The organism is Amycolatopsis sp. VC5-11 (assembly GCF_037034185.1).
Classification (GTDB): Bacteria; Actinomycetota; Actinomycetes; order Mycobacteriales; family Pseudonocardiaceae; genus Amycolatopsis; species Amycolatopsis nivea.
Window position 1 is genome coordinate 115,344 of sequence record NZ_JBAGKF010000003.1, and the last position, 111,683, is coordinate 227,026.

The 111,683-nt window shown below is 70.4% G+C and carries 108 protein-coding genes, 1 pseudogene and 1 riboswitch (2 of these 110 cut by a window edge); of the genes and pseudogenes, 66 read left to right on the forward strand and 43 right to left on the reverse strand.

Going from position 1 to position 111,683, the window contains the following annotated elements:
• The 3 genes from pdxT to WA670_RS12025 all read left to right on the forward strand — a co-directional run.
• Positions 1 to 50: the end of a pyridoxal 5'-phosphate synthase glutaminase subunit PdxT gene (gene pdxT, locus WA670_RS12015; protein WP_336157726.1), read on the forward strand. The gene continues 586 nt to the left of window position 1, outside the view; only the last 50 of its 636 coding nucleotides appear in the window; its start codon lies off the left edge, out of view; it ends in the stop codon at positions 48 to 50.
• Positions 51 to 109: 59 nt separating this feature from the next.
• Positions 110 to 865 (forward strand): YebC/PmpR family DNA-binding transcriptional regulator, encoded by a 756-nt coding sequence (locus tag WA670_RS12020; RefSeq protein WP_037811285.1) that lies wholly within the window; start codon positions 110 to 112, stop codon positions 863 to 865.
• A gap of 319 nt (positions 866 to 1,184) precedes the next feature.
• Positions 1,185 to 1,706 (forward strand): DUF4262 domain-containing protein, encoded by a 522-nt coding sequence (locus tag WA670_RS12025; protein ID WP_037811286.1) that lies wholly within the window; start codon positions 1,185 to 1,187, stop codon positions 1,704 to 1,706.
• A 13-nt stretch (positions 1,707 to 1,719) separates the two neighbouring features.
• Here the strand turns inward: WA670_RS12025 and WA670_RS12030 are convergent, their stop codons facing one another.
• Positions 1,720 to 2,163, reverse strand: a complete 444-nt coding sequence (locus WA670_RS12030; protein ID WP_134661809.1) for a cupin domain-containing protein — start codon at positions 2,161 to 2,163, stop codon at positions 1,720 to 1,722.
• 133 nt (positions 2,164 to 2,296) lie between these two features.
• Here WA670_RS12030 and ruvC point away from each other — a divergent pair, with 133 nt between their 5' ends.
• The 8 genes from ruvC to WA670_RS12070 all read left to right on the forward strand — a co-directional run bounded on the left by ruvC (position 2,297) and on the right by WA670_RS12070 (position 11,785).
• Complete coding sequence (ruvC, locus tag WA670_RS12035) at positions 2,297 to 2,899, forward strand: crossover junction endodeoxyribonuclease RuvC (RefSeq protein ID WP_037811289.1); 603 nt, start codon at positions 2,297 to 2,299, stop codon at positions 2,897 to 2,899.
• Positions 2,896 to 3,492 (forward strand): Holliday junction branch migration protein RuvA, encoded by a 597-nt coding sequence (gene ruvA / locus WA670_RS12040; protein WP_037811291.1) that lies wholly within the window; start codon positions 2,896 to 2,898, stop codon positions 3,490 to 3,492. Before ruvC ends, ruvA begins: the two co-directional genes overlap by 4 nt.
• Before the next feature lie 6 nt (positions 3,493 to 3,498).
• Positions 3,499 to 4,587, forward strand: coding sequence for a Holliday junction branch migration DNA helicase RuvB (gene ruvB, locus WA670_RS12045; RefSeq protein WP_051728840.1), 1,089 nt, complete (start codon positions 3,499 to 3,501; stop codon positions 4,585 to 4,587).
• Positions 4,588 to 4,705: 118 nt separating this feature from the next.
• Entirely contained in the window at positions 4,706 to 5,140 is a 435-nt protein-coding gene (gene yajC / locus WA670_RS12050; RefSeq protein WP_167756704.1) for a preprotein translocase subunit YajC, read from the forward strand.
• A gap of 218 nt (positions 5,141 to 5,358) precedes the next feature.
• Positions 5,359 to 7,080 (forward strand): protein translocase subunit SecD, encoded by a 1,722-nt coding sequence (gene secD / locus WA670_RS12055; RefSeq protein ID WP_037811294.1) that lies wholly within the window; start codon positions 5,359 to 5,361, stop codon positions 7,078 to 7,080.
• Position 7,081: 1 nt separating this feature from the next.
• A complete protein-coding gene (secF, locus tag WA670_RS12060; RefSeq protein ID WP_037811296.1) occupies positions 7,082 to 8,317 on the forward strand; it encodes a protein translocase subunit SecF in 1,236 nt (411 codons plus the stop codon).
• A gap of 5 nt (positions 8,318 to 8,322) precedes the next feature.
• Positions 8,323 to 8,841, forward strand: coding sequence for an adenine phosphoribosyltransferase (locus WA670_RS12065; RefSeq protein WP_238605755.1), 519 nt, complete (start codon positions 8,323 to 8,325; stop codon positions 8,839 to 8,841).
• 586 nt (positions 8,842 to 9,427) lie between these two features.
• The gene (locus WA670_RS12070; RefSeq protein WP_134661805.1) at positions 9,428 to 11,785 is read left to right on the forward strand and encodes a RelA/SpoT family protein; all 2,358 of its coding nucleotides are present in this window, start codon (positions 9,428 to 9,430) and stop codon (positions 11,783 to 11,785) included.
• Position 11,786: 1 nt separating this feature from the next.
• Here WA670_RS12070 and WA670_RS12075 read toward each other — a convergent pair whose 3' ends face one another.
• The gene (locus WA670_RS12075) at positions 11,787 to 12,188 is read right to left on the reverse strand and encodes a DUF1304 domain-containing protein (protein WP_336157728.1); all 402 of its coding nucleotides are present in this window, start codon (positions 12,186 to 12,188) and stop codon (positions 11,787 to 11,789) included.
• Positions 12,185 to 12,628 carry a cupin domain-containing protein gene (locus WA670_RS12080; RefSeq protein ID WP_336157729.1) on the reverse strand — a complete coding sequence of 148 codons (444 nt, stop codon included), beginning with the start codon at positions 12,626 to 12,628 and terminating at the stop codon, positions 12,185 to 12,187. Before WA670_RS12080 ends, WA670_RS12075 begins: the two co-directional genes overlap by 4 nt.
• Before the next feature lie 88 nt (positions 12,629 to 12,716).
• Between WA670_RS12080 and WA670_RS12085 the strand changes: the two genes are divergently transcribed.
• From WA670_RS12085 to WA670_RS12095, 3 genes are read left to right on the forward strand one after another with little or no spacing between them, the layout of a single operon-like run.
• On the forward strand, positions 12,717 to 13,739 hold the full coding sequence (locus WA670_RS12085) for a helix-turn-helix transcriptional regulator (protein WP_134661803.1): 1,023 nt from the start codon (positions 12,717 to 12,719) through the stop codon (positions 13,737 to 13,739).
• 56 nt (positions 13,740 to 13,795) lie between these two features.
• A complete protein-coding gene (locus WA670_RS12090; RefSeq protein ID WP_336157731.1) occupies positions 13,796 to 14,575 on the forward strand; it encodes an enoyl-CoA hydratase/isomerase family protein in 780 nt (259 codons plus the stop codon).
• Between the two features lie 43 nt (positions 14,576 to 14,618).
• The gene (locus WA670_RS12095; protein WP_336157732.1) at positions 14,619 to 15,365 is read left to right on the forward strand and encodes an N-acetyltransferase; all 747 of its coding nucleotides are present in this window, start codon (positions 14,619 to 14,621) and stop codon (positions 15,363 to 15,365) included.
• Positions 15,366 to 15,372: 7 nt separating this feature from the next.
• On the opposite strand, the gene WA670_RS12100 is transcribed toward WA670_RS12095, so the two are convergent.
• The gene (locus tag WA670_RS12100) at positions 15,373 to 16,158 is read right to left on the reverse strand and encodes an aminotransferase class IV (protein ID WP_336157733.1); all 786 of its coding nucleotides are present in this window, start codon (positions 16,156 to 16,158) and stop codon (positions 15,373 to 15,375) included.
• 1 nt (position 16,159) lies between these two features.
• Positions 16,160 to 17,041, reverse strand: coding sequence for a peptidylprolyl isomerase (locus WA670_RS12105; RefSeq protein WP_037811311.1), 882 nt, complete (start codon positions 17,039 to 17,041; stop codon positions 16,160 to 16,162).
• A gap of 136 nt (positions 17,042 to 17,177) precedes the next feature.
• Between WA670_RS12105 and WA670_RS12110 the strand changes: the two genes are divergently transcribed.
• Both WA670_RS12110 and WA670_RS12115 read left to right on the forward strand, forming a co-directional pair.
• Complete coding sequence (locus WA670_RS12110; RefSeq protein WP_238608328.1) at positions 17,178 to 17,762, forward strand: MBL fold metallo-hydrolase; 585 nt, start codon at positions 17,178 to 17,180, stop codon at positions 17,760 to 17,762.
• Entirely contained in the window at positions 17,759 to 18,400 is a 642-nt protein-coding gene (locus WA670_RS12115; protein ID WP_238605760.1) for a hypothetical protein, read from the forward strand. Before WA670_RS12110 ends, WA670_RS12115 begins: the two co-directional genes overlap by 4 nt.
• A 45-nt stretch (positions 18,401 to 18,445) precedes the next feature.
• Here the strand turns inward: WA670_RS12115 and WA670_RS12120 are convergent, their stop codons facing one another.
• From WA670_RS12120 to WA670_RS12130, 3 genes are all read right to left on the reverse strand, one after another.
• Positions 18,446 to 18,736: a hypothetical protein gene (locus WA670_RS12120; RefSeq protein WP_336157734.1), complete on the reverse strand. Its 291-nt coding sequence runs from the start codon at positions 18,734 to 18,736 to the stop codon at positions 18,446 to 18,448.
• An 81-nt stretch (positions 18,737 to 18,817) separates the two neighbouring features.
• Positions 18,818 to 20,185 (reverse strand): YibE/F family protein, encoded by a 1,368-nt coding sequence (locus WA670_RS12125; RefSeq protein WP_442893096.1) that lies wholly within the window; start codon positions 20,183 to 20,185, stop codon positions 18,818 to 18,820.
• Between the two features lie 668 nt (positions 20,186 to 20,853).
• A complete protein-coding gene (locus tag WA670_RS12130; RefSeq protein WP_037811315.1) occupies positions 20,854 to 21,831 on the reverse strand; it encodes a GlxA family transcriptional regulator in 978 nt (325 codons plus the stop codon).
• A 98-nt stretch (positions 21,832 to 21,929) separates the two neighbouring features.
• On the opposite strand from WA670_RS12130, the gene WA670_RS12135 reads away from it, so the two are divergent.
• The 3 genes from WA670_RS12135 to WA670_RS12145 all read left to right on the forward strand — a co-directional run bounded on the left by WA670_RS12135 (position 21,930) and on the right by WA670_RS12145 (position 23,478).
• A complete protein-coding gene (locus WA670_RS12135; protein ID WP_336157735.1) occupies positions 21,930 to 22,628 on the forward strand; it encodes a DJ-1/PfpI family protein in 699 nt (232 codons plus the stop codon).
• 75 nt (positions 22,629 to 22,703) lie between these two features.
• The gene (locus tag WA670_RS12140) at positions 22,704 to 23,048 is read left to right on the forward strand and encodes an STAS domain-containing protein (protein ID WP_037811322.1); all 345 of its coding nucleotides are present in this window, start codon (positions 22,704 to 22,706) and stop codon (positions 23,046 to 23,048) included.
• Between the two features lie 61 nt (positions 23,049 to 23,109).
• Complete coding sequence (locus WA670_RS12145) at positions 23,110 to 23,478, forward strand: SPW repeat protein (protein ID WP_037811323.1); 369 nt, start codon at positions 23,110 to 23,112, stop codon at positions 23,476 to 23,478.
• Between the two features lie 2 nt (positions 23,479 to 23,480).
• Here WA670_RS12145 and WA670_RS12150 read toward each other — a convergent pair whose 3' ends face one another.
• The gene (locus tag WA670_RS12150) at positions 23,481 to 24,227 is read right to left on the reverse strand and encodes an SRPBCC family protein (protein ID WP_336157736.1); all 747 of its coding nucleotides are present in this window, start codon (positions 24,225 to 24,227) and stop codon (positions 23,481 to 23,483) included.
• Between the two features lie 126 nt (positions 24,228 to 24,353).
• Here WA670_RS12150 and WA670_RS12155 point away from each other — a divergent pair, with 126 nt between their 5' ends.
• Positions 24,354 to 26,102 (forward strand): pyruvate dehydrogenase, encoded by a 1,749-nt coding sequence (locus WA670_RS12155; protein ID WP_037811325.1) that lies wholly within the window; start codon positions 24,354 to 24,356, stop codon positions 26,100 to 26,102.
• Between the two features lie 287 nt (positions 26,103 to 26,389).
• Here WA670_RS12155 and WA670_RS12160 read toward each other — a convergent pair whose 3' ends face one another.
• The 3 genes from WA670_RS12160 to WA670_RS12170 all read right to left on the reverse strand — a co-directional run bounded on the left by WA670_RS12160 (position 26,390) and on the right by WA670_RS12170 (position 30,796).
• Entirely contained in the window at positions 26,390 to 28,279 is a 1,890-nt protein-coding gene (locus WA670_RS12160; RefSeq protein WP_205669803.1) for an ABC transporter ATP-binding protein, read from the reverse strand.
• Positions 28,280 to 28,392: 113 nt separating this feature from the next.
• Positions 28,393 to 30,126 carry an ABC transporter ATP-binding protein gene (locus WA670_RS12165; RefSeq protein WP_134661795.1) on the reverse strand — a complete coding sequence of 578 codons (1,734 nt, stop codon included), beginning with the start codon at positions 30,124 to 30,126 and terminating at the stop codon, positions 28,393 to 28,395.
• 43 nt (positions 30,127 to 30,169) lie between these two features.
• Complete coding sequence (locus WA670_RS12170) at positions 30,170 to 30,796, reverse strand: TetR/AcrR family transcriptional regulator (RefSeq protein WP_037811329.1); 627 nt, start codon at positions 30,794 to 30,796, stop codon at positions 30,170 to 30,172.
• Between the two features lie 124 nt (positions 30,797 to 30,920).
• Between WA670_RS12170 and WA670_RS12175 the strand changes: the two genes are divergently transcribed.
• From WA670_RS12175 to WA670_RS12190, 4 genes are all read left to right on the forward strand, one after another.
• Positions 30,921 to 31,286 (forward strand): VOC family protein, encoded by a 366-nt coding sequence (locus tag WA670_RS12175; RefSeq protein ID WP_037811331.1) that lies wholly within the window; start codon positions 30,921 to 30,923, stop codon positions 31,284 to 31,286.
• Positions 31,283 to 31,948 (forward strand): hypothetical protein, encoded by a 666-nt coding sequence (locus WA670_RS12180; protein WP_336157737.1) that lies wholly within the window; start codon positions 31,283 to 31,285, stop codon positions 31,946 to 31,948. The genes WA670_RS12175 and WA670_RS12180 overlap by 4 nt, the downstream gene beginning before the upstream one ends.
• Before the next feature lie 234 nt (positions 31,949 to 32,182).
• Positions 32,183 to 33,055: a non-homologous end joining protein Ku gene (gene ku / locus WA670_RS12185; protein WP_037811333.1), complete on the forward strand. Its 873-nt coding sequence runs from the start codon at positions 32,183 to 32,185 to the stop codon at positions 33,053 to 33,055.
• Positions 33,056 to 33,285: 230 nt separating this feature from the next.
• Entirely contained in the window at positions 33,286 to 33,492 is a 207-nt protein-coding gene (locus WA670_RS12190; RefSeq protein ID WP_037811335.1) for a hypothetical protein, read from the forward strand.
• A 174-nt stretch (positions 33,493 to 33,666) separates the two neighbouring features.
• On the opposite strand, the gene ahcY is transcribed toward WA670_RS12190, so the two are convergent.
• Positions 33,667 to 35,127 carry an adenosylhomocysteinase gene (gene ahcY, locus WA670_RS12195; protein ID WP_336157738.1) on the reverse strand — a complete coding sequence of 487 codons (1,461 nt, stop codon included), beginning with the start codon at positions 35,125 to 35,127 and terminating at the stop codon, positions 33,667 to 33,669.
• Positions 35,128 to 35,233: 106 nt separating this feature from the next.
• Here ahcY and WA670_RS12200 point away from each other — a divergent pair, with 106 nt between their 5' ends.
• Positions 35,234 to 35,992, forward strand: a complete 759-nt coding sequence (locus tag WA670_RS12200; RefSeq protein WP_336157739.1) for a class I SAM-dependent methyltransferase — start codon at positions 35,234 to 35,236, stop codon at positions 35,990 to 35,992.
• A 37-nt stretch (positions 35,993 to 36,029) separates the two neighbouring features.
• Positions 36,030 to 36,107, reverse strand: a riboswitch (S-adenosyl-L-homocysteine riboswitch).
• 57 nt (positions 36,108 to 36,164) lie between these two features.
• Here the strand turns inward: WA670_RS12200 and WA670_RS12205 are convergent.
• The 3 genes from WA670_RS12205 to WA670_RS12215 form a co-directional block, all read right to left on the reverse strand.
• Positions 36,165 to 37,226: a DNA polymerase IV gene (locus tag WA670_RS12205; protein ID WP_051728842.1), complete on the reverse strand. Its 1,062-nt coding sequence runs from the start codon at positions 37,224 to 37,226 to the stop codon at positions 36,165 to 36,167.
• A gap of 122 nt (positions 37,227 to 37,348) precedes the next feature.
• Complete coding sequence (locus tag WA670_RS12210; RefSeq protein WP_037811598.1) at positions 37,349 to 37,612, reverse strand: DUF3040 domain-containing protein; 264 nt, start codon at positions 37,610 to 37,612, stop codon at positions 37,349 to 37,351.
• Between the two features lie 157 nt (positions 37,613 to 37,769).
• Positions 37,770 to 38,534, reverse strand: a complete 765-nt coding sequence (locus WA670_RS12215; protein ID WP_037811342.1) for a right-handed parallel beta-helix repeat-containing protein — start codon at positions 38,532 to 38,534, stop codon at positions 37,770 to 37,772.
• A gap of 153 nt (positions 38,535 to 38,687) precedes the next feature.
• On the opposite strand from WA670_RS12215, the gene WA670_RS12220 reads away from it, so the two are divergent.
• From WA670_RS12220 to WA670_RS12235, 4 genes are all read left to right on the forward strand, one after another.
• Positions 38,688 to 40,469: a serine/threonine-protein kinase gene (locus WA670_RS12220; protein ID WP_336157741.1), complete on the forward strand. Its 1,782-nt coding sequence runs from the start codon at positions 38,688 to 38,690 to the stop codon at positions 40,467 to 40,469.
• A complete protein-coding gene (locus WA670_RS12225; protein ID WP_051728843.1) occupies positions 40,466 to 41,290 on the forward strand; it encodes a hypothetical protein in 825 nt (274 codons plus the stop codon). The genes WA670_RS12220 and WA670_RS12225 overlap by 4 nt, the downstream gene beginning before the upstream one ends.
• Positions 41,291 to 41,378: 88 nt before the next feature.
• Entirely contained in the window at positions 41,379 to 42,125 is a 747-nt protein-coding gene (locus WA670_RS12230) for an FHA domain-containing protein (protein WP_134661787.1), read from the forward strand.
• A gap of 482 nt (positions 42,126 to 42,607) precedes the next feature.
• Positions 42,608 to 43,243 (forward strand): GTP cyclohydrolase II, encoded by a 636-nt coding sequence (locus tag WA670_RS12235; protein ID WP_037811346.1) that lies wholly within the window; start codon positions 42,608 to 42,610, stop codon positions 43,241 to 43,243.
• On the opposite strand, the gene WA670_RS12240 is transcribed toward WA670_RS12235, so the two are convergent.
• Positions 43,227 to 46,316: a discoidin domain-containing protein gene (locus tag WA670_RS12240; RefSeq protein WP_336157742.1), complete on the reverse strand. Its 3,090-nt coding sequence runs from the start codon at positions 46,314 to 46,316 to the stop codon at positions 43,227 to 43,229. The genes WA670_RS12235 and WA670_RS12240 overlap by 17 nt on opposite strands.
• Positions 46,317 to 46,494: 178 nt before the next feature.
• Here WA670_RS12240 and WA670_RS12245 point away from each other — a divergent pair, with 178 nt between their 5' ends.
• The 11 genes and pseudogenes from WA670_RS12245 to WA670_RS12295 all read left to right on the forward strand — a co-directional run bounded on the left by WA670_RS12245 (position 46,495) and on the right by WA670_RS12295 (position 57,388).
• Positions 46,495 to 47,259 carry a sulfite exporter TauE/SafE family protein gene (locus WA670_RS12245; protein ID WP_037811348.1) on the forward strand — a complete coding sequence of 255 codons (765 nt, stop codon included), beginning with the start codon at positions 46,495 to 46,497 and terminating at the stop codon, positions 47,257 to 47,259.
• 54 nt (positions 47,260 to 47,313) lie between these two features.
• Entirely contained in the window at positions 47,314 to 47,847 is a 534-nt protein-coding gene (locus WA670_RS12250; protein WP_336157743.1) for a hypothetical protein, read from the forward strand.
• A gap of 194 nt (positions 47,848 to 48,041) precedes the next feature.
• Positions 48,042 to 50,294: a xanthine dehydrogenase family protein molybdopterin-binding subunit gene (locus WA670_RS12255; protein WP_336157744.1), complete on the forward strand. Its 2,253-nt coding sequence runs from the start codon at positions 48,042 to 48,044 to the stop codon at positions 50,292 to 50,294.
• Position 50,295: 1 nt separating this feature from the next.
• Positions 50,296 to 50,763, forward strand: coding sequence for a (2Fe-2S)-binding protein (locus WA670_RS12260; protein WP_037811353.1), 468 nt, complete (start codon positions 50,296 to 50,298; stop codon positions 50,761 to 50,763).
• Complete coding sequence (locus WA670_RS12265) at positions 50,760 to 51,575, forward strand: FAD binding domain-containing protein (protein WP_037811355.1); 816 nt, start codon at positions 50,760 to 50,762, stop codon at positions 51,573 to 51,575. Before WA670_RS12260 ends, WA670_RS12265 begins: the two co-directional genes overlap by 4 nt.
• 128 nt (positions 51,576 to 51,703) lie before the next feature.
• Positions 51,704 to 52,390 carry a flavin reductase family protein gene (locus tag WA670_RS12270; RefSeq protein ID WP_037811602.1) on the forward strand — a complete coding sequence of 229 codons (687 nt, stop codon included), beginning with the start codon at positions 51,704 to 51,706 and terminating at the stop codon, positions 52,388 to 52,390.
• Positions 52,391 to 52,762: 372 nt separating this feature from the next.
• Positions 52,763 to 53,614, forward strand: a complete 852-nt coding sequence (locus WA670_RS12275) for an ESX secretion-associated protein EspG (RefSeq protein ID WP_134727333.1) — start codon at positions 52,763 to 52,765, stop codon at positions 53,612 to 53,614.
• A gap of 50 nt (positions 53,615 to 53,664) precedes the next feature.
• Positions 53,665 to 54,099, forward strand: coding sequence for a hypothetical protein (locus tag WA670_RS12280; RefSeq protein ID WP_134661780.1), 435 nt, complete (start codon positions 53,665 to 53,667; stop codon positions 54,097 to 54,099).
• An 11-nt stretch (positions 54,100 to 54,110) separates the two neighbouring features.
• The gene (locus WA670_RS12285; RefSeq protein WP_336157746.1) at positions 54,111 to 56,171 is read left to right on the forward strand and encodes a PPE domain-containing protein; all 2,061 of its coding nucleotides are present in this window, start codon (positions 54,111 to 54,113) and stop codon (positions 56,169 to 56,171) included.
• Between the two features lie 7 nt (positions 56,172 to 56,178).
• Positions 56,179 to 56,478: pseudogene (locus WA670_RS12290) on the forward strand (type VII secretion target); the annotation flags it as partial.
• A gap of 325 nt (positions 56,479 to 56,803) precedes the next feature.
• A complete protein-coding gene (locus tag WA670_RS12295; protein WP_037811364.1) occupies positions 56,804 to 57,388 on the forward strand; it encodes a YbaB/EbfC family nucleoid-associated protein in 585 nt (194 codons plus the stop codon).
• A gap of 130 nt (positions 57,389 to 57,518) precedes the next feature.
• On the opposite strand, the gene WA670_RS12300 is transcribed toward WA670_RS12295, so the two are convergent.
• Both WA670_RS12300 and WA670_RS12305 read right to left on the reverse strand, forming a co-directional pair.
• On the reverse strand, positions 57,519 to 57,761 hold the full coding sequence (locus tag WA670_RS12300) for a hypothetical protein (protein ID WP_037811365.1): 243 nt from the start codon (positions 57,759 to 57,761) through the stop codon (positions 57,519 to 57,521).
• 73 nt (positions 57,762 to 57,834) lie between these two features.
• The gene (locus WA670_RS12305) at positions 57,835 to 58,176 is read right to left on the reverse strand and encodes an MmcQ/YjbR family DNA-binding protein (RefSeq protein WP_037811366.1); all 342 of its coding nucleotides are present in this window, start codon (positions 58,174 to 58,176) and stop codon (positions 57,835 to 57,837) included.
• 89 nt (positions 58,177 to 58,265) lie between these two features.
• Here WA670_RS12305 and ligD point away from each other — a divergent pair, with 89 nt between their 5' ends.
• Entirely contained in the window at positions 58,266 to 59,255 is a 990-nt protein-coding gene (ligD, locus tag WA670_RS12310; protein ID WP_238605777.1) for a non-homologous end-joining DNA ligase, read from the forward strand.
• Positions 59,256 to 59,258: 3 nt separating this feature from the next.
• Here ligD and WA670_RS12315 read toward each other — a convergent pair whose 3' ends face one another.
• The gene (locus tag WA670_RS12315; protein WP_442893097.1) at positions 59,259 to 59,852 is read right to left on the reverse strand and encodes a TetR/AcrR family transcriptional regulator; all 594 of its coding nucleotides are present in this window, start codon (positions 59,850 to 59,852) and stop codon (positions 59,259 to 59,261) included.
• A 129-nt stretch (positions 59,853 to 59,981) separates the two neighbouring features.
• On the opposite strand from WA670_RS12315, the gene WA670_RS12320 reads away from it, so the two are divergent.
• The 4 genes from WA670_RS12320 to WA670_RS12335 all read left to right on the forward strand — a co-directional run bounded on the left by WA670_RS12320 (position 59,982) and on the right by WA670_RS12335 (position 63,572).
• Positions 59,982 to 60,884 carry an alpha/beta hydrolase family protein gene (locus WA670_RS12320; protein WP_134727338.1) on the forward strand — a complete coding sequence of 301 codons (903 nt, stop codon included), beginning with the start codon at positions 59,982 to 59,984 and terminating at the stop codon, positions 60,882 to 60,884.
• Between the two features lie 14 nt (positions 60,885 to 60,898).
• The gene (locus WA670_RS12325) at positions 60,899 to 61,768 is read left to right on the forward strand and encodes an LLM class flavin-dependent oxidoreductase (protein WP_134727339.1); all 870 of its coding nucleotides are present in this window, start codon (positions 60,899 to 60,901) and stop codon (positions 61,766 to 61,768) included.
• Between the two features lie 102 nt (positions 61,769 to 61,870).
• Positions 61,871 to 62,194: a cupin domain-containing protein gene (locus tag WA670_RS12330; protein ID WP_336157748.1), complete on the forward strand. Its 324-nt coding sequence runs from the start codon at positions 61,871 to 61,873 to the stop codon at positions 62,192 to 62,194.
• Positions 62,195 to 62,273: 79 nt separating this feature from the next.
• Positions 62,274 to 63,572, forward strand: coding sequence for an MFS transporter (locus tag WA670_RS12335; RefSeq protein WP_238605781.1), 1,299 nt, complete (start codon positions 62,274 to 62,276; stop codon positions 63,570 to 63,572).
• On the opposite strand, the gene WA670_RS12340 is transcribed toward WA670_RS12335, so the two are convergent.
• Complete coding sequence (locus WA670_RS12340) at positions 63,559 to 64,749, reverse strand: SGNH/GDSL hydrolase family protein (protein ID WP_238605782.1); 1,191 nt, start codon at positions 64,747 to 64,749, stop codon at positions 63,559 to 63,561. The two genes, WA670_RS12335 and WA670_RS12340, sit on opposite strands and share 14 nt — an antisense overlap.
• A gap of 138 nt (positions 64,750 to 64,887) precedes the next feature.
• On the opposite strand from WA670_RS12340, the gene WA670_RS12345 reads away from it, so the two are divergent.
• Positions 64,888 to 66,438: a S53 family peptidase gene (locus WA670_RS12345; RefSeq protein WP_336157749.1), complete on the forward strand. Its 1,551-nt coding sequence runs from the start codon at positions 64,888 to 64,890 to the stop codon at positions 66,436 to 66,438.
• A gap of 25 nt (positions 66,439 to 66,463) precedes the next feature.
• Here WA670_RS12345 and WA670_RS12350 read toward each other — a convergent pair whose 3' ends face one another.
• The gene (locus WA670_RS12350) at positions 66,464 to 66,640 is read right to left on the reverse strand and encodes a hypothetical protein (protein WP_167753923.1); all 177 of its coding nucleotides are present in this window, start codon (positions 66,638 to 66,640) and stop codon (positions 66,464 to 66,466) included.
• A 179-nt stretch (positions 66,641 to 66,819) separates the two neighbouring features.
• Here WA670_RS12350 and WA670_RS12355 point away from each other — a divergent pair, with 179 nt between their 5' ends.
• Entirely contained in the window at positions 66,820 to 67,320 is a 501-nt protein-coding gene (locus tag WA670_RS12355; RefSeq protein WP_238605784.1) for a L,D-transpeptidase, read from the forward strand.
• Between the two features lie 9 nt (positions 67,321 to 67,329).
• Here WA670_RS12355 and WA670_RS12360 read toward each other — a convergent pair whose 3' ends face one another.
• The 3 genes from WA670_RS12360 to WA670_RS12370 form a co-directional block, all read right to left on the reverse strand.
• Positions 67,330 to 67,743 (reverse strand): VOC family protein, encoded by a 414-nt coding sequence (locus WA670_RS12360; protein WP_336157750.1) that lies wholly within the window; start codon positions 67,741 to 67,743, stop codon positions 67,330 to 67,332.
• 100 nt (positions 67,744 to 67,843) lie between these two features.
• Positions 67,844 to 68,629 (reverse strand): SigB/SigF/SigG family RNA polymerase sigma factor, encoded by a 786-nt coding sequence (locus WA670_RS12365; protein ID WP_037811378.1) that lies wholly within the window; start codon positions 68,627 to 68,629, stop codon positions 67,844 to 67,846.
• A complete protein-coding gene (locus WA670_RS12370; RefSeq protein WP_238605786.1) occupies positions 68,626 to 69,078 on the reverse strand; it encodes an ATP-binding protein in 453 nt (150 codons plus the stop codon). Before WA670_RS12370 ends, WA670_RS12365 begins: the two co-directional genes overlap by 4 nt.
• A gap of 207 nt (positions 69,079 to 69,285) precedes the next feature.
• On the opposite strand from WA670_RS12370, the gene WA670_RS12375 reads away from it, so the two are divergent.
• Positions 69,286 to 69,819 (forward strand): bifunctional nuclease family protein, encoded by a 534-nt coding sequence (locus WA670_RS12375; RefSeq protein ID WP_037811381.1) that lies wholly within the window; start codon positions 69,286 to 69,288, stop codon positions 69,817 to 69,819.
• A gap of 180 nt (positions 69,820 to 69,999) precedes the next feature.
• Here WA670_RS12375 and WA670_RS12380 read toward each other — a convergent pair whose 3' ends face one another.
• Complete coding sequence (locus tag WA670_RS12380; RefSeq protein ID WP_240690536.1) at positions 70,000 to 70,413, reverse strand: STAS domain-containing protein; 414 nt, start codon at positions 70,411 to 70,413, stop codon at positions 70,000 to 70,002.
• An 898-nt stretch (positions 70,414 to 71,311) separates the two neighbouring features.
• Positions 71,312 to 72,139, reverse strand: coding sequence for an LLM class flavin-dependent oxidoreductase (locus WA670_RS12385; RefSeq protein WP_037811383.1), 828 nt, complete (start codon positions 72,137 to 72,139; stop codon positions 71,312 to 71,314).
• 125 nt (positions 72,140 to 72,264) lie between these two features.
• Here WA670_RS12385 and WA670_RS12390 point away from each other — a divergent pair, with 125 nt between their 5' ends.
• Positions 72,265 to 72,774 carry a PadR family transcriptional regulator gene (locus WA670_RS12390; protein WP_107051004.1) on the forward strand — a complete coding sequence of 170 codons (510 nt, stop codon included), beginning with the start codon at positions 72,265 to 72,267 and terminating at the stop codon, positions 72,772 to 72,774.
• 17 nt (positions 72,775 to 72,791) lie between these two features.
• Positions 72,792 to 73,982: a cytochrome P450 gene (locus tag WA670_RS12395; RefSeq protein WP_336157751.1), complete on the forward strand. Its 1,191-nt coding sequence runs from the start codon at positions 72,792 to 72,794 to the stop codon at positions 73,980 to 73,982.
• A gap of 2 nt (positions 73,983 to 73,984) precedes the next feature.
• On the opposite strand, the gene WA670_RS12400 is transcribed toward WA670_RS12395, so the two are convergent.
• From WA670_RS12400 to WA670_RS12410, 3 genes are all read right to left on the reverse strand, one after another.
• Positions 73,985 to 76,387 carry a glycoside hydrolase family 2 protein gene (locus tag WA670_RS12400; RefSeq protein WP_336157752.1) on the reverse strand — a complete coding sequence of 801 codons (2,403 nt, stop codon included), beginning with the start codon at positions 76,385 to 76,387 and terminating at the stop codon, positions 73,985 to 73,987.
• Between the two features lie 109 nt (positions 76,388 to 76,496).
• Entirely contained in the window at positions 76,497 to 77,342 is an 846-nt protein-coding gene (locus WA670_RS12405; RefSeq protein WP_336157753.1) for an LLM class flavin-dependent oxidoreductase, read from the reverse strand.
• A 130-nt stretch (positions 77,343 to 77,472) separates the two neighbouring features.
• Positions 77,473 to 78,375, reverse strand: a complete 903-nt coding sequence (locus WA670_RS12410) for an NAD-dependent protein deacetylase (RefSeq protein WP_336157754.1) — start codon at positions 78,373 to 78,375, stop codon at positions 77,473 to 77,475.
• A gap of 73 nt (positions 78,376 to 78,448) precedes the next feature.
• On the opposite strand from WA670_RS12410, the gene WA670_RS12415 reads away from it, so the two are divergent.
• The gene (locus WA670_RS12415) at positions 78,449 to 78,637 is read left to right on the forward strand and encodes a hypothetical protein (RefSeq protein WP_238605793.1); all 189 of its coding nucleotides are present in this window, start codon (positions 78,449 to 78,451) and stop codon (positions 78,635 to 78,637) included.
• 146 nt (positions 78,638 to 78,783) lie between these two features.
• Here WA670_RS12415 and WA670_RS12420 read toward each other — a convergent pair whose 3' ends face one another.
• Positions 78,784 to 80,154: a hypothetical protein gene (locus WA670_RS12420; RefSeq protein WP_336157755.1), complete on the reverse strand. Its 1,371-nt coding sequence runs from the start codon at positions 80,152 to 80,154 to the stop codon at positions 78,784 to 78,786.
• A 74-nt stretch (positions 80,155 to 80,228) separates the two neighbouring features.
• On the opposite strand from WA670_RS12420, the gene WA670_RS12425 reads away from it, so the two are divergent.
• From WA670_RS12425 to WA670_RS12440, 4 genes are all read left to right on the forward strand, one after another.
• Complete coding sequence (locus WA670_RS12425) at positions 80,229 to 80,987, forward strand: nucleotidyltransferase domain-containing protein (RefSeq protein ID WP_134727345.1); 759 nt, start codon at positions 80,229 to 80,231, stop codon at positions 80,985 to 80,987.
• 155 nt (positions 80,988 to 81,142) lie between these two features.
• Entirely contained in the window at positions 81,143 to 82,384 is a 1,242-nt protein-coding gene (locus WA670_RS12430; RefSeq protein WP_336157756.1) for an ATP-grasp domain-containing protein, read from the forward strand.
• A gap of 37 nt (positions 82,385 to 82,421) precedes the next feature.
• Complete coding sequence (locus tag WA670_RS12435; protein ID WP_238605797.1) at positions 82,422 to 84,446, forward strand: hypothetical protein; 2,025 nt, start codon at positions 82,422 to 82,424, stop codon at positions 84,444 to 84,446.
• A gap of 70 nt (positions 84,447 to 84,516) precedes the next feature.
• Positions 84,517 to 85,140 carry a DUF6461 domain-containing protein gene (locus WA670_RS12440; RefSeq protein WP_238605798.1) on the forward strand — a complete coding sequence of 208 codons (624 nt, stop codon included), beginning with the start codon at positions 84,517 to 84,519 and terminating at the stop codon, positions 85,138 to 85,140.
• 849 nt (positions 85,141 to 85,989) lie between these two features.
• Here the strand turns inward: WA670_RS12440 and pqqB are convergent.
• The 5 genes from pqqB to pqqA form a co-directional block, all read right to left on the reverse strand.
• The gene (gene pqqB / locus WA670_RS12445) at positions 85,990 to 86,859 is read right to left on the reverse strand and encodes a pyrroloquinoline quinone biosynthesis protein PqqB (protein ID WP_037811403.1); all 870 of its coding nucleotides are present in this window, start codon (positions 86,857 to 86,859) and stop codon (positions 85,990 to 85,992) included.
• On the reverse strand, positions 86,856 to 87,929 hold the full coding sequence (gene pqqE, locus WA670_RS12450) for a pyrroloquinoline quinone biosynthesis protein PqqE (RefSeq protein WP_037811404.1): 1,074 nt from the start codon (positions 87,927 to 87,929) through the stop codon (positions 86,856 to 86,858). Before pqqE ends, pqqB begins: the two co-directional genes overlap by 4 nt.
• Positions 87,920 to 88,192, reverse strand: a complete 273-nt coding sequence (gene pqqD / locus WA670_RS12455; RefSeq protein WP_037811406.1) for a pyrroloquinoline quinone biosynthesis peptide chaperone PqqD — start codon at positions 88,190 to 88,192, stop codon at positions 87,920 to 87,922. Before pqqD ends, pqqE begins: the two co-directional genes overlap by 10 nt.
• Before the next feature lie 4 nt (positions 88,193 to 88,196).
• Positions 88,197 to 88,895, reverse strand: coding sequence for a pyrroloquinoline-quinone synthase PqqC (pqqC, locus tag WA670_RS12460; RefSeq protein ID WP_037811409.1), 699 nt, complete (start codon positions 88,893 to 88,895; stop codon positions 88,197 to 88,199).
• A gap of 80 nt (positions 88,896 to 88,975) precedes the next feature.
• Entirely contained in the window at positions 88,976 to 89,071 is a 96-nt protein-coding gene (gene pqqA / locus WA670_RS12465) for a pyrroloquinoline quinone precursor peptide PqqA (protein ID WP_037358081.1), read from the reverse strand.
• Between the two features lie 310 nt (positions 89,072 to 89,381).
• Here pqqA and WA670_RS12470 point away from each other — a divergent pair, with 310 nt between their 5' ends.
• The 5 genes from WA670_RS12470 (at position 89,382) to WA670_RS12490 (ending at position 98,221) form a co-directional block, all read left to right on the forward strand.
• Positions 89,382 to 92,159 (forward strand): glycoside hydrolase family 2 protein, encoded by a 2,778-nt coding sequence (locus WA670_RS12470; RefSeq protein ID WP_336157757.1) that lies wholly within the window; start codon positions 89,382 to 89,384, stop codon positions 92,157 to 92,159.
• Between the two features lie 872 nt (positions 92,160 to 93,031).
• Positions 93,032 to 93,751, forward strand: coding sequence for an IclR family transcriptional regulator (locus tag WA670_RS12475; protein WP_078870404.1), 720 nt, complete (start codon positions 93,032 to 93,034; stop codon positions 93,749 to 93,751).
• A 96-nt stretch (positions 93,752 to 93,847) separates the two neighbouring features.
• On the forward strand, positions 93,848 to 95,464 hold the full coding sequence (locus tag WA670_RS12480) for a thiamine pyrophosphate-dependent enzyme (protein WP_336157758.1): 1,617 nt from the start codon (positions 93,848 to 93,850) through the stop codon (positions 95,462 to 95,464).
• A complete protein-coding gene (locus tag WA670_RS12485) occupies positions 95,461 to 96,921 on the forward strand; it encodes an aldehyde dehydrogenase family protein (RefSeq protein ID WP_336157759.1) in 1,461 nt (486 codons plus the stop codon). Before WA670_RS12480 ends, WA670_RS12485 begins: the two co-directional genes overlap by 4 nt.
• A gap of 43 nt (positions 96,922 to 96,964) precedes the next feature.
• Positions 96,965 to 98,221, forward strand: a complete 1,257-nt coding sequence (locus WA670_RS12490) for an MFS transporter (RefSeq protein WP_134661752.1) — start codon at positions 96,965 to 96,967, stop codon at positions 98,219 to 98,221.
• Between the two features lies 1 nt (position 98,222).
• Here WA670_RS12490 and WA670_RS12495 read toward each other — a convergent pair whose 3' ends face one another.
• The 4 genes from WA670_RS12495 to mgtA form a co-directional block, all read right to left on the reverse strand.
• Positions 98,223 to 99,503, reverse strand: coding sequence for an ABC transporter ATP-binding protein (locus WA670_RS12495; RefSeq protein WP_336157760.1), 1,281 nt, complete (start codon positions 99,501 to 99,503; stop codon positions 98,223 to 98,225).
• An 11-nt stretch (positions 99,504 to 99,514) separates the two neighbouring features.
• A complete protein-coding gene (locus WA670_RS12500) occupies positions 99,515 to 101,248 on the reverse strand; it encodes an ABC transporter permease (RefSeq protein ID WP_336157761.1) in 1,734 nt (577 codons plus the stop codon).
• 4 nt (positions 101,249 to 101,252) lie between these two features.
• Positions 101,253 to 101,972, reverse strand: coding sequence for an MgtC/SapB family protein (locus tag WA670_RS12505; protein ID WP_037811423.1), 720 nt, complete (start codon positions 101,970 to 101,972; stop codon positions 101,253 to 101,255).
• 64 nt (positions 101,973 to 102,036) lie between these two features.
• Positions 102,037 to 104,604, reverse strand: a complete 2,568-nt coding sequence (mgtA, locus tag WA670_RS12510; RefSeq protein ID WP_336157762.1) for a magnesium-translocating P-type ATPase — start codon at positions 104,602 to 104,604, stop codon at positions 102,037 to 102,039.
• Between the two features lie 252 nt (positions 104,605 to 104,856).
• Between mgtA and WA670_RS12515 the strand changes: the two genes are divergently transcribed.
• From WA670_RS12515 to WA670_RS12530, 4 genes are all read left to right on the forward strand, one after another.
• Positions 104,857 to 105,216 carry an ArsR/SmtB family transcription factor gene (locus WA670_RS12515; RefSeq protein ID WP_051171745.1) on the forward strand — a complete coding sequence of 120 codons (360 nt, stop codon included), beginning with the start codon at positions 104,857 to 104,859 and terminating at the stop codon, positions 105,214 to 105,216.
• A gap of 25 nt (positions 105,217 to 105,241) precedes the next feature.
• Positions 105,242 to 105,964, forward strand: coding sequence for a DsbA family protein (locus tag WA670_RS12520; RefSeq protein WP_037811430.1), 723 nt, complete (start codon positions 105,242 to 105,244; stop codon positions 105,962 to 105,964).
• Positions 105,965 to 105,984: 20 nt separating this feature from the next.
• Positions 105,985 to 106,551, forward strand: a complete 567-nt coding sequence (locus tag WA670_RS12525; RefSeq protein WP_037811434.1) for an NUDIX domain-containing protein — start codon at positions 105,985 to 105,987, stop codon at positions 106,549 to 106,551.
• Between the two features lie 139 nt (positions 106,552 to 106,690).
• Complete coding sequence (locus tag WA670_RS12530; RefSeq protein WP_336157763.1) at positions 106,691 to 107,506, forward strand: alpha/beta hydrolase; 816 nt, start codon at positions 106,691 to 106,693, stop codon at positions 107,504 to 107,506.
• A gap of 4 nt (positions 107,507 to 107,510) precedes the next feature.
• Here the strand turns inward: WA670_RS12530 and WA670_RS12535 are convergent, their stop codons facing one another.
• Entirely contained in the window at positions 107,511 to 108,896 is a 1,386-nt protein-coding gene (locus tag WA670_RS12535) for a helix-turn-helix domain-containing protein (RefSeq protein WP_037811438.1), read from the reverse strand.
• A gap of 184 nt (positions 108,897 to 109,080) precedes the next feature.
• Between WA670_RS12535 and WA670_RS12540 the strand changes: the two genes are divergently transcribed.
• A complete protein-coding gene (locus WA670_RS12540) occupies positions 109,081 to 109,440 on the forward strand; it encodes a hypothetical protein (protein WP_336157765.1) in 360 nt (119 codons plus the stop codon).
• A 111-nt stretch (positions 109,441 to 109,551) separates the two neighbouring features.
• On the opposite strand, the gene WA670_RS12545 is transcribed toward WA670_RS12540, so the two are convergent.
• Positions 109,552 to 110,388: an NmrA family NAD(P)-binding protein gene (locus WA670_RS12545; protein WP_336157766.1), complete on the reverse strand. Its 837-nt coding sequence runs from the start codon at positions 110,386 to 110,388 to the stop codon at positions 109,552 to 109,554.
• 130 nt (positions 110,389 to 110,518) lie between these two features.
• Here WA670_RS12545 and WA670_RS12550 point away from each other — a divergent pair, with 130 nt between their 5' ends.
• On the forward strand, positions 110,519 to 111,499 hold the full coding sequence (locus WA670_RS12550; protein WP_336157767.1) for an AraC family transcriptional regulator: 981 nt from the start codon (positions 110,519 to 110,521) through the stop codon (positions 111,497 to 111,499).
• Positions 111,500 to 111,510: 11 nt separating this feature from the next.
• Here the strand turns inward: WA670_RS12550 and WA670_RS12555 are convergent, their stop codons facing one another.
• Positions 111,511 to 111,683: the 3' portion of a MarR family winged helix-turn-helix transcriptional regulator gene (locus tag WA670_RS12555; protein WP_336157768.1), read on the reverse strand. 310 nt of this gene lie beyond the right edge of the window; 173 of the gene's 483 nt are visible here — the last part of the coding sequence; the start codon falls outside the window, past its right edge; the stop codon is at positions 111,511 to 111,513.

The following is a 111,683-nucleotide window of genomic DNA, read 5'->3' on the forward strand; positions in this document are numbered from 1 at the left end:
GGGACGAGCGCGTGCACCGGCTGTTCGTCGAGCTCGTGCGGAAAGCCTGAGCAAGGATTGCGGCGGCCGCGCCGGGAGGCACGCGGCTGCGGGAACAGATGGAGGAAAGATGAGCGGCCACTCCAAGTGGGCCACGACGAAGCACAAGAAGGCGAACCTCGACGCCAAGCGGGGCAAGCTCTTCGCGCGGCTGATCAAGAACATCGAGGTCGCCGCCCGCACCGGGACCGGGGGAGGGGACCCGGACGGCAACCCCACGCTGTACGACGCCATCCAGAAGGCGAAGAAGAACTCCGTCCCGCAGGACAACATCGAGCGCGCGCGCAAGCGCGGCGCCGGCGAGGAGGCGGGCGGCGCCGACTGGCAGAACATCACGTACGAGGGCTACGGCCCGAACGGCGTGGCGGTGCTGATCGAGTGCCTCACCGACAACAAGAACCGCGCCGCGATGGAGGTCCGCACCGCGCTCACGCGCAACAACGGCTCGCTCGCCGACCCGGGTTCGGTCGCCTACATGTTCAACCGCAAGGGCGTCGTGATCATGCCCAAGGCGGACGCGACCGAGGACGACGTCCTCATGGCGGTCCTCGACGCGGGCGCCGAGGAGGTCAACGACCTCGACGAGAGCTTCGAGATCGTCTCCGAGGGCACCGACCTCGTCCCGGTCCGCAAGGCGCTGCAGGAAGCCGGGTTCGAGTACGAATCGGCCGAGCTGACCTTCCTGCCGTCGGTGAGCGTGCCGCTCGACGTCGACGGCGCGAAGAAGGTCTTCAAGCTGATCGACGCGCTCGAGGACTGCGACGACGTGCAGAACGTCTATGCCAACTTCGACGTGTCCGACGAGGTCATGGCCGAGGTGGACTGATCTCGGCGGTGGGACGGGCAACGTCTACGCGCTGTGCCGGATTCCGCGTCTCCGTCGAGGTCATGGCCGAGGTGGACTGATGTCGGCGGTGGGACGGGCAACGTCTACGCGCTGTGCCGGATTCCGCGTCTCCGTCGAGGTCATGGCCGAGGTGGACTGATCCAATCGCACGCGACACGGCCGCGCTCCCGGCACTCCGGGGGCGCGGCCGTTTTCGTGCAAGGTTTCCCTTGCCGCGCAACGGAAACCGCGAAAATCCTTGGCGCAGGCGGAAAATGACCGGCGCGGGGACTGGGCTCGGGCGCGCGGGTGGGGCAGAATGTCCGCCGTGACGACCTCCGCCCTCACCGAGCAAGAGCAGAGCCTCATCGCCTGGATCGAGACCCAGGCAAGGGAACGGGGCAACGCGGTCATCGCCGTGCCCGCCGACGACCAAGGGGCCGGCTACTGCTTCACCGCGTGCGCGTGGGCGTTGCACAACGTGCCCGAAGCGGTCGTGATCGGGCTGCCCGACCACATGGCCCCGGTGCTGCTCGACGCGTACGTCGACCGCTCCGCCAACGGCGAGATCTTCGAGGTCGGCAAACGCTACGACGATTTCTTCGAGGGCGCGCCGGTGATCTTCGAGCGCGTCGCGAAAGGCCACTACCCGGAGTACTTCGGGTCCGCGTTCCTCGTCTACCCGGACGGCGACTTCCCGGCGCTGCAGATGATCGTCGCGACGCCGGACGGGCACTTCCCGTGGCACGCCGACGCGCCCGAGGGCTTCGCCGAATGGCAGCCGGTGCTCACCGAAAGCGGCGACCCGGAGAGCTGGACCCCCGGCGTCGACGGCCCCTGACCGCGGCTCCCGGCTAGCCCAGCGCGGCCAGGTCGTCGGCGGCGTCCGGAAAGCGCTCGGCCAGCGTCGCCGGATCGGCGAACTCCACGCAGTCGTCGGTGTAAGGCGGCACCACCACGGTGCCCAGCAGGCTCCACGCGCCCAGCGACACCGTGGCCTGCCATGTCCCCGCGGGCACCACCACCTGCGGGCGCTCCCCGGCGGCCACGTCGCTGCCCAGTACCGGGCGCGTCACCTCGCCGTCCGGATGCAGCAGGAGCATCCGCGCTGGCGAACCGGCGTGGTGCACGAACACCTCGACCCGGTCGAGCCGGTGCGGCGCGGAGATCTCGGGCGCGGTGAGCAGGTAGTAGATCGCCGAACCTTCGGGGGCGCGCCAGCTTTCCGCGAACCGGCCGCCCTCCACCGGCAACGGTTCCAGCCCCAGGTGCTTGACGTAGTCCTCCGGTCCCGGCATGGCCCCATCGTGCGCACGGAGCGGATCCGGCGTCCACCTCGGCCGCCGTTTTCGCGTGTCCGTCCGCCGGGCCGCGCTCGGCGACCGTTAGCCTGCATCTCGAACTAATGTTCGCGCGGGCGAAGGAGAAACGGTGCGGGTGCTCGGGGTCGACCCCGGTCTGACCAGGTGCGGCCTCGGCGTGGTCGACGGCGGCAAGGGCCGGTCGGTGCGCCCGGTCGCGGTCGGGGTCGTGCGCACGCCCGCCGACCAGGATCTCGCGCAGCGGCTGCTCGGCGTCGCCGACGAGGTGGAGCGCTGGCTCGACAAGTACCGGCCCGAAGCGGTTGCCGTCGAGCGGGTGTTCGCGCAGCACAACGTCCGCACCGCGATGGGCACCGCGCAGGCGGGCGGGGTCGTGGCGCTGTCGGCGGCGCGGCGCGGGCTGCCGGTCGTCTTCCACACGCCCAGCGAGGTCAAGGCCGCCGTCACCGGGTCCGGCCGCGCGGACAAAGCACAGGTCACCACCATGGTGATGCGGCTGCTCGGGCTCGAGGTCAAACCGCATCCGGCGGACGCGGCCGACGCGCTCGCGCTCGCCATCTGCCACCTCTGGCGCGAGCCGATGCGGGTCCGGCTCGCCGAGGCCGAGGCCCGCGCGGCCGAACTGGTCCGCGCGCACAAGGCGCGGCTCGCGGCCGCGGCCAAGGCGGCCGGAACCACCACGAAGCAGAACGAAACAGGAGCACGACGATGATCTCCTCGGTACGCGGCGAAGTGCTGTCCGTCGGGCTCGACCACGTGGTGGTCGAGGTCGGCGGCGTCGGCCTCGCCGTGCAGGCCACCCCGGCGACGCTGGCCACGCTGCGCCGCGGCGAGCAGACGCGGCTGCACACCGCGCTGGTCGTGCGCGAGGACTCGCTGACCCTCTTCGGGTTCGCCGAGGAGGACGCGCGCGAGCTGTTCGGCCTGCTCCAGACGGTGTCCGGGATCGGGCCGCGGCTCGCGCTGGCGACGCTGGCCGTGCTGGAGCCGGACAAGCTGCGCGCGGCGCTCGTCGAAGGCAACATCACCGTGCTCACCCAGGTCCCCGGCATCGGCCGCAAGGGAGCCGAACGGCTCAGCCTCGAACTGCGGGACAAGGTCACCGCGCTCGGCGGCGCCGCCGACGCCCCGGTGGTGACCGCGCCCGGCGCGCTGCGCGGCGAGGTGGTCGAAGCGCTGGCCGGGCTCGGGTTCCCGGCCAAACAAGCCGAACAGGCGGTGGACAAGGTGCTGTCCGAGGGCGACGGGCACACCACGTCGTCGGTGCTGCGCGCGGCGCTGGCCGCGCTGGGCCGCAAGCGGTAGCCGCCGATGAACCACGAAGTCACCGAGTTCGACACCGGCGGGTACGAGGCGGACGACGAAACCCTGTCCGCGCTCGCCCAGACCGGCGAACGCGACCTGGAAACCTCGCTCCGGCCGCGCAAACTGGACGAGTTCGTCGGCCAGGAACGCGTCCGCGAGCAGCTGGAGCTGGTGCTGGAGAGCGCCCGGCGGCGCGACGTCCCGCCCGACCACGTGCTGCTGTCCGGCCCTCCCGGCCTCGGCAAGACGAGCATGGCGATGATCGTCGCCGCCGAACTGGGCGCGGCCATCCGGATCACCTCCGGGCCCGCCCTGGAACGCGCGGGCGACCTGGCCGCGATGCTGTCCAACCTCGCGCCCGGCGACGTCCTGTTCATCGACGAGATCCACCGCATCGCCCGGCCCGCCGAGGAGATGCTGTACCTCGCGATGGAGGACTTCCGGGTCGACGTCGTCGTCGGCAAGGGGCCGGGGGCGACCAGCATCCCGCTGGAGATCGCGCCGTTCACGCTGGTCGGGGCCACCACCCGGTCCGGATCGCTGACCGGCCCGCTGCGCGACCGGTTCGGCTTCACCGGCCAGATGGAGTTCTACTCCGCGGCCGAGCTGGAACTGGTCGTCCGCCGCGCGGCGACCATCCTCGGCATCGAGATCGACCGCGACGGCTGCGCCGAGATCGCCGGCCGTTCGCGCGGCACCCCGCGCATCGCCAACCGGCTGCTGCGCCGGGTCCGCGACTACGCCGAGGTGCGTGCCGACGGCAAGGTGACGCTGGAGGTCGCGCAGGCCGCGCTGAAGGTCTACGACGTCGACGAGCTGGGCCTGGACCGGCTGGACCGGGCCGTGCTCGGCGCGCTGACCCGCTCGTTCGGCGGGGGACCGGTGGGCATTTCGACGCTCGCGGTCGCCGTCGGCGAGGAGGCCACCACCGTCGAGGAGGTGTGCGAGCCTTACCTGGTCCGGGCCGGTATGCTCGCCCGCACTCCGCGCGGCCGGGTCGCGACCGCGGCCGCGTGGCACCACCTCGGGCTCGTGCCGCCGCCGGAAGCGGGACGTCCCGAGGCGGGCGGTCCGACGCTGTTCGACCAGGCCTGACAAGGGCGGACAGCGGCCCGGGTGGTGGCGTTTCCGCCGGTACCTGGCACACTCGAACACAGCACATCCGTCGAAACCGGACGCGGGCAGCCGAGAAAGGCGTCCGTCGAGGAGAGTCATGAACCAGTTACTGCTGCCGTTGCTGCTGCTGCTCGTGGTGGCCGTGCCGCTCGTCATGGGCACCCGCAAGCAGAAGAAGCAGCAGGCGGCTCAGCAGGAGATGCAGAACAGCATCGCCCCGGGCGACCGCGTGATGACCACGTCGGGCCTGTACGGCACGGTCGCCGACACGAGCAGCGAGACCACGATCGACATCGAGATCGCGCCGGGCGTCGTCACCACCTGGCTGCGGCTCGCGGTGCGCGAGAAGGTCGAGCCGGTCGTCGAGACCGAGGAGAACGAGGACTCGGCCGAGACCGAGACCGCGGGCATCGAGTCGGCCGCGCCTGCCGCGTCGTCTTCGGAGGCCCCGGCCCAGGAGTCGATCTCCGCCGAGGAGAAGCAGACCTCCGGTGCGCAGGTGGCGCCCCCGCTCGAGCACGGGAAGAAGTAGCCCCCGGGCTTCACCGGGCAGTGATCCGCCCACAGCCTACGAAAGTCGGTACGGGCGAACGCCGGGCTCACGCAGCACCGAGTACTGTCTCGGTGCTGCGTGCGTGTCCGCCGTCATAGTTCACGCCCAGCCGCGTCCGGGGGACCCCCTTCCGGCTCGCGCACCCGAACCACTTGGGGTCCATCCAGTCCGTGCCAGTTCGAGGAGACCGAAGCACAGTGGCACCATCGGCCGGGCATCTCCGCCCGGGACGCTATCTCGCCTTCTTCGCCCTGATCGTGGTCGTGCTGTACGCCTTGGTGTTCTTCACCGGCAGCGGCAAAGCGACGCCGAAACTCGGCATCGACCTCCAGGGCGGCACCCGGGTCACGCTCACCGCGCGCACGCCCGACGGCGGCCAGCCCACCCGCGACTCGCTGAACCAGGCGCGCCAGATCATCGAGACCCGCGTCAACGGGATCGGCGTCGGCGGCACCGAGGTGGTGCTCGACGGCAACAACATCGTGATCACCGTGCCGGGCGAGCAGGGCGACGAGGCGAAGAACCTGGGCCGGACCGCCAAGCTCGGGATCCGCGAGGTGATCACCTCGGTCCCGAACACCCCGGCCGCGCCGCCCTCGGCTCCCGCCTCCGGCGCCCCGAGCGCCCCGGCGACCGCGCCGAGCAAGCCCGCCGGCGGCGGGGGAGCGGAAGGCGCCCCGGCGCAGCAGCCGCCGAGCACGACGCCGTCGGCCCCGGCCTCGGGAGCAGGCGGCCAGGACGCGGGCAAGAACCCGATCGAGCAGGCCCGCGCCGTGCGCCAGGCTCCCGCGCTGATGCCGAAGGACCCGAAGAACCAGCAGGAGGCCGCCGCCGCGCAGGCCGCGCAGCAGAAGGCGCTTGCCGCGCTCACCTGCGCGCCGAACGCCGCGGACCCGCTGGAGGGCAACGACCTGCCGAACCAGCCGCTGGTCACCTGCGGCGACAAGGACGCCACCAAGTACGTGCTCGGCCCGGAGATCATCCCCGGCACCGAGATCGCCAACGCCAACTCCGGCTACGACCAGCAGCGCGGCCAGTGGATCGTCGACCTGAGCTTCAAGAGCGCGGGCGGCAAGACCTGGGGCGACTTCACGTCGGCCAACATCGGCAAGCAGGCGGCGTTCGTGCTCGACACGGACGTGGTGTCCGCGCCGACCGTGCAGAACGCCATCCTCGGCGGCAACACGCAGATCACCGGCAAGTTCACCCAGACCGACGCGAAGAACCTGGCGGACATCCTCAAGTACGGTTCGCTGCCGCTGTCGTTCGACTCGTCCGACGCCACCACGGTGTCCGCGACGCTGGGCTACGCCTCGCTGCAGGCGGGCCTGATCGCCGGCGCCATCGGCCTCGCGGTCGTGTTCGTCTACTGCCTGTTCTACTACCGGCTGCTCGGCATCCTCACGATCTGGTCGCTGGTGCTGTCCGGCCTGCTCGTCTACGCGGTGCTGGTGCTGCTCGGCCGGTGGATCGGGTACACGCTCGACCTCGCGGGCGTCGCCGGCCTGATCATCGCGATCGGCATCACCGCGGACTCGTTCGTCATCTACTTCGAACGCCTGAAAGACGAGATCCGGGAGGGCCGGACGTTCCGGTCCGCGGTGCCGCGCGGCTGGGCGAGGGCGCGGCGCACGATCCTGGCCTCGGACGCGGTCAGCTTCCTCGCCGCCGCGATCCTGTACATCATCGCGGTCGGCGACGTGCAGGGCTTCGCGTTCACCCTCGGCATGTCGACGGTGCTCGACCTGGTGGTCGTCTACCTGGTCACGCATCCGCTCGTGGCGATGGTGTCGACCTCGAAGTCGAAGTTCCTGTCCAACCCCCGGAATCTCGGCCTCGGCGCCGTCCAGAAGCTCGGCGCGCAGCGCAAGTCCACGCGCCCCGCTCCTGGCCGCCGCGCGAACGTGAAGGAGGCCTGACGTGAGCGACGAAACCGCGGGCGTCACCTCGGACAGCCCCGACGGCCCGACCGGCCAGGGCAGCACGGCGGCCAAGCCCGCCAAGAAGGAAAGCTTCTTCCACCGGCTCTACGTCGGCACCGGCGCGGTCGACATCGTCGGCTCGCGCAAGCGCTGGTACATGTTCTTCGCGCTGCTGCTCCTGGTGTGCATCGGCTCGATGATCTTCCGCGGCTTCAATGTCGGCATCGAGTTCGAGGGCGGCACGCAGATCCAGCTGCCCGCGCACGGTTCGCACGGCCAGATCACCCAGGACCAGGTGATCAAGTCGTTCAACACCGCGCTGGGCGAGGCGCCGGCGGAGACCCAGACGGTCGGCACCGGCAACGCGTCGACCATCCAGACCCGCTCCGAGACGCTGACCGCGGACCAGGTCGCGAAGGTCAAGAAGCAGATCTTCGAGGACCTCGGCCCGATCGGCAGCAACGGCAAGTCGAGCGAGCAGGCGATCAGCGACAGCGCGGTGAGCGCGTCGTGGGGCGACGAGATCTCGCGCCAGGCCCTGATCGCGCTCGCCGTGTTCCTGGTCGCCGTCGTGATCTTCCTGGCGATCTACTTCGACACCAGGATGGCGTTCGCGGCGCTCATCTCGCTGCTGCACGACATCGTGGTCACCGCCGGCGTGTACTCGCTGGTGGGCTTCGAGGTCACGCCCGCGACGGTGATCGGCCTGCTGACGATCCTCGGGTTCTCGCTGTACGACACCGTGGTGGTGTTCGACAAGGTCCGGGAGAACACCCGCGGCCTGCTCGGCCTGTCGCGGCGCACGTACGCGGAGGCGGCGAACCTGGCGCTGAACCAGACCCTGATGCGGTCGTTCAACACCGCGTTCATCGCCCTGCTGCCGATCCTGGGCCTGCTGATCGTCGGCTACATCCTGCTCGGCTCGGGCACGCTGCAGGACCTGGCGCTGGTGCAGCTCACCGGCACCTTGGTGGGCGTCCTGTCGTCGGTCGCGCTGGCGACGCCGCTGCTGGTCGACTTCAAGATGCGCGACCCGCAGTACCGCCAGCAGGCCGAGCGCGTCGCCGCCCGCCGGGCGAAGGCAGCCAAGCGCGAAGCCGCCGACGACGACTTCGACTCGGCCGACGAGGACCAGCTGGCCGCCGAACTCCGCAAGGAAAAGGCCATGGCCGCCGCGGCCGGCGTCCCGGCGCGGCACCCGAAGCAGCGTCCGTCAGGGAAGAAGAAGCGCTGACCCCGATGAAGCTCGACGAGGCACTGGACCTGATCGCCGAAGTCCCGGACTTCCCGGAACCAGGCGTCCTGTTCCGCGATCTCAGCCCGCTGTTCGCCGACGGCCCCGGCTTCGCCGCCGTCGCCGACGCACTGGCGAACACCCTCGACCCGGCCACCGACCTGGTGGCCGGAGTCGAGGCCCGCGGCTTTCTCTTGGCCGCGGCAGTCGGCTACTCGCGTGGCATGGGCGTGGTGCTGGTGCGGAAACCGGGCAAACTCCCGTCGGTAGCAGGCCGAGTGGACTACTCCCTGGAGTACGGCACCGCCAGCGTCGAACTCCCCGCCAACGTCGTAAAACCAGGCCAACGCATCGCAGTCATGGACGACGTCCTGGCCACCGGCGGCACCGTGGCAGCAACCGCGAAACTCCTGGAAGACGCAGGCGCAACGCTCACCGGCATTTCAGTAGTACTGGAACTGGCAGCACTCAACGGCCGCGCCGCCCTGGACGGCCGCACAGTGCACACCCTCCGCACCGTCTAGCCCCCCCCGCAGACTTGTCCGTGAGGGCCACCCTCATTGACTCTGATTCCGTGAGGGTTCCCCTCACGCCCCTCCGCCGGCCGTGAGGGACCCCTTCACGGACTTAGGTTCCCTCAAGGAGCCCTTCACGGCCCGCTCGCCCGGCCCGCAGCCGCCGGGATGCCGCCCCAATGTGGCATTGGGTGCATCTGACGCACCGAACGCCACATTGGGTGCATCTGACGCACCCAATGCCACATTGGGGCGCTAACCGCACACCGCGAAGCCCACCGCCACTATCCCCAAACCGCGGACCAGCCGCACCGGTGCACCCAACGAGCGAGGCACCCAGCCCCTCCCCCGCACCCCGATACGAAGCCTCCCTGCGGTTCGGGGGTGCTTGTCAAGGCATCTTTCCCGCCTTGACAAGCACCCCCGAACCGTCAGCACAATCAAGCTTCGGGGTGCCCCACGCAACCAAGACAGGCAATGTCGCCGCCAGGCGACGAGCCGAACAACTCACCCCAACACCACGTCACCACCCCGACCAAAAGACCAACCGGTTACCCTGAAGGTTCGAGGCCGCACGAAGCAGCTGGAGGTGCGGGTGAGCCAAGAGCTCGACGCCAACGTCCCCGCCAAAGGCGGTGCGACTCCCGCCAGGAACGGCGCCACCGCCGCGGACACCGGGCGGCCCAACGGAGCGGCGCCCAACCCCTCCGCGACTCGCCGCGTCCGCGCCCGCCTGGCCAGGCGGATCACCGCCCAACGAGCCGCCCCGGTCAAACAGGTCCTCGAGCCCCTGGCGGTCATCCACCGCGAACTCCACCCGAACTCCGACCTGGGCCAGCTCCAGCGCGCCTACGACGTAGCCGAAGAACTCCACCGCGAACAACGCCGCAAGTCCGGCGACCCGTACATCACCCACCCCCTCGCGGTAGCCACCATCCTGGCCGAACTGGGCATGGACACCACCACGCTCGTCGCAGCCCTTCTGCACGACACCGTGGAAGACACCGGCTACTCCCTGGAGCAGCTCAAGGCCGACTTCGGCGACAAGGTCGGCGAGCTGGTCGACGGCGTCACCAAACTCGACAAGGTCAAACTCGGCACCTCGGCCGAAGCGGAGACGATCCGCAAAATGGTGATCGCGATGGCGAAGGACCCGCGCGTCCTGGTCATCAAGCTCGCCGACCGGCTGCACAACATGCGCACGATGCGCTTCCTGCCGCCGGAGAAGCAGGCCCGCAAGGCGCGCGAAACGCTCGAAGTGCTCGCCCCGCTGGCGCACCGGCTCGGCATGGCCACGGTGAAGTGGGAGCTGGAAGACCTCGCGTTCGCGATCCTGCAGCCGAAGAAGTACGACGAGATCGTCCGGCTGGTCGCCGACCGCGCGCCCTCGCGCGACACCTACCTGCGCAAGGTGATCGCGGACCTCACGAACAACCTGGTGTCGTCGCGGATCACCGCGAAGGTCGAGGGACGGCCGAAGCACTACTACTCGATCCACCAGAAGATGATCGTCCGCGGCCGCGACCTCGATGACATCCACGACCTGGTCGGCGTGCGGATCCTGGTCGAGGACGTGCGCGACTGCTACGCCGCGATGGGCGTGGTGCACGCGCTGTGGCAGCCGGTCCCCGGACGGTTCAAGGACTACATCGCGCAGCCGCGGTTCGGCGTCTACCAGTCGCTGCACACGACGGTGATCGGCCCGGACGGCAAACCGCTCGAGGTGCAGATCCGCACCTACGACATGCACCGGACCGCCGAGTACGGCATCGCCGCGCACTGGCGGTACAAGGAAACCAAGGGCACGCACGCCAGCAACAACGCGATGGAGCTGGACGAGATCGCGTGGATGCGGCAGCTGCTCGACTGGCAGCGCGAGGCCGCGGACCCGGGCGACTTCCTCGAATCGCTGCGCTACGAACTGGCCGCGCGCGAGATCTTCGTGTTCACGCCGAAGGGCGACGTCATCACGCTGCCGGCGGATTCGACGCCGGTGGACTTCGCGTACGCGGTGCACACCGAGGTCGGCCACCGGTGCATCGGCGCGCGCGTGAACGGCAGGCTGGTCGCGCTCGAGCGGAAGCTCGAGAACGGCGAGGTCGTCGAGATCTTCACGTCCAAGGCGGAGAGCGCCGGGCCGAGCCGCGACTGGCTGCAGTTCGCCGGTTCGCCGAAGGCGCGCGCGAAGATCCGGCAGTGGTTCGCGAAGGAACGCCGCGACGAGGCGATCGACGCGGGCAAGGAAGCGATCACCAAGGAGATCCGCAAGGTCGGGCTGCCGATCCAGCGGCTCGTGTCGGCGGAGTCGATGGGCTCGGTCGCCACCGAGCTGCGGCACGGCGACATTTCGTCGCTGTACGCGGCCGTCGGCGAGGGCCACACGAGCGCGAAGCACGTGGTGCAGCGGCTGGTCGCGTTGATCGGCGGGGTCGAGGAGGCCGAGGAGGAGCTGGCCGAACGGGCCACGCCGTCCACGGTCACGCGCCGCCGCGGTTCGAACGACGTCGGCGTCATCGTGAAGGGCGCGAGCGACGTCTGGGCGAAGCTGGCGCGCTGCTGCACGCCGGTGCCGGGCGACGAGATCCTCGGCTTCGTGACGCGCGGCGGCGGTGTGAGCGTGCACCGGACCGACTGCACGAACGCTGACGACCTGCGGACCCAGCCCGAGCGCTTGGTCGAGGTGGAGTGGGCGCCGTCGTCGTCCTCGGTGTTCCTGGTGGCGATCCAGGTCGAGGCCCTCGACCGGCACCGGCTGCTGTCGGACGTCACGAAGGTGCTGGCGGACGAGAAGGTGAACATCCTGTCGGCGTCGGTGACGACCTCGCGGGACCGCGTGGCGGTGAGCCGGTTCTCGTTCGAGATGGGCGATCCGAAGCACCTCGGACACGTGCTGAAGGTCGTGCGCGGCGTCGAGGGTGTGTACGACGTGTACCGGGTGACGTCGGCTTCGTAGGTCAGAACGCCGTGGCGACGAGCGCGGCAAGCGGTGGGAGTGCCTGGGCGAGCGCCCCGGCGCGTCCTGCACCGCGTGGGCGGCTCAGTGCGAGCAGGTCGGACACGCCCAGTGCGATCCCGGTGAGCGTCATGAAGGCGCAGCTGTAGAGCAGGAGCACGCGTCCGCCCGCGGTATCGCCGGTGTGCAGCAGCACCAGTCCGGTGGCCGGTCCGGCGGCGAGGAACAGGTTGTACCAGCCGACGTTGAACGACCAGAGCCGCGTGGCGGGCAGGTTTTCCGCAGGGATCCGGAAAATGCCCGCGTGCACGCCCGGGCGTTCGAACAGCAGGACTTCCCACGCGAAGGCCAGCAGGTGGACCAGAACGGCGATCCCGGCGAACACCTGCACCGCGGCGTTCACGGCGCCTGCTCCGTGAAGGCGACCCCGTGCCGGGCGGCGATGGCGCCGAGCAGCGGCACCGCGTCGGGCCACGGGGCGCCGGACGGGACGGTGGCGTCGATTTCGCGGAAGAACCGGCCCATCGCGTCGTCCGGGGTGAGCACGAGGAACTTCGCGTGCGGCGTGTGCACCGTGAAGGTGTTCGGGGTGCCTGCCGGGATGTGCACGAACGAACCCGGGCCCAGGTCGTGGAGTTCGCCGTCGAGGCAGACGGTGATCCGGCCGGTCAGGACGTAGAAGCCCTTCGTCCACGGGTCGGCGTGCGGCGGGACGGAGGGGCCGCGCGGGGCGTCGATCTCGAACAGTTCGTAGCCGCCGGTGTCCGCGGCGGACGCTTTCACCGTCGCGGTCGAGTCTTGTGTGTCCAGTTCCGGGCCTTCGCCCGCTGCGCTGAGAGTCATGCCGCCGAAGGTAGAAACGCCGGGGGAGCGGGACCATCCCGGAATTCAGGGATACCCGCGCGGGAGGAGCGCGCGCATACTTCGTCGGGTGTGGGAAGGCCGGGCGCGGAGCGTGCGGCGGGAGCTGGCGGCTCTCGCCGCGGCCGGTCGCGGGGTCGCCGAGCTGCACAGCGCGGCCATCGAACTGGTCGAGCGGATCGTGCCCGCCGAACTGACCTGCTGGGCGTCCCTGGACCCGGACACCGCCGTGATCAGCTCGATGACCAGCGGCCGGGCGCGGATCCCGGGGGAGTACGAACCGCTGCTGGCGACGTACGAGTACGACGGCGCGGAACCGCACGCCTTCGCGCAGCTCGCCCGCCGTTCCGTGCCGGTGGCGCGGCTGTCCGACCTGCCGCGCCGCGAACGCGAGCGCAGCGGCCGGTGGACGCAGGTGTGGCGGCCGCTCGGGCTGGAGAGCGAACTGCGCGTCGGGTTTCGCGCGGACGGCGTCTGCTGGGCCGCGGCGGGTCTGGTGCGCCGCGGCGAGTTCAGCGACCGCGAGGTGGAATTCCTGCTGTCGATCGGACCGACATTGGCGGCGGCCACCCGGGTGGCCGCGCTGGCGCGAGGGGCGGCTCCGGCGGCGGAACCGGCGATCGTCGTGGTCGGTCCGGACGGTCGCCGTCGCGGCGCGACCGAGGGGGTCGGCGCGTGGGAGTCCGAATTGGACTCGATCGCCGACGGCCGGTTCGCGGTGCTGCTGCGCGCGGTCGCGACCGGGGCGCAGGCGGCCGCGAGCGGGACGTTCCGGGCCCGGGTCCGCGACGCGCACGGCGGCTGGATTGTGTTGCAGGCCAGCAGGTTGGTCGCCGACGACGACGCGCGCGACCTCGTCGTGACGATCCGCCGCGCTTCCGGCGGGGAGCTGCTGGACGTGCTGCTCGCGGCGTACCGGCTGACCGCGCGCGAACGCGACGTGTGCCGGGAAGTCCTGTCCGGACTGTCCACTTCGGACATCGCAGCCCGGCTGGGGATCTCGGCGAACACCGTGCAGGACCACCTGAAGTCGGTGTTCGGCAAGGTCGGCGTGCGCAGCCGGGGCGAGCTGACGGCGCGGCTGTCCGGCTAGGCCCGGTGACCTGTCCCACAGTGGGACGGCGGTGCGGGCGCATTAGGGTGCTGGGCATGACGGACGGACTCGAGTTCACCCGCGACGGCGCCGTGGCCCGGCTGACGTTCTCCCGCCCGGAGAAGATGAACGCGATCACCCGCGGCATGTGGGCGGCGATCCCGGGCGTGGCGGCGGAGGTCGAGGCTGATCCCGAGCTGAAGGTGCTCGTGCTGACCGGGGCCGGACGGCATTTCTCCGCGGGGGCGGACATCGGCGAGTTCCGCGAGCTGCGCTCGACCGCCGAGGCCGCCGCGAAGTACGACAAGGCCGTGGACAGCGCGGTGGCGGCGCTGACCGCGATGCGGAAGCCGACCGTCGCGATGGCCCAGGGAAACTGCATCGGCGGCGGCTGCCAGATCTCGGTCGCCTGCGATTTCCGGTTCGCCGCGGACGACGCGCGCTTCGGCATCACCCCGGCCAAACTCGGCATCGTCTACCACTTCGCCTCGACGCGGCAGCTGGTGTCGCTGGTCGGCCCGGCGAACGCCAAGTACTTCCTGCTGTCCGGCGAACTGGTCGATGCCACCCGGGCGCGCGAGATCGGGCTGGTCAACGACGTTTTCCCGGCCGCCGACCTGGACTCCGCGACGGCCCGGTTCACCGAGACCCTGTGCGGGCGGTCGCAGGCCTCGGTCCGCGGGATGAACCGGATCATCGAGAAGATCGTCGCGGGGCAGGAGAAGACCGACGACGAGGTCGAGGAGATCCGGCTCGCCGCGCTGCACGGGGAGGACTACGCGGAGGGCGTGGACGCGTTCCTGAACCGGCGCGCGCCGAAGTTCACCTACCGCTGACCGGCACGGATAACCCGTTGACGGCTCAGCGAGACTGAAGCTTGTGGCGCTGACCATCCATCACCGCAGCCAGAACCCGGAGATCTTCCGGGCGACCGACCACGCCGACTTCGACCGGTCGTGGCCGGTGTTCATGCAGCACAACCCGACCGGGCACCTGTATTACGGCGAACTCGACCCGGTCGCCGACTACGTGCTGCTCGCGACCGACGGCGACGAACCGGTCGCCAAGGCCTACTCGACGCCGTTCGCGTTCGGCGGCCCCGGCCGCGAGACGCTGCCCGACGGCGGGTGGGACGAGGTGATCCGCTGGCAGCACGCCGACCGGCTCGCCGGCCGCGAACGCACTGCGGCGACCGCGCTGGAGATCGTCGTCCGCAAGGAACGGCAGGGCACGGGACTTGCCTCGGTGATGGTGAACGCGTTGCGGGACAACGCTTTCCGTCTCGGGCACGACGTGCTCTACGCCCCGGTGCGGCCGTCGCAGAAGGCGGACGAACCCGAGACCCCGATGAGCGAGTACGCCTACCGGGTGCGCGACGACGGCTTGCCTTACGACGCGTGGCTGCGGGTGCACGTGCGCGCGGGCGGGCGGATCGTGAAGGTCTGCCCGGTGTCGATGACCATTCCCGGCACGCTCGCGCAGTGGCGGGAGTGGACCGGGCTGCCGTTGGACACGGATGGTCCGGTGGTCGTGGAAGGTGCGTTGAGTCCGGTGCTGGTGTCGGTGGCGCAGGACTCGGCGGTGTATGTCGAGCCGAACGTGTGGGTGGAGCACCGGAGGCCGTGAGGCTGGGCTAGATCTCATCCCAGGGCGCGGCTTCGTAAGCCGTGGTCAGGAGTTCCGTCGCGGTGGGCGAGGTACGCAGCGGCACGTCGTCGACCGAGGCGACCGGGCGGCCGATCGTCGCCGAGTTGGTCAGGAACATCGCGTCGAACTCCGGGAGTTCCGCCGGGTAGACCGGCCGCGTCTCCTGCGGCACCCCGGCCGCGCGCAGCCGGTCCTCCAGCACCAGGTACGTGATTCCCGGCAGCACCTTGGCTTCCGGCCACACGATCGTCCCGTCGCGCAGGAAGCCGACGTTCCAGATCGTTGCCTCGCTGATCCGGCCGTCGTCGGCGAGGAACACCGCGTCGTCGTAACCGGCGAGGACGGCCGCGCGCGAATGGTGCGTCAGGCCGAAGCCGCCGAGATGCTTCACGTGCGGCAGATCCCGTTGGTAGGAAACGGATCGCAGCCGCATCGGCGTGGCGACGTGCGAGCGCGGCGGCGCGGTGCGCACGAGGATTTCGGGCACCATCGCTGGGTCGTGCGGAGACGAGCGCGAGAAAATGATCACCCGCACCGACAAATCGCCCTGACCGGCGACGAGCCGCCGGACGTAGCGGCGGACCAGATCGGTGTCCAGTTCGCTGCCGAACACCTCGCGGGTGTTCGCCGCGAGCCGGTCGAGGTGGAAGCGGAGGCCGCGCACGCGCCCGTCGCGGACCTGCATCGCGGTGAAATGGCCGTAGCTGGTCGCCGCGGCGGCGAGATCGGCGGCGCCAGGAGCGGCACCGCCGATCTCGACCCGGCCGGTCACGTCAGGAGACCGTGACCGCGGTGAACTTGACCTGCTGCTTGGGCTCGCCGGTCGACCCGTCCTGGCCGATCGCGCCGATGCCGTTCTTCGCGATCTTGTCGAGCACCTTCAGGCCCTCGTCGGAGATGCTGCCGAAGATCGTGTACTGCGGCTGCAGCGGCGCGTTGCCGTAGACCATGAAGAACTGGCTGCCGCCGCTGTTCGGCTGGCCGGTGTTGGCCATCGCGAGGATGCCGCGGCCGTACTTCGCGGTGTCGATGAACTCGTCCGGCACGGTGAATCCCGGGCCGCCGCGGCCGTCGGTCGTCACGTCGCCCTTCGCGTCCGGGTCGCCGCACTGCAGCATCTGCAGGTCGGTGACGCCGAGCCGGTGGCAGATCGTGTCGGTGTAGAAGCCCTGCTTCGCGAGGGCCTCGAACGCCTGCACGGTGCACGGCGCGAGCGCGCGGTCGAGCGTCATCGGGATGTCGCCCTGGGTGGTCTTCATCGTGATGTTCACGGTCCCGGACGAGGACACGCTCTTGCCGTCCGGCGCGGTCGCCTTCTTGCCCGACGGCGGCTTGCCGCTCGGGTCGGCCGGGTACGAGCACGTCGTCGGGTTCGGCAGCGCCTTGGGGCGCTTGGGGAGCGCGGTGCGCTCGGTGGGGATGTTCGTGACGCTCGGGACCGGCGGCGCGGAACTCGACGGCGGCGCGGCGGCCTGCTGGTCGCCGCTGCCCCCGCTGTTCACGATCCACACCACGAGACCGGCGACGATGAGGACCACACCGCCGACCACTCCAGCGCCCACGATCTTGCGTCGCTTCGCCTGTTCCGCCCGGCGCACGAGCTGCCGCTCGAGTTTGCGCTTTGCGGCTTCTCGGCGCTGCTGGTTGGTCGCCACCCGCCCTCCAGTTTCCGCTCGAAGTCACACGTCTGAGGTAGCGGCAGTGTATGGGCACAGCCTGTTAGGACTCCGTACAGGGGCGGCTAGTCTTCACCGGGTCGTGATCAAGGCCGCTTCCGGGGAGGAGGGTTCGGTGCTCGTCGCCGGGTTCGCCGCGGGTCCGCTGCGCTCGAATTGCTATCTGCTGGCCCCCGCCGCCGGGGGGCCGTGCCTCGTCGTCGACCCGGGCGAGGGGGCCGCCGGGCCGCTGGCCGAAGCGCTGGCGGAGCACGACCTGACGCCGGTCGCGCTGCTGGCCACGCACGGCCATCCGGACCACGTCGGCGCGGCCGCAGAGCTTTCGCGCGCTTTTGCCGCACCGGTCCGGCTCCATCCGGGCGACGCCGACTGGTACGACGGGCCCTTCGAACCGCTCGCGCCGGGAGAGATCGAGACGGCCGGGCTGACGCTCGGCGTGCTCCCGCTGCCCGGGCACACGCCGGGTTCGGTGGCCTTCACCGTCGAGACCGGCGAGGGTGGCAGGCTGGTGTTCACGGGGGACACGCTTTTCGCCGGATCGGTCGGGCGCACCGGCGGATCCGGCGCCGACCTGGAGAATTCGTTGCGCACACTGCTCACGCTCGCCGACGACACCGTCGTGCTGCCCGGCCACGGACCGGCCACGACCATCGGCCGCGAGCGCGCCGCCAACCCCTTCGTGCCGGGAGCCGCGCAGTGATCGAGAAGCCGGCGGAACGCCTGCCGCTGTTCGCCGACGAGCCGAAGCTGCGCCGGCGCCGCGCGTGGTCCGGCGTCTTCGGCGTGCTGATCCTGGCCGCGGCGTTCGGCGGGATCGCCGGGTTGATCGGCGGACAGCTGACCGGGCTGATCGTGGCGGCGGTCGTCGCGCTGCCGCTGATTTACGTGGTCCTCTACGCGTACCGCCGCCGGATCTGGCTGGAAGGCACGACGCTGGTGGTGCGCACGTGGGGCATCCGGCGGGTGGACCTGCTTTCCGCACCCAGGCTGGACGTGGTGATCAGCGACGTGCGCGGCACCCGGACCGTGGCGCTGCTGGTGAACGCGGGCCACCGGCGGCGCGCGGTGAAGCTCGACCTGGCGGTCTTTTCCGGAACCGGCGGACGAGAGCTGGGAGCGCTGCAGCTGCGTCGGCTGGCGGACGCGGTGCTGAACAACACCGAGGCGAACGGGCTGGTGTTTTCGGAGCTGCTGGTTGCGGAGCTGCGGGCGGAGGCTCGCGGGGACGCGGTGGCGGAACGGCCCTTGTACCGGCTGGCTTCGGCGGCTCCTTCGGGGAAGTATTTGCAGCGGTTTCCCATGGAGGCGGTTAGCCGCTTTGTCGCGACGTTGGGTTGAGTTGGCTGGGGTTGAGCTGGCCGGGGTTGAGTTTGGGAGTGGATCTCACCAGCTGTGTTTGATGGCGCCGGCTCCGCCGTCGCGTGCGGGATCGCTTTTATCGCGATCCTGCAGGTCGTCGACGCGGGCGCGGATGCGGTCCAGCTGGTCGGTCAGCTCGGGGAGTTCTTCGGCGACGTAGGAGAGCAGCCGTTCGAGGTGGCGCAGCGTCGCGCGGACCTCGTCGAGTGCGGTGGCGATCCGCGGGACTGTTTCGGCCGCTTCCAGCACCGACGCGAACAGGCGGCGGATCAGGTGCACGGTGACTCGGGGTCCGGCCAGGACGGCTGAGAACACAGCCCCTCCTCGGGTGCGGGGGTCGCGGTCTTCGTACCTCATCCGCGACGCCCGCGCCCGGCCGGGTCAGTCCCCGTGTGGCTAGTGTGATTCAGCGGGTTTGGTGGTGCTGATGAGGTGCTCCACGGGCTCGCGGGCGGCGATCAAGGCGGCCAGGACCGTCGTCACCGGCACGGCCGCGACGATGCCGACCGAACCGGCCAGCGTCCGGATGATCTCCGCGGCGATGTCCTCGCTGCCGAGCAGCGCGCCGAGCCCGACGCCGGAGATCGCGGAGTACAGCATCACCGGCAGCGCGGCCCCGGCGTAGGCCATCACCAGCGTGTTCACCGCGGAGCCGACATGGTCGCGGCCGATCCGCAGCCCCGAGCTGTACAGCTCGCGCCAGCTGAGCGAAGGGTTCGCGCGGCGCAGTTCCCAGACCGCGCTGGTCTGGGTGATCGTCACGTCGTCGAGCACGCCCAGCGCGCCGATCACGATCCCGGCCAGCAGCAGGCCCCGCGCGTCGATGCCGTGGCCGAGCGAGGCGATCAGCGTCGTGGTGCTGTCGTCGAGGCCGGTGAGCGACGCGGCGGCGGAGAAGATCGCCGACAGGATCCCGATCAGCGCGAGGCTGACCAAGGTGCCCAGCACGGCGACCGAGGTTCTCGCGGACAGGCCGTGCGTCAGGTACAGCGCGAGGAACATGATCGCGCCCGCCCCGGCGATCGCCACCACCAGCGGGTTCTCCCCGGCGAGGATCGAGGGCAGCACGAACAGCACGATCACGACGAAGCTCAGCACCAGCGCGACCAGCGCGGCCAGCCCCTGCCAGCGGCCGAGCACGAGCACGGCGACCGCGAACAGCGCGGCGAGCAGGACCAGCGGCGTGCCGCGCTGGAAATCGACGAGCGTGAACGACTGCGGATCGAGCGGATTCCCGCCGTTGTAGGCGAGCACGACCTTGTCGCCGGCGGAGAACCGCGGCGTGCTCGGCTCGATCGGGACGGTCAGCCGCACCGGTTTCCCTGCTGCCGGGCCGTCGGACATCTGCAGGTCGACAGTGAGGCACGGTTTCGTGTCCGGGTCCGGCTGCGAGCCGACCTGGACCTGGCCGGGCTGCAGGCACGGGCCGGACGTCGCGGTCGTGATCGCCGCCTGGACCGGCGTGCCTTGCGGCACCGCGCTCTTCGGCAGCGAACTGCCCCACGGGTACAGGACGATCATGCCGACGACGGTCGCCAGCGCCAGCGGGGCGAGAAGCCAGATCAGGAGTTTGCGGACCCGCTGCGACGCCGGGGCGGCCGGGCCGTGGCCGTGCCCATGACCGTGGCCGTGCCCGGCGGGCGGCGGGGTTTCCTTGGCCGGAACGGGATCCAGACTGTCCTTTTCGGACTGCGGCGGCCGGGCCGGAGGGCGGCGGCGGGTGCCGGGAGGCGGGGTGTCGCCGGGACGGCGGGGCAGGCGCAGTTCGCCGGACTGGGCCCCGCTGCGGGCATCGGCGGAGCGCGGGGTGCCCGGTTGCGCGGAGCGCGCGGCGCCGGGCTGGGCGGGCCGTGGCGCGGCGGCACGCGGACGCCGGGGTTCGCCGGGCCGTTCGGCTCGCCGTCCCGGTTCGCCGGTGCGTCCGGGATTGCCTGATCGCTCAACGGCTTGGCCAGACTCCGCCGATCGCGCGGGATTGCGCTCGACCGGCCGCCCGGGCTCACCCGGTCGGCCGGACTCTGCCGACCGTTCGGGGTTGCGCTCGACAGGTCGGCCAGACTCCGCCGATCGTTCGGGGTTGCGCCCGGGTTCCGCCGATCGCTCGGGGCCGCCGGAGCGTTTTACCGGCCATCCGGGGTCGCCGGTGCGTTCAGGATTGCCGGGTCGTCCGGGCTCAGCCGCCCGTCCGGGGCGCTCGGCCGGTCGTCCGGGGTCGGCTCGGCGCACCCGGCGCGGCCCCTCCGGCCGGGCGCGCGGCGGAGCGGCGGGTGGCACGGCGGAGGACGGGGACGCGGGTTCGCCCGGCACTCGCGGCAGCGGGCCGGTGTCGTCGGGGTCCTGGTCGGGGTAGTCGTGCGGTGCCACGGCGGACATCCTGCCCTCCCGGCTCGCGGTTCACCCGTACCGGGTGGGGGAGGAAGCGGGCGTTTCGTTCAGGCGTGCGCAGAACGCAGGTGCACTCGCCGGTAAGCCGAGGGCGGGGTGTCGAAGTGGTCCAGGAACGCTTGCCGGAGCGTCTCCGTGGAACCGAAACCGCAGCGTCGCGCGATCGCGGCGAGCGGGAGGTCGGTGCCGGACAGCAGGCGGGCGGCATGTTCCGCGCGCACGGTTCGCACGTATTTCCCCGGAGTGGTGCCGAGATGGGCGTCGAACAGCCGGGTCAGCTGGCGGGTGCTGATGCCGGCCTGGTTCGCGAGCGCGTGCGCGCCGAGGTCGTCGGCGAGGTGTTCGGCGACGTACGCGGTGAGGTCGCGGACCTGCCGGTGCTCCGGCGGCGGACCGGCGAGGAACATGCTCACCTGCGCCTGGTTTCCGGGCCGCTGCAGGTACGTGACCAGCGATCGGGCGGTCTCGCGGGCGAGCGTCGGGCCGTGGTCCTCCTCGACGAACGCGAGGGTGAGGTCGAGCCCGCTCGTGACGCCCGCGGAGGTGTAGACGTCGCCGTGCCGCACGAAAAGCGGCACCGGGTCCACGGTCACCGACGGGTATTGCTCGGCGAGCCGCGACGCGTGCGACCAGTGCGTGGTGGCGCGCCGGCCGCTCAGCAGCCCGGCCGCGGCGAGCACGGTCGCCCCGGTGCAGACCGACGCCGTGCGCTTGCTCTGCTGCGAAAGCCGTCGCACGTGGGCGAGCAGCCGCTCGTCCTTGGCGGCGGCGAGATGGCCCAGCCCGCCCGCGACGACGAACGTGTCGAGCGGGCCGCGGACCTGGTCGATCCGGACGTGCGGGGCGAGCGTGAGCCCGGACTGGCACGCGAAGGGGAGTCCGTCGACGGTGGCGAGCCGGACCTCGTACGGCCGGGCCGCGCCGAGCCGGGTGGCGGCGTCGAAAACGTCGGACACACAGGCGATGTCGAGCAGTTCGGCGTCGGGGTACCCGAGGATCACGACCTGCCGGGCGGTACTCGGCATGGCCGCACCGTAGCAGCTCGCCCGGCCGGATCAACCGGCTTCGCAGGATTCCGGACACGCGTGTCCCGCGAGGCCCGCGGGCTCGGGAGGGTGGCGGCATGAGCCAGAAAACCTTCGCGTTCGTCGTCTACCCCGGCCTGACGCCGCTCGACCTGGTGGGACCGCTGCAAGTGATCGCCGGCTACGCGGCGGCCGACTCTTCGGTCCGCATCGCGGTCGTGGGCGAAACCCTGGAACCCACCGGCACCGACACGCCGTTGCGGATCGCGCCGAGCCACACCTTCGACCAGGTTCCGGACCCGTCGTGGGTGCTGGTCCCCGGCGGCGGCGCGCCGACACTGCGCGCGCTCGGCGACGAGAAGCTCATCGGCTATCTCCGCCGCGCCGCGACCTCCGCCGAGCTGATGACCTCCGTGTGCACCGGTTCGCTGCTGCTGGGCCAAGCTGGCCTGCTCGAAGGCCGCGAGGCGACCACGCACTGGACGTTCCTGGAGACCCTGCGCGCGTTCGGCGCCACGCCGGTCCGGCAGCGCTGGGCGGACACGGGCTCGGTGATCACCGCCGCCGGCGTGTCGGCGGGCATCGACCTGGCGTTGCACCTGGTGGAGCGGATGAGCGGAGCGGACACCGCGCGGCTCGTCCAGTTCGGCATCGAATACGACCCGCAGCCGCCGCTCGGCCCGCTCGACTGGTCGCTCGCACCGCGCGAGCAAATGCGGCCGTTCGTCGACCACTCGGTCCGGGAGGGTCTGGCCGGTCACCCGGAGCTGCGGGACAAGCTGCTGGCGCAGCAGTGACGTTCCGGTGAATTGCCCCACCCACCTGGGGCAGCACGGTTTGCCCGGGCCCCGCGAACGCGTACCGTTCCGCCAATGGGTGCTCGCGGGGCTGCCGGTCTGACCGTCTTCACCAGCCGGAGGGACGGGGACATCGTGCTGGTCACGGCGGCGGGGGAGATCGACATCGCGTCGGTGGGGCAGTTCCGCTCCGCGCTCTCGGCCGCCTCCGGGGCAGGCGGCAAACTGGTGGTGGACCTGTCGCGGGTCGGCTATCTCAGCTGCGCCGGACTGCGTGCGCTCGAAGAGACGAGCCGCGCCCGGCCCGCGCTTTCGATCGTGGCGACCGGACCGCTCGTGCTGCGCGCTTTCGCCGTCTCCGGGATCGAGGCCCCGGTGCGCAGCGGCCTGCGCGAGGCGTGCGCCGCGGCGGGGGCGTGAATCCCCGGCCGGAATCTGGGTACCCGTGGGGTGGAACCGAGATCTGCTGAGGTGATCCCAGATGTCCACCAGCACGATGTCCGGCAAGACCGCAGTCTCCGGGGGCGCAGCGGGCCTCGCTGTGCTGGCCGGGCTGTACCTGATCGCCGCGCCGTGGCTGCTGCGCTTCGGCGGGGCGGCCGAACTCGCGGTGAGCAACACGGTCGCCGGGCTGGCGATCGTCGTTTTCGCTGCCATGCGGGCGCGGGATTCCGGCGCGCAGGCGCTGACCTGGGTGCTGCCGGTGCTCGGGGCGTGGGCCGCGGTGTCTCCGTTTCTGCTTCGCTACGGCGACGAGACGCTGCCGTCGACCGGAGCGGTGATCGGCAACGTGATCGCCGGAGTCCTCGTGGCGGCCGGCGGTGCGGCGTTGCTGCTGCGCCGCCGCTGACGTCAGCTGAGCGCGTCGGCGAGCCAGCGGCTCCAGGCCGCGCTTTCGGCGGTCTCGTCGACGTCCGGCCGGAACAGGTGATGTCCGACCGCGACCGGCATGCCGAGCAGCGACCGTTCGTGGAACCGGTAGAGGGCGTCCTCGGTGCGGACTCCGGCGTAGTTCGGGGTCGAGTAGTCGAGGACGCCCTCGACCACCTCGTCGCCGACGCTGAACTGGACCGGTTGCCCCGCTGAGGGTTCGGCGGGCAAACCCAGCGCCGCCAGCAGCTTCGGCCAGGCGTCGCGGCTCGCCGACGAGGCCGGGCCGTCCGCGGTCACGTACGTCGCGAAGCGGCCGGGGAAGTGCGCCAGCAGTTCGGCGAGCGTGTGCAGGTACATCTCCCAGCCGACGGCGAAGGACTCGTGGTACTCGTCGTCCCAGCCGTCCTGGACGAACCCGCGGTGCACGAATCGGAGTACGGAAGTGCCGCCTTCGGCCGCTTCCACGAGGAACTCCATCGCGTCGAACGTGCCGTCCTCGGCGGCTTCGCCCCGGTAGGCGAACCTGCGCGGGGGATCCCACGCGGTGATCTCCGCCTCGGTGCGCATTTCGCCGAGGCTGAACCGGATCCGCTTCGCCGCGGCGTCGACCTCGTGGCGGCCCATGAACCACGAGTCGATGCCCGGCCCGGTCGCGACGGCCTCCCACACGGCCTCGGGCTCCGCGGGCAGCTGAACCTCTTTGCGCACCTCGAACTCGCGTGGCATCTGCGGCGTCCCTCCTCGTGGTCGTCCCGATCACCGTGCCATTGACAATAATACCTGTCAATGCGGTGGCGGTTCCCCTGATCGGTGCCAGACTGCGAAGGGACTCTCACGAAGGGACGCAGAAGCATGGCGACGGTGGCCGACCAGTTGATCGACGTTCTGGTGCAATCCGGGGTGCGCCGGATCTACGGGGTGGTGGGCGACAGCCTCAACCCGGTGGTGGACGCGGTGCGCCGCACCGGGGGCTCGGCGCGCGGCGGGATCGACTGGGTGCACGTGCGCAACGAGGAGGCCGGCGCGTTCGCCGCCGCGGCCGAGGCGCAGCTCACCGGGCGGCTCGCGGTGTGCGCGGGCAGCTGCGGGCCGGGCAACCTGCATCTGCTGCAAGGGGTTTACGACGCGCACCGCTCGGGCGCGCCGGTGCTCGCGCTCGCGTCGCACATTCCCTCCACGCAGATCGGGACCGGGTTCTTCCAGGAGACCCATCCGCAGCAGCTGTTCGCGGAGTGCTCGCACTACTGCGAGATGGTGAGCTCGCCGGAGCAGATGCCGCGGCTGGCTCGGATCGCAGTGCAGAACGCGGTCGGGCGTCGCGGTGCCGCGGTGCTGGTGCTGCCTGGCGACGTGTCGCACGAGCCCGCCGCGCACGCCACCGGCGAGTCGGCTTCGCTGGGGAGCCCGCCTGCTGTGGTGCCTGCGGAGGCTGACATCGCTCGTCTCGCCGATCGGATCGATCGGGCCGAGAAGGTGATGATCATGGCGGGTGCTGGTTGTCGTAATGCGCACGACGAGGTGCTCGCGCTCGCGGAGGCGGTCGGGGCTCCCGTGGGGCATTCGTTGCGGGGCAAGGAGTTCGTGCAGTACTCGAATCCGTTCGACGTGGGGATGAGCGGGTTGCTCGGGTACGGGGCTTGTTACGAGGCGATGCACGAGGCTGATCTCGTGTTGCTGCTGGGCACGGACTTTCCGTACGACAACTTCCTGCCGCAGCGGAATACCGTGCAGGTGGACATCGATCCGGCGCGGATGGGGCGTCGGTCAGTGTTGGAGTTCGGGGTGCAGGGGGACGTCGGGGCGACTATCCGGGCGGTGCTGCCTCGCTTGCGCGAGCGCAGTGATCGGTCGTTCTTGCATGCCATGCTGCGCAAGCATGAGCGGGGGCTGCAGCGGGTGGTCGATGCTTACACCAATGAGGTGTCGAAGCACATTCCGTTGCATCCGGAGTACGTCGCTGACGTGCTGGATGAGGAAGCTGCTGAGGACGCGGTGTTCACTGTGGACACTGGGATGTGCAATGTGTGGGCGGCTCGGTATATCACGCCTAATGGGCGGCGGCGGATTCTCGGGTCGTTTGTGCACGGGAGCATGGCTAATGCGTTGCCGCATGCGATTGGGGCGCAGGCTGCTGATCCTGGGCGGCAGGTTGTTGCTATGTGCGGGGATGGTGGGCTGGCGATGTTGATGGGGGAGTTGTTGACGCTTAAGACGCATGGCTTGCCCGTTAAGGCTGTGGTGTTCAACAACTCTTCGCTCGGGATGGTGAAGCTGGAGATGCTCGTGGACGGGTTGCCGGAGTTCGGCACCGACCATGATCAGGTGGATTTCGCGGGGATTGCCCGGGCGGCCGGGTTGTATGCGCGGCGGGTGGAGAAGCCCGGGGAGGTTCGGGACGGGATTCGGGACATTCTGGCGCATGACGGGCCTGCGGTGCTGGATGTGGTTACGGATCCTAATGCGTTGTCTATTCCGCCTAATATTACTGCTGCGCAGGTTAAGGGGTTTGCGTTGGCGGCTAGTAAGACTGTGTTGAGTGGGGGAGTGGGGAAGATGCTGGAGTTGGCTAAGTCTAATTTGCGGAATATTCCTCGGATTTGAGGGGGTGGGTGCTGGGCGGCTCGTCGCCTGGCGGCGACATTGCGCCCGTCTTGGTTGCGTGGGGCACCCCGAAGTTTGATTGTGCTGACGGTTCGGGGGTGCTTGTCAAGGCGGGAAAGATGCCTTGACAAGCACCCCCGAACCGCAGGGGAGCTTCGTATCGGGGTGCGGGGGAGGTGTGGGTGCCTCGATGGTTGGGTGCGTCTGCTGCGGTTTTAGGTCGTGAGGGGACCCCTGAGGGAATCTGATTCCCTCAGGGGTCCCCTCACGTACGTGGGTTTGCTTTTCTATTCGGTTTCTGCCATGGCTTCTGCGAATTGGGCTGCGTACAGGCGGGAGTAGGCGCCGCCTGCGTTGATGAGGGTTTCGTGGTTGCCTTGTTCTACAATGTTGCCGTTTTCCATTACCAGGATTACGTCTGCGTCCCTGATGGTGGACAGGCGGTGGGCGATCACGAAGCTCGTGCGGCCGGTGCGCAGGGAGTTCATGGCGTGCTGGATCAGGACCTCGGTGCGGGTGTCCACCGAGCTGGTCGCCTCGTCCAGGATGAGGATCGCCGGCTTTGCCAGGAAGGCTCGGGCGACCGTGATCAGCTGCTTTTCGCCTGCGCTGACGGTGCCGCCCTCGTCGTCCAGGACGGTGTCGTAGCCGTCGGGGAGGGTGCGGACGAAGCGGTCCACGTAGGTTGCCTTCGCGGCTTCGATGACCTCTTCGCGGGTCACGTTGTCCGCGCCGTACGCGATGTTTTCCGCGATCGTGCCGCCGAACAGCCAGGCGTCTTGCAGGACCATGCCCGTCTTCGAGCGCAGTTCCTCGCGGTCCATCGCCTTGATGTCGACGCCGTCCAAAGTGATCCGGCCGCCGTCGATTTCGTAGAAGCGCATCAGGAGGTTGACCAGCGTGGTCTTGCCCGCGCCGGTCGGGCCGACGATCGCGACCGTGTGGCCGGGGTCGACCGACAGCGACAGGTCTTCGATCAGCGGCGTGTCCTTCAGGTAGCGGAACGACACGTGCTCGAATTCGACCTGCCCGCGCACGACCTCCGGGCGCTGCGGGTGCTCCGGCTCCGGTTCCTGCTCCTTGGCGTCCAGCAGCGCGAACACCCGCTCGGCCGAGGCGACGCCGGACTGCAGCAGGTTCGCCATGCTCGCGATCTGCGTGACCGGCTGGCTGAACTGGCGCGAGTACTGGATGAACGCCTGCACGTCGCCCAGCGTCAGCGTGCCCGAAGCGACCCGCAGGGCGCCGACGACGGCGACCAGCACGTAGCTCAGGTTGCCGATGAACATCATGCCCGGCTGGATCGTGCCGGAGATGAACGACGCCTTGAAGCTCGCCTCGTACAGCGCCTCGTTCTGCTGCCGGAAGACCTCCTCGGCCTCCTTGCCTCGGCCGAAGACGTGCACCAGCGAGTGGCCCGAGTACATCTCCTCGATGTGCGCGTTGAGCTTCCCGGTCGTCGACCACTGCCGGATGAACTGCGGCTGCGCGCGTTTGCCGATCTTGGCCGCGACGAACACCGACACCGGCACCGTCAGCAGCACGATCGCGCCCAGCAGCGGCGAGATGACGAACATCATCACCAGCACGCCCAGCACAGTGAACAGCGACGTGACGATCTGCGACAGCGTCTGCTGCAGCGACTGCGCCAGGTTGTCGATGTCGTTGGTGACCCGGCTCAGCACCTCGCCGCGCGGCTGGCGGTCGAAGTAGCGCAGCGGCAGCCGCGCGAACTTCTCCTCGATGTCCTGGCGCAGCCGGAACACCGCGCCCTGCACCAGGTTCGTCGTGAGCCGCGCCTGGATGACGCCCAGGAACGACGCGAAGACGTACAGCGCCAGTACGATCATCAGCACCTGGCCGACCGCGGTGAAGTCGACGCCGTGGCCGGGCATCAGGTCGACGCTGGTGAACATGTCGGCCAGGGTGTTCTCCCCGCGCGCCCGCAGGCCCTCGATCACCTGTTCCTTGGTCGCGCCCGCGGGCAGATGCCTGCTGGTCACGCCGGCGAAGATCAGGTCCGTCGCCCGGGCCAGCACCTTCGGGCCGAGCACGGTCAGCGCGACGCCGATCGCGCCGAGCACCAGCACTCCGGTCAGAGCCGCCCGTTGCGGGCGAAGCAGCCGCAGCAATCGCGCTAGCGAGCCTTTGAAGTCGAGGGCTTTCTCCGCGGGCATGCCCGCGGACATCATCCGGCCGGGTCCCGCTGTGGGTTGCGGCCGGGTCTTGTCGCGCGCGACGGCGGCTGGTTCGTCGTCGTCGTGCGCGGTCGCGGTTTTCGTTTCCTCGCTCACGCCGCCTCCTGCTCGGTCAGCTGCGAAAGCACGATTTCCCGATAGGTTTCGTTGGTGTCCATCAGCTCGTGGTGGGTTCCGGTGCCGACGACGCGGCCGTCGTCGAGCACGATGATCCGGTCCGCGCCGCGGATCGTGCTGACCCGCTGCGCGACGATGACGACCGTCGCGTCCTGGGTTTCTTCGGTGAGCGCACGGCGCAGCGCGGCGTCGGTGGCGTAGTCGAGCGCGCTGAACGAATCGTCGAACAGGTAGATCTCCGGCCGGTGCACCAGCATCCGCGCGATCGCGAGCCGCTGCCGCTGCCCGCCCGAGACGTTGGTGCCGCCCTGGGCGATGGGGGAGTCGAGACCCTGTTCCATCCGTTCGACGAAGTCCTTGCCCTGCGCGACTTCCAGCGCGTGCCAGAGCTCCTCGTCCGTCGCGTCCGGATTGCCGTAGCGGAGGTTGCTGGCGACCGTTCCGGCGAACAGGTACGGCTTCTGCGGCACCATGCTGACCACCGACGACAGCACTGTCGGGTCGAGCCGGCGCACGTCGACGCCGTCCACCCGGACCGAGCCCTCGGTGGCGTCCATCAGCCGCGGGATGAGGTTGAGCAGCGTCGTCTTGCCGCTGCCCGTGCTGCCGATGATCGCGGTGGTCTCGCCCGGCCGGGCGAACAGGGAAACGTCGTGCAGCACCGGCTTTTCCGCGCCGGGGTACCGGAATCCGACGCCGGTCAGGTCGAGGTGACCGCGCTCGGCCGCGGCCGCGACCGGCTCGTCCGGCGGGCGCACGCTCGACTCGGTGTCCAGCACCTCGGTGATCCGCTCGGCGCTGACCTCCGCGCGCGGCACCATCATGAACATGAAGGTGGCCATCATGACCGCCATCAGGATCTGCAGCAGATAGGCCAGGAACGCGGTGAGCGCGCCGATCTGCATGGCCCCGCTGTCGACCCGCTGCCCGCCGAACCACAGCACGGCGACGCTCGACACGTTCACCACCAGCATCACGGTGGGGAACATCAGCGCGATCAGCCTGCCGACCCGCAGCGACACGGTGAACAGCTCGTCGTTGGCCCGGCCGAAACGCTCGCGCTCGTGCTTGTCCCGCACGAACGCGCGGATCACCCGGATGCCCATGATCTGCTCGCGCATGACCTGGTTGATCCGGTCGAGGCGCACCTGCATGAGCCGGAACGCCGAGCGCATCCGCATGACGATGAGCCCGATCGCGACGCCCAGCACCGGCACGATGACGACGAGCAGCGACGACAGCGGGACGTCCTGCTGCAGCGCGAGCAGGATGCCGCCGACGCACATGATCGGCGCGGACACCATCAGCGTGAAGGTGAGCGCGGCGAGCAGCTGGATCTGCTGGACGTCGTTGGTGGTGCGGGTGATCAGCGACGGCGTGCCGAACTTCCCGATCTCGCGGGCGGAGAACGCCTGCACGCGGTGGAAGACTCCGGCGCGGATGTCGCGGCCGACGGCCGAGGCGGTGCGGGACCCGTAGTAGACGGCCCCGATCGACCCGGCGATCTGCACCAGTGTGATCAGCAGCATCACGCCGCCGATCTTCACGATGTAGCCGGTGTCGCCTTTGACGAGGCCGCCGTCGATGATGTCGGCGTTGAGCGTGGGCAGGTACAGCGCGGCGATCGTCTGCACCAGTTGCAGCGCGACGACGACCCACAGCGCCGCCCGGTAAGGGCGCAGGTAGCTGCGCAACAGTTTGACCAGCACGGTCGGGTACTCCCCCAAAAAAGTGAATGGCGTCGGTTCGGGTCTAGCGGGCCGCGGCGGGCGCGGCGAGTGCCGGCATCCCGGCGGCGGCCTCCCTCAGGAGGCCGGTGAAGGCCGATACGAACTCTTCGTCGGAGTAGTCCGAATTGAGCCAGGTTTCGAAGGCGATGCGCGAAGCGTTCTGCACAATGCTCGCCATCAGCCGGGCGTGCAACGGATTTGCGTGCTCGCCCGCCCGCTCGGCGATGGCGTCGGCCAGCACCCGCTCGACGGTGGCGAACGCGCGCAGCATCTCGGCGAACAGCGCGCCGTTCTCCATCAGCGCGCGGACCCGCCGCACTTGCTCGCGCTTCGGGCGGTCGTCCTCGTTGAACCGGGTGATCGAGGCGTTGACGACCGCGTCCCACAGCGGCTCGTCGGCGGGCCTCGCCAGGAGCGCTTCGCGCACGTTCTCCTGCCGTTCGACGATGAACGCGCAGACAGCTTCCTCCTTGCTGGAAAAGTAGTTGTTGAAGGTGCGCGGGGAGACGCCCACCTCGTTCGCGATGTCCTCCACCCGCAACTGGTCGACGCCCCGCTCGAGCGCGATCCGGAGCGCCGCTTCGGCGAGCGCCCTCCGCGCGGCTCGTTTCTTGCGCTCGCGCAGGCCCAGGGGTGCGGTGGTGGTCACCGGGTCGAGAGTAGCAGCGAAAGTTGCGCGATGCGAAAAATTATGCGGACCGCGAAAAGTTGCGTTCTCGCAGGGGGCGGGTCGAGGTGCGGAGACGGCGTTCTCGCTGTGCCAGGATGAACACATGTTCGATGGCTTGCGCACGATCGTGTATCCCGCCGCCGATCTGGCCGCGGCCAAGGAGTGGTGGACGCGGGTGCTCGGGGTGCCGCCGTATTTCGACGAGCCGTTTTACGTCGGGTACAGCGTCCACGGCTACGAGCTGGCCCTCGATCCGAACGGCCGCGCGGAAAACGGCGACGGTCCGGTGACGTACTGGGCAGTGCCCGACGTGGAAGCCGCCGTGGCGAAGCTGATCGAGGAGGGCGCGGCCGAACACTCAGCGGTGACCGATTTCGGCGGCGGGATCCGCACCGCACTGGTGCGCGCGCCGGACGGGAACCTGGTCGGGGTGATCGAAAACCCGCATTTCCCGGGCACTCCGGCTTGAGAAGAGCGCTGGCCGCGGCCGTCGTGCTGGTGCTGCTCGGCACCGGACTGGTCGCGGCTCAGTCGTCGGCGCCGACGCCGCGGACGTATCTTCTCGGCGCGCTGAACCTGCTGCGGACGCACTCGATGGACCGGGACCGGGTGGACTGGCCGCGCGTGGAGGCCGAGGCGTTGCGTGCCGCGGAAGGGGCTTCGACCTTCTCCGAGACCTATCCGGCGATCCAGACGGTGATCTCCGAACTGGGCAATCAGCACACGAAACTGCTCAGCCCCCCGCAAGCGAAGGCACCGCTCGCGACGACGATCGCGGTGCCGTCGAGCCGGGTCGAGAACGGCGTCGCGATGCTGACGATTCCCGGCCTCATCGCCGACCCGGCGGGCGAGCGCCGGTACATCCAGGCCGGGGCAGCGGCGCTGCGGGCGGTCGAAGCGCAGGCGACGTGCGGATGGATCGTCGATCTCCGCGACGACACCGGCGGCACCATGTGGCCGATGCTGACCGTGCTGGCCCCGTTGCTGGGGGACGGCGTCGCGGGCTCGTTCGCCGGGCCGGGGCTGGCTCCGCAGTTCTGGACCGTCCGCGACGGGCGGTCCTGGTCGGGCGAGCACCCGGGCACGGACGAGGTCAATCCGGTCCGGCTGAGCCGCTGGTCGCGGTGCTGAGGTCGCGCGTCCAGCGTGGCCGACGTAGACCGGACCGGGCGGGTATACGGGGCGGTCCCGATCGCGCCCGACTTCCCGACGCAAGACCCGGAGACCGCCGCCGGTGAGTGGCTGCGCACGCGCGGCGCCTGTGCGTAGGGGCCCGGACCTGCGCGGACTGTCGGATTCGGACGATCGCGGCTACGGTGGTCACCGAGCGTGAATACGTACCGGCGGACGGCGGAGGTGCGCGGCATGCGGTCGATGTGGAAGGGCTCGGTGTCCTTCGGGCTGGTCAGCATCCCGATCCAGCTGTACGCGGCGACCGAGAACAAGAACGTGTCGCTGCGCCAGGTGCACGTCGCCGACGGCGGGCGGATCCAGTACAAGCGGTTCTGCTCGATCGACGGCGAGGAGGTGCCCTACTCCGACATCGCCAAGGGCTACGAGTTGCCCGACGGCGAGATGGTCGTGATCACCGACGCCGACCTCGCCGAGCTGCCGCTGCCGACCCAGCGTTCGATCGATGTGCTCGAGTTCGTGCCGCTGGAGTCGATCGACCCGATCCGGTTCGACCGCACCTACTACCTGGAGCCGCAGAAGAACGCGGTGAAGCCGTACGTGGTGCTGCGCGACGCGCTGCAGAAGGCGAGCCACGTGGCGATCGCGAAGGTCGCCGTGCGCCAGCGGGAGAGCCTGGCGCTGCTGCGGGTCGTGGACGACGTGCTCGTGATGACCACGATGCTGTGGGCCGACGAGGTCCGGGTCCCGGATTTCCCGTTCCTGCACGAGGATCCGCCGCAGGTCCGCCCGCAGGAGGTGACGATGGCGGGGTCGCTGATCGACTCGCTGTCGGAGCCGGTGTTCGAACCGGAGAAGTACTCGGACTCCTACCGGGAAGCGCTCGAGGCGATGATCGAGGCGAAGGCGGGCGGCGGCGAGACGGTCGGCGCGCCGAAGCAGGGGGAGAAGGCCGAGGTCGTCGACCTGATGGCGGCGCTGGAGGCGAGCGTCTCGGCGGCGAAGAAGACCCGCGGGCCCGCCAAGGAGACGAAGAAGGCCGCCGGCGACGGCAAGGCGGCGGCGAAGAAGCCGGCGTCGCGGGCCCGGCGGCCGAAGAGCGCCTGAGTCCGCCGCGGGGTGTTCCGCGCCGCGGAACAGTGAAATTTCACTGCTGCCGTCCGGAAAATGCCGATCGTCACGCCGGGTGAGCGACTGCGGCGGACTTCACCGGACCGGGGCGCCGACACGCCGCCGGGTATCCTGCGACGGCGAGATTTCCAGTGGTACCAAGGAGGAGTCCGGCCCCGGAGCAACGGGGCCGGGGACCCGAATACCTGAGCGGAAGGCGGCTGAGCATGGAGTGCGCGTTCTGCACGAGCGGCATCGACCACTGTCACGGCACCCTGGTGGTCCACCCGGACCGCGGGTTCAGCGAGTGCACCGATCCGTCCTGCCTCGACCTGGACCGGGTCCGGCACGGCCTGATCATCGACTGTCACACCCTCGACGCGGGGTGCGCCTGCACCGGAGCGGAGAAATCCCTGCTGCGGCAGGCTTCCTGACCGTCGCCGGGGCCCCGGCCGCCACGCTGCGCGGCCGGGGCGGCTTTACCCGATCGGGTAGCTTGCCGTGTACAAGCTGCTTGGCGATGTGCTAACACTACCGGGGGTCCTTCGGCTCTCCCTCCCCCTCGGAGCCGGAGGACCCCTTTTTTCCCGGCGAGGCCGGCGGCGCGGTCAGTAGCGGTAATGGTCCAGTTTGTACGGTCCGTCCACGTCGACGCCGATGTACTCCGCCTGTTCCTTGCTCAGCTTGGTCAGCCGGACGCCGAGCGCGTCCAGGTGCAGCCGCGCGACCTTCTCGTCCAGGTGCTTCGGCAGCCGGTACACGTCGTTCGCGTACTCGCCGGGCTTGGCGAACAGTTCGATCTGCGCGAGCACCTGGTTCGCGAACGACGCGGACATCACGAACGACGGGTGCCCGGTCGCGTTGCCGAGGTTCATCAGCCTGCCCTCGGACAGCACGATGATCGCGTGCCCGTCCGGGAACCGCCACGTGTGCACCTGCGGTTTGACCTCGGTCTTGACGATGCCCGGGACCTTCGCCAGCCCGGCCATGTCGATCTCGTTGTCGAAGTGGCCGACGTTCGCCACGATCGCCTGGTGCTTCATCCGCCCCATCTGCGCGGCGGAGATGATCCCGAAGTTGCCGGTGGTGGTGAGGAAAATGTCGGCGCGCTCCACGACGTCGTCGAGTTCGACCACGTCGAGCCCGGCCATCGCGGCCTGCAGCGCGCAGATCGGGTCGATCTCGGTCACCACGACGCGCGCGCCCTGTCCGCGCAGCGCCTCCGCCGCGCCCTTGCCGACGTCGCCGTACCCGCACACGACGGCGTACTTCCCGCCGATCATCACGTCCGTGCCGCGGTTGAGGCCGTCCGGGAGCGAATGGCGGATTCCGTACCTGTTGTCGAACTTCGACTTCGTGACCGAGTCGTTGACGTTCATCGCCGGGAACAGCAGTTCGCCGGTAGCCGCGAGCTGGTACAGCCGGTTCACGCCCGCCGTGGTCTCCTCGGTGACCCCGCGCATCGCGCCGGCGATCCGCGTGAACCGCTGCGGGTCCTCGGCGAGGCTGGCCGCGAGAGTGCGCAGCAGGATCCGGTAGTCCTCCGGGTCGTCCTCGTGCGCGGCGGGCACCGCGCCGGCCTTCTCGAACTCGGCTCCCTTGTGGACGAGCAGGGTCGCGTCGCCGCCGTCGTCCAGGATCATGTTCGGCAGTTCGCCGCCGGGAAAACGGAAAAGCTGGTCGGTGCACCACCAGTATTCGTCGAGGGTCTCGCCCTTCCACGCGAATACCGCGGTGCCCTCGGGACGCTCCGGCGTGCCGTTCGGCCCGACGACGACCGCCGCGGCCGCCTCGTCCTGGGTGGAGAAGATGTTGCAGGACACCCAGCGCACCTCGGCGCCGAGCGCGACGAGCGTTTCGATCAGCACCGCGGTCTGCACGGTCATGTGCAGCGAGCCCGCGATGCGCGCGCCCTTGAGCGGCTGGGAGTCCGCGAACTCGCGGCGCAGCGCCATCAGGCCGGGCATTTCGTGCTCGGCGAGGTCGAGCTGGATGCGTCCGGCCGCGGCGAGCGACAGGTCGGCGACCGCGAACTCCAAGGCGTCGACGGTACGCAGGGTGGGCGACATTTTTCCGTTCCTTTCAGGGGTTTTCGGGCATAGCGGAGCGCGGGCACCGTGCCGGTGCCCGGAAAAGGGAGGCGCGCGCGGTGCGGACCAGGCCAGAATGGCGGGCATGGCAGAGCGCGCGTTGAGTTTTGGGGCAGTGGCGGAGGCGTACGAGCGGTACCGCCCGGGATATCCCGCCGAGTTAGCCGAAAAGGTGCTGGACTACGCGGGTGCGCCGGTCGCCGACGCCCTCGAAATCGGGGCGGGGACAGGGAAAGCGACCCGGTTGTTCGCGGGACGGGGGATCGCGGTCACCGCGACCGATCCGGATCCGGCGATGCTCGCCGAACTGCGCAAGCACCTGCCCGCCGACGTCGAGACCCGTCGCGGCGCACTGGAGGACCTGCGACCGGACCGGCAGTACGGGCTGGTGTACTCGGCCGCGGCGCTGCACTGGACGGACCCGGCCGGGCGGTGGCCGCGCATCGCCGCCCTGCTCGCGCCGGGCGGGGTGTTCGCGTCGATCGGCGGGCCGATCGGGCCGGCGGATCCCGTTGTGCGGAAAGCGGTCGACGACGCTCAGGCCCCGTTCCTGGAGAGCGCTGAGGTCCCGTCGCCGGACGGCACGCCGCCGGAGAACGCACTGCAGTGGCCGGGCACGGAACTCGAGCAGTCCGAGTTGTTCGCCGACGTCCGGCAGGTCGTCGTCCAGGAACGGATGACGGTGAGCGCGGACGAGCTGATCGGTCTGTTCTCCACGGTTTCGGCGTACCTGGTGCTGCCGATTTCGGTGCGGGAGCAGGTTTTGTCGCGGATCCGGCAGGTCCTGCCGGAGACGGTCGACCTGGTCGCCGACCACACGGCCCACCTCGCGCGACGGCGCTGAGGGGGCCGGAACACCGAGTGGCACGCGACACCTCCTGAACCAGGAGGCGCCCTTCTCTCGAAGTCCCGCGGGCCGAGCGTGGCGGGGAAACCCCGTCGCAGCGCCTCTCGGCCCGGAGCCGCGCCCCGGCGGGCGCGTCGGTTTCCACCTTGGCAAGCCCGGTCGGGACCTGTCAAGCGCGCGGGAATTCGGCGCGGACGCCGAGCAGCCGCACCGGTTTGCCGAAAGCGAAGCGGCCCAACAGGTCTTGCGCCGCCGCGGCGAGCACCGCCGGATCCGACGACGGTGCGGGCAGCGTCACGCTGTGGGTGTGGGTGAGGAACGGCGCGAACCGCACCTTGACCGCGACGCGCGCCGCCGGACGTCCCTCGTTGGCGACGTCCTGTGCGACGCGTCCGGCCAGGGTCGCGGTCTCCCTGGCGATGGCGTCCGGGTCGGTGAGGTCTTGCTGGAATGTCGTTTCCCTGCTTCGGGAACGCGCGACGTACGGGGTCGCGCTCACCTCGGCGTCGCCGATGCCGCCGGCCAGCAGCCGGTACCACGGACCCAGCTTCGGACCGAACCGCGCGGCGAGCGCGTCCGGGTCGGCGGCGGCGAGGGCGAGCACGGTGGAATACCCGGCTTCGGCGAGTTTCTTCGCGGTTTTCCGGCCGATTCCCCATAACGCGTCAGTGGGCCGTTCCGCCATGACGTCCCACCAGTTTTCCTGGGTGAGCCGGTAAATTCCGGCCGGTTTCGCGAACCCGGTGGCGAGTTTGGCGCGGAGTTTGTTGTCGCCGATTCCGACCGACGACGAAAGCCCGGTTTCCTCCTCTATGCCGCGCCGGATTTCGGCGGCGAGCGCTTCGGGATCGTCGGCGGTCGCGCCGAGGAAGGCTTCGTCCCAGCCGAGCACCTCGACGACCACCGGGAACTCCCGCAGCCGGGCCATGACGCGGTCGGAGACCTCCTGGTACGCCGGGGCGTCGACGGGGAGGAGGACCGCGTCCGGACAGCGTTTGACGGCCAGCCGCAGCGGCATGCCGGAATCGACGCCGAACTCGCGCGCCTCGTACGACGCGGTCGCCACGACGGCGCGCTCGGCCGGATCGCCGTTCCCGCCGACGATCACCGGCCGCCCGCGCAGCTCCGGCCGCCGCGCGACCTCGACGGCGGCGATGAACTGGTCGAGGTCGACGTGCAGCACCCAATCGGACACTGGACCAGTGTGCGGTGCGCGGGGCCGGCGGCGCATCCAGAGGCGCCGGGCCGGTTGGTCGCGTGGCGTCCCCGCGGGAAGTACGTGAGGGGAACCCTGGGGGAATCAGATTCCCGGAGGGTGGCCCTCACGGACTTCTCCGGGCCGATCGGGCGAAGTCACCCGCGGCAGCGCGCGACGTGCGCCGCGACCCCGCCCGCCGCGGCGAAGAGGGCACAGACGGTCAGCGCCGGGCTCGACGCGGCGATCCCGGCGACCAGGAGACCGCACGCGGCGACGTCCAGCAGGATCGCGAAGGCGGTCAGCAGCGCGGCGGAGCGGGCCGGTTTGCCGCGGCGCAGGGCGGCGGCCAGCTCCGGGTCGCTGGTTTCGAACCAGCGCTCGATCTTGTCCAGCTCGACGCGTTCGTGGTGACTGAGCATGGAGTCTCCTTCGGCGGCCCGCGTGCCGTCCCGGAGGAAGTACCCGCTCCGTGCCCTGGTGAATCGGGTCACCCCCGATTCACCCGACTGCCCGAACTCCGCGCGGAATCCGGCGGTTCCGGTCACGGTGCGCGGTCGGCCGGACCGTCCACAAAGGTCACGGAGCGCAAGCGGGCTCCGGTCCGGTGTAGCCCTCCCGTGACGAATCGTCGATGCCGACCTCGCACGGGATCGACGGGTCCACGCGGTTGCCTTCGACGTGGGCTCCGGTGGAGTGGATGGCCAAGCCGATCGCGTGGTCCGGGCCCGCCGCGAAGGTGTTGCCGGTGATAGCGGCCTGCTGTACGTCCTCGAACATCAGCGTCTGCGAAGCCACGAGCGTTTCGCAGAAATTGTCCTTGATCAGGAAATCCGTGGTGTGGCCTTTTCCGTCGCCTTCGCCGTCGTTCGGGCCCTCCGCCATCAGGCACATGTTGTCGATTTTCTCGCAGCGGTTTCCTTCGATCCGGACGTGATTGCTCGGCGGGCTGTCGCTGGAGAAGGTCTGCATGCAGTCGGCGTGCGCGCCGTCGCGGTTCGAGGTCTGGCTGATCGTGTTGTGCTCGATGGCGATGTAGTCGCCGAAGAACCGGATGCCGTCACCGTCTCCGCCGTGCGGGGCGGTGATTCTGGTGTTCTTCAGCGTCACGTGGTCGCCGCGGATTTCCACGCCGGGCGCGGACGGTCTTTCGAGGGTGAATCCGTCGACGACGACCCAGTCGGCGTCGACGTCGATGCCGGGGACGGATCTCCCGCCGCCGGAATAGACGCGCGGGTGGTCCGGCGTGCCGCCCGCGGTGATGTGCAGCCGGGAACCGGCGTGCGCGGACGGGGCGAAAGCCGCGGCCAGCACTGCGGTGACGGCCAGGACGAGGGTGCGCATGGGTCTCCTCTTCTTCGCTCGGACGGGGGACGCGGCGAAGATAGGGCCGGACGGCGGGAGGGGTCCCCGGGCCGCTTCCGGCGAACGCGCGTGATGCAGTATCGTTACTGCGAGTTACCTCACAGGGGTCGGACCACGCCGAGGGGAGCGTCGGTGCACGGGGACCAGTTCATCGCGGACCGGTACCGGCTGCTGGAGCGCGTCGGCAGCGGCGGCATGGGCGTCGTCTGGCGGGCGCGCGACGACCGGCTCGGCCGGGAGGTGGCGCTCAAGCAGGCCCGGCTGTCCGACGTGGTGAGCGGGCGGACGCTGCGCCGCGAGGCCCGGCTGGCGGCCGGGGTGCTGCACCCGAACGTGGTCACGTTCTTCGACGTCGCCGCTGACGGGGACGAGCTGTGGCTGGTGATGGAGTACGTCCCGGCGCGCAGCCTCGCGGAAATCCTCGCCGCGGAAGGGAGACTGCCCGCGCGCACGGTCGCCGAGATCGGCGTGCAGATCGCGGCGGCGCTCGGCGCGGTGCACGCGCACGGCATCGTGCACCGCGACGTCAAGCCGGGCAACGTCCTGATCGCCGCCGACGGCCGCGCGAAGCTCACCGATTTCGGCATCTCCCGTTCGGTCCGCACGGACGAGACGGTCACCGATTCGCCGCTCATCGGCGGCACGCCGGACTACCTCGCCCCGGAGGTCGCGCAAGGGCATCCGCCCACCGCGGCCTCGGATGTTTTTTCCTTGGGGGCAACGCTTTTCGCCGCCGTCGAGGGCGCGCCGCCGTTCTCCGGCGGCAACGAGTACGCCACCATCCGCCGGGTCGCCGAGGGCGCGGTCCCGCGGGCGCGGCACGCGGACGGTCTCGCGCCGGCGCTGGAACTGCTGATGCGGCGCGACCCTGCCGAACGCCCGACCGCGGTGTCGGTGGGGGAGCTGCTCGCGGAGGGAATCGACGCGCTGCCGGTCGACGTGCCGAAACGGCGGCGCACCCGGCGCGGGCTGCTGCTCGCCGGAGTGGCGGCCGCGGCGGTCGCGGTCGTGGTCGCCACGTATTTCGTGACGCGCCCGGCCAAGACCGAGGCGACTCCGCCGGCGGCGCAGCCGAAGCTCGGAATCGGTCCCGACCCGCGGGCCGCCGACCCGTGCCGGCTGGTCGATCCCGCCCCGCTGAAGCCGTTCGGCGATCCGGAAGTGGTTCCGGACTACGGGAATTTCAACCGCTGCGACGTGCTCCTGCACCGCGGCGACCTCCAAGCGGACGTCCTGGTCGAGCTGGAAGACCCGCCCGGTTCCGCGATCGAGGGCACGCAGTCGAAGTCCGGGCCGTTTGCGGTTTTCGCCGCGTCGTCGCCGGACCAGTGCGAGCGGACGATCCAGCTGCAGGACCGGTATTCGGTGAAGGTGACGGCCAAGCAGGACGACGGGTACCACCTCGACCTCTGCCGGGCCGCCGACACCGCGGTCGCTTCGGCGACGAAAGCCATGGCCGCGGCCGGGGTTCCGGCGCGCGCGACGGCGTTCCCGGCGGGTTCGCTGGCGTACGTGGACGCGTGCTCGCTGCTGGACTCGATCGGGATCTCCGCGACGGCCGGGGTCGAGGCTCCGGTCCGGATCGAGCGCGGCTTCGGCGGCTGGTGGTGCGACTGGAAGAGCCCGGCGAGCGACCGTTCGGTCACCGTCATGTTCGACCGGGACCAGCCGCCGGACAGCACGACCGGCCAGCTTGTGCAGGTCGGCGGGCACGACGCGTATCTCAAGACCGACGAGTTCGCGACGGACACCTGCCAGGCGGTCCTCGTCTACCGTTCCTACACCGACGCGCACGGGGACCCGAGGGTGGAACGCCTTCGGGTCGTGGTGCACGGAAAACCGCCCTCGGAGCGGCTGTGCGCGCCAGTGTCCACATTGGCCGGTTCGCTGGCCGGAAAGCTGCCGAAGACATGACCGCGTTTCCCGGCGGCCCGCCGGAAGAGCTGGGCCCGGACCACGGCAGCCTCGCGCACGGCGTCCCGCCCTCGCCGCCGGGCACGATCTTCGCGCTCGCGGTGACCGGCGGCGTGCGGATGCCGCCGCGCGACGGCAGGCAGGTGCTGTTCGGGCGCAACCGCGACGACGTGCACGTGTGCGTCGGCGAGGACGACCGGAAGGTCAGCCGGCAGCAGGGGTTCCTGGTGCGCCGCCGGGATTGCTGGTGGATCCACAACACCGGGAAGCTGCCGATCCGGCTGCCCGGTTCGCGGCTGCTGTTCCCCGAGGAGGAACCGGTGCCGCTGGCCGAGGGCTACACCGCGGCGTTCGTGCGCGGTTCGGCCGGGCGCGAGCACCTGCTGGAGGTGTACGTCGCGGGCGCGGACGGGCGCCGCCCGGATTCGCGGCCGCAGGACGTCACCGAACCGCCGCGGATGTGGCGGCTGACGCCGGACGAACGGCTCGTCCTCGTCTCGCTCGCGCAGCGGTATCTGCTGCAGGACCAGTACCCGCAGCCGCTCGCGTGGCGGCAGGTCGCGGCGCAGCTGTCCGAGCTCAAACCGGAAGGACGCTGGAGCGGCAAGCGCGTCGAGCACCTCGTCGGCGCCGTGCGCGCCCGGCTGGCCCGCGCCGGGGTGGCCGGGCTGACCAGGGAAGAGGTCGGCGAACCGGTCGGGAACGCGCTCAACGACAACCTCATCAAGGAACTCCTGCTGTCGACGTCGCTGGTCCCGCCGGACCTGGCTTTGCTCGAACCCGGCGACGATCCGGGAGGGGTCCCGGCCCCGCCTGCTTGACTCGCGGTGCGCGGCGGATCCGGCCCCGCGCCCCCGGCGGGCCGTCGCGGCCGACCGGGGTCCGGCAGCGGCTCCGCAGGGGGTGTCCGTGGCAGGGGAGGCGATGCGGACGCTGCCCGCGGGACACCCGAGCCTCGCGCTCGGGTTCGCGTCGCCGCCGGGCACGCTGGTGGTGCTGGGACGCGCGGGGGGAGTCCTGGTGCCGCCGGCGGCGCGGGGGCCGGTCACGTTCGGGCGGAACACCGCCGAGGTGACGGTGCCGCTCGGCGAGGACGACCGCCGGGTCAGCCGCCGCCACGGCGTGCTGGAGCGGCACGCGGGCCGGTGGTGGGTGCGAGCGACCGGCAAGGTGCCGCTGCGGCTGCCGCGGTCGCGGCTGGTGTTCGCCGGGGCCGCGCCGGTTCCGCTGCCGCCCGGCTATCTCCCGGTGTACGCGCGCGGTTCGGGGGACCGCGAGCACGTGCTGGAGATCCGGATCGCCGACGGGACGCCGTCGCCGGTCCCGGCCGGGCGGCTGCGGCCGGACGAACGGCTCGTGCTCGCGATGGTGGCGCGCGGGTTCCTACGGCGGGAGGAACGGCCGCGCCCGGTGCCGGTCCCGCTGGCCGCGAGCCGGTTGTCCGCGCTGGATCCGGACGGCGGATGGACCTCGGAAACAGTGGCGGGGGTGCTGGATTCGGTGCGGTTCCGGTTCCGGCCGGGCTCGCCGGACGAGGATCTGGTGGCGGCGCTCGTTTCGGCCGCGGTGCTGGTGCCGCCGGACCTGGCGCTGCTGTCGCCCGAGCTGCCGCCGGTGGGGGAGGAAGGGTGGATGCCGTCCACGTGGGGGAGTTAGCCGGTCGTCCGGCCCGGTCGAGCGGACTACGCTTGCCGCGGCCGCGATCCCGGTGCGGCCCAGACGGGCGATCGGGCGCCGGACACCGGGAGTTTCCGCCGCCCGCGCCCGTACCAGGCGATGTCGCTCCCGGATGGGCGGGGGAGCCGCAGAGGTCCGTGAGGGGAACCCTCACGGAATCAGATTCCGTGAGGGTTCCCCTCACGGACAGCTCGGTCGGGGTGCGGGCGGGGCAGGTTCGCGGGGGCGATGCCTGCGAAGCGATGCGGATCATCGGCCGTCGGCGCTGCCCTCGCCGCTGAGAAACCTCATCGGGCGGAAGCCAGCGATCCGGGGAACGAGCCGTGCGGGATCGGCGGCGAACAATTCCCGGCGTCCGGCCATGCCCGCGAGCCGACGTGACCTTGGCCGCAGTCCGGGACCGCGTTTCTGTCGGTGGTTCTGAGTAGGGTCGGAGTCACCGAGGGGAGAGGAGTTGCCCGATGACGACAGTCCCGCAGGTGCGCACGCGAGTACGGATCCCGTTGCGGTTCGGCGAAGGGCCCGCGGTCGAGTCCGAGGCGGTCACGTTCACCGGGCTGTCCGACGGGCTCGAGCATCTTGCCTTCGTGCTGGGGAAACCCGGTCCGGTGCCGTTGGTGCGGCTGCATTCGGAATGCCTCACCGGAGACGTCTTCGGATCCGCGCGCTGCGATTGCGGCCCGCAGCTGGCGGAGTCGGTCGCGCGGATTTCCGAGGCGGGCGGGTACCTGCTCTACTTGCGCCAGGAGGGTCGCGGGATCGGGCTGTACAACAAGCTCGACGCGTACGCGCTGCAGGATTCCGGTCTCGACACCTACGCGGCGAATTCCGCGCTCGGCCTGCCGGAAGACGCCCGAGACTACACCGCGGCCGCGCAAATGCTCAGACTGTTCGGCGTTCAGCAGCTCGATCTGCTGTCGAACAACCCGGACAAGGCGGCTCAGCTGGCGCGCCACGGCATCGACGTGCGAGAACGGGTCCGCACCGGGGTTTTCGCGAACGAGAACAACGTCCGGTACCTGCGCGCGAAAGCCGAGCAGACCGGGCACACGCTCGCGTTGCCGTTCGAGGACTGGCCGGCTAGTTCGGCGGTGTGAGGGCGGAGATCCGGGTGAGGCCGGCGTCGCCGCGTCGCCAGTCCAGGGTGCGGAGCGCCAGGTAGCGCACTGGCTGGGCGAGCGCGACGGAGGCGGTGCGTTTTCGATCGGGGCGGGCAGCTTCGGCGTAGGTGAGGCCGTCGGTGCTGGTCTCAACCACGGTGGCGGGCACGCGTCCTGCGGTCCAGGCGAGTTCGACGGTCGCGATCTGCAGCGGTGCGCCTAGGTCCACCACCATCCGGCCGCCAGGGCCGGGTTGCCACGCTGTCGCCGGGTTGTCGTCGACGGCGGTGTCTGGGCTGGTCATCCCGGGCGGCAGCGGTTCGGCGGGGAAGGTCACGGCCCCGAGCGCGCGGTCGTTCAGCGGGTACGGCCGGATCTCGGCGAAGACGACCGGCACGGTGCGGCGCGGCGGCAGCGTGACGGTGCGCGGACGGCCGCCGGTCGGGGTCACGGTCACGACCGCCGGGAGCAGCCCGGACGGCGCGGTCAGGTCGACCCGGCTGGCGTCGTGCACTACCGCGGTCAGGCCGGGCGGGACGGCGCTGCCGGACCTGCCGCGCACGGTGAATCGGGGCGGTTCGATCCGGCCTTCGGCGGGAGCCAGTTCGTAGCTGAACGAACTGCCGGACGCGGTGACCTTTTGCGTGCCTCGGTAGAGGAGCAGGGCGGTGCGATCCTGGGGCAGGGAAGCGGTTCCGGTCGCGGTGCGGTCGGAAAGGTTGGCCAGCACCAGGAAATCGTCCGTGACGCTCGCGTGGACTCCGGCGGCGGTGGCGCGAGCGCGGCGGGCGAGCTTCGGCAGGTCAGCGCGGCCGGGGTACAGCTCGGCCAGCAGCGGCGCGGGCGGACCGGCGGAAAGCGTGACGTGGTCGTTCGTGACGGTGAGCGGATTCGGGCTGGTGACGACGATTCCGGCCCGGCCGTCGATGTCGAGCCAGCCGCCGGTGCTGTGCAGCGCTGGCTTCGGATAGGTCGCGACGGAGGTCCAGGCGACGCCGTCGGGCGATGTTTCGATCCGGTACTTCCGCCCGGCGGCGGCCTCCCAGCTCAGCCGGACCCGGTCAACCCGTTGTGGCGCACCGAGATCGACGGCAAGCCAGCTGTCCGCGCGCGGTCGGTCCGATGTGGACACTGCCCAGCGCGTGGCGGAATTGCCGTCGGTGGCGTACTTCGCGTCCTTGCCCGGCGCGGCCGACGACGCGGACGCGGTTCCGGCCAGGGCGAGATCAGGGCCGTCGCCGTCGTGGACTTCGAATGACCAGAGCGAGTAGCCGTACTGCGGATCTGGCAGGACGCCGAGCATCCGCACATGCCGCGCCGTCACTGGCGGGAAGGCCAGGTCGTCGGTGCGCGCGCCGGTCGGCCCGGACTGTGCGGCGAGCGTCACCGAGCCCTCGGCGGCGGTGTAGGTGCGGTCGCCGTCGAGGCCGGGAACGCCTGGCATGGCTAGGTTGTAGACGTTGAGCACGCCTTCGTCCGACGCGACGCCGGTGCTGGCGTAGACCGCGGCACCGGTGGGGAGCGTGGCGAAGGCGGCGTACCCGGTGTCGAACCGCAGCACGCCGAAAGTGCCGTCAAATCCGTCGCGGACTTTGCGGTACGTCGTGGCGTGGCGTTCGCGCACGGCGATGTTCGTGGCGGGCAGCAGCATCGGGTTGGCACCGCCGAGGACGAAGAGCCAGTCGTCGTGGTTCGGCTGCCAGGCGAATTTCACGAAGCCGGGTTTGGTGACGGTCGCGGCCCACGCGGCGGGGGAGCGCTGCGCCAGGAGACCCGGCCCGGTCCCGAAGTCGGCGGCGCGAGCGGCGTGGGCGTCGAATTCGTCCTTGCGTACCGCGTTGACCGGGCCGCCGTGCCCGGCGCGCCATTCGTGCAGCAGGTAGCTGATCGCGAGTTCGGCGCGGGCTTCCGGTTCGTACTTGGGTTCGCCGGAGAACTTCGTGATCCGGTCGACCGGCGGATACGCCTGGTACGGCTCCAGCCGCGCGGCCAGCTGGGCCTCGGCGTAGGCGGCGTGCCGGTCGCCGAGGACCTGCGCGCGGAAAGCCAGCGGGATGACGTCCCGGCCGTAGAGGTGTTCGCGGTCGGCGACCATCGGCATCAGCGGTTCGCCCGCGTCGCTGGTCATCAGGAGCATGGTGCGCCACAGCAGCTCGCCGTTCGGCTGCGCGGTGAGCACCTCGGGCAGCGGGACGCCGGCGGTGAGGAAGTGCATCGCGTTGCGGCCGGACGTGCGCCAGAGTTCTTCCTGGTAGTGCGGGCCGAACGAGCCGTGGTTCTCGACGAGGAACGTGTCGTACAGGTTGGTCGCGGTGTTGGCGCTGACCGGCTTTCCGTCGACGAGCCGGGGGTTCGCCAGATCCGCCGCGGGCAGGCCGCCTTCGTTGCGGCTCCAGGAACCGAAGGCCGCGCGCCATTCCGGGGCACGCGGATCGTTCGGCGCCCAGGCGAGCGCGGGGGCGAGCGACTGCGCGTAGACGCCCATCTCTTCCAGCTTGGTGTCGCCGACGTAGCCGCCGCGCAGGCCGTTGGGCGTCCAGTCGCCGGAGGCGGGGTCGTTGCCGGTGCCGAGGCCGGCCGTGTAGGCGGCCTGTTCGGTGGCGATGCGCTCGACGTTCCGTTGCGTCGCCGCGTCGAGCTCTGTCCACAAGAGACGCGCGGCGAGCTGGAAGTAGGACTGGAAGGTGGTGTCGAAGAACAGTTTCCGGCCCCACTCGGTGCCGCCGGTGAGCCGGTTCGACGCGGCGAAGTGCTTGATGGTGGCGAGGGTGTGCGCGCGGAGAGTTTCGCGGTCGACTCCGGCGACGGCCGGGTCGTAGCCGTCGCGGGTCAGCAGGAGCGCGTTGCCGAGGACGACCGCGAAGGTGAAGTCGCGAGCCGGGTAGATCCCGGCGGCGCGGTCGAACTGCTGCTCGGCCCAGCGGGTGTGCCGGAGCAGGACCCGCAGGTAGGTCGCGGCGACGGGATCCGGAGCGGGCCGGGCCGCCGCTCGCGCTGTTGCCGAGGCCAGGAGGACCACGGCTCCGGCGCCCGCGAAACCGAGCGCCTGCCGCCGGGTGAACCCGTCCATCCCGCGTCCTCCCGAACCGTTGACAACCTTGTCAGCGCGGATTCTCTGCGGCGGCCGGGCAACCCTCCCGGCCGATCCCGTCCGGTTTCGGACAATGTCGTATAACGCCCTATACGTTGCGCCGATGAGCTTCGGCCCGGCTGGCGGGCGCCTGGGGACGGCATGTTGAGATGACAACGTGATCACTGGCCCCGGCGGATTCCTGCTCCTCGTGCTGGCCGGGGTCGGGGCCGGGCTGACTGGCGCGACCGCGGGCCTGGCGTCGCTGGTGTCGTACCCGGCACTGCTCGCCGCCGGACTGCCGCCGGTCGTCGCCAACATGACCAACACCGTCGCGATGCTGGGCACGACCGCAGGGGCGGCGGTCGGCGCGCGCCCGGAGCTGAAGGGGCAAGGCCGACGGTTGCTGCCGTTGTGCCTGATCACCACGGCAGGCGGGGCGTGCGGCGGGCTGGTGCTGCTGGTCAGCTCGCCGGACGCGTTCACCGTCGTCGTGCCGTGGCTGATCGGCGGCGCGTCGGTCGTGCTGATGGCCGGTCCGCGGCTGCGACGCATGGCCGAACACAGCGAGCACCGGGGAATCGGCCCGCTCACCGGGATCGCCGCGTTCCTGGTCGGGGTGTACGGCGGCTACTTCGGGGCCGCGGCCGGGGTGCTGATGCTCGCGCTGCTGACGACGGTGTGGAGCCAGTCGCTGGCCCGCACGAACGCGGCGAAGAACATCGCGACCGGCACCGCGAACCTGATCGCCGCGCTGGTGTTCGCCTTCACCGGAAAGGTCTTCTGGCCCGCGGCGATCGCGGTGTGCCTCGGCTCGGTCGCGGGCTCGTGGCTGGGCTCGATCCTGGTGCGCTACCTGCCCGCGACGCCGCTGCGCATCGCGATCGGACTGGGCGGGCTTTCTTTGGCGGTGGTGCTGGGTTGGCAGGCTTACTCGGGCTGAGCAACAGGCGGATGCCTGGCCGCGACTGCGGGGACAAGACGGAGGGGTGCCGAAATGACTCAGCCAACCGAGGTTGACTACGTCCCCGCCGCCAGAGCACTCCGGCTGCTCCAGCGCGCACACGATCGGTGGCGGGAAGATCTCGCTGCGTTCGACGGCAAACGTTTCGAGGACGGGCTGACCCGCGAGGAGGCGGGACTTCTCCTTCACGGCGGAGCCGTGGAGGCGCTCGTTCGGGTGCGGGGCCTGTCCGATTGGTGCGACACCATGCCGGGCTACAGCGCTCGGCATATGGCCGGGTCCCGCTATGCGGTGAACCGGTCGATCCGCCAGCTGGTCGATTTCACGGAGGTGGCTGGTGCGATGCGCTTCCCGTTGCGGCCTGGCAAGAGCGGCATCTTCACCACGTTCGCAGAGGTCCGTTGGGCCGAGGAGCAGTTCCTGCCTCCTGAGGACAGTGAACTGCGCGGCCAGCTCCCGCTGCGCAGAGCCTATTTGGAGCACCTCGCCGGTCAGAACATCGCGGGCACGCTGAAGTCGCTCCGGACCTGGTTCGAGGAGCGAGTCCCAGCGGCGGACCCGCGGTGACGCGGAAGCCGCTTGCCGCGCCCCGGTGATCACCGAACTGCCTCAGCCGCCGACCCGATCCGGCTCGTGCGCTATCTTCCGCCACGCCGCCGCAGACTCTCCCGCACCGCGGTTTCGGCGTGGCAGACCCGTTCGGGCTGACGCGGGGCGGCACATGCGGGCATAGTCGGCGGGGTACCCGAGCAGGAGGACAGATGAGCATTGTCGGCACCCGGGTGGTGCGCGTCGAAGACGAGAAGCTGATCACCGCGGGCGGAACGTACGTCGACGACCTCAAGGAAGAAGCGCTGGACGGCGCCGTGCACGCGGTCTTCGTGCGCAGCCCGATCGCGCACGCGCGGATCGTCGGCATCGACGTCGAAGAAGCACGCACCGCGCCGGGCGTGGTCGGGGTCTACACCGCGGCCGATCTCGATCTCGGGCCGGGCAAGGCCGGGCCCGTCGCCGAGCCGTACCTGGCGAAGGACGTCGTGCGGTACGTCGGCGAGGCGGTCGCGCTGGTGCTCACCGAGGAGCGGTACCAGCTCGCCGACGCCGCCGAACTGGTCGATGTGGACTACGACCCGCTGGACGCGGTCGCGGACTTCGACACCGCGCTCGCCGACGAGACGCTGGTGTTCCCGGACCACGGCACCAACGTGGTCCACACGAACGGCCCGGAGGAGTTCGACGATTCGGCGTTCGAGGGCTGCGAAGTCGTCGTCACCGAGGAAATCCTCAACCAGCGCGTGGCCCCGGCCCCGGTCGAGCCGCGCGGGGCGGCGGTCGCGTGGGGCGAGGACGGGCGGGTCACGCTGTGGCTGTCCACGCAGAACGCGCAGATCGGCCGGAGCATGGTGGCCGGCGGGCTCGGCATCGGCGAGGACCTGGTGCGCGTGATCACGCCGGACGTCGGCGGCGGGTTCGGCGCGAAGATCGGCGCGGATCCGGAAGCGGTGCTGCTCGCCTGGGCGGCCAAGCAGGCCGGACGCGCGGTGCGGTGGGCCGAATCGCGCAGCGAGAACCTCACCTCGATGACGCATGGCCGCGCGCAGCGCAACACCGTCACCATCGGCGGCAAGCGCGACGGAACCGTGCTGGCGTACCGGCTCGACGTCCTCCAGGACACCGGTGCGTACCCGCGGGCGCTGTTCCTGCCGACGCTCACCGAGATGATGGCCCCAGGCGTCTACCGGTTCCCGGTCGTGCAGACGCGCAGTCGCGGCGTGGTCACCACGACCACGCCGATCGCGGCCTACCGCGGCGCGGGCCGTCCGGAAGCGACGGCTGCGGTCGAGCGCGCGATCGACCTGTTCGCCGCGGAAATCGGCATGGACCCGGCCGACGTCCGGCGGGTCAACTTCATCCGTCCCGAGGAATTCCCTTACCAGACACCGACTGGCGGCTCCTACGACACCGGCGAGTACGCCGCGGCGCTCGACAAGGTGCTCGACGCGGCGGGATACGCGCAGCTGCGCGAAGAACAGCGGAAGCGCCGGGCCGCCGGGGATCCGGTGGCGCTGGGGCTCGGCATCGCGGCATACGTGGAGATCACCGGCGGCGACGCGTCGGGCGAGAGCGGCCGGGTCGACGTGCACCCGGACGGTTCGGTCACCGCGTGGACCGGCAGTTCCCCGCACGGGCAGGGGCTCGGGACGTCGCTGGGGATGCTGCTGTCGGACCAGCTGGGCGTGCCGCTGGACAAGATCACCGTCCGGCACGGCGACACCGACGAGGTCCCGCGCGCGATCGGCACGTTCGGTTCGCGGTCGCTGCAGCTCGGCGGTTCGGCGATCCGGCAGGCGGCCGAGGAGGTCGTGGCGCAGGCCCGCCAGGTCGCGGCCGAACTGCTCGAAGCCGCGCCGGACGACCTGGAGCTGGACGCCGAACGCGGCGTGTGGCAGGTCCGCGGCGCGCCGTCCAGCACGACGCTCGACTGGGCCCGCGTCGCCGCCGAGGCCGACGGGTTCACCGCGGACGTCTGGTTCGGCGACGGCGCGCCGACGTTCCCGTTCGGCGCGCACCTCGCGGTCGTCGAGGTCGACACCGAGACCGGCAAGGTCGAGGTCCGCCGGCTGGTCGCGCTCGACGACGCGGGCCCGATCGTGAACCCGCTGACCTTCCGCGGCCAGCGGCACGGCGGGCTCGGCCAGGGCATCGCGCAGGCGCTGCTCGAGGTGATGAGCTACGACGCGGACGGCAACCCGACGACGGCGACGCTCGCCGACTACTCGTTCGTCACCGCGCCCGAGCTGCCCGATTTCGAACTGGTGGACATGGAGACGCCGACGACCCGGAACCTGCTGGGGGTCAAGGGGATCGGCGAGGCGGCGACCATCGGGTCGACGCCCGCGGTGCACAACGCGGTGGTGGACGCGCTCGCCCACCTCGGCGTGCGGCACCTGGACATGCCGACCACCCCGCTGCGGGTGTGGACGGCCCTGAACGACGCTAGGAAGGCGAACTGACGTGCGGGTCTCGATCGAGGTGAACGGGAAGACGGTCGAGCAGGAGGTGCCGGACCGCACCCTGCTCGTGCACTACCTGCGGGACACCGCGGGGCTCACCGGCACGAACATCGGCTGCGACACCACGTCCTGCGGGGCGTGCACGGTGCTGCTCGACGGCGAATCGGTGAAGTCCTGCACGGTGCTGGCCGCGCAGGCGGACGGGCACGAAGTGACCACTGTGGAGGGTCTCGCCGGGGACGAGGGGCTGCACCCGGTGCAGCGCGCGTTCCGCGAGCAGCACGGCCTGCAGTGCGGGTTCTGCACGCCGGGCATGATGATGGCGACGGTGTCGCTGCTGAAGGAAAACCCGAAGCCGACGCGCGACGAGGCCCGCGCGGCGCTGGAGGGCAACCTTTGCCGCTGCACCGGCTACCACAACATCGTGAGCGCCGTGATCGACGCGTCCGGACAGGAGGTGGCGCAGTGATCCCGGCCGGGTTCGCCTACCGGCGCGCGTCCACTGTGGACGAGGCGCTCGCACTGCTCGCCGAGCACGGCGAGGACGCGAAACTGCTCGCGGGCGGGCATTCGCTGCTGCCGCTGATGAAACTCCGGTTCGCCGCGCCGGAGGTCGTGGTGGACATCGCGCCGCTGCGGGAGCTGAAGTTCGTCCGGACCGACGGCGACGAGGTGGTGATCGGGGCGCTGTCCCGGTACCACGATCTCGAGCACGACCCGGTGCTCGCCGAGCACGCGCCGCTGATCGCGCACGTGTCCGGTTCGGTCGGCGACCCGCAGGTGCGCCATCGCGGGACGATCGGCGGGTCGCTGGTGCACGCCGACTCGGCGGCCGACCTGCCCGCGGCGGTGCTCGCGGCGGACGGCACGCTCGTCGCGCGCGGACCGCGGGGGGAGCGGCGGATCCCGGCCGCGGAGTTCTTCCTCGGGCCGTTCACCACGCCGCTGGAGCCGGACGAACTGCTCACCGAGATCCGGCTGCCGAGCCAGGCCGGACTCGGCTGGGGCTTCGAGAAGTTCACCCGCCGGGCCATCGACTGGGCGATCGTCGGCGTCGCGGTCGCCGGGCGTTCGGTCGGCCTGATCAACATGGGCGGCACGCCGCTGCGGGCGTCGGCGACCGAACGCGCGCTGGCCGACGGGGCGACCGCGGCGGAGGCGGCGAAACTGGCCGCGGAGGACACCTCGCCGCCGGACGAACCGCACGCCACGGCCGAGTACCGCCGGCACCTCGCGCGAGTCCTCACCGGCCGCGCTCTCGCTGCCGCCGGAATCGCCTGACCCGTCCGTGAAGGACTCCTTGGGGGAATCTGATTCCCCCAAGGAGTCCTTCACGGCTTTCCGTGCCGGGAAAGCGACGGCTGATTTCCGCCAGCGACGGACCGGCGGCGGTGGCCAGACTGGGCGCTGTGAACACGACTTTTCCCGCGCACACAGCGATCGAGCCCGGCATCCTCTACTTCGGCACCCCGGTGGTGCTGCTCTCGACGTCCAATGAGGACGGTTCGGCCAACCTGGCCCCGATGTCGTCGGCGTTCTGGCTCGGCTGGCGCGCGATGCTCGGCCTCGGCGCCCGCTCGAAGACCACGCTCAACCTCCTGCGCACGCGCGAATGCGTGCTGAACCTGCCGTCCTCGGCGATGGCCGCCGCGGTGGACCGGCTGGCGCTGACCACCGGGTCCGATCCGGTGCCGCCGCGCAAGGAAGAGCGCGGCTACTTCCACGTCGCGGACAAGTTCGGCCGCGCCGGGCTCACGCCGGTGCCGTCCGAGACCGTCGCGCCGCCGCGGGTCGCCGAGTGCCCGGTCGCGATGGAAGCGGTGCTGGAATCCGTGCACCCGTTCGCCGAGGACGACGAGGCGCAGCGCGGCGGCATCGTCGGGCTGGAAGTGCGCGTGCAGCGGGTGTTCGTGCACGACGACATCCGGACGCCGGGCACGGACGACCACGTCGACCCGGACGCGTGGCGGCCGCTGATCATGAGCTTCCAGAAGCTGTACGGGCTGGGGCCGCAGGTGCACGAATCGACGCTCGCGCGGATCCCGGAACGGATGTACCGCTCGCCGGACATCGAACGGGCGCGCGGCGTCTCCTGACCCCGTGTCCACTGTGGAGCGACGACCCGGCGAAACGAGGGCGAAGAACAGGCGAACAACTCGGTAAAACCGGGCACCGCAAGGGGCCGCCGCGATCCGCGGCGGCCTTTTGTCAGCTTTCTCGCATCAAGGAATTTCCGCCGCTCCCGGGTCGCGCGTCAAGCGGCGCGCGCGGCGAAACCGCAGGTCGTGTCTCTTCGGACACGGCCCTCGGTACATTGGGGCAGCCGTCCCCGTGGTGATCACCGCCCCCTGCCGGACTGATAGTCTTTCCCCATTGCGAATCCCAGGCACGGCAACGCAATTCGGCGTCACTCGCAAGGGCGCCGGAGCGGCCGTGCCCGACCCGGCTGTGGGAAGGATGCCCTCGGGATGGCGGACAGGTTCGAGTTCGTTCTCGACGTCGTCGAAGCTTTGGTGATCGGGGAGGCGACCGGCGGGAACATCCGCCAGTTCCCGCTGCGGATCGGTACCGTGCCCGCGGAGCCGGACCGGTACGTCCAGGTCGCGAAGGTGGTCAACGACGCGATCGAGGCGCGCAGGCTCTCCAGCGGCGACGAGCTGAGCCCCTACGTGCGCACCGCCTTCGACCTGCTCGCGAAGCCGCGGGTGTCGGTCGCGGTCAGCGGGATCGACGGGCTCGGCGCGGACATCGCGGTGGTCGCGCTCACCGACGGCAGGCAGGCGCTCGGGATCACCCAGGACCCGAAGACCGACGAGCTGCTGTTCTCCCTCTTCGACGACGAGGAGCTCGTCGAGGTGATCGCCGGCGTGCTGCCCCAGGCGCGCCCGGCGAGCACCGGCGCGCACACGATCCGCCAGGCGGCCTCGCAGGAGGTCTCCGCGATGACCGCGCGCCGGCGGGCCGAGGCGGCCGAGGACGAGGAAGAGACCGACGCGTTCGGGATGATCGAGGTCAGCGGGCGCGTGCAGCCGCGCCGCCCGGACCCGCGGGTCTCCCGCACCGCCCCCGGCGGGGTCGAGGTGCTCGAACGCGTGCTGGCGCAGCCGCGGCTCGGCGGCGGGCACATCGCGGTGAGCGGCTGGGGCCGCCACGGCGAGCGGCGCGGCGGCGCCCCGATCGGGTGGCTCGACACCGCCGACGGCCGCTACCTGATCAAGTCGGCCGTCAGCGAGGCGGGCGACCTGACCGCGGAGTACGTGCCCGCCGGGAGCCGCGAGCTCAAGCGCGCCGTGCAGCAGGCGGTTTCCGAGGTTTACTGATCATTCCCCCCTTGCAAGCGGCGACAGTTCACGAGGAGAACGAGGTCCCGATGACCGACGAGGCACCGATGGCGATGGAAGCGAGGACGGCCCCCGTGGCCCCGGTGGGCTTCTCGCTGCCCGCGCGCCAGCTGAAGACGCTGGCCGAGCGCGGATCGTTCGCGGTGGACGACAGCACCGGCGACAAGATGATCGCCGCGCTCCAGGGCGTGCTCGACGCGCTCGAGGCGCACGTGCACCTGATCGAGAAGATCGCCGGGGTGCCGGCGATGTCGAAGAGCCCGGCGGGGATGTTCGTCAGCAAGCACATGGCCGAGACCGCGCGCGACCAGCAGGGCCTGGTCACCCAGCTGCAGGCGGCGCACCGGGAGTTCCCGACCTACGTCGAGGCGATCAAGCTCGCGAAGAAGAACTACAAGGAGCGGGAGCACAGCTCGCGGGAGGCCTTCGAGCGCATCCACCGCACCGCCGAGGAACAGGGCTGAAGGGGAGACCAGTGGCCGACCAGAAAGCACCGACCGCCGAGTCCGTCTCCGATCCGTCCTCGACGGACTACGACCCGGGCAACACCGCGCTCTACAACCCGACGCTGGACCCGTCGTCGAAGTACTACATCGGCCCGGTCCGCCCGGACGACGTGGCCTCGGGCGACCAGCTGCGCGAGGACGCGACGACCAAGATCGACGCCATTTTCAACGGCTGGCTGCTGCCGAACGTCCAGGGCAAGGCGCGCGACCAGCTGATCCAGGCGATGTACCAGCGGAACCTGGAAGAATCGAAGAAACATCTCGGCAAAGACCTCGAGATGCGCGATCCGGGCGCCGCGCCGAGCACCGACTGGAAGAACGCGACGCACGAGCAGATGATCCAGGCCATCACCACGGACGCGGACCCGGCCGCGGTGGCCGAGTCGTCGGAGGCGTGGGTAAGCCTCGGCAACGAACTGGCGACGCACCAGAAGAACCTCGGCGACGCGATCAACGCGAGCACCTCGAACTGGAAGGGCGACGCGGGCGACGCGGCGCGCGTGCACCTCGCGAACGTGGGCAAGTGGCTCGGCACCACCGCGCAGGGCGCGACGCTCACCGGGCGCCAGCAGGAGGTGCACTCGCAGGCGCTCAACGAGACGCAGAAGGCGATGAACGCCAACCCGCCGGTGCAGTTCTCGGCGCAGGACGCGAACAAGGTCCTGATGACGATCAAGGACCCGACCGCGTACGTCCTGGCCTACTCCTCGGCGATGAAGACCTTCACCGACCAGCAGGCCGCCCGCGAGCAGGCCGCGCAGATCATGACGCGGTACGACCAGACCATCGGCGGCGCGGTGGCGACGCCGCGGTTCGCCGAACCGCCGAAGCTGCCCGCCGAGACGGAGCGGTTCCGGCCCACGATCCAGGGCACCCCGATGAAGCCCGGCGGGGGCGCGGGCGCTCCGGGCGGGGTGCGGGTCGGCCCGGACGGCCGCCCGATCGGCCCCGACGGCAACCCGATCGGCCCGCCCGGGACCACGGTCGGCCCGAACGGGCAGCTCATCGGACCGGACGGGCGCCCGCTGGGTCCCGACGGCAAGCCGATCGGCCCGGCGGGCACCACGGTGGGCCCGAACGGGCAGCCGATCGGTCCCGACGGACGGCCGATCGGACCGGACGGCAAGCCGTACGGCGGCGGAAGCGGCGGCCCGGGCAGCGTCACCGGCGGACCCGGCGGGCAGCAGCCCGAGCACAGGTTCGACCCGGCGTCGCTGAAGATCCCGGAGGGCGGCCCTGGCGGCGGAAGCCCTGGCGGCGGCGGCCCCGGCGGGTCGTTCCCGCCGATCCCGGGTTCGGGCGACCCCGGTTCGACGAAGGCGCAGGGCTTCACCCCGCCGAACATCCCGCCCATCCCGGGCGGCGGCGGGCCCGGCGGCTCGACCTTCACCCCGCCGAACATCCCGCCGATCCCCGGCGGCGGCAACCCGGGCGGCGGCCCGGCCTTCACCCAGCCGCCCATCCCGACCATTCCGACCGTGCCGACCGGCAAGGACGGCGACCCGTACAAGTCGAACCCGTACAAGCCGCAGCCGTTCAAGCCCTCGATCCCCGAGGGCCCCGGCGGGATCAAGCCGTTCAACCCCGGCAAGATCGGCCCGGACGGCAAACCGCTGTTCCCGGGCGGCGGCACCGGTCCGAGCGGGGAGAAGCTCGGCGGCATCGGCAAGGTCGGCGGCGTCAACGGCGAGAGCATCAGCAGCAGGCTCGGCGGCGGCGCGGGCGGGCTCGGCGGCGCGAAGGGCGGCCCGGGCTCCGGAGGCGCGTTCAGCGGCGCGGGCGGTTCCGGCCCGGCCGAGGAGGGCGTCGCCGGGCGCGGCGGTTCCGGTTCGGGAGCCGCGGGCGGCAAGGGCGCGGCCGGCGCTCCCGGCATGGGAGCCATGGGCGGCGGCAAGGGCGGCAAGGGCCCGGAGGACAAGGAACACAAGGTCGCGAGCTTCGTCGAGGCGGACGACCCGTCGTTCTTCGCACCGGACGAGGTCGTCGCCCCGCCGGTGATCGGCGACTGGAAGAACAAGGACTGGAAGTGAGGCGGCGATGAGCGGAGGCGCACAGGGGTTCCGCGTAGAACCCGACGACCTCGTGGCGCACGCGAGCCACCTGGACGGCCTGGTGGACCGGCTGAACACCGCGGCGCAGGCGGCCGACTACGCGATGTCCGACGACGCGTACGGGCTGCTGTGCGCGTTCCTCCCGCCGATCATCAACCCGACCGGGGAGAAGGCGAAGGAAGCGATCAGCGGGGCGATCGAGGGCGTCCAGGCGACCGCGGACAACGTGCGGACGGCCGCGAAGTCCTACCAGGAGGGCGACGAAGGCCAGTCGAAGCCCTTCAAGAAGGTGGCGACCGAGGGGATGCTCAGCAAGACCGACAGCGGGGAGCTCAAGGAGCGCTTCCGGGTCGGCGGGGTGCAGGCCCCGACCGGGCAGAACGTGCCGTTCACCCGGGACGCCATGCCCGCGGAGGCGCGGTACGAGAGCGCGGAACCGTTGCAGCCGAAGGAACGGGTCGACGTCGCGCCGGACGAGACGTAACGAAACGGTGGCGCTCTCGCGGCGCGGCGGCGGGCGGGTACCGTCAACGGACGGCCCCGCCCGTCGCGGCGAGGACTAGACCCGCCCGCAGCGGCGCGGGTGACGGGATTCGAGGAGAACGAAAAGCATGACCAGCGCGGGTGGGCTGGGCGACCTGATCAGGGACCCCGACGACGCAATCCGGCGAATGGACGAATGGGCGGCCGGGTTCGCCCGCAAGGCGGAGCGCTACGCGGCGGCCCAGCAGGAAACCGAGCAGCTGCGGCTGACCGCGACGAGCCCGGACGGGACCGTCAAGGTCACCGTCGGGGCCGACGGGGTCGTGTCGGACCTGGTGTTCAGTTCCCGCACGCGCACCATCCCGCCGGAGGAGCTCTCCAGGATGGTGCTCGAGACGATGCGCAAGGCGCAGTCGGGCATCACCGACCGGGTGGCCGAGGTCATGGGCCGCAGCCTCGGCGACGAGGACCCGGACACGCGCGCCGTCATGCTCGATTCGCTCCGCAACCGCTTCCCGGACCCCGACCCGGACCCGGCCGACCAAACCGACGCCCCGGACGAGCAGCCGGAGCCGCCCGCGTCGCCGCCCCCGGCAGGCGGAGCGGCCCGTCCGCCCGCGTCGCCGCCCGCACCGGGCGGGCCCGCTGCGCCGCCGCCGGGCCGCCGTCCGGGCGGCATCGACCCGGACGAGCAGGACAACAACCCCTGGTGAGTCCTGGCGCTTAGGTGCGCAGACGTTCGTGAGGGGAACCCTCAGGGAATCAGATTCCTTCAGGGTTCCCCTCACGCACGTCAAGACCCGCGCACTGTCCTGTGTGGACTGTCCGATGTGGACGCCGAGGTCAGAGAACCTGTTTGCGGTCGGCCAGATAGCGCAGGTACAGCAGCGCCAGCACCGCGCCGCCGACCAGCACCTTGCCCCACTCCGCCGGGTCGGCGTAGGCCGGGCCGCACGAAGGGGGCGAGTCCTGGCCCGGGCCGCACTCGCGACGGGGTCCGGCGGAGAAAAGCGGCTGCCACACCAGGAACACCCCCACGGCCAGCACGCCGAACGCCACCAGCACCTGCACTGACCGCCGCGACACCGCAGACCCCCTCCGCCTGAACACGAAGAAGATCGCCGTGCCCCGGCACCGTGTTACCGGTCATGCCGGATAGTCAGAGCTGCGGCAGCGGCACCTCGGCCGCCAGGTCCTCGGGAGCCGACAGCCGCCACGCCTCGTACACGAGTTCGGCCAGTTCGTCGGCCTCGATGCCGCTCAGTTGCACCACCACCCAGCCGAATCCGCCGGACGTGAACTGCTCCTCGAACACGTCCGGCCGTTCGGCGACGAGCGCCTGCTGTTCCGCGATGGTCTGCTTGAGCCCGACCGTGTCCGTGCGCGGCCAGTGGTAGCCGAAGCGCTTTCCGCGCACGCTGAACGACGTGTAGTCGCGGCCGCTGCCGCGTTCGACCTCGCGCAGCTTGCGGATGATCCGTTCGAAATCCTTGCTCGGCACCGGTCCCGGCCCCCTCCGTCGTGGACCCGGCCATCTTACGGCGGCGGATCCGCGCGGTTCGGCTTACGGTGGTGCGCGGAGGTGCCCGAATGTCCGAAGTGGCCGGCGGCATGCCGCCCGCGATCGAGCCGATGCTGGCGTCGCCCGACGGCGGCACGCTGCGCGACGGCCCGGCGTACGCGTACGAGTTCAAATGGGACGGTTACCGGGCGACCATGCGCGTCGCCCCGGACGGAAGCACCCTGCTGACCAGCCGCAACGACAACGACTTCACCACCAGGTTCCCGCAGCTGGCCGGCGCGCTCGGCGACGCGCTCGGGGGACGGCCCGCGGTGCTGGACGGCGAGATCGTCGCGCTCGACGAGCACGGCCGCCCCGACTTCGGGCTCCTGCAGAACCGCACCTGGCAGGCGGTCGCGTACTTCGCCTTCGATCTCCTGAGCTTCGGCGGCGAAAGCCTGCTCGACGCGCCGTACGAGGAACGCCGCGAGCGGCTCGCCGAGATCGAACCGCCGGACCGGCAGCTGGTCGCGATCACGCCCTGGTACCGGCACCGCGATCTCGCTGCCGACGGCATGACGCCGGCCGGTCTGCTGGACGTCGCGCGGAAAATGATGCTCGAAGGCTTGATGGTGAAGGCCCGCACGTCGCGGTACCACCCGGGACGGCGCAGTCCGGACTGGCTCAAGCATCCGCTGGTGCAGACGACCGAGGTGATCGTCGGCGGCTGGCGTGCGGGCCAGGGCAGGCGCGAGGGCACGATCGGCGCGCTGCTGCTGGGCGCGCACGACCCGGCGTCGGGGGAGCTGCGGTACCTCGGGGACGTCGGCACCGGCTTCACCGACGCGATGCTGAAAGACCTTCAGGCGCAGCTGGTTCCCTTGGAGCGCAAGACAAGCCCGTTCGCCGACCAGGTGCCGCGGGACCGGGCGCGCGGCGCGCACTGGCTGAACCCGGAGGTCGTCGGCGAGGTGGTGTACCGCCGTCTCACCCCGGGGGACGGGCGGTTGCGGCACACGGCGTGGCGGGGGTTGCGGCCGGAACGGCGTCCGGACGAGGTCGAGGTTCCGGCACGGTAGCGGTCACCCGGCGTCGCGCAGTCCGGTGATCAACAGCCCGGCCAGCCGGCGCGCGTCGTAGCTGTCGTCGGCTTCCGCGCCGATGCACAGGTTCCCGACGCCGCGCATCAGGTGCACCGCCTCCAGGTCGGTCTGGATTTCCCCGGCCTTCGTGGCCGCGTCGAGCAGTTCGGTGCACACCGGGACCAGCCGCTCGAGGAAGTACGCGTGCAGTGCCTCGAAGCCGCTGTGGTCGGACTGCATGATCCCGGCCAGCCCGTGCTTCGTGACGAGGAAGTCGACGAACAAGTCGATCCACTGCGCGAGCGCGGCGTGCGGGGACGCGTTGTCCGCCAGCAGCTTCGGGCCCGCGTCGGCGCACGCTTCGACCTGGTGCCGGTAGACCGCGATGATCAGGTCCGCGCGGGTGGGGAAGTGCCGGTAGATCGTGCCCACGCCGACGCCCGCCCTGGTCGCGACGTCGCGCACCGGCGCGTCCACTCCGGACTCGACGAACACCGCCGCCGCCGCGTCGAGCAGGGTTTTCTCGTTGCGCCGGGCGTCCGCCCGTTTCGCCCTGGCCCCCGCGTTCTCGCCCACGTGCCGCTCCCTCCGCATGCCGCCGGTAGACAAGCGGAACAGTGTTCCGTATAGTTACCGGAGCAACGTTCCGTTTGCTCATGATGTCAGACCGGGCCCTCGGCCACCACACCCATTCGTGCCCGGACGGCGAAAGAAGGTATTCCCATGTCCGCTGTACAGCTCCCGGCTCCGGCCGTCTCGGTGAAGCCCGTGCGGCTCGACGCGCCGGGCCGCGGCGAGGACCTGCTGGTGCGCGTGTCCGCCCCGGCCGCCGGGCAGGACCTGCCGGTGATCGTGTTCTCGCACGGTTTCGGCTCGTCCCTGGACGGTTACGGCCCGCTCGCCGACTACTGGGCCGCGCACGGATTCGTTGTCGTGCAACCGACTCACCTAGATTCGCGGACCCGCGCGCTGCCCGCGGACGACCCGCGCACGCCGGTCATCTGGCGGTTGCGGGTCGAGGATCTGCGGCACGTCATCGACCAGCTCGACACCGTCGAAGCGGCGCTGCCCGGGCTGGCGGGGCGGGTCGACCACAGCCGGATCGCCGTCGCCGGGCACTCCTGGGGCGCGCAGTCGGCGAGCATGCTGCTGGGCGCGCGCATCGTCGAGGCGGACGGCAGCGTCGGCGAGGATCTGTCCGATTCGCGGGTGTCTGCCGGGGTGCTGTTCGCCGTCACCGGCGTCGGCGGCGCGGACCTGTCGCCGTTCGCTGCCGAGCATTTCCCGTTCATGAGCCCGGATTTCACCGGACTGAAGGCGCCCGCGCTGATCGTCGCGGGCGACCAGGACGACTCGATGCTGTCCGTGCGCGGCCCGGACTGGTTCACCGACGCGTACCGGCTCAGCCCGGGGGAGAAGAGCCTGCTGACGCTCTTCGGCGCGGAGCACTCGCTCGGCGGCATCTCCGGCTACGAGGCCAAGGAAACCACCGACGAACACCCCGAACGCGTCGCGCTGCAACAGCGGCTGACCACGGCGTATCTCCGCAGCGCGCTCATTCCCGGCGACGACAGCTGGACCGGCGTCGAAGCCAGCCCGCTCGGCCGCGTCGAATCACACGAGTGAAAGGACTTCCCGCGATGACCACGAAGCCGCAGTTCGGCATCATGACCGCGCCGATGCAGACCAGCTACGCCGCGCTCCAGCAGGTCTGGCGTGAGGCGGACGCGATCCCGGCTATCGAGCACGCCTGGCTGTTCGACCATCTCCTGCCGATCGCCGGAGAACTGGACGGCCCGATTTTCGAAGGCTGGACGCTGCTTTCGGCGCTGGCCGCGCAGACCGAACGGCTCAGGCTCGGGCTTTTGGTGACCAGCAACCGATTCCGCCCGCCGGCGATGCTGGCGAAGATCGCCGCGACCGTCGACGTCGTGTCCGGCGGACGGCTCGACTTCGGCATCGGCGTCGGCTCCCGGCCGAGCCATCCGCTGGCTCGCCGGGAGTACGAAGCGCACGGCCTGCCGTACCTGGAAACCGGCGACGCGGTGGGCCGGTTCGCCGAGGCGTGCACCGTGATCCGGAAGCTGTGGACCGAGGACAAGCCGTTCGATTTCGCCGGCGAACACGTCCAATTGACCGGTGCGTTCGGCAACCCGAAGCCGGTGCAGCGCCCGCATCCGCCGTTCGTCATCGGCGGCCGGGCCCGTGCGACGCTGCGGGTGGTCGCCGAGCATGCCGACGTCTGGAACATCCCGGGCGGGGACATCGCGGACGCCGTCGAACGCAACGCGATGCTGAACGAGTACTGCACGGAAATCGGCCGCGACCCGGCGGAGATCACGCGCTCGATCCACCTGCCGGTGTCCTACGACGACCCCGCTCTCACCCGGGCGGCGATCGGGGAGGCGCTGGAGGCCGGGTTCAGTCACGTCGTGCTGGGGCTGTCCACGCCGTACCCGGCCGGGGTCGCGCAGTGGGTGGCGGACGAGTTGATCGCCAAGGCGGGTTAGGCGGTTTCTCAGCGGGCGGCTCGCTGGAGCCGAAGCTGCCAGCTCAGCCCGGCGTCCACGTTCCGTCCGCGGGAGGAACCGAGTTTCCGCGAGAATGGCCCCATGAGCGAACCCGCACCGCAGGTGCTCGACGATCTGCTGGCCCTCGCCCCGGTCGAGGAGGGAAAGCTGGGCCACCGCACGGTGCTCGACGCCGACGGCGTCCGGGTCATCGTGCTCGCGTTCGAGCAGGGCCACGTCCTCAAAGAACACCGCGCACCCCGCGCGCTCCTGCTGCAGGCCCTCGACGGGCATCTCCGGCTCACCGCCGCCGGGCAGACTGTCGACCTGCGGCCGGGCGGGCTGGTGCACCTTCCGCCGTCGATGCCGCACGCGGTGGAAGCGGTCGCGGACTCGCGGTTGTCGTTGACCCTGCTGGGCGGCTGAAGCGCCCGCCTTCCGGTGGTCGACCGGAGGGGATCCGCCGTGCCAAGATGACGCGCCTGAACGAGAAGGGGGCTCGGCAGTGGTGCTTGAGCAGGAAGTGAACACGGCGGGGCGGATCCGGCGGGTGGCGCTCGCCAGCGCGATCGGGACGACCATCGAGTGGTACGACTATTTCGCCTACAGCACGGCGACCGCCCTGGTCTTCAACAAGCTGTTCTTCCCGTCGCTTTCCCCGGCGTCCGGCACGCTCGCCGCGTTCGCGACGCTCGGGGTCGGGTTCGTCGCGCGGCCGCTGGGCGGGATCGTCTGGGGCCACTTCGGCGACCGCGTGGGGCGCAAGGCGATGCTGGTCGCCTCGCTGGTGCTGATGGGGCTCGCGACCGCGGGCGTCGGCGTGTTGCCGACCTACCACCAGGCCGGCGTCATCGCGCCGGTGCTGCTCGTCGTTCTCCGGGTGCTGCAAGGGGTTTCGGCGGGCGGCGAATGGGGCGGCGCGGCGCTCATGGCGGTCGAGCACGCGCCCGAGGGCAAACGCGGCCGGTACGGGTCCTTCTCGCAGATCGGTGTCCCGGCCGGGCTGATTCTGGCGCAGCTGGTGTTCTTCGCGGTGAACAACTCGCTGTCCCCGGACGACTTCCGGTCGTGGGGCTGGCGGATCCCGTTCCTGGTCAGCCTCGTGCTGGTGGCGGTCGGGCTGGTGATCCGGCTGCGCGTGGAGGAAAGCCCGGTGTTCGCGAAGCTGCGCAGCAGCGGCGAGCGGAGCCGGCTGCCGATCGTGGAGGTGCTGCGCGCGCGGCCGAAGCAGGTGCTCGCCGCGGCGGTCAGCTTCATCGCGAACACCGCGCTGGGCTACATCTTCTTCGCTTACCTGCTGTCGTACGGCACTTCGGTGCTGAAGCTGTCCAGCACGACGATGCTGGTCGTGGTGATCGTCGGCAGCGTCGTGTGGCTGGTGAGCATCGTCGCGGCGGCGATCTGGTCGGACTCGGTCGGCCGGAAACCCGTCTATCTCGCCGGTTCCGTGCTGCTGGTCGTGTGGTCGATCCCGTTCTTCCTGCTCGTGGACACCGCGCAGCCGTGGCTGCTGATCGTCGCGGTGGCGGTGCTGAACGTCGGCCTCGGCGCGACTTACGGACCGCAGTCGGCGCTGTTCTCGGAGCTGTTCGAATCCCGGTTCCGCTACAGCGGATCGTCGTTCGCCTACGCCGTGGGCGCGGTGCTGGGCGGCGGGTTCGCCCCGCTGATCGCGGCCGCGCTGCAGAGTTCGACCGGGACGTCGTTGTCCGTGTCGCTCTACATGGTGGGCGTCGGCGTGCTCAGCCTCCTTGCCGTGCTGGCGTTCCCGCGCAAACCGCTGGTGCCGGTCACAGCAGAGTGAGCGGCACCGCGTCGGCCATCCGCTGGTACCCGGCGTCGTTCGGGTGCAGGTGGTCGCCGGAGTCGTAGGCGGGAAGCATCGCGAGCGGATCGGCGGGATCGCGCACGGCGGCGTCGAAGTCGACGACGCCGTCGTAGATCCCGCTGGTCCGGATGAACGCGTTCACCGCCTGCCGGGTCTTCTCCAGCGTCGGGTCGTAGATCTTCCAGCCTTTGAACGGCGTCAGCGTGCCGCCGATGACCCGGATGCCCTGCGCCTTGGCCTGCGCGACGACCTGCCGCAGCGCGGAGACGATCATCGCCGGATCGGTCTGGTGCGGGTTCTGCTGGATGTCGTTGATGCCTTCGAGCACGATCAGCGTGCGGACGTCGCCGCTGGTCAGCACGTCGCCGGCGAGCCGGGAGAGGGCGTTGCGCCCCGAGGTGCCGCCGTCGAGCAGCAGCCGGTTGCCGCTGATCCCGGCGTTGAGGACGCCGAGCCGTCCGTGCAGCCGGTCGCTCAGCAGGTCCGGCCAGCGGCGGTTCGCGCCGGGCGTGGAGTGCGCGCCGTCGGTGATCGAATCGCCGAGCGTCACGACGGTGCCGCGCGCGGGCCCGCGGACGTCGACCTCGCTGACGTAGTGCCACACCGCGGTTTGCTCGGTGAAGGACGCGCCGGACTCCTCGGCCGCGAAGTCGCCGGCGCGGGTGAAGAACGACGTCTGCTGGGCGAGCGGATGGTAGGTGACCGGACCGGACGGCGTCGGCACGTACGTGGTCACGAGGAGGTCGGCGTCGGCCGGAACGCGCAGCCACGCCGGGTCGCTCAGCACCTCGGCCCCGGGCGGAACGACCACAGTGGACTGTCCGCCGAACGTCAGCGTGCGCATCGTGCCGCCGGCCGCGCGCGGACCGTCGGCGGCGACGGCGAGCGTCACGTGGCCGAAGGTGAGCGGCGCGGTGCCGAAGGCGTTGGAAAGCCTTACCCTGGCCTGATTCCCGCCTGCGCTGGTGTGCACGACGTTGCGGATCGAGTAGTTCGGATACCCCTGCGGCGTGTTCGCCACCGCGGCCGCGGGCGACGCCGCCCACGTGCCGACCCAGCCGTGCGCCGCCAGGTCGCCCTCGGCGCTGCTCGACGCGGTGACCGAGCCCAGCGTGAGCACGGCGGCCGTGCCCAGAATCAGGATCCGTTTCATGGAGACACTGTGCGCGCGCCCGCGCGCCGCGGCATCCGCGGTCCCGGTCATCGGGTCGACAGAAAACCGGACAGGTTTTGCCTCCGGACGGGGGATACGACGGTGGTGGACCAGCCGAAAGGGGTTCACCATAGAGTGATGACAGAATCACAATGGGTATCGTTGTCCGGAAGTCTGCGTCCCGCACTGGCCGAAGCCGAGGTGCTCGGCCCGCTCGACGCGGATGCCACCGTCACCGCGACCGTCGTCCTGCGGCGCCGCGCCGAACTGGATGTGGCCGCGCTGAGCGAGCCGCTCGCCCCGGAGGACTTCGCCGACCGCTACGGGGCCAGCGCCGACGATCTCGACCTGGTGCGTACCGTCCTCACCGACGCCGGGCTCACCGTCACCGACACGCACGCCGGATCGCGCCGCGTCTCGGTCCGGGGCCCGGCGCGCGCGATGACGGCCGCGTTCAAGACCGAACTGAACCGGGTCCGCCACGGCGAGTCCGGCGAATTCGCCGCGCGCACCGGGGAACTGGAAGTGCCCGCCTCGCTCGGGGACGTTGTCGTCGCCGTGCTCGGCCTCGACGAACGGCCGCAAGCGCGGGCGATGTTCCGGCTGCACAAGGAAGCCGCCGGACAGGGCTACACCCCGGACCAAGTCGGCCAGCTGTACGGGTTCCCGGCCGACGCCGACGGCACCGGGCAGACCGTCGCGGTCATCGAACTCGGCGGGGGATACAAGCCGGAGGATCTCCAGAAGTACTTCGCCGGCTTGAAGATCACCGAACCGAAGGTGACCGCGGCCGGGGTCGACGGCGGCAAGAACGCGCCGACCGGCGACCCGAATTCGGCCGACGGGGAAGTGCTGCTCGACATCGAGGTGATCGGCGCGCTCGCCCCGGGAGCCGCGCAGGTCGTGTACTTCGCGCCGAACACCGACCAGGGCTTCCTGGACGCGGTGAGCACCGCGGTGCACGCGACGCCGACGCCGGTCGCGGTCAGCATCAGCTGGGGACAGTCCGAGGACCAGTGGACGCCGCAGGCCCGCACCGCGATGGACCAGGCGTTCGCCGACGCCGCGGCGCTCGGCGTGACGGTGTGCTGCGCGTCCGGCGACAACGGCAGCGCCGACGGGCAGACCGACGGGGCACAGCACGTCGATTTCCCCGCGTCGAGCCCGCACGCGCTCGCCTGCGGCGGCACCAAGCTCGACGGGACCCCACCGTCCACAGTGAACTCGGAGACGGTCTGGAACACCTCCGGCGGCGGGTCGACCGGCGGCGGCGTGAGCGACGCGTTCCCGGTGCCGGACTACCAGCAGGCCGCGGGCGTGCCCGCTCGGGCAGGCGACGGAAAACCGGGCCGCGGCGTCCCGGACGTGGCGGGCAACGCGGATCCGGCGACGGGGTACCAGGTCCTGGTCGACGGACAGCAGATCGTCGTCGGCGGCACGAGCGCGGTTTCGCCGCTGTGGTCGGCGCTGCTGGCGAGGCTGGCGCAGTCGGCGGGGAGCGGCTTCGGACTGGTGCACAGCAAGCTGTACGCCGGTGTCGGCGCGGGCAAGGTGCAGCCGGGATTCCGCGACATCACCGAGGGCAGCAACGGCGCGTACTCGGCCGCCGCCGGCTGGGACGCGTGCACCGGGCTCGGGGTGCCGGACGGGGCGGCGCTGCAGAAGGTTCTGGGAGGTAAAGCGTCCTGAATGGACAGTCGGGACCGGTCGGCCGCTACTGGCTGTCGCGGTCGAGGAGTTCGATGATCCGGCCGAGCGAGGCGTTCACCGAGGCGAAGCCCTGTCGCATCTCTTCTCGGAGGTCGACCTGGTCTTCGCGAAGCGCGTTGAGCGTGCCTGTGTGAGCGCATCCGCGACGAGCGGCGGGATCGCTCGCATCATCGTCAGCCATGCCGTCGATACTACGAAGCCGGTGGCTGCTCACCGCGGATCGGGCAGGCCGATCCGCACTGGCCCCGGCAGCCCGTGGCGACGGATGCGAAATCCGTCCACCGCGAGTTCGTCGTCGTTCGCAACCTTTCGCTCCGCTCGCCCGTAGAGGAGAGGGGAGCGAAAGGCGGGAGCGGACGGATGCGCGGGAAGATCGTCGCGATCGTGCTGGCCGGGGCGGCGGTGGTCGCGGCCGGGTGCGGAGCGCCGGCGGAACCGGAGGCCCAGGCGGCCGGGCTGCCGCTGGCGCCGTCGCCGGAACTGCCGACGCCGCCGGTGCGGCACACCCCGCCGAGCCCCTCGTGCTCAGTGGTCACCGGTGCGTGCGCGAGCCTTTCGCTGCGGCGCGCGTGGCTGATGGAGAACGGCAGGGCGGTGCGGTCGGTCCCGATGGAGCCGGGCGGGCCTGGCCAGCCGACTCCGGTCGGGACGTTCCGGGTGGCGTGGAAGGACCGCGTCCACCGCAGCGACGAGTACGGCGACGAGATGCCGAGCTCGGTGTTCTTCGCCCCGGGCGGCATCGCGTTCCACGCCGGGCCGCTCGACCGTCCGTCGCACGGCTGCATCCACCTCGCCGACGAGGACGCGGCGCTGTTCTTCGACCGGCTGCCGGTGGGGGCCGAGGTCGAGGTGGACAGGTGACCGGCCGGGTCAGCCCGCCTGGCCGATGTTGACCATCCAGGAGATGCCGAACCGGTCGGTGCAGGCGCCGAATTCGTCGCCCCACATCTGCTTTTCCAGCGGAACCGCCACCGTTCCGCCGTCGGACAGCTTTTCCCAGCAGCGGCGCAGCAGGTCGCCGTCGTCGCCGCTGAGGCTGATCGAGATGTTCGTGCCCGGGTTGTGCTCCATGCCGGGCGGCACGTCGGAGGCCATGAGCGTGAAGCCGTTCTCGCCCTCCAGCATCGCGTGCATGATGTTGTTCGCGTAGCCGGAGTCCGCGGGTGCGCCGGACTCTCCGAAGGTGTTCAGCGCCAGGTCGCCGCCGAACAGGTCGTGGTAGTACTCCATCGCCTCCCGTGCGTTGCCCGCGAAGCTGATGTACGGGTTGAGTCTCGAGGCCATCGGGCCCTCCTCAGTGCTGGACGGACTCGTATCGTCGCAGCTCCGAAGGGGCGCGACAACGGGATCCAGCCCGGTCGGGCGACCCCCGTCGCGGGCGTGCTCAGGGGTCGCCGGTGAGCTTGTCGCGCAGTTGTTCGAGCGTCTGCGACAGCAGCCGGGACACGTGCATCTGGGAGATGCCGACCTGCTCGGCGATCTGGGTCTGGGTGAGACCGCCGAAGAACCGCATCACCAGGATCGCGCGCTCCCGCTTCGGCAGTTCGCGCAGCAGCGGCTGCAGGGCCTCGTGGTTCTCGATGTGCTCGATCTCGGGGTCGTCGCTGCCGAGCGTGTCGGCGAGCAGCAGCGGTTCGGCGTCGTCGTGCACCGGCTTGTCCACCGACAAGGTCTGGTACGCGTGGCCCGCGACCAGCCCTTCGTGGACCTCGGAGAGCTCGAGGCCGAGGTGCTCGGCCAGTTCGGTGGGCGTCGGCGCGCGGCCGAGCGTCTGCGACAGGGTCGCCGAACCCCGGCTGAGCGCGAGGTGCAGTTCCTTGAGCCGCCGCGGCACGCGGACCGACCAGCCGGTGTCGCGGAAGTACCGGCGGATCTCGCCCATGATCGTGGGCACGGCGAAGGACAGGAAGTCCGGGCCGCGGTCCGGGGTGAACCGGTCGATCGCGTTGATCAGGCCGATCCGGGCGACCTGGACGAGGTCCTCGCGGGGTTCGCCGCGTCCGGTGAACCGGGTCGCGATGTGCTCGGCGACCGGCAGAAATTCGGTGACGAGCTGTTCGCGCAGCCGCGGCCGCTGCCCGTCGTCGGCGGGCAGAGCGGCGAGCTCCTCGAACAGCGGCGCGGTGTGCGCGTATTCGTCACGGTGGCGGGTGACGGGCTGCTGATTCACCCGCTCGCCTCCCGGTGCAGGTCGAGGTCGAGGGTCAGCGCGTACCCGTCGTCGGCGGCGTCCGGCACGCAGCGCGCGGACACGTTCGCGGCCAGCGTGGTCAGCACGTGCCAGCCGAAACTTCGCTCGCTCGGCGGCTCCGGCTGCCGGGTGCGCGTCTTGACGGTGAACCGGATCCCTTCGGGCGAGACAGTGAACTGGCAGGTCATCGCCGCCCCGGGGGCGGCTGTCGAAACAACCTGGGCGCATGCCTCGTCGACCGCCATCTTGGCGTCAGCGATGGCGTCGAGCCCGTAATCGGCCCGCGCGGCGACCGCCTGCGCGAGCATGCGGACAAGCGGGATCTGGTAAGTCTCCGCCGGAAGCCGCAGCTCGATCACCTCGTCGAGCAAACGGTCCACGGCTGGCATGCCGCCGCTGGCGCGGCTGCCGGGTCCCTCGTCGTTCATGGCTCCCGCATACCCAGACGAGGCCCGATCGACACGTGCGCCAGGGATTCCGGTTTGTGCGCCGCGGCACGTTTACGGCGGGCTCGTGCCGGTCTGCGCCGGCTGCCCGGGTGAATCCGGCGTGATGCGCGCGGCGATTTCGCGTGACAAAACGCCGGACGTTGGGTAGTCAGCAGGGAGGACCTTTTCGGAAGCGGGGTGACCCCCATGGTGCAGGTGCGCGTGCAGGGACTGGCCGTGGTGGCGCAGGAGTCGGCGCCGGTCGTGCTGCTGCGCGAGGAATCCGGCTCGCGCCGCTGGCTCGCCATCACCATCGGCGCGCCGGAAGCGCAGGAACTGGCCGCCGCGCAGGAACACGTCGTGTCCGCGCGGCCGGGGACGGTCGAGCTGATCATCGAGGTGCTGGCGGCGCTGGGCCAGAGCGTGGAACGGGTCGAGATCACCCAGCTGCTGGACAGCATCTTCCACGCGGACCTCGTCCTGTCCGGCGGCGCGCGCGTCTCGGCCCGCCCGAGCGACGCGATCGCGATCGGCCTGCGCACGCATGCCCCGCTGGAAGTCGCGGAAGCGGTGCTCGACGAGGCAGCGGTCGACGTGACAGTGGCGGCGGGCGACGAAACCGCTCTCGACGCGGCTGCCGACCTGGAGGAACCGGCCGAGGCGACCGAGGACGAGATCCGCCGCTTCCGGGACTTGCTGGACGACGTGAGCCCGGAGGACTTCCGCGACCCGGACGCGTGAGTCTCGGTCCGTGGTTCGCCGCTTGCGGGATCTGCTGGACGACGTGAGCGCGGGGTCTTTCCGCGGACGCCCGTGGTTCGTTGTCTGCCGGTTGCGGGATCTGCCGGACGATGTGCAGAATTTTCCGCGATCCGGACGCGTGAACCTCGGCCCGTGGCTCACTGTGTCCTCAGTGGACGGTCAAGCCGTCCCGGCGGGCCGGGGCAGCGGGATCTCGGTGAGCCCCTCGGCGGCGCCGGACCGCACGCAGTCCAGGGGGAAGAGCGAGAACAGCCGCCGGACCGTGGGGGCGGTGCCCGGGTCGACGTAGAAGTCCTTGTCCGCTCCCGCGGCCAGGAGTTTCAACCGGATCAGGACGCGCAGCCCCGCGACGCCGAGGAAGGTCGTCCGGCGCAGGTCGACGATCACCAGGCTGACGGTGCTCCGCAGCCGCGCCTCGACGACCTCGGCCAGCCGGGGCGCGGTGGCCAGGTCGACCTCCCCGGACACCTCGACGACGGCGGTCCCCGGAGCGGGGTGGCCCACGCGCAGCCGAAGCATCCCCGTCGGGTCCGAGGGAAGCGCGGGCAGTCGGGCAATGTGCGCGGCGGTCATCACGGCACTCTCTCTGAGCCGCGCACAGGGCTGCGGCGGAATGCCGGACCGGCCGGCACCGGGCATCCCGGCGCGCGGGACGAATCACACGGTGGCTGGAGGCTCAACCACCCTCCACCGTAGCTCTCCCGAGCGGCCGAGGGAAGCCGCCGAAGGGGGACGACCGGCGGGCGGGCGGTGGTTGAACGATCAGGCAACTGCGGGGGATCGCTGGTGTGCGGGCTGGAAACGGTGGCTGGGAAAGATGATTCGGTGGCGGCGGGGAGTTTCTCGCTGGCGGGCGGGGATCGGGTGGGGGAGGCGCTGATCGGATTTCGTTGCCGCGCACGAGGACACTTGCGGCCGGGCTCGGCTGTGCCTCAACCGAGGGGCGCGGTTGTCCCTCGGCACGGTGGAAAGCGCTTCCGCGCCCGGCCGGCTCGGATGGCCCCGATCTGCTGCTGCCCGCGCGGGCATTCCCCGACGGCACGGATCCGGTTACCGTGCGCAGCCCAACTGGCTCGGCTACGCCTCGGTCCGGCTGTCGTGGCGCGGGATTCGGTGACCGCGCGCAAGCTCAACCGGCTCGGCTCTACCGCAACACCTCTGTTCCGGCCCGGTTACTCGCGCCCGGTCCGGCGGTGCCGGTTCGACTGCTGCGCGCGAGCCCGGCTGGCTCGGCCACGCCTCGATGCGGCTGCTGCGGTCGGTGGGTGTGGTCGGGCGGGGCGGGCTGGGTTGCTGCGGGCGAGCCCACCTGGCTCGGCCGCGCATCGAGGCGGTTGCTGCGCTCCCGCGGGCGTGGTCAGGCGGCGTGGGCTGGGTTGCTGCGGGCGAACCCAGCTGGCACGGCCACACCTTGATCCGACAGGCACCCGCACCGCGTGAACCCCACCGCCGCAAGCAAAACCCTGCCCGGTCAACCCCCGATCCGAGACGGTCCGGCGTCCACGACCTTCAGCGAAAGGTCCAGCGGATCGAAGTGGATCAGCGATTCCATCCACCACGTCATCCCCGCCTCCGCGAGCGCCGCGAGATCCACCGCGACCGGTTCCTCCCACGCCGGGCTCGCGTTGCCGGACACCGCGACCTCATAGGGACGATCCGACGGCCGCACTTGAGCAACCAGACTGGCTAGCTCCGCGGGAGGCAACGGCTGAGGCCCAGGAAGCGGGAAAATCCCGTCACTCCCCGCGGCACGCCGGAGAACCCGTTCATGCTGGGTCGTGCTGGCAGTCCACACCGGAATGGGGTACGGCTCCGGGTCGGCGGCATCGAGGGACACCCGGTAATGCGAGCCCTCGTGCCGCAAAGCCTCCCCGGCCCACATCGCGCGGATGATGTCCATCGCCTCGTCCGTTCGCGACGACAGTTCGGCGGGCGAGGACGGATCGCCGAAGCGGCTGAAGTCGCCGGTTTCGTCCGAGCCGATGCCGGTTCCCAGGATCAGCCGGCCGCGGGACAGGCGGGCGAGCGTCGCGGCTTGCCGGGCCAGGAGCCACGGGCGGCGGCGGCTCGGCGGCGTGACCATCGGGCCCAGCAGGACTGTGCTGGTCGCCTGCGCGATGGCGGCGAGGGTGGTCCACGTGTCGGCGATCGGCGGCATCGCGGGCACCACGTGGTCCCACAGGAACACGCCGTCCCAGCCGGCGGCTTCGGCTCGGACGGCCAGGTCGACCAAGGCGGCCGGATCGCCGAACGGGCCGAAAGGCGGCAGGTAGAGGCCGTAGCGGACGTGGTCGGTCACAGGAGATCCCCCTCCGGATCGGTCGAACAGCACCGTATCGGGAGACACCGACAAAAAACGGGCCCGAGATCTTCTTCCGGCATCCGCCGTTCGGACGTTGCCCGCTCACCAGACCCTAGGTTACGGTGACCTATGTGTGGACCGACGTGCTCCTGCTCGCGAAGCTCGCCGAGCGGCCGTGGCACGGCTACGAACTGCGCAAGCAGATCGAGGAATCCAGCGGCCGCACGCTGTCGAACAACTCGCTTTACCCCGCGCTGCGGCGCTTCGCCGAGGCAGGCGCGGTGACCCGGACCGCCGAGCCGCAGGAAGGCCGTCCGCCGCGGCACGTGTACACGATCACCGACGTCGGGCGGGAGCTGCTGCACGATCTGCTCGCCGACCTGCCGCCGGAGCTGGCGGGCGATCCGGCCGAGTTCCTGGCGCGGCTGGCGGGATTCGGCAGGCTCACCCCGGAGGAACGGCTGCGCGTGCTGGACGCCCGCCAGGCCGCCGTCGCGGCGCAGCGGGACCGGCTCGCCAAGCTCGGCGCGGGGCAGGCCGATCCGTGGAGCCGCCTCGTGCTGGCCGAGGTGCAGCGCCGCGCCGAGAACGAACAGGACTGGCTCGCGTCGTTGCGCACGCGGGCGGGCTGACCCGAGGAGGACCCCGCATGTCTACCCCCACCCAGCTGCCGTTCGCGAGGCCGAACGTCCTGGACATCGCGCCGCTGTACGAAGTCCTGCGCCGCGAAGGCCCGATCGTCCCGGTGACGACCCCGGCGGGCGACCCGGCCTGGCTCGTCACCGCGTACGAACAGGCCCGGGAAGTGTTCGCGGACAACCGGTTCGGCCGTTCCCACCCGCATCCCGAGGACGCCTCGACGGTCTCCGACGCCGCGGTGCTCAACGGGCCGCAGGGCGATTTCGAGACCGAGGAGCGGGAGCACGCCCGGCTGCGCCGCCTGCTGGTCCCGGCGTTCTCGGCGAACCGGATGCGCCGCCTCGGCAGCCGGATCCAGGAACTGACCGATCGCTGCCTCGACGGGATGGAAGCCGCGGGCTCGCCGGCGAATCTGCACGAGCACCTGTCGTTCCCCTTGCCGGTGCTGGTGATCTGCGAACTCCTCGGCGTCCCGTACGAAGACCGCGAGAAGTTCCGCGACCTCTCCGACCGCATCGGCGTGCTCGACAGCGGCGGCGACGCCGAGGTGGCGATGACCGAGTTCACCGCCTACATGTCCGGCCTCGCCGACGCGAAACGCGCGAACCCGGGCCAGGACGTCGTCTCGGACCTGGTCGCCGCGCAGGCGGACGACCCGACGTTCACCGACGACGACCTCGGCAGGCTCGCCGCCGGATTGCTGTTCGCCGGCCACGAGACCACGTCGAACCGGATCGACCTCGGCGTGCTGTTCCTGCTCACCGACCTCGCCCGCCGCGACGCGCTGGCCGCCGACCCCGATGCGCGCGTGCACGCCACCGTCGAGGAGATCCTGCGGATGTCCGCGCCCGGCGGTCTCGGGCTGCTCCGGTACGCGCACGAGGACGTCGAGATCGGCGGCGTCCGGATCCCGCGCGGCGACGCGGTGATGATCTCGACCGCGTCTGCCAACCGCGACCCGGCGGTGTTCGCCGACGCGCACGAGTTCGACGCGGACCGCAAACCCAACTCCCACATCGCTTTCGGCTACGGCGGCTACTTCTGCATCGGAGCCAGCCTCGCCCGCACGGAGCTGCGCGTGGTGTTCACGACGTTGTTCCGCCGCTTCCCGAACCTCCGCCTCGCCGTGCCCGCGGACGAGCTGGAAGTGCGCTCCAACCGGCTCACCGGCGGGGTTTCGCAGGTCCCGGTCGTGTGGTGACGTCAGACTGACTCGATCGTGGCGCTTCCGGTGTTGACGAACGGATGCGTGGCACTCACGGTGATCGTGCCGGGGGTGCCGCGCATCGAGCGGACCCACACCGCGGCCGCGCCGCCGAGCGCGCCGAAGTCCAGGTAGGGGTCGCCGATCAGCACGCCGGGCCCCGTCGCCGAGACCGCCAGCACCCCGCGCGCATGCGGTCGCGGAGCGCCGTACCGGTCGAGCAAGCGCAGCGCGACCCGGGTGGTGTCCGCGCCGTCGGCGACGAGCTGGTCGTCGTCGGCGGTCACCGCGATCGTGTCGTACGCCGGATCCGCGCTGAATCGCCTGCGCAGCACGGTTTGCCCGCCGATCCGGCCTTCGACGGTCAGCTCCGGGCGCGTTCGGCCGTTCACCCGCAGGTCCACCGGGAACGGTGGATACGCCAGGTGCGGAAACCGTGCGCGATCAGGATGCACGGTGACCGGGCGCTTGCCCGCGACAGTCACCACCAGCACCTCGCAGTTCGACCAGATGATCGCGTCGCGACCCGGCCCGTCCGGCGGGGAGCCCGGGCCGAAATCCCAGTAGAAAGCCGGTTCGATCACCGCGCCGCGGGACGGATCGCGTTGCGCCCGGTAGAACGCCGCGCCCAGTTTGGGGATCCGGAAGAAGTCCATCACGCCGGGGTATTTCACGCCGCGATAGTGGTGGTACCAGCCGGAGGGATAGTCGAAACCGCACCAGCCCAGCAGGCCGCTGTAGCGCGGATCGGACGCGGCGTGGTCGTGCACCCAGGCGTGCAGCATGCTCTGTTCCCGTTGCACCGCCGGGGGATCCGTCCGCCGGAAGTACGCGGAGCCGACGAGCGTGCCGATCGCTTCGCTGACCAGGTACGGAACCCCGCGCCGCGGCGGGCGCAGCGGAGGCGGCGAACCCGGCGGACGCGGACGGCTGTAGTCGTTGAACGAGAACACCCCGCCGGCCGCTTTCACCGGGTACAGCGGCGAAACGTAACCGCGCTCGCCCGCGACCGCGCCGGTGCACGGCCGCATCGGGTCGAGTTCCGCGGCGAGCTGGTCGGTTCTCCCGTACAGCGCGTATTGGCCGAGCGTCTCGTTCACCCGGGTGCCCCACACGATGATCGACGGATGGTTGCGGTCGCGCACGATCATGTCGTGCACGTCGCGCACCGCCAGCTCCTGCCACGCGGTGTCGCCGACGTGGTCCCAGCCCGGCAGTTCCTCCCACACCAGGATGCCGAGTTCGTCGCAGGCGTCGAGGAACGCGGTCGCCTGCGGATAGTGCGAGCAGCGCACCATCGTGCAGTTCAGCTCTTCTTTCAGCAGCTGAGCGTCCCGGCGCTGCACCCGGTCCGGCATCGCGCCGCCGACGAACGGGTACCACTGGTGCCGGTTGAGCCCGAACAGCTTGAGCGGCCGCCCGTTCAGCCGGAAACCGTCCACAGTGAACTGAGCGTCGCGCAATCCGGTGCGCACGGGGTAGGTGTGCACCTTCCGGCCGTCGACCGCGAGGGTGACGAGAATGTCGCACAACGCCGGATCGTCCAGGTCCCACAGCTGCACCGCGTCGAGGCCCTGCAACGACACCGTGACCTGGGTGTCGCCCTTCGGCAGGCCGGTGAGGTCAGTGTAGGAGGACGCGACTTCCGCACCGTGCTGGCTGAGCGTCGCGGTGAGCCGAACGGGGCCTTTGACCGCCTTCGCCGAATCCACGGTGCAGTGCAGCAGCACCTCGCGGTTCGGCGTCAGCACGGCGATCTGCTGCGCGTACACATCGGACAGATACGTCTGCGGCACGCCGGTCAGCCGGACTTCGCGGTACAGCCCGGCCGGCTGGTAGAAGTCGATGGCCGTCGGGTGCGGGAATTCCGGCAGATCCGGCGGCGTGTTCTGCTGCCAGCGGCCGTCGACGACCACCGCGAGCACGTTGTCCTTGTCGGTCAGCAGGCCGGTGACCTCGCAGCGCAGCGGCAGGTAACCGCCGCTGCGCATCGCGACGCGGCGGCCGTTGAGATACACGGTCGCCGCGCTGAGCACCCCGTCGAACTGGAGGAACGCCCGGTTCCGGCGCAGCTGCGCGGGCGCGAGGAAATGCTGCCGGTACACCCAGACGTGCTGCCAGTCCGACGGGTCCCAGTCCTGCCAGGACAGCGGAACCACGCAGTGCGGCACCGAAACCAGCGCCATCGCGCTGTCGTCGAAGTCCGGATCGGTGCTGCCCGCCGTGTACGGCCCGAAAAGCCAGTCCGCGCCGAACCCGTCCCGCGCCACCGGGGGCGCGGGACGGGAAAGCGCGGCCGCGAGCGCGCCCGAGCCGGCGAGCACCGCGCCGGCCCCGAGCAGGAAACCTCGCCGGGGGTGCGCGGCGAGCCAGGGGGCCCGCCCGGAAGGTTCGTCCGTCATCCCCGCCGACGGGCGATTCCGGGACGGGGCGCGGAAGATCCGCCGGAAAGCGTCGACGCGTGCATGGGCGCGAGCTTACTTCCCGTGCTGTTCAGAAAAGGTCAGCTGTTCAGCAGAGGTCGGCGAGCCGGTCGACCTGGCCGGGATCGCTGCCCCAGCAGTAGAGCATCACCTCGTCCGCGCCGAGATCGCGGTACGCGCGGACCGCGGCGCGGATGTCGCCGGGCGTGGTGAGCATTCCGCTCACCATGTGCTCCGCCATTTCGGTGAACGCGTAGTACGCGTGCATTGCCGTTTTCGCTTCGTCCGCGACGGAATCCGGGCCGACCGCGACGTTCACCTGCGCGACGAGCCGCGGTTCGCCCTTGCGGCCGTGGTCCCGCCAGTCGCGGCGCACAGCGTCGAACAGCCCGCCGACCCACGACGGGGGAGCGGCGGCGAGCAGCCCGTCGCCCCAGCGGGCGACGCGGGCCAGCGCCTGGGGTTTGAACGCGCCGATCAGCAGCTCCGGACCGCCTTCGCGGGCCGGTGCCGGGCCGATCGGACCGGCTTCGGCGCTGTACGGCGCTCCGGACCACAGCCGGTACAGGTCGGCGAGCTGCCGATCGAGACGGCGGCCGCGTTCGCGCAGCGGGGTGCCGGCGGCGTGGTGGTCGTCCTCGCGGCCGCCGACGCCGATGCCGAGCACGAACCGGCCGCCGCTCATCCGGTCGAGCGTGGCGGTCTGCTTGGCGAGCAGCGCGGTCTCGCGCAGCGGGGCGAGCAGGACCTCGGTCTGCAGCCGGATGCGGGTGGTCGCGCCGGCCAGCACGGAGAGCGCGGTGAGCGGCTCGGGATTGTCGTAGACGAGGCGGTCGAGCAGCCCGAGCGTGCTGAACGGGCCGGCGTCCGCGCGGCGCGCCCAGTCGAGCAGGGCGGCGGGGTCGCTGACGGGCAGGCCAATGCCGATGGACATCGGAGAACCTCCGGTAAAACGGGTCGACAACTACAGGGTTGCCGCCCGCTCCTGGACCTGGATGTCTTCAGGCTGGCCGGTCCGCTCTGCGGCGTACTTCCGGGGACCGTTCCATCGGAGTGCCCGCAGCTTATCCGGCGGCGCTCGGGCTGGGCAACGCGTTTTCCAGCACGGCCAGCAGCTCGGTGAGCGCGGGGCCGAGCGGCAGGTCCGCGCGGACGGTCGCGTGCTCGTCGCCGCGGGTCTGGCCGCGGTTGACGATCACCACGGGTTTGCCGGCTTTCGCGGCCCGCCGGACAAACCGCAGGCCGGACATGACCGTGAGCGAAGATCCGAGCACCAGCACCGCGGATGCCTCGTCGACCATCCGGTAGCACCGCTCCACGCGGGCGCGCGGCACGTTCTCGCCGAAGAACACCACGTCCGGTTTCAGCACGCCGGAGCAACTGGTGCAGGGCACGGTGCGAAAGGTGCGGACGACCTCCTGGGCGAGTTCGACGTCGCCGTCCGGATTGATCCGCGTTGCCGTGCCGCCGAAATCCGGGTTCGCCGCGCGCAGCCGGGCGTCGAGGTCTTCGCGCGCGGTGGTGCGACGGCAGTCGAGACAGACGACGCGGTCGAGGTTGCCGTGCAGTTCGACCACGCCGGGAGTGCCGGCCGCGCGGTGCAGGCCGTCGACGTTCTGGGTGATGACGCCGGAGACCCAGCCGCCCGCGCGCAGTGCGGAAACGGCTCGGTGCCCGTCGTTCGGCGCGGCCCGCGCGATGGTGCGCCAGCCGAGGTGGCTGCGCGCCCAGTAACGCTGGCGGCCCGCCTCGCTGGCGACGAATTCGCCGTACGTCATGGGCGTGTGGTTGCGGAGACTGCCGGTTTCGCCGCGGTAGTCAGGTATGCCGGATTCGGTGGAGAGGCCCGCGCCGCTGAGCACGAGCACCCGCCGCCCGGCGACGATCTCGGCCACGTCCGCGACCGTGCCCGTGCGCGGCAGCGGTTCGCCAGGTCCGGCCCAGGTCAGCGTCGGTCGCGTGCGCACGCCGCCAGTCTAGCGACCGCCCTCCCGGAAACCGGGCGATTGGTTTTCCGCGCGGCTGGGTACCAAAGGCCACATGTGGTTCGCGCTGGCTACCCCCGTGGTCGTGATGGTCGCCGCCGTGCTCATGGAATCCGTGGAGCGACATTGCCTGCGGACTCCGAGCGGGGCGGTCCGGCGTCCGGTCGAACGGGCGGCGCTGCGGGAAGCGTCGATGCCGGTCGTAGCCGTCGGGGCGGCTCGGCTCAGGCAGCGGACCGCCTGAACGCCCACGGGCCGGAGGGGCCGGTGTTCTTGGGAGGAACACCGACCCTCCAGCCTGCGGGCGAGGCCCGCGCTCTCCCCGTCGGGGTGGGAGAGCGCGGGCCCCTTTTTCTTCCGGCCCGGAACCCGTTGGTGTTCCGGCGAAACCTAGCGCGCGGCGTCCTGGGTGAGCTGCCGGTACCAGTCGTCGTACGGGTGGTTGGTCGCCGGGTAGTTGACCAGCGGATCGGTGGCCAGGCCCGCGTTGTCGAAGTCCCAGCCGCGGACGACGTGCCCGCTCTTGCGCGCAGCGACCAAAAACGCTGAATCCTTCGCCGGAGCCCCGTAGAACAGCCCGTCCTGGAGTTCGGCCGGGTCGCCCTGCTGGTATTCGTCGAACGCCACCTGCTGGTACTGCACGCGGCCGCCGGTGACGAGATCCGTGGAGTACCGCAGGGTTTGCGCCGGGGTGGAACCGTCGGCGCCGGTGGCGACAGAGATTCGCCCAGCGTTCGCCTTGTCGTAACGCGGATCGGACGTTTTCGCGTTGCCGGTCCAGGTCACGGTCTCGCCGGAGAGGGTGCCGCGCCACTGCCAGTTCTGGCCGCTCGACTGGCTGCGGTGGATTTCGCGGAGCCCGGAGCTGGTGAACGCGACGGTCGGCAGCACGCCGTTGTCGTACTGATGGCTTGCCGACCAGCGGATTTCACCGTCCGCGCCCAGCTGGCCGGTGTGGTACCAGAGGGTGGTGGCGCTCGGCGACTGGTGCACCTCGACGATCCGGCCGGAGCCGTCCAGCGCGACCGCCGGGGTCTGGCCGCTGTCGTAACGGCCGTGGCGCTGCCAGGCGACGCGTCCGTCGGCGCCGAGCTGTCCGGTCCAGTACCAGAGCGCGCCGCCGCCGGAATCGTGCACCTCGACGACCTGGCCGCGGCTGTTGATCGCGACCGCGGGGTGGTACCCGACGTCCCGGCGGTACGCGGCGCGCGTGCCGCCGTCGCCCGACAGCAGCGGAAGGACCCTGCCGCGCAAGGAATCCGTGGTCGCTCCGGTGCGGTAGGCGGCGGGGGAGAGCAGCCGCGGACCGAACGCGGCACTCAGTTCGGCGTTGACCGCGGCCAGGTTTCCGGCGGCGAACGAGTCGTTGTCGGTGAGGTCGTCCTTCAGGTCCAGCATGACGACGATCGGCGCCGCGTCCGGGTGCGCGGCCGACCAGCTGTTCACCACGCCGAGCCAGTCGCGGAGGCTGTCGGACGCGGGGTTGCCCGCGTGGTCGACCAGGTCGCCGGGCGAGCTGTGGCCGATCCCGTAGTCGTGCCGGGTGGCGTAACCGTTGTCGTGGATGTCGAATTCGATGAACCGGACACCGTGGTCGAGCTGGTAGGAGATGGACCCCTTCGCTCCGTCGACGTTGCCGGAGTAGCTGTTGTGCGTCGCGGCGAAGACGGTGTCGGAGAAGGGCTGCGCGGCGTTCGCGGGCGCGGCGCCGAGCGCGGTGACGGCGGCAGCGGTGAGCGCGATGGTGCGTAATCGGTGCATTCAAACCCCCAGGTCGGCTGGACAACCGGCGAAATACTGGCGATCTTGGCAGAGATTCATGGCATGTTCTGGGGATGCAGGAAAACGACGAGGAAACCTTCGCCGAGCACGTCGCCGAGCTGTTGTCCGATTTGCCCGGAGTCGAAGCGGTGGCGCTGGGCGGTTCGCGGGCGCGCGGCACCCATCGGCCGGACAGCGACTGGGACTACGCGGTGTACTACCGCGGCGCGTTCGATCCGGACGACCTGCGCGCGCTCGGCCTGCCGGGCGAGGTGTCCGGCCTGGGCGAATGGGGCGGCGGGGTCTTCAACGGCGGCGCGTGGCTGACCGTGCAGGGACGGCCGGTGGACGTGCACTACCGCGACCTGGACGTGGTCGAGCACGAGCTGGCCGAGGCGGAGAAGGGCCGGTTCCATTGGGAGCCGCTGGCGTTCCACCTGGCCGGGATCCCGAGTTACCTGGTGGTGGCGGAGCTGGCGCTGAACCGGGTCGTGCGCGGGGAACTGCCGAGGCCAGAGTATCCGGAGCTGTTGCGGGAAAACGCCCCCAAGTTCTGGCGCGCTTCGGCGGCGCGGACGTTGGAGTACGCGAAGGCCGCGTACGTGCGGCACGGCCGGGTCGCGGAGGCCGCGGCGTCGGTCGGCGTGGCGGCGATGCAGACCGGGCACGCGGTGCTGGCCGCGAAGGGAGAGTGGGTGACGAACGAGAAAACCTTGCTGGAACGGGCGGGTTTGCGCGCACTGGACGACGTGGTGGCGGGGATGGGGCACGACCTGCCGGGGGCGTTCGCGACCGCGTGCGCGTTGCTCGGCCAGGCGGGCGGAGCCGCGTAACCCGGAAAACCCTGATGGCGCAACGGTTTCCGCTCGCCAAACCTCGCCGGACGGCACGGATCCGTTTCATTTCGCCGGTTTCGGGTATATGACCGCAGCACGGCTGCGGCCGCCGCGCCGTGGCGAGCCGCACCTGCTGAACGGAGGAACGCCCTATGCCAGAGTCCGAGCCGGTCGCGAAGGATCCGGACAAGGGATACGTAGCGCTGCTCGGCTGGTCGCTCAACGCGGTCGAGGCGCTCGACCGGTTCGACCGCCGCTACGTCGTGGTCGCCCCGGACTGGGCGGAGAAGTACTGCGTGGACCACGACATCCCGTACGTGTCGTGGAATTTCGAGCGGCTCAACGACCGGTCGATGGAGATCGCCGAGATCCTGCACGAGGAAGGCGTCGACGTCGCCATCCCGCTGTTCGAGGAGACGGTCGAGTGGGCGGGCGCGATCAACTCGGTGCTGATGGACAACCCGCGCCTGTTCGGCCAGGCGATGCTGCTGCGGGACAAGGCGCTGATGAAGCGGCGCGCGCAGCTCGGCGGCATCCGGGTCGGGATCTTCGAGGAGGCGCACGCCCGAGACGACGTCGTCCGGTTCCTCAAGCGGGTCAACCAGACGCTGCTCAAGCTCGACGGCGACCCGAACGACCCCATCCACCTCAAGGCGTTCGACAAGGCGGGCTGCCTCGGCCACCGCGTCATCCGCACCCCGGACGAGATCGACTCGATCCCGGAGGAGGAGTTCCCGGTCCTGATGGAATCGCACCTCGACGGCTGGGAGTTCGCGGTCGAGGCGTGGATCCACAACGGCAAGGTCAAGTTCCTGAACATCTCGGAGTACGTCACGCTCGGCTACTCGGTGTTCGTGCCGGCGACCCCCGAGCTGGAGCGGTACCGGCCGCAGATCACCGCCCAGATCGAGAAGCTCGTCAAGACCTTCGACATCGAGTTCGGCTTCGTGCACCCGGAGTACTTCGTCACCAGCGACGGCGAGATGTACTTCGGCGAGGTCGCCTACCGGCCGCCCGGGTTCAAGGTCTTCGAGCTGCTCGAACGGGCCTACGGCTTCAACGCCTACCAGGCGCTCGTCCTGTCCTTCGACCCGAAAACGACGGAGGAGGAGATCGACGCCTTCTTCCCGCGGGAGGTCGTCGACGCGACCGGCGTCGCGGGCTGTTTCGGTGTGTACCCTCGCCGTCGGGTGGTCAGCGAGCTGCGGATCCCCCAGCAGACCGAGGACGACGACTACTACGAGTCGCACGACCTGACCGCGCCGCTGGAGGAGACGGTCACGAAGAGGACCGCGTTCGGCACGCACTGGGGTCTGCTGTACTTCTTCGGGGACGACGCCTACCGGATGCGCGACCTGCTGAAGGAACAGGAAGAACTGGACTTCTACGTCTGAGCACGGACGAGTCCGCCACCCCGACCGAAGGACGCACTTGGAGCCGAACGCCGACGTCACCGGCACGACTGCGACGCTGGCCAAACGCGTGGCGTCGCTCGACGACGCGGTCGCGGCCATGGCCGCGACCCGCGACTTCGGCAAGCACACGAAGCTGCGCCGGGTGCTGGAGGCGCTGCGGCGGGTGCTGCTCCAGCCGGACGGCGCGGCCGCGGTCCGGGCGAGGGCGCGGGCGCTGGAGGAGGCCGGGGTTTTCCAGGGCACCGACTGGGACACCCCGGAGATCCTGATCCCCGCGCTGGTCGGCCCCGGGCTGCACAGCGGGAACTCCGACACCGTGGTGATCGAGGCGACCAGCGAACTGCGGATGCTCGCGGTCGCGTGCGGCGACTACGAGCATCCGACGCTGCCCGCCGAGGACGCCCGCGTGTTCCTGTCGCAGGTGCTCGGGGCGAACCTGGAGCTGCTGTTCACGCCGCCCAGCGAAGCGGAGCGGACCCGGCAGGGCCGGACTGCGCAGCTGATCCGCGACCTGCTGCGGTACCTCGCCGACCAGATCGGCTACGACAGCATCCTGGACAAGGTGGTCGAGGAGATCTGGCGGATCCTGCGCCAGCGCCCGATCCAGGTCGACCAGGTCAAATCGCTGATCACGCGGATCTCGATCTACCGCGGCGACCCGGACGTCGACCTGGGCGGTTCGTCGGTGCAGGGCCTCGACCGGCTCATCACCAGCCTGTTCGGGACCACCGAGGCGTGCCGGGAGGACCCGGGCGTCGACGTCTTCCGGGCGCGGCTCGAGGCAATGGACGCGGCGAGCCTGCAGTACGAGGCGACCGGGTTCGCCCGGGCCATGCACGACACCGGCCTGGTGTCGCCGTACCACGCCGAACTGCTGCGGTACCTCGCGCACGAGAGCGACTACCTCGTCGGCGAAGCGCTCGGCCTGTCCGACGTGGGCCGGAACTGCCTGATGCGCTACCACGACCTGGTCCACCGGCTGATCGAGGAAGCCGTGCACCCGCAGACCGCGCAGTGCGTCTACGGGCTGGCGCTGCTGCTCGACCGCGGCATCCTCTACGAACCGCCGGTCGTGCCCGCGCTGTGGCGGCAGCTTGCGCTGGAGCTGTCGACCGCCGCCCGGGAACGGCTCGCGCTCGTGTTCGGCGACCAGCCGAGGCCCGAGGCGCGGCTGCTCGCGGGCGTGCTATCGATGCTGGGCCAGCCGCTCGGCGTCGGACAGGGCGACAACCCGACCTGCCAGTCGGCGCGGGCGCTGTCGATGTGGGCCTACAACGACCCGGACTACCTGCTGCAGGTCGTGGTGTGGGCGGCGCGCGACGACGAGGTCGTCATGCACTTCGAAGGACAGCCGGTGTCGTCGAAGGAAAGCGGGGCCGGGCTGTCCGAGTCGCTGCCCGCCGACCTGGACCCGGTGTCGTCGCTCGTGGTGCCCCATCTCGACCGGATCTACGCCGAGATGGGCCGCCGCTGCGCCGACCGGCCGGGCGACCCGCACCGCTGGGTCAACCCCGAGTTCCACGGCTGGTGGGCCGCTCGGGGCTTCCGCATCAACGTGGACGTCGCCACCGGAAAACTGATCGACCTCGACGACTTCCTGCGGCAGTTCCACGCGAGCTACCACCCGTCCTACAACGGCGAGCAGCCGCTGATCCACCCGCAGCCGGCCGGGATCGCGGTCACCGACAGCGCCGCCCGCTACGTCGGCTGGCACGCGATCACGATCCTGCGCATCGCGCCCGATCCCGACGACGTGATGCGGGTGTACTTCTACAACCCGAACAACGACAGCGGCCAGGACTGGGGCGACGGCGTGGTGGTTTCGACCGCGGGCAGCGGCGAGCGGTTCGGCGAGGCCTCGCTGCCGTTCGACCAGTTCGCGTCCCGGCTCTACATCTTCCACGTCGACCCTCGGGAACACGGCGAGCCGGAGAAGGTGCCCGCCGAGGACGTCGCGCGGATCATCGGTTATCTCGAGCGCAGCTGGGGCGCGGACCGGCTGCCTGCCGGGAGTTTGCAGGCGGAGCCGCCGCAGAAGTGACCCTCTGCTGTCCACAATGGACTGTGGGCTGTTTTCGCGGATCCGGTTTTTGTCGGTGGTGCCTGTCATCATGGCCGCAGTCGATCTTGGAGGCGTGATGACAGGCTTACTGACCGAGTTGGCATGGCTGGATGATTACGGGCCGCTGCAGGACATCTTCTGTGTTTCGTTCGTGCGCGGGCTCGATCCGCCCGAGGTGGTGCGGCGGTTCGGTGGCGTCGGCGGCGAGCAGATGACGTTCGGGGAATTGAACAATCTGGTCGCCGGGTACGTCGCGCAGACCCAGGGCGGGAACGGCGGAGGGTACGTCGGCGTGGTGTCGTCCGGCGAATGGAGTGTCGCCGTCGAACCGTGGGGGTGGCAGGGGAATTTGCCGGAAGTCGTTGCCAGGCTTTCGAAAGACTGCGAGGTCGTTGCTGTGAACCGGCACGACTACGCCGAGGCGCACTTCGTGCACGCGGTGGACGGCACGGTCGTCGCTGGTTTCACTCCGCGCCTGCCGAGCCGGACGTACGGCAGCGAACCGGACCGGCTGCTCCCGGTGATGCGCGAGGCTGGGTTGGATCCTGGCCGGGATGAACGGCCGTCGAACCCGATAGCTGCGGCTTTCGCGGTGGCGGCGGGGGTGACCGGGGTGGTGTTTACGCCGGAGATGTTGGAGCGGTTGTTGCTGGTGGGGGATATCCGGACCTAGGTGCGTCGCATCTGCTTGCCGTGCTGGGGCTTTTGGTGACCGGCGACCTGCGATTGGTCAACGTGTTTGCTGGCCGGGATGTCGTGGTCAGGAGACGAGCACCTGGCGGTTGAGTGTGACGGCAGCTGGTGGACTGCTTCTGGCGCTCGCCGGTCGAGGCTCGGCGGAGGGCCGATTAGTCGTGCCCGGTTACCGCATGAATCGGTTCTGCCCGGTGCTGATCGCGCTGTTGCTCCGCGAACTGAGACGTGTTCCGGGCGGGTGGGCGGTGCGGTTCTGTGGTGTGTTTGCGTGCTTGAGTAGGGAGGTGGGGCGTTACGTCCGGCATTGATTCGGCTTCCCGTGGGGTGAACGGCGGTGCGTCGGGTCCGTGAGGTCGGTGCGCGGTGTGGTTCTGCCCTTCCTTGTGGCGCAACCTTCGCGAGGTTCGTGCGCGACTCTGCGAGTTCGGTTCTGTCCAGCTGTAATTCGGCTCCGGTATCCACGTCACGGCCTCTGCCGGGTCGAGCGGGGTGGTTCTGCTGTCCGGTTAACCGTCGTGAGGCTTGCGCGCGGTTCTGATGCGAGGTTGGTGTGCGACTCTGCGAGCGAGTTCGGTTCTGTCCGGGAGCAGTTCGGCTCCGGGATCCCCGCCGTGGCGTCTGCTGGGTCGGGCGGGTGGTTCTGCTGTCCGGCTGACCGTCGTGAGGTTCGCGCGCGGTTCAGGCGCGAGGTTGGTGTGCGGCTCTGCGAGCGAGTTCGGTTCTGTCCAGCAGCACTTCGGCTCCGGAATCCCCGCCGCGGTCTCTGCCGGGTCGAGCGGGGCGGTTCTGCCGTGCCCAGCTAACCGTCGTGAGGCTTGCGCGCGGTTCAGAGCGTGAACTCGGCTCCATCCGGCGGCACGTCCGCTCCAGCGCCGACCACCGCAGCGTGCTCCGCGCCGTGCGGATCCACGACGGGGTTCGTGTTGTTCAGATGCGTGTAAGCCCACCGGCCGACCCCTGGGCGGTTCGCGAGCATCGGCAGCGTCGTGGTGATCGGCACGTGGCCCATCGCCTGCTGGGCGGCTGGGTTGGCGCTGTCGGTCGCCGTGCTGAATTCGCTGCCGCTGTAGAAGGTGCCGTCCAGGAGGACGAGGCTCGCGCCGTCGGTGAACTCGTCGAAGCCGGGTGGCCAGGTGCGCAGGCAGGGCGCGTAGACGAGCGTGCCGCCGGTTGCCGGGTCGTGGATGCGGTAGGCGACGACCCACGGGCCGGGACGGGCGGAGGCGCGGGCGTATTTCGGTTGTTTGTCGCTGATCGGGAAGGAAGTGATCACGAGGCCGTCGAGGGTGGTTTCGGTGGAGGCGTGCCAGGTCCAGTCGTGGTACTCGCCGATGATGGGACGGGCCGGGAAGTGGTCGGTCAGTGCGTGCAGGGCGGCGGCGGGGGCATGGACGGTCAGCGCCGTCGCCTCGCGGAGCATGAGCAGGCCGAGGGTGTGGTCCAGCTCGGCGTCGGTGAGCAGGACCGTCCGCAGGGGCGTCTCGCGCGGGCCCGGTCCGGCTCGCAACGCTGGTGTGGCCAGGATTTGCGCGCGGATGTCCGGTGAGGCGTTGAGGAGGTGCCAGACACGGCCCTCCGCGCTGAAGGCGACGCTGTCCTGCGTACGCGAAGGCGAGCCGGACGTGCATTGCGAGCAGGCGCAATTCCACTGGGGAAAGCCGCCGCCGGCCGCGGTGCCCAGGAGGATGACCTTCATCGGGCTGGGCCACGCATAATCAGGTCCGGAGTGGACGGTGCGGTGAGAATGAGGTCGACCATGCCGCGGTGCGGGGAGCGGGAGCACACGGGGTCGGCGTTCGCCGCGTCGCCGGTGAGCTGGAATGCCTGGCAGCGGCAGCCGCCGAAGTCGGTGGCGCGGCGGTCGCAGGTGCGGCACGGGTCGCGCATCCAGTCCTCGCCGCGGTAGGCGTTGAAGGACTCCGAGCGGTACCAGATGTCGGCCAAGGCGGTCTCGCGGACGTTGTCGAGCGTGAGCGTGGTGATTGCGCTGGCGGCGGGGCAGGGCAGGACGGTGCCGTCGGGCGCGATGGTGAGTTGCCGCGCGCCCCAGCCGTGCATGCACGGTTTGGGGAACGGCTCGTAGTAGTCGGCGACGACGTAGATGATTTCCATCGTGCCGCGGAGGCGTTCGACGGCTGCGCGGACGATGGGTTCCGCGGCGGCGAGTTGCGCGCGGGTCGGCATCAGCGCGTCGCGGTTGCGCAGGGCCCAGCCGTAGTACTGGGTGTTGGCCAGTTCGAGCCGGTCCGCGCCCATCGACTCGGCGAGCGCGATGATGTCGGCCAGCTGGTCGTGGTTCTGCCGGTGCAGCACCACGTTGACGGTCAGCGGCAGGCCCGAGGCTTTCACGAGCTCGGCGGCGGCCAGCTTCCGGTCGAAGGCTTTCGCGCCGGCGAGCAGGTTCGCCCGGTCCGGGGTCGCGGCTTGGGCCGAGAGCTGGACGTGCGCGAGACCTCGGTCGACGAGATCGGTCAGCCGGGACTCGGTCAGGCCCAGGCCGGAGGTGACGAGGTTGACGTAGCAGCCGAGGTCGCTCGCGTGCGTGACGAGATGCGGAAGGTCGGGGCGCGCCAACGGTTCTCCGCCGGAGAGGTGGACCTGGAGCACGCCCAGTTCCCGGGCCTGGGTCAGTGCGTCGATCCATTCAGCGGTGGACATTTCCGCGGACCGGCTGACGAGTTCCACCGGATTCGAGCAGTACGAGCAGTGCAGGGGGCAGCGGTGCGTCAGTTCGGCGAGCAGCCCGAGCGGTGCGGTCACGTCCATTCGATCACCCGCCGTTGTCCGAACCGGGCCAATACGGTGAGGACGTCACTCTCCTGGACGCCTTGATAGCGGCTGCGCAAGGTGGCGACGATGCCGGACACCGAGGTGGCACCGTCGCAGAGTTCGAGGACCGCGGTGGCGGTGGAATTCGGTACCAGCACGCCTTCCGGGAACAGCAGCACCTGCGTCCCGCGCACGTGATCGAACGTCAGGCGGACGCCGACGCGCAGTTTCGGCACCGATGCGGTCGTGATGGTGTCCATCGGCTCACTCCTCGGCCGCAGCGCGTTCGATGGCGTCGAGCATCGACCACAGGACATCGCACTTGAACGACAGCGCGGCCACCGCTTTCTCCTGCTGTTCGCGCGTGACGCAGTGCTGTACGACAATGTCCAAAGTGTCCTTGCCCTCGCCGGAAACCTTGTCGATCCGGTTGGTGAAGTACGCCAGGTCGGCGCGGGAAATCCAGGAATAGTTCGCCAGGACGTCGACCACCCGCTGCTGCATCAGGTGCCCGGCGAACATCTCGGTCAAGCCGGAGGCGACGGCTTCCACCCAGGGTTTGGTGCGTGCGAAGGTGACGTAGGCGTCGACGGCGAACCGGACACCGGGGGCGACGTGTCGCTCGTCGAGGACTTCGGCGCGGTCCAGGCCGACCGCGGCGCACAGTCGCAGCCAGCGTTCGGCTCCGCCTTCGCCTTCGACGGCGCCGTCGTGGTAGACGATCCGGTCGAGCCAAATCCGGCGGATTTCCGGGATCGGGCAATTGCTGATGATGGCCGCGTCTTTCTGCGGCAGCACGCATTGGTAGTACCAGCGGTTCGCGGCCCAGAGCCGCAATTCGCGCTCGGTCAGTTCGCCGGCGTGCATCCGCCGGTGGAACGGATGGCTGCCCCAATACCGGTCGGCGAGGCCGCGCAGGGCTCCGGTGAACTCCGCCGGACTCATCGGGTGCACAGTGGACATTCGCTCCTCCGGGATTCTCGCTCAGCGGTAAGGTTTTCCGGGACGGACGGGACCGCGGCGGACCGGTCCCGTCCGGCGGGTCACTCCTCCCGGCGGGCCGCGTAGGCGGTGACCTCCATCGGGGTTTCGTACTCGACGAAGTCGGGTGCGGTCCACATCTCGACGGGTTCGGGCATGGGAAACTCGCTTTCCTTCGGTGGTGCACCGGTGAGCGGGGCAGTGGTCCCCGCCCCGAACGCCGTCACCCTAAAAGCGCACGGCGGCCGGTCGCCAGGGGTGCGGGGCGATTTTCCCGCCGACTTTATAAAGGTTCCTTCCTATGGCGCAGCGCCGGTCACGCTGGGGCGCCGCCGCCGGTTGTCCGCCCGACAGAAACCTTGCGGCGGCGCGGAAACCTCCTTACGCCGCTTGACATCGGGCCCGCGAACGGCCGAATAATAGGGTTCAAGTGCGGGTGACAACGATGTCAGAGGCTACGGGAGCGACGTGACCCAGGTGAATCGCAGGCGGTTTCTGTCCGGCGGGATTGCTGTCGCGAGCGGCGGTGTGCTCGGCGCGTTGGGAGTGTCCGGCACCGCCGAGGCAGCTCCGGACGCGCGTCCGCCTCAGGTCGGCGGCGAGATCGGCAGTGGCTGGACCTTTGTCGCGGCCGACGGCACGGCTGCGGACGGGAGTGTGCTCGCCAGCGCGAAGGACGTCGCTGGGTTGAAGCCCGCCGTTGTCCCGGGGACTCCGCTGACGAGCATGATCGCCAACGGCGAGTATCCCGATCCGTTGTACGGCCACATCGTGACCGACACCGTCCCGGACACCCTCAAGGACACCGGCTACTGGTACCGGGTCGCGTTCCGGGTGCCGCGGCTGGTGCCAGGGCAGCGGTTCTGGCTGCAGTTCGACGGGATCAACTACCTCGGGACTGTGTGGCTCAACGGGACCAGGGTCGGCACGGTCGAGGGCGCGTTCAAGCGCGCGGTCTTCGACGTCACGGACATCGTGGCCGAGGCGGACGGGGTCGCTTGGCTGGCGGTGCTGGTCGGGAAGCTCGACTACACCGATCCGCCCGCATTGCCGAGTTACGCCAGCGGGGTGACGCGCGGCGGGCGCAACGGCGGTCCGACCGGGATCACGCTGAAGAACGGGCCGACGTTCTTCTGCACCGCCGGGTGGGACTGGCTGCCCACCATTCCGGACCGGGATCTGGGGATCTGGCAGCCGGTCACCTGGCGTACCACGGGGCCGGTGCGGGTGGCTGATGTCCAGGTCACCTCGACGCTGTCGCAGGATTTGCGGACGGCGGAGGTCTCGGTCTCGCTCGCGGTGGACAGTGCTGCCGGGAAGTCCGTGATGGTGACGGGGTCCCTTGACGGGCGGGGGTTCCGGCGGACGGTCAGTGTTCCGGCGGGGGCGTCGTCGGTGAAGCTGACGTCGAAGGAGATCGCCTGTCTGCGGGTGGATCGGCCGAAGCTGTGGTGGCCCAACGGGTATGGGGAGCCGTATCGGTACCGGCTGACGGTCGGGGTCGAGTCCGGCGGGCAGGTGCACGACGAACGGACGGTGGACTTCGGGATCCGGCGGATCGAGTACACGACGCCGATTCGGTCGCCGTCCGGGGCGGTGACGCAGTGTCTGGCGATCACGGTCAACAATCAGCCGATCCTGGTGATGGGCGGGAACTGGGGGCTGGACGAGGCGCTCAAGCGGATCCCTCGGGAGCGGTTGCGGGCGCAGGTCCGGTTGCATCGGGACGCTAATCTCAACTTGATCCGGAACTGGAACGGGCAGAGCAGTACCGAGGACTTCTTTGCTGCCTGCGACGAGTACGGAATTCTGGTCTGGCAGGACTTCTTCTGTTCCACTGAGGGGCCGCCTGCGGAGAATATTGAGCGGGATCTCGCCAATATCCGGGATTGCATTGTGCGGTTTCGCAATCATCCGTCGATCCTGCTGTGGTGCGGTGGCAACGAGGGGCCGCCGCCGCAGCCGTTGATCGACGGACTGGACGCGCTGGTTGCCGAGCTGGATCCGCAGCGGGTGGTGTTGACTAGTTCTGCCGGGGATACCGGGGAGAATCCGGTTGACGGGTACCGGTCTGGCGGGCCGTACCACTGGGTGCCGCCTGCCAAGCATTTCGCGTTGAATGACGGTACGCAGTGGCCGCCGTTTCATAATGAGGTCGGGTCTTATTCTATTCCTACGTTGGAGTTCATGCGGAAGATGCTTCCGGAGGCTTCGTGGGAGCATCCGGATGATTTCTGGGCTGATCGGGATGTCAACGGGAACGGCGGGAATGGGGGTGGTGCGGGGTATCTTCGGCTGACTGGCGAGCGGTATGGGGAGGTCCGGAATCTTGCGGATTTCGCGCGTAAGTCGCAGTTGATGAATTACGAGTGTATTCGGGCTATTTACGAGGCTCCGGTTGCTTATATGCGGAGTGTTGGGCCTTATCCGCGTGCTGGGGTCATCATGTGGATGACTAATCCTGCGCAGCCTAGTTTTGTCTGGCAGATGTACAGTCATGATTTGGAGGCGCATTCGTCGTTCTATGCGGTTCAGCATGCTTGTCGGCGGGTTAACGTGGTGCTGGATGCGCGGAACTTCGATGTGATTGTGGCTAATCATTCCCGGGCTGTGGTTCGGGGGAGTGTTGAAGCCTCGTTTTACGGGGTCGACGGGGTGGAGTTCGCTCGTGCCTCGATGCCGGTGGGCGGGGTGGCTGGGTCTGACCGTGCTGTGGTTGGGCGGGCGGCTTCGGAGGTTGGTGCTGCGCCGTCTGAGGTTGCTTTTGTTCGGTTGGTGCTTCGGGATTCGCGTGGATCGGAGGTTGTTCGGAGTTTCTATTGGGTGGAGAAGCCTGGGCTGGAGGCTGGGTTTGCCGGGTTGGAGGGGATGCCTGGGGCGGCTGTTTCGGTGATCGCCGGGGTTTCGCGCGGGGGCGACGGGGCTGAGGTGGCGGTGGATGTGCGGAATGTCGGCGAGTCGGTGGCGTTGATGGTGCATTTGCAGGTTTATGACGTGCGGACTGGGGAGCGGGTTCTTCCTGCGACGTTCAGTGACAATTATTTGAATTTGGTCGGCGGGGACGCGGCGAGTGTTCGGGTTCGGTTGGATGAGGGGCAGGTTCGGCGGCATCCGCGGGTTGGGGTTCGGGTGGATGGGTGGAAGCTTGATCAGGGGGCGTCTCGGTTGCGGGGGCGAGGGGTGGAGGTGACGTTCAATCGGGATGCTTTGGAGGTGAGTCCGGAGGTTCGGACGTTTCGGGGGTGAGGCTCGGCTCGTCGCCTGGCGGCGACATTGCGCTCGCTGTGGGGCCCGCCACCCCGAAGTTTTAGTGTGCTGACGGTTCGGGGGTGCTTGTCAAGGCGGGAAAGATGCCTTGACAAGCACCCCCGAACCGCAGATGAGCTTCGGATCGGGGTTGGGGGCGGTGTGGGTGCCTCGATCGTTGGGTGCATCGGCTGCGGGGGATGGGCTGGCGTGTGTCGTTCGTTGGGTGCGGCGGCTTCGGGTTGACGGGCTGAGGTGCCTCGCTTGTTGGGCGCGGCGGCTGCGGGGGGCGGGCTGAGGTGCCTCGCATGTTGGGTGCGGGGGCTGCGGGGGCGGGTTGGGGTGCCTCGATGGGTGGGTGCATCGGCTGCGGTTGAGGGCGCGTGGGTTGGGTGCGTGGTCGCTACGGATGTGCGGGTGACGGGGTGGGGTGGCCGCTAGCGCCCCAATGCCACATTGGGTGCATGTGGCGCACCCAATGTGGCGTTCGGTGCATGTGATGCACCCAATGTGGCGTTCGGTGCGTGGGACGCACCCAATGTGGCATTGGGGCGACATCCCGAGCGGGCGCGAGGCTGGCGGGGGCGGTCCGTGAAGGGCTCCTTGAGGGAATCCAGGTCCGTGAAGGGGTCCCTCACGAAACCGTCGGCGGGGTCGTGAGGGGAACCCTGGGGGAATCAGAGTTCCGCAGGGTGGCCCTCACGAACCGCGCGGCCGCGACGGGGGAGCGTCCAGTGTGGACGGTCCGGGGGAAGTTGGGTTGCCGTGTTCGCGGGACTGGCGGATGATGGGCGGCCAGTCCCCGTCCTGTTCCACCGCAGCCCCGGAGGCACGCGATCGCCGGCAACGCCGCCGAACCCGGGCGCACGGTCTTGAGCCGCGCGTTCGCGGTGCTGGATTCGTTTCTTTCCGGCCGACCCGAGCAGACTCACGGCGAGATCACCCGGGCGACCGGGCTCGCGCCTGCCACGGTGCATCGGCTGCTGGCCGAGCTGACCGGGTGGGGCGCGTTGGAGCGCACCGGCCGAGGGCGGTACCGGATCGGGCTTCGGTTGTGGCAGCTCGGGGCGCAGGCACCGGGCGGGCGGGAGCTGCGGGACGTCGCGCTGCCGTTTCTGCAGGATCTGCTGCAGGTGACGCACGAGGTCGTCCATCTGGTCGTGCTGGACGGGGACCGGGCGCTGTATCTGGAAAAGCTCGAAGCGCATCCGGATGTCGTGGTGACCTCGCGGGTCGGGCTGCGGCTTCCGTTGCACGCGGCGGGCCCGGGCAAGGTGCTGCTCGCGCACGCTCCGCCGGAATGTCTCGAAAGCATTCTCGCCGGCGGGCTGGAGCGCAGGGCCAGCGGGACGATCACGGACCCAGCGCGGCTGCGGCAGGTGCTGGCGGAGGTCCGGCTGCAGGGGTTCTGCATCTCCCGCAACGAGATGACCGAGGGCGCGTCGTCGGTCGCGGCTCCGGTGCGCGGGCCCGGCGATCAGGTCGTCGCGGCGATTTCCGTGGTGGTGCCCAGTTGCACGCCGAATCTGTCGCCGCTCGTGCCGGTGGTCCGGATGGCCGCGCTGGGGGTCACGCGGGCGTTGCAAGGCTGAGGAACTTTTCCGCTGAGTGGAAGAGGGGCTGGGCGGCGGAAGATCGAGCCGGGAGACTCCGGACCGCTCGTTGCCGCCACTGCCGAGGAGAAGTCCGTGAGCCCTGCCCCGACCGTTCGCGACGCCGCGTTCGACGTGCTGCGCCGGTTCGGCGCCACGACGGTGTTCGCCAATCCCGGGTCGACCGAGATCGCGCTGCTCACCGACCTGCCCGACGACCTCGAGTTCGTGCTGGCGCTGCACGAGGGTTCGGTGGTCGGCATGGCGACCGGCTGGGCGCTCGCTAACGACCGGCCCGCGGTCGCGATCCTGCATACCACCGCGGGGCTCGGGAACGCGGTCGGCGCGCTCGCGACCGCGCGGGTCAACCGTGCGCCGCTCGTGGTGCTCGTCGGGCAGCAGGACCGCCGCCATCTCGCGCTGGAGCCGTTCCTCACCGGGCATCGGCTCGACGATCTTGCCCGGCCCACGCCGGTGTGGATCGCGGAACCGCCGAGGGCGCAGGACGTTCCGGGTGCGCTCGCCCGCGCCTGGCACGAGGCGCGCGAGCACCGCGGCCCGGCGCTGGTGATCGTGCCGATGGACGACTGGTCGGAGCCGGCGGCCGTGGACGAGCCGCTGCCTGCCCCGGCGAAGCTGGTCCGCGCGAACGCCGCCGAGCCCGCGGTGCTGGCCGAGCTGGCGGAATTCCTCGGTACCGCAACCAATCCGGTAATCGTGACGGGTGCGGGGGCCGACGACGCCGAATCGTGGCGCGGCCTGACCACGCTGGCGGAAAAGCTCGCGTGCCCGGTGTGGCAGGAGGCGTTCGGGGCGCGCGCCGGATTCCCGCAGGACCATCCGCAGTTCGCCGGGCATCTGCCGCCGGGCCGGGAAGGACTGCGGAAAGCGTTGTCCGGACACGACGCGGTGCTGTCGGTCGGCGCACCGGTTTTCCGCCAGTACCCGCGCGAACCGGGACAGCTGACCGAACCGGGCACCCGCATCGCGGTGGTCACGGACGATCCGAACGAAGCGCACCGCAGCCCGGTCGACCTCGCCGTGCTGGCGCGGCCGTCGGCGGTGTGCGGGCCGTTGGCGGAGCTGGTTCCGGCGCGGGAAGCGGGCACCGAAAAGATCGGCCGGACGGTCGAGCTGCCCGGGGCGCCGGAGGCGGGTGCGCCGCTGGGTCCGGACCACGTGTTCGGCCTGCTCGCGCGCCGATTGCCCCAGGACACGGTGCTGGTCGAGGAATCGCCGTCGAGCCGTCCGCTGCTGCACGCGTACGTTCCGGCGCGCGAACCGCTCGGGTTCCTCAGCGCGGCCATGGGCGGGCTGGGCTTCGGCATTCCGGCGGCGATCGGGCTGCGGATGGGCGGGCTGAAGCGCCCGGTGGTCGCGGTGATCGGGGACGGCTCGTCGCTGTACTCGATCCAGTCGTTGTGGAGCGCCGCGCATTACGGCGTCGGCGTTCTCGTGATCGTGCTCTCCAACGGCGGCTACGCGATCATGGACAAACTCGCCGTGCGGCACGGCGAACGCACGGCCGGGGGCGGGAAAGCGCCGTGGCCCGGGTTCGACGAGGTCAGCGTGAGCGGGCTCGCGAAATCGCTCGGCTGCCCGGCACGGCGCGCGGAAACCTACGAAGAACTGGAGTCGGTGTTGAACGAGGTGCTGCCGACGCTGGCCGCGCGCACGGAGCCGCTGGTGCTGGAAGTGGCGGTGACGGCATGACGTTGCTCGGAACCGGATGGCAGGGCCGGATCTTCTCCGGCGGCTGGATCCCCGGCGCGGGCGGGGAATACGACGCGGTCGAACCGGCCACCGGGGCGACGCTGGCCCGGGTCGGCGCGGCGGCTCCGGAGGATGTCGCGAAGGCTGCCGCCGCTGCGCAGGAAGCCCAGCGGGAGTGGGCTGCGAAGCCGTACGACCAACGGGCCCGAGTGCTGCGCCGGGCTGCGCGGCTTTTCGAGGACCACGGCGACGAGATCGACGACTGGCTCGTCCGCGAATCCGGTGCCACACGGGCGTTCGCGCAGTTCCAGACCCGCGCGGTCGCGGCCGAGGAATGCCACGAAGCGGCGGCGCTCGCCGCGCATCCATACGGGGAACTGTTGCGTTCCAGCCAGCCTCGGCTGTCGATGGCGCGCCGGGTTCCGGCCGGAGTGGTCGGCGTGATCTCGCCGTTCAACGCGCCGGTGATCCTCTCCATCCGCGCAATCGCGCCCGCCTTGGCGCTCGGCAACGCGGTGCTGGCGAAGCCCGACCCGCGCACGGCCGTGTGCGGCGGTGTCGTGCTGGCCCGGATCTTCGAGGAAGCCGGTCTGCCCGAAGGCCTGTTCCACCTGCTGCCCGGCGGCGCGGACGTCGGTGCCGCACTGGTCGAGGACCCGCTGGTGCGCGTCATCGCGTTCACCGGCTCGACGAACGCGGGCCGCAAGATCGCCGCGGCGGCGGGGGAGCGGCTCAAGCGCGTGCACCTCGAACTCGGCGGCAACTCGGCGCTCGTCGTGCTCGCGGACGCGGACGTCGAACAGGCCGCGTCGGTCGGCGCGTTCGGTTCGTTCAACCACTCCGGGCAGATCTGCATGGCGACCGGACGCCACCTGGTCGCCGCCGAAATCGCCGACGACTACGCGGCCGCGCTCGCCGAGCACGCGGCCAAGCTGACCGTCGGCAACCCGGCGACCGGCGACGTCGCGCTCGGCCCGCTGATCGACGCGGGACAACGCGACCGCGTGCACTCGGTGGTCACCGGCAGCGCCGAGGCCGGTGCGAAGATCGCGACCGGCGGCACCTACGAGGACCTGTTCTACCGCCCGACCGTCCTCACCGACGTCCCGCTCGCCGCGCCCGCCTACGCCCAGGAGGTGTTCGGCCCGGTCGCCCCGGTCGTGCCGTTCTCCACAGTGGACGAAGCAGTGCGCCTGGCCGGCGGTACCGAGTACGGGCTGTCGCTGGGCATCCTGACCCGGGACGCCGCGCGGGGGCTGGCGCTGGCCGAGCGGATCCCGTCCGGTCTGGTGCACGTCAACGACCAGACGGTCAACGACGAAGCTCTCGCCCCGTTCGGCGGGGTGGGGGATTCGGGAACCGGCTCCCGGCACGGCGGCGCGCAGGCCAACCTGGAGGCGTTCACCGAAACCCAGTGGGTCACCGTGCGCGGCGACCTTCCGCAGTATCCGTTCTAGAAGCAATCCGGCCCAGGTCCCCTCCGACGACGCAGGTGATGACATGACGGTCTCGACTGATCCCCGGGCGCGCCACGCCCGCTGGGTGGCCCCGCTGTGCTGGACGGCGGTGGCGCTCGAAGGGTTCGACCTGGTGGTGCTGGGCGTCGTGCTGCCCGCGCTGCTCAAGGACAAAGCGTGGGGGCTCGACCCCAACACGGCGTCGCTGATCTCCGCGGTCGGGCTGCTCGGCGTGGCGGTCGGCGCGTTCTCGATCGGCCCGCTCAGCGACCTGTTCGGCCGGCGGGGAATGATGCTGCTGACCGTGACCAGCTTCTCGGTCTGCACGCTGCTCTGCGCGTTCGCGAACGGGCCGTGGCTGTTCGGCGTGCTGCGGTTCCTGGCCGGGCTCGGGCTCGGCGGTGTGCTGCCGACGGCGCTGGCGCTGATCACCGAGTACGCGCGGATCGGCCGCGGCGGCAGCGCGACCACCGTGCTGATGACCGGCTACCACGTCGGCGCCGTGCTCACCGCGCTGCTCGGAATCCTGGTGCTGCAACGGCTCGGCTGGCAGTGGATGTTCGTCATCGGGGCCGCGCCTGCGCTGATCCTCGTGCCGCTGATGATGAAGTTCCTGCCCGAATCGAAGGCGCTGGAACGGGCGAAGGAAGCCCGGCGCAACCGCAACCCGCTCGGCGTCCTGTTCCGGCACGGCTACGGCCGCGCGACCATCGCGTTCTGGGTGACGTCGTTCATGGGGCTGCTGCTGGTGTACGGCCTGAACACTTGGCTGCCGCAGATCATGCGCGCGGCGGGCTACGAACTCGGCGCGGCGCTGGCGCTGCTGCTGGTGCTGAACGTCGGCGCGGTGATCGGCCTGCTGGTCGGCGGCCGGGTCGCGGACAAGATCGGCTACCGCCGTTCGACCATCCTGTGGTTCGCCGCGGCGGCGGTGTTCCTGGCGCTGCTGAGCATCAAGCTGCCCGGGGCGAGCGTGTACGCCGGCGTGCTGCTGGCGGGGATCTTCACCTTCAGCTCGCAGGTGCTGGTCTACGTGTACATCGCCCGCGTGTACCCCGCCGAAGCACGCGGCACCGGGCTCGGCGCGGCGAGCGGGATCGGCCGGTTCGGCGCGATGTCCGGGCCGCTGGTGACCGGGCTGCTGCTGTCGGCGGGGCTGGCGTATCCGTGGGGCTTCTACCTGTTCGCGGCGGTGGCGGTGATCGGGGCGCTCGCGATCGCGGCGGTGAACCGGGACCCGGCTCCGGACGCCCCGGCGGACAGCCCGGCGCCGCGCGTGGAGACGGCTCCGGAGAGCTGAGCTATTCGGCGGTCGTCTGGGCGATCCGGTCGCTGTCGGTGTCGTAGTCGAAAAGCTCCGCGTACCGGCCCCAGTCGATCGCCGTGTCCAGTTGCTGCCGGGCGTCGGCGGCGGAGAAACCGCGGCGGAGCAGGTCGAGGAAGAACTCCGCGCGCAACGTGCCGTCCGAACTGGCGGTGAGCGCGTTGACGATCGTGCGGACCAGCGGCGCCCGGTCGCGGACCTGACCGGCGAAGATCTTCTTGCTGGTCTGGATGTCCGCGGTGGTGAAGGCGGTGCCGACCGGGGTCAGGTGCAGGTCCCCGCCCGCCACGAAGAGGAGGTCGAGCAGGGCGGCGGCATCGACGAGCGGCAGCAGGTCGTCGACCTCGAAGCTCAGTTCGGCGGCGAGATCCGGCAGGTCGGCGTGTCCGCCGCGGGCATGCACCAGTTCCACCAGCCCGGCGAGGCCGCCGACCGACGCGGGCGGCAGCGGCCGTGCGGTGGGCGTGGCCTGCGCGGGTTCGACGGCCGCCGGATCGCGTCCGGTCAGCAGGTCGTAGAGCCGCTCGACCAGCGCGGCGAACGCGGGGGATTTGCGGTCGCGCGGCCGGGCGAGGTCGATCTCCACTTCCGCGCGCAGCTTCCCGGGGTTGGCGCCGAGGACCAGCACGCGGTCGGCGAGCAGTACTGCCTCCTCGATGTTGTGCGTGACGATGCAGACGGCCTTGGTAGGGAAATCGGCGCGCTGCCACAGGCTCATCAGTTCGGTACGCAGGTTTTCCGCGGTCAGCACGTCGAGCGCGGAGAACGGTTCGTCCATCAGCAGGACATCCGGTTCGAGCACGAGCGCGCGGGCGAAGCCGACGCGTTGCCGCATCCCGCCGGAAAGTTCCTTGGGGTATGCGGATTCGAAACCGTCGAGGCCGATCAGGTCGATCGCCTGCAATGCACGGTCGCGGCGGGCTTTCGGCGGGATGCCGCGCGCGGCGAGGCCGAGTTCGACGTTGTCCTGCACGGTCAGCCACGGCATCAGCGCGAACGTCTGGAACACCATCGCGGTGCCCGGATTGGCGCCGTCGAGTTCTTCGCCGCGATAACGCACGGTGCCGCGGGTCGGGCCGATCAGCCCGGCGATCGTGCGCAGCAGCGTCGATTTCCCGCTGCCCGACCGGCCGAGCAGCGCGACGATCTCGCCCGCGCGCAGGTCGAGCGTGAGGTCGTCGAGGACGCGCAGTTCGTCGCCCGCCGAACCGGGGAAGCTCTTGCTGACGTGCTCGACGGAAACGAGGACTTCGGACATGAGGATACCTTTCAGGACAGGGAGAACCGGCGTTCGGCGATGCGGTACAGCCGCCGCCAGAAGAGCCGGTTGAGGCCGACGACGTACAGGCTCATCACCGCGACGCCGAGCAGGATCCGCCCGGAGTCGCCGGCGCCGGTGGCGTCGGCGATGTACGCGCCGAGGCCGGTCGCGGTGAGCGTGACCCCGTTGTAGGACACGATTTCCGCGACGATGGAGGCGTTCCACGCGCCGCCCGCCGCGGTGATCCCACCGGTGACGTAGCTCGGGAAGATCGCGGGCAGCACGAGCCGACGCCACCACAGCGCTCGCGGCAGCCGCAGGTTCGCCGACGCCTCGCGCAGGTCGTGCGGAATGGCCGAAGCGCCCGCGATGACGTTGAACAGGATGTACCACTGGGCGCCGAGGCTCATCAGCAGGATGCCGCCCCAGTCCAGGGAAATCCCGGTCGCCACGAGCACGGCGGTGATCAGCGGGAACAGGAAGTTCGCCGGGAACGACGCGAGCACCTGCACGACCGGCTGGGCGAGCCGCGACACCCGCGGGTTCATCCCGATCCACACGCCGATCGGCACCCACACGAGCGTGCCGACGACCACCAGCGTCACCACCCGTGCGAACGTGATCAGGCCGAGCAGCAGCACGTGCCCGATCTCGCCGTATCCGGTGGTCTCGCCGATGAACAGCACCATGCGCACCGCGCCGTAGAGGATCAGCCCGAAAACCACGACGCTGAACACGATGTCCGCGGCGCGCCGGCGGGCGGGGGAGAACCGCAGCGGGTACTCGGCGAGCCCGAAAACCGCCAGCGCGCGGTCGAGCGGGAACACCAGTTTGCCGAGCACCCGGCCGAGCAGTGCCGGGATCCGCGAGCGGCGCAGCAGGTCGAGTACCAGGCTGCGAGGTGCCTCGGCGGCTTCGGAGTTTTCGATGCGGAACCGCTCCGACCACGCGGTGAGCGGTCGCCAGAACAGCACGTTCACACCGACGACCAGGACCACCATCGCACCGACGGCCAGCAGCACCTTGCCGAGATCGCCCTCTTCGGAAGCGGTCGCGACGTACGCGCCGATTCCGGGCAGCGCGAACTTCTGGTTGTTGACGCTGAGCGCTTCGGAGGCGGTGAGGAAGAACCAGCCGCCGCCGAAGCTCATCATGCCGTTCCAGACCAGCGGGATCAGGCCGCTCGGCACGTCGACGCGCCAGAACCGCTGCCAGCGGGACAGCCGCAGCAGCCGGGACGCCTCGTCGAGGTCGCGCGGCTGCGAGACCAGCGAATGGTGGAACGCGAAGGTCATGTTCCACGCCTGCGAGGTGAAGATCGCGAAGATCGACGCGCATTCCAGGCCCAGTTGCGAGCCGGGGAACAGCGCGATGAACCCGGTGATCGTCACCGACAGGAACCCGAGCACCGGCACCGACTGCAGGATGTCGAGTGCGGGAAGCAGGATCTTTTCCGTGCGCCGCAGCCGGGCCGCCGCGGTCGCGTAGACGAAGGTGAATCCGACCGACAGCACGAGCGCGACGAACATCCGCAGCAGCGAACGTCCGGCGTAGTAAGGGAGTTCGGCCGGATCAGTGGACACTGTGGACGGTGCGGTCGCCGGAGTCCACGCCGTGGCGGCACCGTGCGCGAGCCGCACGATCAGCCACAACGCCGCGGCGGCGCCGAGGAACACCGCCACGTCGGCGACCGTGCGGCGCGGCCGGACGAGCGCGCCGCGGGTGGGGAAGGTACGCAGCATTGGTCTAGTTCTCGCTGTCCTGGTCGGTGTAGGAGAGTTCGGCTTGCCAGCGCACGCTGGTCACCGACGGCTCCATGGACAGCCGGCTCACCGCCGACTCCATTTGCTTGTCGTCGCGCTGATCGGCGGACAGTTCGGCGCGCACCTGCACCTGCCCGGCGGTGTCGGTATTGGTGCTGGTGACCGATTGCAGCGCGAAATCAGTGCGTGCCAACGCCTGCACGAGCAACGCGCGCACGTGCGCTTCGGAATCGTCCTTGGTCACCGCCAGGAAGGTGTACGACGTCGGGGTTTCGCGGCCGGTCGCCGGACGACGGTCGACCACGCGGCCGAGCGGGCGCAGCGCGATGTTCACCGCCATCACCACGGCGGTGCCCGCGCCAGCGGCTGTGTACAGCCCGGCTCCGGCGAGCGCGCCCACCGCGGCGGAGCACCACAATGTCGCCGCTGTGTTGAGCCCGCGCACGGTCAATCCTTCGCGTAGAATCACGCCCGCGCCGAGAAAACCGATTCCGGAAACAATTTGCGCGGCAACCCGGGTGGGGTCGGCGCTCGCTCCGCTGAAACCGTGCGCGGACAGCAGCACGAACAGCGTCGCACCGGCCGCGACCAGCGCGTTCGTCCGCAAGCCGGCCATCCGGGCACGGTATTGGCGTTCAAATCCGATCACTGTGCCGAGGCCCACTCCGGCGCCAAGGCGCAGCAACATCTCCGCAGTCGTCATCTGCGCTCCCACTGGTTGGTGCGAAAAGTTCAGAAATAGTCGGGAAAAACCGGAAAAAGGACGGTTACCACCACGCACGCTGGCGTGCGTAACCGCGTTTCGCTACTTGGGCGGCCAGCGCGTACCCGGCCAGCACGAGCACCAGCCACAGCAGGTAGCTGGCGGGCAGCGCCTGCATGCGCAACGGTCCGGCGAGCGGCGACAGCGGCACCAGCAAACCGACGAGCGCGGCGGCTGCCGTCGCCAGCACGACCGGGCGGCTGGCGCGCAGGGGAGTGCCGCGTCCGCGCAGGACGAGCACGACCAGCAGCTGCGAGAGCAGCCCCTCGACGAACCAGCCGGTCTGGAAGAGCAGCGGGTCCGCGCCCGCGCCGAAGACGTGCCACAGCACGGCGAACGTCGCGAGGTCGAACAGCGACGACAGCGGACCGAACACGAGCATGAAGCCGGTCAGCCCGCGAGCGTCCCAGCGGCGCGGTTCGCTGAGGTAGTCCTCGTCCACCCGGTCCCACGCGAGCGCGAGCTGAGCCAGGTCGTAGAGCAGGTTCGACACCACGAGCTGGATCGGCAGGATGGGCAGGAACGGCAGGAACGCGCTCGCGGCGAGCACCGACAGCACGTTGCCGAAGTTCGACGCGGCGGTGATGTTGACGTACTTCAGCGTGTTGCCGAGCGTCCGCCGTCCTTCGGCCACGCCGCGGGCGAGCACGCCGAGGTCGCGTTCCAGCAGCACCAGGTCCGCCGCGTCCTTCGCCGCGTCGGTGGCGGTGTCCGGAGCGATCCCGACGTCGGCGGTGCGCAGCGCGGTGACGTCGTTGACGCCGTCGCCGACAAAACCGACCGCCCGGCCGTTCTCGCGCAACGCGGTGACCACGCGGGCCTTGTGCGCTGGCGTGAGCTTCGCGAAGACGGTGGTGTCCTTGACGATTTCGCGCAGTTCGGCGTCGTCTGCCGCTTCGACCTGGCGGCCGAGCACGACCTCGCCGACCGGGATTCCCGCCGAATCCGCGACGCGCGCGGCCACGTGCCGGTTGTCGCCGGTCAGCACCTTCAGCGCGACCCCTTGCTCGCCAAGGGTTTTCACCGCGTTGACGACGCCGTCGCGGACCGGGTCGACGAATCCCACGAAACCGACGAGGATCATCTCGTTCTCGTCAGTTTCGTCAAATCCGCCGAGCCTGGGTTCGACTTCCCGCGCGGCCACCGCGAGCACCCGCATGCCGTGTTCGGCGTACGCGCGCACCAGTTCTTCCGCGCCGATGCGGGCGGCGTCGTCGAATTCGGCGACGACGCCGTCGCGGCGCGCGTGGCTGCAGCGCGGCAGGATCTCGTCCGGGTCGCCCTTGCTGATCAGCAGGTGCTCGCTGCCGCGCCGGACCACGACACTGGCCCGGCGGCGCGCGTGGTCGAAGCCGATCTCGGCGACGCCGGTGAACAGCGCGTCGGCGACCAGGTCGGCTTCGCCGTCGAACAGCGGCTCGATCGCCTCGTCCAGCCGGTCGTGCCGGTCGGTCTGGAAGCGCACCGCGAGGCCCGCGTACTCGGCCGCTTCGCCGTCCGGGCTGCCGGAGTAGTCGACGCTGTGCGCGTAGGCGATCCGGTCCTCGGTGAGGGTGCCGGTCTTGTCGACGCACAACACGTCCATCGCGGCGAGATCCTGGATGGCGTTGAGCCGCTTGACAATCACCTGCCGCCGGGACAGCGCGGCCGCGCCTCGCGCGAGGTTCGTGGTGACGATGACCGGCAGCATCTCCGGCGTGAGACCGACCGCGACGGCGACCGCGAACATCCCGGCCTGCGCCCAGTCCCCGGTGACTGTGCCGTTGACGACGAGCACGACCGGCACCATCACCAGCATGAACCGCACGAGCGTCCATCCGACGCGGCGCACGCCGGCGTCGAAGCTGGATTCCGCGCGCGGCTCGGCGGATTGCTGGGCGAGCGCGCCGAAGTAGGTTTCGCTGCCCGTTGCGGCGACCACGGCGGTCGCGGTTCCGCCGACCACCGACGTGCCCGCGAAGCCGAGCGCGGGCGTCTCGACGAGTTCGTGTTCCTCGTGCTTACCGGGCCGGGGTGCCTGCTTCGCGACCGGCAGCGCCTCGCCGGACAGCGCGGACTGGTCGACCACGAAGTCTTTGGCAGCGACAATGCGCACGTCAGCCGGGATCACGTCGCCGGGCCCGAGCAGCACGACGTCTCCCGGGACGAGGTCTCCCGTGGGCACCTCGCGTTCGCTGCCGGGAAACTCCACGGCCGCGCGCCGACGCACGGTGACAGTGGTGGTGATCTGATCGCGAACCGCGCTGATCGCACGCTCGGACCGGGACTGCTGCCAGAAGCGGAGGCCGATGCTGAGCACGACCATCACGCCGACGGTCACCGCGCCGCGAATGTCGCCGACGCCAGCGAAAACCACGCCGAGCGCGGTCAGCAACGCGACGAACGGGCTCCGCGCGGCAGCCCGGAAACGGACGGGCGCGCGGTCCGTGCCGTCGATGCGGTTCTCGCCGAAGCGGCGCAACCGTTCGGCCGCCTCGTTTTCGGTGAGGCCTTTGGGCGAGCTGTCGAGATTCCGGAAAAGAGTGAGCACCGGCGCGTCGCCGTGGGCGCGCAGGGCGGGAAAGCGGGTCATCGGTCGTCCCCTCGAGGTCTGCTGGGCGGCAGCGGACCGCGCGGGGTGCGTCCGGACCTAGATGGCTGCCGGGGTTCCCGCACGGTCGTGCCGACTACTTCCTTCGCCGGTCACCCGGCTCACCTCCTCCGCAAGACTCATCGGCCGGCGTCAGCGCGCCGGCCGGGGACCAGTAGAGCGCAGATCACGAAAACAGTCAAACACTTGTGCAAGTGATGGGGGCTAAGTCACGCTGAGAGCCCACCCGAGAGGATGTCCGTCGTGTCCACCCCATCCCAGCCCCCGCTGGAACCGCTCCCCGCCGACCTGCTGCAAGACGCCGCCGCGACGTTCGGCCTGCTCTCCGCGACCGTGCGGCTGCACCTGCTGTGGCTGCTGTCGCACGGGGAGCGCGACGTCGGCACGCTCGCCGAGGAGACCGGCCAGACCGTGCCGACCGCCAGCCACCACCTGGGCAAACTCAAACTCGCCGGCCTCGTCCGCGCCCGTCGCGAGGGGAAGCGGCAGGTCTATGTGCTCGACGATCCGCACGTGCGGCACATCGTCCAGCTGGCGGTGCAGCATCACCAGGAACTGTCCGGCGAGGCCGGGCGGCGCAGCAAGGGCGCTTGAGCTTTCCGGGACGTAGAGTCGGGCCATGGCCGAGCTGAACTTCTACTTCGATCCGGTGTGCCCGTTCGCGTGGATGACCAGCAAGTGGGTCCGCCAAGTCGCCCGCCAGCGCTCGTACTCGGTGGACTGGCGGTTCATCTCGCTGCGGTTGCTGAACGCCCATCTGGACTACTCGACGCACTTCCCGCCGGAGTACGACGCTTCGCACACGTCGGGCCTGCGGTTGCTCCGCCTGGCAGCCGCGGTGCGCGCCTCACAAGGCCGCGAGGCGGTCGGTCCGCTCTACGAGGCGCTGGGGGAGCAGAACTTCGAAAGCGGTCTGGTCGAGGACACCGCCGAGGCCCGGGCCGCGCACAGCACCCGCTCGGCGGCTGCGACGGCCCTTGCGCGCGCTGGCCTTCCGACAGACCTCGCGGACGCGGTCGACGATGCTGCGTGGGACGCGGAGATCCAGCGGGAGACGGACGAAGCCCTTTCGCTGACCGGGAAGGACGTCGGGACGCCGATCCTGCACTTCCAGCCGCCAGAGGGAGTCGCGTTCTTCGGGCCGGTGATCAGCCGCTTGCCGTCTGATGAGGAGGCGGTGGAGCTGTGGGACCACGTGGTGGGGTTGGCGGCGTTCCCGGGCTTCGCCGAGCTGAAGCGGAGTCTGCGGGAGATGCCGCAGCTGCCGTCGTTCGGGGTGGGGGCGGGGGAGACCGGTCGGGAACAGGATTGGCATGGCGGGAGCCGGAGGCTGAAGAAGTAGGTGCTGGGTAGGGTCGCGTTATGGACCCGGCTCGGCCGCCCGAGGCCACCAAGTGGACGATCCGCGGAGAACGCGTAGTCGACGACACGCGGCGCTTGCGGCTCAGCGTGGCCTCGGTCGAACTGCCGGACGGCGTGACCTTCGAGCAGTACGTCATGCGGATGCCGAAGGCCGCGATGATGGTGGTCCTCGACGATCACGGCACGTCGGTGCTGATGATGTGGCGGCATCGCTGGATCTTCGACCGGTGGGTGTGGGAACTGCCCGGGGGATACGTCGACCCGGACGAGAACCCGGCGATCACGGCGGCGCGCGAGGTCGAAGAGGAGACGGGGTGGCGGCCTCGCACGAGAGAGCCGCTGGCTTCGCTTCAGCCGAACGTCGGCATCGCCGACAACGAAAATCTCCTTTTCCTGTCCAGGGGCGCGGAGTACATCGGCGGCGAGGTCGACGTCAACGAGGCGGAGCGGGTGGCGTGGGTGCCCTTGTCGTCTGTGCGTGAGCGGATCGCGAGGGGCGAGATTCTTGGCGCTTCGTCGCAGGTCGGTCTGCTTCATGTGATCGCGTTTCCCCCGGACGCGCGCTAAATCGGACGGCCAACTCCGCCCGTCCACCCGTCGCAGCTGATCACGGCAACTGTCGACTTCGTTACACCGTCGGACAATTTCATCCCCCGAACGCGCGAACCTGACACACTGGGAGGTGACGACAACTCCGGGAGTGTCCATGTCGCGCGACAGCTATCGGACAGTTCGTACACCGGACGGCCTCACCCTGGCCAGCACCCTCACCGAGCCGGACGGCAGAGTTCGCCGGGCGGTGCTGCTCGTGCAAGGGGCGAGCGTCACCCGCGAGGAAGGCGGCTTCTTCACTCGCCTCGCCGACCACCTGGCCGAGGCCGGCATAGCGTCGCTGAGAATCGACCTTCCCGGGCATGGCGAAAGCGAAGGCCGCCAGGAAGATCTGACGCTTTTCGCGCTGCTCAACGTGATCCGGGCCAGCATTGAGCACCTTTCCACCGCCGTCCCGGGAGTGCGGACCTCGCTCGCAGCGGCCAGTTTCTCCGGCGGCGTCGCGGCGTACTACGCGGCCAAGCGACCGGACGACGTCGAGCGGCTCGTCCTGTTCAACCCCCTCATCGACTACCGCGCGCGGTTCATCGAGGAGAAGTCCGCGTGGTCGGCGGACGGCTACCTCGACGACCACGGCGCCGCCGATCTCAAACAGCAGGGCTATCTCGGTCACGGGCCTGGCTTCCGGCTCGGCCGCGCGCTGCTCAACGAAGCGTTCTGGTTCGAGTCGCGCGAAAACCTGCCGCGCATCACCGCGCCGACGCTGATTGTGCACGGCACCAAGGACACGTTCGTCCCCGTCGAGTCGTCGCGGGCCGCGGATCGGGAGCTGACCTGCGAACACCGGCTGCTCCAGCTCGACGGGGCGCAGCACGGCTTCGCGGTCCACGACGATCCCGGGTACGCCGATCCGCAGACCCAAGCGTGGCAACGGCAGGTGATCGGCGAAGTCCGGGAATGGCTTCGCTGACGGGTCAGCCGTTGAGCGCCTCGCGCAATTCCCGGACGTCCGGGCGGTTGTGCCACGGCTTCAGCACTTCCACGACCCGGCGGAGTTCTTCCTTGGTGCGCCGGGAGTTCGTTTCCGCAGCTCGCTGCGCGGAAATGAGGCCGGTTTTGGCTGCTTGGTCCGGTTCGCCGGAAAGGGCCAGCGAGTTTGCCATGAGGGACAGGAAGAAACCGTAGTCGCGCCGGGAGAATTGGGTTTCCTTCAACGTTTTCTCGTACAACTCGACCGACCGGCGCGGTTCGCCCGCTTCGGTGTAGCAGATCGCGGTCTGCATATTCAGGAGAGTCGCGTTGAAGTGCGCGCCGAGGGGCGATTCGGCCGGTCCGGCGTCGTCCAGCAGTTTCCATGCGACGTCGAGGGTGCGGTTGACCTGATCGGCCGACGCGCCGAGCATCGCCTCCGCGCGGGCTTCCTGCTGGGCGGCTTCAGCCTGCAGCCGCCGGGGGAGCGACCAGGGGCCGTTGCGCACCGCCCTGGTGAGGATGAGCATCCGCCGCGGATCGCGTTCGTCGTAGGCGACCTGGGCTTTCTTGAGCAGAATGTAGCCCTGCATCGTGCCGTCGCCCGCCGCCTGCGCCCATTCCATCGCGCGGTCGTGCCAGTACAGCGAATCTTCCATTTGCCTGCGGTCGCGGTAGAGCCAGCCGGCGAACTCCGCGCCCTCCGAGCCGATTCGCAGCAGGTCCCGCTGATCCTCGGGCGCCGCGTCGCGGGCGATGCGGTCGATGATGTCCAGCACGCCCAGCGTCATCGGGAGCGTTTTGGCCGGACCGCGTTCGCCGTCCTCGTATTTGTACTGGTCGAGCTGCCGCCGGAAATAGTGCGTGACGGTTTTGTCCATGTACCGCCGGGGATTCTCCAGCGCTCGCGCGACGTGCTCGGCGCTGCCTATTCCCAGCGCGGGCAAAGCCGCGACCGGCAGGCCGTTCTTGAGCAGTGAGCGGCGACTGAGCGGGCTCATGGCGTCCCATTCTGTGGTCGGAACCGCTGGCGGGGCCGCGTCGCCGGGTGCGGGCACGAGCCGGGCGAGGACGCTGGCCGCGACGGTCGCCCGGTCCAGCGGCAGCGCGACCGGACGCCCGTCCACGACGACGGGCAGCAGGACGCTCGGCGCTCCCGGCGGCCTGCGGAGGTCCGCCGGGGTGCCTTCCCGGAGCAGTTCCTCCAGCCGGGCGGGGCTGATGCGCAGCAGCCGGGCGAGCCGGTCGCGGCGGTGCGGACGCGGCTCGGACCGGCCGGATTCCCAGGCGCGGATGCTTTTTTCGTCGGCGGGCAGCAGCGCGGCGAGCTTTTCTTGCGTCAGGTTCGCCGCTTTGCGTGCCCGGACAAGTCCTTCTCGCCGTTCGCCCATGGGCGACACCCCTTCGCAACAACGCGGGGTCGCTAGGTTACCGCAGGTCACCGTGTGCGGGGCAAGACGATTCGCTCGGTTGCCGCCCGCTTTTCGCCCGGTTTGCTGGCTGGTCCAGGCCACTGGCCGGCCCCATGGTGGGGAGGCACCGCGAAGACGCTTCCGCAGCTGAGAGGTGGATCGCATGAAGGCGGCAGCGACGCTCGGCGAGGCGGCCCGCACCGGCCATCCGGCGGTGGTCATCGGATGTTGCGTGCTCTTGCTGCTGGTACTGCTCTCGATGTGGCTCTGGCACGCACGCCGGCCGGTGCCGCCCCCGCGCGGGAAGCTGACCGTCCGCGACCTCCAGGCCCGGCTCGACTACGAGGTCCAGGCCGAGATCGAACAAGCCCGGCTGGCCGAATTCCGCCGGACGGCCGAGGAGGCCGCCGCCGAACGCGCCGACGAGGACACCGACGTCATCCCGAAAGTCGACGACACCGTTTCGCGGGAGGCCGACAACCCGCGAAAAGGGGAAAAACCCGATGAAGCTCGGTGCGGTTAGGAGCGTCCCGCCCATCGCTCACCGCACCGTTATGCCTGCCCCAGCCTGGCGCGGCACGCCACCTCCCCTGGGCTGGGGCAGGCCTCATCGACGCGGGCCAGACTCGCCGAATCAACGCCACAAGGCCGCCGCGGCGCTGGCGTAGTCGGCGAAGGAGACCGGCGGCCGGCCGGTGATCCGCTGGACGTCGTCGGTCACGTCGGCGGCCCAGTCGTTGCGGATGCCTTCGTACATGGCGGCGTAGAAGTCGGCGACCGGGCCGGGCGTGCCCCCGCGGAGCAAGGCGTCGCGGAACTCGGCCGGGTCCATCGCCTGGTACCGCACCGGTTTTCCCGCGGCAGCGCCCACGATCGCGGTCATGTCCGAAAAGGACAGTGAATCGGGTCCGGTCAGCGAATAGGTCTTGTGCTGATGCCCGTCCTCGGTCAGGGCGGCCGCGGCCGCGGCGGCGATGTCCTCGACGGAGATCGGCGCGACCCGGCCGTCGCCCGCGGGAACCGCGACTACCCCGGTGCGGATTCCGCGCAGGATCGCGGGGTGTTCGGAGAAGTTCTCGGCGAAGACGTTGGGGCGCAGAATGGTCGCGGGCACCGGTCCCGTTTCGAGGAGCCGCTCGGCCTCGTCCAGCGGGAAGCCCTCGCCGGCCAGCCGCGCCGTCGTCGTCGACAGGTGGACCACCCGGCGAACCCCGGCGCTCTTGGCGTCGTCCAGCAGCGCCGCGACCTCCGTCGTGGGGTCGGGACTGATCGGAAGCCACTGGTAGATCGCGTCCACGCCGTCCAGCGCGGGCGGGTACGTCGCCGGGTCGCTCCAGTCGAACCGGACCGGCGTCGCCGAACCCTCCGGTCTTCCCGGGACCCGGACCGTGTGCCCCTGCTCGGCCAGCAACGACACCACCCGGCGTCCGGTGCGGCCGGCCGCGCCGAGGACAAGAACTGTGGTAGGCACGCGTTCCTCGCAAGGTAGGGTCGAATCGGCAACCACCTCACCGTATGAACGGGTTATCGACGCGCGCCATGACAGCTCTCGACAGATTCATATCCGTTCAGTGCGACGGCGGAGCGAATCGGGTATGGCGATGCCGGTGAAAGCGGTCGGCCGTGACCACGTGGCGGACGTCGTGGGCGATATCGTTGCCGCCCTCCGGCGCGGCGGCGTCGTCTACGGCCGGGCGTTGCTGCGGGCCCCTTGGGGCCTCGCGTTCGAGTCGCGCTCGATCGCCACGATCTACGTCGTGATCGCCGGTTCCTGCGTGCTCGTCCCCGACGGCGGAGAGGCGCTGCATCTCGCCCAGGGGGATGTCGCGTTGCTCCCGTCCGGCGCTGGACACGTCGTGGCCGACACTCCAGGCCGGTCAGCTCGCACCGTGCGCGAACTGTTCGGCGCCGACCTGGAGGAGCTGTCGGCCACCGACCTCGTCATCGAGGGCGACGGTCCCGAGACCGTCCTGGTCTGCGGCGCGTACCTGCTCGAACCTTCGCCGCAGCACCCGTTCCTGGCATCTTTGCCCGACGTCGTGCGTGTCACGGCGAGCCAGATGCGCGGCACCTCCCTTGCCGCCGCCGTCCAGCTGCTCACCACCGAGGTCGACCACGCCGGCCGCGGCACGCCCGCCGTGGTGGCCTCGCTGCTCGACCTGCTGTTCACCTACACCCTGAGATCCTGGTTCCTCGGCCAGCCCGACCAGTTGGCCGGGTGGGCCCGCGCGCTCCACGACCCGGCGGTCGGCCCCGCGCTCGCGCTCTTGCACGACGATCCCGGCAAACCCTGGACCGTGGAGGCACTCGCGCACTCCGTCGGCGTTCCGCGGGCCCGGTTCAGCCGCCGATTCGCGTCGACAACCGGGCACACCCCGATGGAGTACCTCGGCATCTGGCGGATGACCGTGGCCGCCCGCCTGCTGCGCGAGGGCCAAGCCCCGCTGCGGCAGATCGCCCGGAAGGTGGGTTACGACTCGGAATTCGCGTTCGCGCGTGCTTTCAAACGGGTCGTCGGTCAGGCTCCCGGTCGTTATCGCGCGATGCACCGTCGCGACGAGGGCACCGCCGATACGCGGTGATGACGGCAGGTTTATTCGCTTGGCAGGGCGGCGCGACGCGCGATCACGTCCGCGGTTCCGCCTGTCGCTTCGAGCACGCGAGCCAGGACTAGCCGAGCCGCTTCGGCAGCGTCCTTGCCCGCCGATTTCGTCAGCCGCGCATCGAGTTGCTGCCGTATCCGGCGGCTGTCGTCGACGAGCCGCC

What these genes read in the sequence shown, in the direction of transcription:
- WA670_RS12440 (WP_238605798.1), top strand. Translation starts at nt 84,517, where the DNA reads ATGGCCGCAGTCGATCTTGGAGGCGTGATGACAGGCTTACTGACCGAG.
- WA670_RS12420 (WP_336157755.1), bottom strand. Translation starts at nt 80,154, where the DNA reads ATGCACCGATTACGCACCATCGCGCTCACCGCTGCCGCCGTCACCGCG.
- WA670_RS12370 (WP_238605786.1), bottom strand. Translation starts at nt 69,078, where the DNA reads ATGAACGACGAGGGACCCGGCAGCCGCGCCAGCGGCGGCATGCCAGCC.
- yajC (WP_167756704.1), top strand. Translation starts at nt 4,706, where the DNA reads ATGAACCAGTTACTGCTGCCGTTGCTGCTGCTGCTCGTGGTGGCCGTG.
- WA670_RS12400 (WP_336157752.1), bottom strand. Translation starts at nt 76,387, where the DNA reads ATGACGGACGAACCTTCCGGGCGGGCCCCCTGGCTCGCCGCGCACCCC.
- pqqE (WP_037811404.1), bottom strand. Translation starts at nt 87,929, where the DNA reads ATGGACGTGACCGCACCGCTCGGGCTGCTCGCCGAACTGACGCACCGC.
- WA670_RS12255 (WP_336157744.1), top strand. Translation starts at nt 48,042, where the DNA reads ATGAGCATTGTCGGCACCCGGGTGGTGCGCGTCGAAGACGAGAAGCTG.
- WA670_RS12485 (WP_336157759.1), top strand. Translation starts at nt 95,461, where the DNA reads ATGACGTTGCTCGGAACCGGATGGCAGGGCCGGATCTTCTCCGGCGGC.
- pqqD (WP_037811406.1), bottom strand. Translation starts at nt 88,192, where the DNA reads ATGGACACCATCACGACCGCATCGGTGCCGAAACTGCGCGTCGGCGTC.
- WA670_RS12160 (WP_205669803.1), bottom strand. Translation starts at nt 28,279, where the DNA reads ATGCCCGCGGAGAAAGCCCTCGACTTCAAAGGCTCGCTAGCGCGATTG.
- WA670_RS12395 (WP_336157751.1), top strand. Translation starts at nt 72,792, where the DNA reads ATGTCTACCCCCACCCAGCTGCCGTTCGCGAGGCCGAACGTCCTGGAC.
- ruvB (WP_051728840.1), top strand. Translation starts at nt 3,499, where the DNA reads ATGAACCACGAAGTCACCGAGTTCGACACCGGCGGGTACGAGGCGGAC.
- WA670_RS12530 (WP_336157763.1), top strand. Translation starts at nt 106,691, where the DNA reads ATGTCGCGCGACAGCTATCGGACAGTTCGTACACCGGACGGCCTCACC.
- WA670_RS12495 (WP_336157760.1), bottom strand. Translation starts at nt 99,503, where the DNA reads ATGTCCGAAGTCCTCGTTTCCGTCGAGCACGTCAGCAAGAGCTTCCCC.
- WA670_RS12320 (WP_134727338.1), top strand. Translation starts at nt 59,982, where the DNA reads ATGTCCGCTGTACAGCTCCCGGCTCCGGCCGTCTCGGTGAAGCCCGTG.
- WA670_RS12430 (WP_336157756.1), top strand. Translation starts at nt 81,143, where the DNA reads ATGCCAGAGTCCGAGCCGGTCGCGAAGGATCCGGACAAGGGATACGTA.
- WA670_RS12205 (WP_051728842.1), bottom strand. Translation starts at nt 37,226, where the DNA reads ATGCGCCGCCGGCCCCGCGCACCGCACACTGGTCCAGTGTCCGATTGG.
- WA670_RS12140 (WP_037811322.1), top strand. Translation starts at nt 22,704, where the DNA reads ATGGGTGCTCGCGGGGCTGCCGGTCTGACCGTCTTCACCAGCCGGAGG.
- WA670_RS12130 (WP_037811315.1), bottom strand. Translation starts at nt 21,831, where the DNA reads ATGCCGAGTACCGCCCGGCAGGTCGTGATCCTCGGGTACCCCGACGCC.
- WA670_RS12235 (WP_037811346.1), top strand. Translation starts at nt 42,608, where the DNA reads ATGACGACAGTCCCGCAGGTGCGCACGCGAGTACGGATCCCGTTGCGG.
- WA670_RS12325 (WP_134727339.1), top strand. Translation starts at nt 60,899, where the DNA reads ATGACCACGAAGCCGCAGTTCGGCATCATGACCGCGCCGATGCAGACC.
- ruvA (WP_037811291.1), top strand. Translation starts at nt 2,896, where the DNA reads ATGATCTCCTCGGTACGCGGCGAAGTGCTGTCCGTCGGGCTCGACCAC.
- WA670_RS12155 (WP_037811325.1), top strand. Translation starts at nt 24,354, where the DNA reads ATGGCGACGGTGGCCGACCAGTTGATCGACGTTCTGGTGCAATCCGGG.
- WA670_RS12030 (WP_134661809.1), bottom strand. Translation starts at nt 2,163, where the DNA reads ATGCCGGGACCGGAGGACTACGTCAAGCACCTGGGGCTGGAACCGTTG.
- WA670_RS12250 (WP_336157743.1), top strand. Translation starts at nt 47,314, where the DNA reads ATGACTCAGCCAACCGAGGTTGACTACGTCCCCGCCGCCAGAGCACTC.
- WA670_RS12210 (WP_037811598.1), bottom strand. Translation starts at nt 37,612, where the DNA reads ATGCTCAGTCACCACGAACGCGTCGAGCTGGACAAGATCGAGCGCTGG.
- WA670_RS12360 (WP_336157750.1), bottom strand. Translation starts at nt 67,743, where the DNA reads ATGGCCTCGAGACTCAACCCGTACATCAGCTTCGCGGGCAACGCACGG.
- WA670_RS12135 (WP_336157735.1), top strand. Translation starts at nt 21,930, where the DNA reads ATGAGCCAGAAAACCTTCGCGTTCGTCGTCTACCCCGGCCTGACGCCG.
- pqqC (WP_037811409.1), bottom strand. Translation starts at nt 88,895, where the DNA reads ATGTCCACTGTGCACCCGATGAGTCCGGCGGAGTTCACCGGAGCCCTG.
- pqqB (WP_037811403.1), bottom strand. Translation starts at nt 86,859, where the DNA reads ATGAAGGTCATCCTCCTGGGCACCGCGGCCGGCGGCGGCTTTCCCCAG.
- WA670_RS12145 (WP_037811323.1), top strand. Translation starts at nt 23,110, where the DNA reads ATGTCCACCAGCACGATGTCCGGCAAGACCGCAGTCTCCGGGGGCGCA.
- WA670_RS12330 (WP_336157748.1), top strand. Translation starts at nt 61,871, where the DNA reads ATGAGCGAACCCGCACCGCAGGTGCTCGACGATCTGCTGGCCCTCGCC.
- WA670_RS12065 (WP_238605755.1), top strand. Translation starts at nt 8,323, where the DNA reads ATGAAGCTCGACGAGGCACTGGACCTGATCGCCGAAGTCCCGGACTTC.
- WA670_RS12375 (WP_037811381.1), top strand. Translation starts at nt 69,286, where the DNA reads ATGGTGCAGGTGCGCGTGCAGGGACTGGCCGTGGTGGCGCAGGAGTCG.
- WA670_RS12090 (WP_336157731.1), top strand. Translation starts at nt 13,796, where the DNA reads ATGACGGACGGACTCGAGTTCACCCGCGACGGCGCCGTGGCCCGGCTG.
- WA670_RS12020 (WP_037811285.1), top strand. Translation starts at nt 110, where the DNA reads ATGAGCGGCCACTCCAAGTGGGCCACGACGAAGCACAAGAAGGCGAAC.
- WA670_RS12415 (WP_238605793.1), top strand. Translation starts at nt 78,449, where the DNA reads ATGTGGTTCGCGCTGGCTACCCCCGTGGTCGTGATGGTCGCCGCCGTG.
- WA670_RS12150 (WP_336157736.1), bottom strand. Translation starts at nt 24,227, where the DNA reads ATGCCACGCGAGTTCGAGGTGCGCAAAGAGGTTCAGCTGCCCGCGGAG.
- WA670_RS12200 (WP_336157739.1), top strand. Translation starts at nt 35,234, where the DNA reads ATGGCAGAGCGCGCGTTGAGTTTTGGGGCAGTGGCGGAGGCGTACGAG.
- WA670_RS12080 (WP_336157729.1), bottom strand. Translation starts at nt 12,628, where the DNA reads ATGACTCTCAGCGCAGCGGGCGAAGGCCCGGAACTGGACACACAAGAC.
- WA670_RS12405 (WP_336157753.1), bottom strand. Translation starts at nt 77,342, where the DNA reads ATGTCCATCGGCATTGGCCTGCCCGTCAGCGACCCCGCCGCCCTGCTC.
- WA670_RS12550 (WP_336157767.1), top strand. Translation starts at nt 110,519, where the DNA reads ATGCCGGTGAAAGCGGTCGGCCGTGACCACGTGGCGGACGTCGTGGGC.
- WA670_RS12215 (WP_037811342.1), bottom strand. Translation starts at nt 38,534, where the DNA reads ATGCGCACCCTCGTCCTGGCCGTCACCGCAGTGCTGGCCGCGGCTTTC.
- ahcY (WP_336157738.1), bottom strand. Translation starts at nt 35,127, where the DNA reads ATGTCGCCCACCCTGCGTACCGTCGACGCCTTGGAGTTCGCGGTCGCC.
- WA670_RS12540 (WP_336157765.1), top strand. Translation starts at nt 109,081, where the DNA reads ATGAAGGCGGCAGCGACGCTCGGCGAGGCGGCCCGCACCGGCCATCCG.
- WA670_RS12225 (WP_051728843.1), top strand. Translation starts at nt 40,466, where the DNA reads ATGACCGCGTTTCCCGGCGGCCCGCCGGAAGAGCTGGGCCCGGACCAC.
- ku (WP_037811333.1), top strand. Translation starts at nt 32,183, where the DNA reads ATGCGGTCGATGTGGAAGGGCTCGGTGTCCTTCGGGCTGGTCAGCATC.
- WA670_RS12295 (WP_037811364.1), top strand. Translation starts at nt 56,804, where the DNA reads ATGACCAGCGCGGGTGGGCTGGGCGACCTGATCAGGGACCCCGACGAC.
- WA670_RS12280 (WP_134661780.1), top strand. Translation starts at nt 53,665, where the DNA reads ATGACCGACGAGGCACCGATGGCGATGGAAGCGAGGACGGCCCCCGTG.
- WA670_RS12355 (WP_238605784.1), top strand. Translation starts at nt 66,820, where the DNA reads ATGCGCGGGAAGATCGTCGCGATCGTGCTGGCCGGGGCGGCGGTGGTC.
- WA670_RS12315 (WP_442893097.1), bottom strand. Translation starts at nt 59,852, where the DNA reads ATGCGGAGGGAGCGGCACGTGGGCGAGAACGCGGGGGCCAGGGCGAAA.
- WA670_RS12025 (WP_037811286.1), top strand. Translation starts at nt 1,185, where the DNA reads ATGTCCGCCGTGACGACCTCCGCCCTCACCGAGCAAGAGCAGAGCCTC.
- WA670_RS12350 (WP_167753923.1), bottom strand. Translation starts at nt 66,640, where the DNA reads ATGGCTGACGATGATGCGAGCGATCCCGCCGCTCGTCGCGGATGCGCT.
- WA670_RS12345 (WP_336157749.1), top strand. Translation starts at nt 64,888, where the DNA reads ATGACAGAATCACAATGGGTATCGTTGTCCGGAAGTCTGCGTCCCGCA.
- WA670_RS12275 (WP_134727333.1), top strand. Translation starts at nt 52,763, where the DNA reads ATGGCGGACAGGTTCGAGTTCGTTCTCGACGTCGTCGAAGCTTTGGTG.
- WA670_RS12190 (WP_037811335.1), top strand. Translation starts at nt 33,286, where the DNA reads ATGGAGTGCGCGTTCTGCACGAGCGGCATCGACCACTGTCACGGCACC.
- WA670_RS12425 (WP_134727345.1), top strand. Translation starts at nt 80,229, where the DNA reads ATGCAGGAAAACGACGAGGAAACCTTCGCCGAGCACGTCGCCGAGCTG.
- WA670_RS12525 (WP_037811434.1), top strand. Translation starts at nt 105,985, where the DNA reads ATGGACCCGGCTCGGCCGCCCGAGGCCACCAAGTGGACGATCCGCGGA.
- WA670_RS12340 (WP_238605782.1), bottom strand. Translation starts at nt 64,749, where the DNA reads ATGAAACGGATCCTGATTCTGGGCACGGCCGCCGTGCTCACGCTGGGC.
- mgtA (WP_336157762.1), bottom strand. Translation starts at nt 104,604, where the DNA reads ATGACCCGCTTTCCCGCCCTGCGCGCCCACGGCGACGCGCCGGTGCTC.
- WA670_RS12535 (WP_037811438.1), bottom strand. Translation starts at nt 108,896, where the DNA reads ATGGGCGAACGGCGAGAAGGACTTGTCCGGGCACGCAAAGCGGCGAAC.
- ligD (WP_238605777.1), top strand. Translation starts at nt 58,266, where the DNA reads ATGTCCGAAGTGGCCGGCGGCATGCCGCCCGCGATCGAGCCGATGCTG.
- WA670_RS12175 (WP_037811331.1), top strand. Translation starts at nt 30,921, where the DNA reads ATGTTCGATGGCTTGCGCACGATCGTGTATCCCGCCGCCGATCTGGCC.
- WA670_RS12490 (WP_134661752.1), top strand. Translation starts at nt 96,965, where the DNA reads ATGACGGTCTCGACTGATCCCCGGGCGCGCCACGCCCGCTGGGTGGCC.
- WA670_RS12515 (WP_051171745.1), top strand. Translation starts at nt 104,857, where the DNA reads ATGTCCGTCGTGTCCACCCCATCCCAGCCCCCGCTGGAACCGCTCCCC.
- WA670_RS12520 (WP_037811430.1), top strand. Translation starts at nt 105,242, where the DNA reads ATGGCCGAGCTGAACTTCTACTTCGATCCGGTGTGCCCGTTCGCGTGG.
- WA670_RS12500 (WP_336157761.1), bottom strand. Translation starts at nt 101,248, where the DNA reads ATGCTGCGTACCTTCCCCACCCGCGGCGCGCTCGTCCGGCCGCGCCGC.
- WA670_RS12380 (WP_240690536.1), bottom strand. Translation starts at nt 70,413, where the DNA reads ATGACCGCCGCGCACATTGCCCGACTGCCCGCGCTTCCCTCGGACCCG.
- WA670_RS12505 (WP_037811423.1), bottom strand. Translation starts at nt 101,972, where the DNA reads ATGACGACTGCGGAGATGTTGCTGCGCCTTGGCGCCGGAGTGGGCCTC.
- pqqA (WP_037358081.1), bottom strand. Translation starts at nt 89,071, where the DNA reads ATGCCCGAACCCGTCGAGATGTGGACCGCACCCGACTTCGTCGAGTAC.
- WA670_RS12240 (WP_336157742.1), bottom strand. Translation starts at nt 46,316, where the DNA reads ATGGACGGGTTCACCCGGCGGCAGGCGCTCGGTTTCGCGGGCGCCGGA.